General features: G+C 58.8%; 99 protein-coding genes and 8 pseudogenes (2 of these 107 only partly in view). 52 read left to right on the top strand and 55 right to left on the bottom strand.

The window, feature by feature from the left end; all coding sequences use genetic code 11:
- The 7 genes in view from PSH90_RS27125 to PSH90_RS27095 are tightly spaced (at most 28 nt apart) and all read right to left on the bottom strand, a layout consistent with a single transcriptional unit that may run on beyond the window.
- On the bottom strand, positions 1-636 hold the 5' portion of the coding sequence (locus PSH90_RS27125; protein ID WP_305381870.1) for a FliM/FliN family flagellar motor switch protein. Its footprint begins 543 nt before the window's first position; only the first 636 of its 1,179 coding nucleotides appear in the window; its start codon is at positions 634-636; the stop codon falls past the left edge of the window.
- Positions 633-1,244 (bottom strand): type III secretion system HrpP C-terminal domain-containing protein, encoded by a 612-nt coding sequence (locus PSH90_RS27120; RefSeq protein ID WP_305381869.1) that lies wholly within the window; start codon positions 1,242-1,244, stop codon positions 633-635. The genes PSH90_RS27125 and PSH90_RS27120 overlap by 4 nt, the downstream gene beginning before the upstream one ends.
- Complete coding sequence (locus PSH90_RS27115) at positions 1,241-1,717, bottom strand: hypothetical protein (RefSeq protein ID WP_160767932.1); 477 nt, start codon at positions 1,715-1,717, stop codon at positions 1,241-1,243. Before PSH90_RS27115 ends, PSH90_RS27120 begins: the two co-directional genes overlap by 4 nt.
- Entirely contained in the window at positions 1,707-3,074 is a 1,368-nt protein-coding gene (locus tag PSH90_RS27110) for a FliI/YscN family ATPase (protein WP_160767933.1), read from the bottom strand. Before PSH90_RS27110 ends, PSH90_RS27115 begins: the two co-directional genes overlap by 11 nt.
- Positions 3,068-3,988, bottom strand: a complete 921-nt coding sequence (locus PSH90_RS27105; protein WP_305381868.1) for an FHA domain-containing protein — start codon at positions 3,986-3,988, stop codon at positions 3,068-3,070. The genes PSH90_RS27110 and PSH90_RS27105 overlap by 7 nt, the downstream gene beginning before the upstream one ends.
- A 28-nt stretch (positions 3,989-4,016) precedes the next feature.
- Positions 4,017-6,110 (bottom strand): type III secretion system export apparatus subunit SctV, encoded by a 2,094-nt coding sequence (gene sctV, locus PSH90_RS27100; RefSeq protein WP_305381866.1) that lies wholly within the window; start codon positions 6,108-6,110, stop codon positions 4,017-4,019.
- Positions 6,107-7,051: a TyeA family type III secretion system gatekeeper subunit gene (locus PSH90_RS27095; protein WP_305381865.1), complete on the bottom strand. Its 945-nt coding sequence runs from the start codon at positions 7,049-7,051 to the stop codon at positions 6,107-6,109. Before PSH90_RS27095 ends, sctV begins: the two co-directional genes overlap by 4 nt.
- Positions 7,052-7,492: 441 nt before the next feature.
- Between PSH90_RS27095 and PSH90_RS27090 the strand changes: the two genes are divergently transcribed.
- The 4 genes from PSH90_RS27090 (at position 7,493) to PSH90_RS27075 (ending at position 10,200) form a co-directional block, all read left to right on the top strand.
- Complete coding sequence (locus tag PSH90_RS27090; protein WP_160767937.1) at positions 7,493-8,038, top strand: RNA polymerase sigma factor; 546 nt, start codon at positions 7,493-7,495, stop codon at positions 8,036-8,038.
- A gap of 9 nt (positions 8,039-8,047) precedes the next feature.
- The gene (locus PSH90_RS27085) at positions 8,048-9,010 is read left to right on the top strand and encodes a hypothetical protein (RefSeq protein WP_160767938.1); all 963 of its coding nucleotides are present in this window, start codon (positions 8,048-8,050) and stop codon (positions 9,008-9,010) included.
- A gap of 74 nt (positions 9,011-9,084) precedes the next feature.
- Positions 9,085-9,504, top strand: a complete 420-nt coding sequence (locus PSH90_RS27080) for a hypothetical protein (protein WP_160767939.1) — start codon at positions 9,085-9,087, stop codon at positions 9,502-9,504.
- Between the two features lie 141 nt (positions 9,505-9,645).
- Positions 9,646-10,200 carry a transglycosylase SLT domain-containing protein gene (locus PSH90_RS27075; protein ID WP_166554539.1) on the top strand — a complete coding sequence of 185 codons (555 nt, stop codon included), beginning with the start codon at positions 9,646-9,648 and terminating at the stop codon, positions 10,198-10,200.
- Between the two features lie 857 nt (positions 10,201-11,057).
- On the opposite strand, the gene PSH90_RS27070 is transcribed toward PSH90_RS27075, so the two are convergent.
- The 5 genes and pseudogenes from PSH90_RS27070 to PSH90_RS27050 all read right to left on the bottom strand — a co-directional run.
- Positions 11,058-13,535, bottom strand: a complete 2,478-nt coding sequence (locus PSH90_RS27070; protein ID WP_305381864.1) for a type III effector HrpK domain-containing protein — start codon at positions 13,533-13,535, stop codon at positions 11,058-11,060.
- A gap of 244 nt (positions 13,536-13,779) precedes the next feature.
- Positions 13,780-14,427 (bottom strand): hypothetical protein, encoded by a 648-nt coding sequence (locus PSH90_RS27065; RefSeq protein WP_305381863.1) that lies wholly within the window; start codon positions 14,425-14,427, stop codon positions 13,780-13,782.
- Entirely contained in the window at positions 14,415-14,966 is a 552-nt protein-coding gene (locus PSH90_RS27060) for a hypothetical protein (protein WP_160767942.1), read from the bottom strand. Before PSH90_RS27060 ends, PSH90_RS27065 begins: the two co-directional genes overlap by 13 nt.
- A 70-nt stretch (positions 14,967-15,036) precedes the next feature.
- On the bottom strand, positions 15,037-15,285 hold the full coding sequence (locus PSH90_RS27055) for a hypothetical protein (protein WP_305381862.1): 249 nt from the start codon (positions 15,283-15,285) through the stop codon (positions 15,037-15,039).
- A 336-nt stretch (positions 15,286-15,621) separates the two neighbouring features.
- A pseudogene (locus PSH90_RS27050) lies at positions 15,622-15,927 on the bottom strand (integrase core domain-containing protein); the annotation flags it as partial.
- Between PSH90_RS27050 and PSH90_RS27045 the strand changes: the two are divergent.
- The 3 genes and pseudogenes from PSH90_RS27045 to PSH90_RS27035 form a co-directional block, all read left to right on the top strand.
- Positions 15,927-16,139: pseudogene (locus PSH90_RS27045) on the top strand (tyrosine-type recombinase/integrase); the annotation flags it as partial. The pseudogenes PSH90_RS27050 and PSH90_RS27045 sit on opposite strands and share 1 nt — an antisense overlap.
- A gap of 391 nt (positions 16,140-16,530) precedes the next feature.
- Positions 16,531-16,779 (top strand): hypothetical protein, encoded by a 249-nt coding sequence (locus PSH90_RS27040; protein WP_166554537.1) that lies wholly within the window; start codon positions 16,531-16,533, stop codon positions 16,777-16,779.
- 31 nt (positions 16,780-16,810) lie between these two features.
- A complete protein-coding gene (locus tag PSH90_RS27035; RefSeq protein ID WP_160767944.1) occupies positions 16,811-18,034 on the top strand; it encodes a hypothetical protein in 1,224 nt (407 codons plus the stop codon).
- Between the two features lie 152 nt (positions 18,035-18,186).
- Here PSH90_RS27035 and PSH90_RS27650 read toward each other — a convergent pair.
- Together PSH90_RS27650 and PSH90_RS27030 are read right to left on the bottom strand one after the other, a co-directional pair.
- A pseudogene (locus tag PSH90_RS27650) lies at positions 18,187-18,397 on the bottom strand (site-specific integrase); the annotation flags it as partial.
- 132 nt (positions 18,398-18,529) lie between these two features.
- The gene (locus PSH90_RS27030) at positions 18,530-18,742 is read right to left on the bottom strand and encodes a hypothetical protein (RefSeq protein WP_160767945.1); all 213 of its coding nucleotides are present in this window, start codon (positions 18,740-18,742) and stop codon (positions 18,530-18,532) included.
- 1,186 nt (positions 18,743-19,928) lie between these two features.
- Here PSH90_RS27030 and PSH90_RS27025 point away from each other — a divergent pair.
- Positions 19,929-20,797 (top strand): IS5 family transposase gene (locus PSH90_RS27025; protein WP_305381861.1). Its coding sequence is split into 2 segments (ribosomal slippage): positions 19,929-20,270 and positions 20,273-20,797, totalling 867 coding nucleotides; the frame shifts between segments, so codons are not numbered across the junction.
- Between the two features lie 94 nt (positions 20,798-20,891).
- Here the strand turns inward: PSH90_RS27025 and PSH90_RS27020 are convergent.
- Both PSH90_RS27020 and PSH90_RS27015 read right to left on the bottom strand, forming a co-directional pair.
- Positions 20,892-22,214 carry an ankyrin repeat domain-containing protein gene (locus PSH90_RS27020; RefSeq protein WP_166554540.1) on the bottom strand — a complete coding sequence of 441 codons (1,323 nt, stop codon included), beginning with the start codon at positions 22,212-22,214 and terminating at the stop codon, positions 20,892-20,894.
- A 591-nt stretch (positions 22,215-22,805) separates the two neighbouring features.
- A pseudogene (locus PSH90_RS27015) lies at positions 22,806-23,060 on the bottom strand (ATP-binding protein); the annotation flags it as partial.
- Here PSH90_RS27015 and PSH90_RS27010 point away from each other — a divergent pair.
- The 4 genes and pseudogenes from PSH90_RS27010 to PSH90_RS26995 all read left to right on the top strand — a co-directional run.
- Positions 23,046-23,132 (top strand): annotated as a pseudogene (locus PSH90_RS27010) (heat-shock protein HtpX); the annotation flags it as partial. The pseudogenes PSH90_RS27015 and PSH90_RS27010 overlap by 15 nt on opposite strands.
- A 301-nt stretch (positions 23,133-23,433) precedes the next feature.
- Positions 23,434-23,610: a transposase gene (locus PSH90_RS27645; protein WP_082557577.1), complete on the top strand. Its 177-nt coding sequence runs from the start codon at positions 23,434-23,436 to the stop codon at positions 23,608-23,610.
- A pseudogene (locus PSH90_RS27000) lies at positions 23,583-23,840 on the top strand (transposase domain-containing protein); the annotation flags it as partial. The gene PSH90_RS27645 and the pseudogene PSH90_RS27000, both read left to right, overlap by 28 nt.
- A 207-nt stretch (positions 23,841-24,047) precedes the next feature.
- Positions 24,048-24,668 (top strand): LysE family translocator, encoded by a 621-nt coding sequence (locus PSH90_RS26995; RefSeq protein ID WP_056854288.1) that lies wholly within the window; start codon positions 24,048-24,050, stop codon positions 24,666-24,668.
- Between the two features lie 262 nt (positions 24,669-24,930).
- Here the strand turns inward: PSH90_RS26995 and PSH90_RS26990 are convergent, their stop codons facing one another.
- Positions 24,931-25,845 (bottom strand): AraC family transcriptional regulator, encoded by a 915-nt coding sequence (locus PSH90_RS26990; RefSeq protein WP_160767947.1) that lies wholly within the window; start codon positions 25,843-25,845, stop codon positions 24,931-24,933.
- 125 nt (positions 25,846-25,970) lie between these two features.
- On the opposite strand from PSH90_RS26990, the gene PSH90_RS26985 reads away from it, so the two are divergent.
- A complete protein-coding gene (locus PSH90_RS26985; protein WP_056854290.1) occupies positions 25,971-26,510 on the top strand; it encodes a carboxymuconolactone decarboxylase family protein in 540 nt (179 codons plus the stop codon).
- A 116-nt stretch (positions 26,511-26,626) separates the two neighbouring features.
- Positions 26,627-27,109 (top strand): YkgB family protein, encoded by a 483-nt coding sequence (locus PSH90_RS26980; RefSeq protein WP_056854291.1) that lies wholly within the window; start codon positions 26,627-26,629, stop codon positions 27,107-27,109.
- 819 nt (positions 27,110-27,928) lie between these two features.
- Here the strand turns inward: PSH90_RS26980 and PSH90_RS26975 are convergent.
- Positions 27,929-28,873 (bottom strand): LysR substrate-binding domain-containing protein, encoded by a 945-nt coding sequence (locus tag PSH90_RS26975; RefSeq protein ID WP_305381860.1) that lies wholly within the window; start codon positions 28,871-28,873, stop codon positions 27,929-27,931.
- Positions 28,874-28,949: 76 nt separating this feature from the next.
- On the opposite strand from PSH90_RS26975, the gene PSH90_RS26970 reads away from it, so the two are divergent.
- The 10 genes and pseudogenes from PSH90_RS26970 to PSH90_RS26925 all read left to right on the top strand — a co-directional run bounded on the left by PSH90_RS26970 (position 28,950) and on the right by PSH90_RS26925 (position 36,537).
- Positions 28,950-30,038, top strand: coding sequence for a zinc-binding dehydrogenase (locus PSH90_RS26970; protein WP_160767948.1), 1,089 nt, complete (start codon positions 28,950-28,952; stop codon positions 30,036-30,038).
- A gap of 13 nt (positions 30,039-30,051) precedes the next feature.
- Positions 30,052-30,567, top strand: a complete 516-nt coding sequence (locus PSH90_RS26965; protein ID WP_160767949.1) for a RidA family protein — start codon at positions 30,052-30,054, stop codon at positions 30,565-30,567.
- Between the two features lie 93 nt (positions 30,568-30,660).
- Complete coding sequence (locus tag PSH90_RS26960) at positions 30,661-31,614, top strand: alpha/beta fold hydrolase (protein WP_160767950.1); 954 nt, start codon at positions 30,661-30,663, stop codon at positions 31,612-31,614.
- Between the two features lie 167 nt (positions 31,615-31,781).
- The gene (locus PSH90_RS26955; RefSeq protein ID WP_056854380.1) at positions 31,782-32,318 is read left to right on the top strand and encodes a carboxymuconolactone decarboxylase family protein; all 537 of its coding nucleotides are present in this window, start codon (positions 31,782-31,784) and stop codon (positions 32,316-32,318) included.
- A gap of 110 nt (positions 32,319-32,428) precedes the next feature.
- Entirely contained in the window at positions 32,429-32,971 is a 543-nt protein-coding gene (locus tag PSH90_RS26950) for a YkgB family protein (RefSeq protein WP_160767951.1), read from the top strand.
- Positions 32,972-32,976: 5 nt separating this feature from the next.
- Positions 32,977-33,252 carry a Rho-binding antiterminator gene (locus PSH90_RS26945; protein WP_160767952.1) on the top strand — a complete coding sequence of 92 codons (276 nt, stop codon included), beginning with the start codon at positions 32,977-32,979 and terminating at the stop codon, positions 33,250-33,252.
- A gap of 321 nt (positions 33,253-33,573) precedes the next feature.
- Positions 33,574-34,043: pseudogene (locus PSH90_RS26940) on the top strand (N-acetyltransferase family protein); the annotation flags it as partial.
- A gap of 188 nt (positions 34,044-34,231) precedes the next feature.
- The gene (locus PSH90_RS26935; protein WP_160767953.1) at positions 34,232-34,624 is read left to right on the top strand and encodes a hypothetical protein; all 393 of its coding nucleotides are present in this window, start codon (positions 34,232-34,234) and stop codon (positions 34,622-34,624) included.
- 255 nt (positions 34,625-34,879) lie between these two features.
- A complete protein-coding gene (locus PSH90_RS26930; RefSeq protein ID WP_056791087.1) occupies positions 34,880-35,806 on the top strand; it encodes a LysR family transcriptional regulator in 927 nt (308 codons plus the stop codon).
- A gap of 104 nt (positions 35,807-35,910) precedes the next feature.
- Positions 35,911-36,537: a glutathione S-transferase family protein gene (locus tag PSH90_RS26925; protein ID WP_056791084.1), complete on the top strand. Its 627-nt coding sequence runs from the start codon at positions 35,911-35,913 to the stop codon at positions 36,535-36,537.
- A gap of 7 nt (positions 36,538-36,544) precedes the next feature.
- Here the strand turns inward: PSH90_RS26925 and PSH90_RS26920 are convergent, their stop codons facing one another.
- From PSH90_RS26920 to PSH90_RS26885, 8 genes are read right to left on the bottom strand one after another with little or no spacing between them, the layout of a single operon-like run.
- The gene (locus PSH90_RS26920) at positions 36,545-37,675 is read right to left on the bottom strand and encodes a glycosyltransferase family 4 protein (protein WP_305381858.1); all 1,131 of its coding nucleotides are present in this window, start codon (positions 37,673-37,675) and stop codon (positions 36,545-36,547) included.
- The gene (locus PSH90_RS26915; protein WP_305381856.1) at positions 37,676-38,806 is read right to left on the bottom strand and encodes a glycosyltransferase family 1 protein; all 1,131 of its coding nucleotides are present in this window, start codon (positions 38,804-38,806) and stop codon (positions 37,676-37,678) included.
- On the bottom strand, positions 38,790-40,157 hold the full coding sequence (locus PSH90_RS26910) for a glycosyltransferase family 1 protein (RefSeq protein WP_305381855.1): 1,368 nt from the start codon (positions 40,155-40,157) through the stop codon (positions 38,790-38,792). Before PSH90_RS26910 ends, PSH90_RS26915 begins: the two co-directional genes overlap by 17 nt.
- Positions 40,154-41,407 carry an ABC transporter ATP-binding protein gene (locus PSH90_RS26905; RefSeq protein WP_305381854.1) on the bottom strand — a complete coding sequence of 418 codons (1,254 nt, stop codon included), beginning with the start codon at positions 41,405-41,407 and terminating at the stop codon, positions 40,154-40,156. The genes PSH90_RS26910 and PSH90_RS26905 overlap by 4 nt, the downstream gene beginning before the upstream one ends.
- Complete coding sequence (locus tag PSH90_RS26900; protein ID WP_305381853.1) at positions 41,407-42,204, bottom strand: ABC transporter permease; 798 nt, start codon at positions 42,202-42,204, stop codon at positions 41,407-41,409. Before PSH90_RS26900 ends, PSH90_RS26905 begins: the two co-directional genes overlap by 1 nt.
- Positions 42,205-43,647 carry a mannose-1-phosphate guanylyltransferase/mannose-6-phosphate isomerase gene (locus PSH90_RS26895; RefSeq protein ID WP_056791065.1) on the bottom strand — a complete coding sequence of 481 codons (1,443 nt, stop codon included), beginning with the start codon at positions 43,645-43,647 and terminating at the stop codon, positions 42,205-42,207. It abuts the gene before it with no gap.
- Between the two features lie 3 nt (positions 43,648-43,650).
- On the bottom strand, positions 43,651-44,622 hold the full coding sequence (gene gmd / locus PSH90_RS26890) for a GDP-mannose 4,6-dehydratase (RefSeq protein ID WP_305381852.1): 972 nt from the start codon (positions 44,620-44,622) through the stop codon (positions 43,651-43,653).
- The gene (locus PSH90_RS26885) at positions 44,619-45,533 is read right to left on the bottom strand and encodes a GDP-mannose 4,6-dehydratase (RefSeq protein ID WP_258707373.1); all 915 of its coding nucleotides are present in this window, start codon (positions 45,531-45,533) and stop codon (positions 44,619-44,621) included. The genes gmd and PSH90_RS26885 overlap by 4 nt, the downstream gene beginning before the upstream one ends.
- A gap of 426 nt (positions 45,534-45,959) precedes the next feature.
- On the opposite strand from PSH90_RS26885, the gene PSH90_RS26880 reads away from it, so the two are divergent.
- The 6 genes from PSH90_RS26880 (at position 45,960) to PSH90_RS26855 (ending at position 54,259) form a co-directional block, all read left to right on the top strand.
- Entirely contained in the window at positions 45,960-47,537 is a 1,578-nt protein-coding gene (locus PSH90_RS26880) for a glycosyltransferase (protein WP_305381851.1), read from the top strand.
- Complete coding sequence (locus PSH90_RS26875) at positions 47,531-48,832, top strand: glycosyltransferase (protein WP_305381850.1); 1,302 nt, start codon at positions 47,531-47,533, stop codon at positions 48,830-48,832. Before PSH90_RS26880 ends, PSH90_RS26875 begins: the two co-directional genes overlap by 7 nt.
- Positions 48,829-49,983 carry an acyltransferase gene (locus PSH90_RS26870; RefSeq protein ID WP_305381848.1) on the top strand — a complete coding sequence of 385 codons (1,155 nt, stop codon included), beginning with the start codon at positions 48,829-48,831 and terminating at the stop codon, positions 49,981-49,983. Before PSH90_RS26875 ends, PSH90_RS26870 begins: the two co-directional genes overlap by 4 nt.
- A complete protein-coding gene (locus tag PSH90_RS26865) occupies positions 49,977-50,816 on the top strand; it encodes a bifunctional 2-polyprenyl-6-hydroxyphenol methylase/3-demethylubiquinol 3-O-methyltransferase UbiG (RefSeq protein ID WP_305381846.1) in 840 nt (279 codons plus the stop codon). The genes PSH90_RS26870 and PSH90_RS26865 overlap by 7 nt, the downstream gene beginning before the upstream one ends.
- A 136-nt stretch (positions 50,817-50,952) precedes the next feature.
- On the top strand, positions 50,953-52,137 hold the full coding sequence (locus PSH90_RS26860; RefSeq protein WP_305381845.1) for a DUF3142 domain-containing protein: 1,185 nt from the start codon (positions 50,953-50,955) through the stop codon (positions 52,135-52,137).
- Positions 52,124-54,259: a hypothetical protein gene (locus tag PSH90_RS26855; RefSeq protein WP_305381843.1), complete on the top strand. Its 2,136-nt coding sequence runs from the start codon at positions 52,124-52,126 to the stop codon at positions 54,257-54,259. Before PSH90_RS26860 ends, PSH90_RS26855 begins: the two co-directional genes overlap by 14 nt.
- Here PSH90_RS26855 and PSH90_RS26850 read toward each other — a convergent pair.
- Positions 54,256-54,885, bottom strand: a complete 630-nt coding sequence (locus PSH90_RS26850) for a LysE family translocator (protein WP_305381841.1) — start codon at positions 54,883-54,885, stop codon at positions 54,256-54,258. The genes PSH90_RS26855 and PSH90_RS26850 overlap by 4 nt on opposite strands.
- A 146-nt stretch (positions 54,886-55,031) precedes the next feature.
- Here PSH90_RS26850 and PSH90_RS26845 point away from each other — a divergent pair, with 146 nt between their 5' ends.
- Positions 55,032-55,505 carry an Lrp/AsnC family transcriptional regulator gene (locus PSH90_RS26845; RefSeq protein ID WP_024014870.1) on the top strand — a complete coding sequence of 158 codons (474 nt, stop codon included), beginning with the start codon at positions 55,032-55,034 and terminating at the stop codon, positions 55,503-55,505.
- Positions 55,506-55,604: 99 nt separating this feature from the next.
- On the opposite strand, the gene lpdA is transcribed toward PSH90_RS26845, so the two are convergent.
- The gene (gene lpdA / locus PSH90_RS26840) at positions 55,605-57,005 is read right to left on the bottom strand and encodes a dihydrolipoyl dehydrogenase (RefSeq protein ID WP_305381839.1); all 1,401 of its coding nucleotides are present in this window, start codon (positions 57,003-57,005) and stop codon (positions 55,605-55,607) included.
- Positions 57,006-57,215: 210 nt separating this feature from the next.
- On the opposite strand from lpdA, the gene hflK (PSH90_RS26835) reads away from it, so the two are divergent.
- From hflK (PSH90_RS26835) to cfaB, 5 genes are all read left to right on the top strand, one after another.
- Positions 57,216-59,177 (top strand): protease modulator HflK, encoded by a 1,962-nt coding sequence (hflK, locus tag PSH90_RS26835; protein ID WP_305381836.1) that lies wholly within the window; start codon positions 57,216-57,218, stop codon positions 59,175-59,177.
- Positions 59,174-60,217, top strand: coding sequence for a protease modulator HflC (hflC, locus tag PSH90_RS26830; protein ID WP_305381834.1), 1,044 nt, complete (start codon positions 59,174-59,176; stop codon positions 60,215-60,217). Before hflK (PSH90_RS26835) ends, hflC begins: the two co-directional genes overlap by 4 nt.
- A complete protein-coding gene (hflK, locus tag PSH90_RS26825) occupies positions 60,214-61,263 on the top strand; it encodes a protease modulator HflK (RefSeq protein ID WP_305381832.1) in 1,050 nt (349 codons plus the stop codon). The genes hflC and hflK (PSH90_RS26825) overlap by 4 nt, the downstream gene beginning before the upstream one ends.
- Positions 61,260-63,170, top strand: coding sequence for a heavy metal translocating P-type ATPase (locus PSH90_RS26820; RefSeq protein ID WP_305381830.1), 1,911 nt, complete (start codon positions 61,260-61,262; stop codon positions 63,168-63,170). Before hflK (PSH90_RS26825) ends, PSH90_RS26820 begins: the two co-directional genes overlap by 4 nt.
- A 177-nt stretch (positions 63,171-63,347) precedes the next feature.
- Positions 63,348-64,535 carry a C17 cyclopropane fatty acid synthase CfaB gene (gene cfaB / locus PSH90_RS26815; protein ID WP_305381828.1) on the top strand — a complete coding sequence of 396 codons (1,188 nt, stop codon included), beginning with the start codon at positions 63,348-63,350 and terminating at the stop codon, positions 64,533-64,535.
- A gap of 10 nt (positions 64,536-64,545) precedes the next feature.
- Here cfaB and cls read toward each other — a convergent pair whose 3' ends face one another.
- Positions 64,546-65,985 carry a cardiolipin synthase gene (cls, locus tag PSH90_RS26810; RefSeq protein ID WP_305381827.1) on the bottom strand — a complete coding sequence of 480 codons (1,440 nt, stop codon included), beginning with the start codon at positions 65,983-65,985 and terminating at the stop codon, positions 64,546-64,548.
- 131 nt (positions 65,986-66,116) lie between these two features.
- Here cls and PSH90_RS26805 point away from each other — a divergent pair, with 131 nt between their 5' ends.
- Complete coding sequence (locus tag PSH90_RS26805; RefSeq protein ID WP_016772436.1) at positions 66,117-66,635, top strand: DUF3617 domain-containing protein; 519 nt, start codon at positions 66,117-66,119, stop codon at positions 66,633-66,635.
- A gap of 84 nt (positions 66,636-66,719) precedes the next feature.
- Here PSH90_RS26805 and PSH90_RS26800 read toward each other — a convergent pair whose 3' ends face one another.
- The 5 genes and pseudogenes from PSH90_RS26800 to PSH90_RS26780 form a co-directional block, all read right to left on the bottom strand.
- Complete coding sequence (locus tag PSH90_RS26800; protein WP_305381825.1) at positions 66,720-67,595, bottom strand: metal ABC transporter substrate-binding protein; 876 nt, start codon at positions 67,593-67,595, stop codon at positions 66,720-66,722.
- Between the two features lie 11 nt (positions 67,596-67,606).
- Positions 67,607-68,476 carry a metal ABC transporter permease gene (locus tag PSH90_RS26795; RefSeq protein WP_305381823.1) on the bottom strand — a complete coding sequence of 290 codons (870 nt, stop codon included), beginning with the start codon at positions 68,474-68,476 and terminating at the stop codon, positions 67,607-67,609.
- A complete protein-coding gene (locus PSH90_RS26790) occupies positions 68,476-69,144 on the bottom strand; it encodes a metal ABC transporter ATP-binding protein (RefSeq protein ID WP_305381821.1) in 669 nt (222 codons plus the stop codon). Before PSH90_RS26790 ends, PSH90_RS26795 begins: the two co-directional genes overlap by 1 nt.
- The gene (folE2, locus tag PSH90_RS26785) at positions 69,141-70,037 is read right to left on the bottom strand and encodes a GTP cyclohydrolase FolE2 (protein ID WP_305381820.1); all 897 of its coding nucleotides are present in this window, start codon (positions 70,035-70,037) and stop codon (positions 69,141-69,143) included. Before folE2 ends, PSH90_RS26790 begins: the two co-directional genes overlap by 4 nt.
- A gap of 83 nt (positions 70,038-70,120) precedes the next feature.
- Positions 70,121-70,458 (bottom strand): annotated as a pseudogene (locus tag PSH90_RS26780) (glutamine synthetase).
- A 248-nt stretch (positions 70,459-70,706) separates the two neighbouring features.
- On the opposite strand from PSH90_RS26780, the gene zigA reads away from it, so the two are divergent.
- Both zigA and PSH90_RS26770 read left to right on the top strand, forming a co-directional pair.
- Positions 70,707-71,912 carry a zinc metallochaperone GTPase ZigA gene (gene zigA, locus PSH90_RS26775; protein ID WP_122506277.1) on the top strand — a complete coding sequence of 402 codons (1,206 nt, stop codon included), beginning with the start codon at positions 70,707-70,709 and terminating at the stop codon, positions 71,910-71,912.
- Entirely contained in the window at positions 71,912-72,562 is a 651-nt protein-coding gene (locus PSH90_RS26770; protein WP_305381818.1) for a DUF1826 domain-containing protein, read from the top strand. The genes zigA and PSH90_RS26770 overlap by 1 nt, the downstream gene beginning before the upstream one ends.
- A gap of 4 nt (positions 72,563-72,566) precedes the next feature.
- Here PSH90_RS26770 and PSH90_RS26765 read toward each other — a convergent pair whose 3' ends face one another.
- A complete protein-coding gene (locus tag PSH90_RS26765) occupies positions 72,567-72,923 on the bottom strand; it encodes an NADH:ubiquinone oxidoreductase (RefSeq protein WP_305381816.1) in 357 nt (118 codons plus the stop codon).
- Between the two features lie 40 nt (positions 72,924-72,963).
- On the opposite strand from PSH90_RS26765, the gene PSH90_RS26760 reads away from it, so the two are divergent.
- Positions 72,964-73,929 (top strand): GTP-binding protein, encoded by a 966-nt coding sequence (locus tag PSH90_RS26760; RefSeq protein WP_305381815.1) that lies wholly within the window; start codon positions 72,964-72,966, stop codon positions 73,927-73,929.
- Positions 73,930-73,935: 6 nt separating this feature from the next.
- Here PSH90_RS26760 and PSH90_RS26755 read toward each other — a convergent pair whose 3' ends face one another.
- Positions 73,936-74,349, bottom strand: a complete 414-nt coding sequence (locus PSH90_RS26755) for a DUF3301 domain-containing protein (RefSeq protein ID WP_076564658.1) — start codon at positions 74,347-74,349, stop codon at positions 73,936-73,938.
- 117 nt (positions 74,350-74,466) lie between these two features.
- On the opposite strand from PSH90_RS26755, the gene pdxY reads away from it, so the two are divergent.
- Complete coding sequence (gene pdxY, locus PSH90_RS26750) at positions 74,467-75,339, top strand: pyridoxal kinase PdxY (RefSeq protein ID WP_041476573.1); 873 nt, start codon at positions 74,467-74,469, stop codon at positions 75,337-75,339.
- 107 nt (positions 75,340-75,446) lie between these two features.
- Here the strand turns inward: pdxY and PSH90_RS26745 are convergent, their stop codons facing one another.
- Positions 75,447-75,929, bottom strand: a complete 483-nt coding sequence (locus tag PSH90_RS26745; protein ID WP_016772447.1) for an acyl-CoA thioesterase — start codon at positions 75,927-75,929, stop codon at positions 75,447-75,449.
- 278 nt (positions 75,930-76,207) lie between these two features.
- Here PSH90_RS26745 and PSH90_RS26740 point away from each other — a divergent pair, with 278 nt between their 5' ends.
- The gene (locus PSH90_RS26740) at positions 76,208-77,971 is read left to right on the top strand and encodes a cation:proton antiporter (protein ID WP_095181199.1); all 1,764 of its coding nucleotides are present in this window, start codon (positions 76,208-76,210) and stop codon (positions 77,969-77,971) included.
- A gap of 21 nt (positions 77,972-77,992) precedes the next feature.
- On the opposite strand, the gene PSH90_RS26735 is transcribed toward PSH90_RS26740, so the two are convergent.
- The 3 genes from PSH90_RS26735 to uvrD all read right to left on the bottom strand — a co-directional run bounded on the left by PSH90_RS26735 (position 77,993) and on the right by uvrD (position 81,895).
- Positions 77,993-78,400 (bottom strand): SMI1/KNR4 family protein, encoded by a 408-nt coding sequence (locus PSH90_RS26735; RefSeq protein WP_305381813.1) that lies wholly within the window; start codon positions 78,398-78,400, stop codon positions 77,993-77,995.
- Between the two features lie 135 nt (positions 78,401-78,535).
- Complete coding sequence (locus PSH90_RS26730; RefSeq protein ID WP_305381812.1) at positions 78,536-79,411, bottom strand: Tim44 domain-containing protein; 876 nt, start codon at positions 79,409-79,411, stop codon at positions 78,536-78,538.
- Between the two features lie 300 nt (positions 79,412-79,711).
- Complete coding sequence (uvrD, locus tag PSH90_RS26725; protein WP_305381811.1) at positions 79,712-81,895, bottom strand: DNA helicase II; 2,184 nt, start codon at positions 81,893-81,895, stop codon at positions 79,712-79,714.
- Between the two features lie 256 nt (positions 81,896-82,151).
- Here uvrD and PSH90_RS26720 point away from each other — a divergent pair, with 256 nt between their 5' ends.
- The 3 genes from PSH90_RS26720 to PSH90_RS26710 all read left to right on the top strand — a co-directional run bounded on the left by PSH90_RS26720 (position 82,152) and on the right by PSH90_RS26710 (position 86,456).
- The gene (locus tag PSH90_RS26720) at positions 82,152-85,025 is read left to right on the top strand and encodes an EAL domain-containing protein (RefSeq protein WP_252877142.1); all 2,874 of its coding nucleotides are present in this window, start codon (positions 82,152-82,154) and stop codon (positions 85,023-85,025) included.
- A gap of 127 nt (positions 85,026-85,152) precedes the next feature.
- Complete coding sequence (gene hexR / locus PSH90_RS26715; RefSeq protein WP_007962240.1) at positions 85,153-86,019, top strand: transcriptional regulator HexR; 867 nt, start codon at positions 85,153-85,155, stop codon at positions 86,017-86,019.
- Between the two features lie 233 nt (positions 86,020-86,252).
- Positions 86,253-86,456, top strand: coding sequence for a PA3496 family putative envelope integrity protein (locus tag PSH90_RS26710; RefSeq protein ID WP_080902479.1), 204 nt, complete (start codon positions 86,253-86,255; stop codon positions 86,454-86,456).
- Here PSH90_RS26710 and PSH90_RS26705 read toward each other — a convergent pair.
- Positions 86,398-87,360, bottom strand: coding sequence for a LysR family transcriptional regulator (locus PSH90_RS26705; RefSeq protein WP_095181203.1), 963 nt, complete (start codon positions 87,358-87,360; stop codon positions 86,398-86,400). The genes PSH90_RS26710 and PSH90_RS26705 overlap by 59 nt on opposite strands.
- Positions 87,361-87,550: 190 nt before the next feature.
- On the opposite strand from PSH90_RS26705, the gene PSH90_RS26700 reads away from it, so the two are divergent.
- Positions 87,551-88,966 (top strand): acetyl-CoA carboxylase biotin carboxylase subunit, encoded by a 1,416-nt coding sequence (locus PSH90_RS26700; protein ID WP_024014853.1) that lies wholly within the window; start codon positions 87,551-87,553, stop codon positions 88,964-88,966.
- Between the two features lie 11 nt (positions 88,967-88,977).
- Positions 88,978-90,786, top strand: a complete 1,809-nt coding sequence (gene oadA, locus PSH90_RS26695) for a sodium-extruding oxaloacetate decarboxylase subunit alpha (RefSeq protein ID WP_305381810.1) — start codon at positions 88,978-88,980, stop codon at positions 90,784-90,786.
- Positions 90,787-90,998: 212 nt separating this feature from the next.
- On the opposite strand, the gene PSH90_RS26690 is transcribed toward oadA, so the two are convergent.
- Both PSH90_RS26690 and PSH90_RS26685 read right to left on the bottom strand, forming a co-directional pair.
- Positions 90,999-93,188 carry an autotransporter outer membrane beta-barrel domain-containing protein gene (locus tag PSH90_RS26690; RefSeq protein WP_305381808.1) on the bottom strand — a complete coding sequence of 730 codons (2,190 nt, stop codon included), beginning with the start codon at positions 93,186-93,188 and terminating at the stop codon, positions 90,999-91,001.
- On the bottom strand, positions 93,091-93,378 hold the full coding sequence (locus tag PSH90_RS26685) for a hypothetical protein (protein WP_252878200.1): 288 nt from the start codon (positions 93,376-93,378) through the stop codon (positions 93,091-93,093). The genes PSH90_RS26690 and PSH90_RS26685 overlap by 98 nt, the downstream gene beginning before the upstream one ends.
- Positions 93,379-93,557: 179 nt before the next feature.
- Between PSH90_RS26685 and PSH90_RS26680 the strand changes: the two genes are divergently transcribed.
- Together PSH90_RS26680 and PSH90_RS26675 are read left to right on the top strand one after the other, a co-directional pair.
- Positions 93,558-94,907, top strand: a complete 1,350-nt coding sequence (locus tag PSH90_RS26680) for a HipA domain-containing protein (RefSeq protein ID WP_305381806.1) — start codon at positions 93,558-93,560, stop codon at positions 94,905-94,907.
- Positions 94,904-95,182, top strand: a complete 279-nt coding sequence (locus PSH90_RS26675; RefSeq protein ID WP_071171374.1) for a helix-turn-helix domain-containing protein — start codon at positions 94,904-94,906, stop codon at positions 95,180-95,182. The genes PSH90_RS26680 and PSH90_RS26675 overlap by 4 nt, the downstream gene beginning before the upstream one ends.
- Before the next feature lie 7 nt (positions 95,183-95,189).
- Here PSH90_RS26675 and PSH90_RS26670 read toward each other — a convergent pair whose 3' ends face one another.
- Together PSH90_RS26670 and PSH90_RS26665 are read right to left on the bottom strand one after the other, a co-directional pair.
- Positions 95,190-96,026: an amino acid ABC transporter permease gene (locus tag PSH90_RS26670; protein WP_056790962.1), complete on the bottom strand. Its 837-nt coding sequence runs from the start codon at positions 96,024-96,026 to the stop codon at positions 95,190-95,192.
- Positions 96,023-96,841 (bottom strand): ABC transporter substrate-binding protein, encoded by an 819-nt coding sequence (locus PSH90_RS26665; RefSeq protein WP_095181205.1) that lies wholly within the window; start codon positions 96,839-96,841, stop codon positions 96,023-96,025. Before PSH90_RS26665 ends, PSH90_RS26670 begins: the two co-directional genes overlap by 4 nt.
- A gap of 113 nt (positions 96,842-96,954) precedes the next feature.
- Here PSH90_RS26665 and PSH90_RS26660 point away from each other — a divergent pair, with 113 nt between their 5' ends.
- Positions 96,955-97,857 carry a homocysteine S-methyltransferase family protein gene (locus PSH90_RS26660; RefSeq protein WP_305381804.1) on the top strand — a complete coding sequence of 301 codons (903 nt, stop codon included), beginning with the start codon at positions 96,955-96,957 and terminating at the stop codon, positions 97,855-97,857.
- A 108-nt stretch (positions 97,858-97,965) separates the two neighbouring features.
- Here the strand turns inward: PSH90_RS26660 and PSH90_RS26655 are convergent, their stop codons facing one another.
- The 3 genes from PSH90_RS26655 to PSH90_RS26645 are packed head-to-tail and all read right to left on the bottom strand — an operon-like array spanning position 97,966 to position 99,730.
- Positions 97,966-98,637 (bottom strand): GNAT family N-acetyltransferase, encoded by a 672-nt coding sequence (locus tag PSH90_RS26655; RefSeq protein WP_305381802.1) that lies wholly within the window; start codon positions 98,635-98,637, stop codon positions 97,966-97,968.
- A gap of 12 nt (positions 98,638-98,649) precedes the next feature.
- Positions 98,650-99,096, bottom strand: a complete 447-nt coding sequence (locus PSH90_RS26650; protein ID WP_305381801.1) for a GNAT family N-acetyltransferase — start codon at positions 99,094-99,096, stop codon at positions 98,650-98,652.
- Positions 99,097-99,106: 10 nt separating this feature from the next.
- Positions 99,107-99,730, bottom strand: coding sequence for an FMN-binding negative transcriptional regulator (locus PSH90_RS26645; RefSeq protein WP_305381799.1), 624 nt, complete (start codon positions 99,728-99,730; stop codon positions 99,107-99,109).
- A gap of 93 nt (positions 99,731-99,823) precedes the next feature.
- Between PSH90_RS26645 and PSH90_RS26640 the strand changes: the two genes are divergently transcribed.
- A complete protein-coding gene (locus PSH90_RS26640; protein ID WP_305383153.1) occupies positions 99,824-101,374 on the top strand; it encodes a PLP-dependent aminotransferase family protein in 1,551 nt (516 codons plus the stop codon).
- On the opposite strand, the gene PSH90_RS26635 is transcribed toward PSH90_RS26640, so the two are convergent.
- From PSH90_RS26635 to aspA, 7 genes are all read right to left on the bottom strand, one after another.
- Positions 101,331-105,935 (bottom strand): dermonecrotic toxin domain-containing protein, encoded by a 4,605-nt coding sequence (locus PSH90_RS26635; protein WP_305381797.1) that lies wholly within the window; start codon positions 105,933-105,935, stop codon positions 101,331-101,333. The genes PSH90_RS26640 and PSH90_RS26635 overlap by 44 nt on opposite strands.
- A gap of 141 nt (positions 105,936-106,076) precedes the next feature.
- Positions 106,077-107,171 (bottom strand): polyamine ABC transporter substrate-binding protein, encoded by a 1,095-nt coding sequence (locus tag PSH90_RS26630; RefSeq protein ID WP_305381796.1) that lies wholly within the window; start codon positions 107,169-107,171, stop codon positions 106,077-106,079.
- Positions 107,168-108,193, bottom strand: coding sequence for a histone deacetylase family protein (locus PSH90_RS26625; protein WP_305381795.1), 1,026 nt, complete (start codon positions 108,191-108,193; stop codon positions 107,168-107,170). Before PSH90_RS26625 ends, PSH90_RS26630 begins: the two co-directional genes overlap by 4 nt.
- A gap of 155 nt (positions 108,194-108,348) precedes the next feature.
- Positions 108,349-109,344 carry an AraC family transcriptional regulator gene (locus tag PSH90_RS26620; protein ID WP_256807576.1) on the bottom strand — a complete coding sequence of 332 codons (996 nt, stop codon included), beginning with the start codon at positions 109,342-109,344 and terminating at the stop codon, positions 108,349-108,351.
- 245 nt (positions 109,345-109,589) lie between these two features.
- On the bottom strand, positions 109,590-110,594 hold the full coding sequence (locus PSH90_RS26615; RefSeq protein ID WP_305381794.1) for an asparaginase: 1,005 nt from the start codon (positions 110,592-110,594) through the stop codon (positions 109,590-109,592).
- Between the two features lie 171 nt (positions 110,595-110,765).
- Positions 110,766-112,214: a sodium:alanine symporter family protein gene (locus PSH90_RS26610; RefSeq protein WP_016772471.1), complete on the bottom strand. Its 1,449-nt coding sequence runs from the start codon at positions 112,212-112,214 to the stop codon at positions 110,766-110,768.
- Positions 112,215-112,771: 557 nt separating this feature from the next.
- The gene (gene aspA, locus PSH90_RS26605; RefSeq protein ID WP_016772472.1) at positions 112,772-114,196 is read right to left on the bottom strand and encodes an aspartate ammonia-lyase; all 1,425 of its coding nucleotides are present in this window, start codon (positions 114,194-114,196) and stop codon (positions 112,772-112,774) included.
- A 180-nt stretch (positions 114,197-114,376) separates the two neighbouring features.
- On the opposite strand from aspA, the gene PSH90_RS26600 reads away from it, so the two are divergent.
- Positions 114,377-114,853, top strand: partial view of a LysR substrate-binding domain-containing protein gene (locus tag PSH90_RS26600; protein ID WP_024014837.1) — the 5' portion only. It continues 432 nt past the right edge of the window; only the first 477 of its 909 coding nucleotides appear in the window; it begins with the start codon at positions 114,377-114,379; its stop codon lies beyond the right edge, outside the window.

The raw sequence follows: 114,853 nt of genomic DNA, 5'->3' as shown, positions 1-114,853 counted from the left end.
ACCTGCGGTGTCGAAGTCAGCCTCGGTGGGGCATATCACATCACCAGCTCGCAAGGTTTCGAGCGTTTGCCGGGGGAGATTCAGACTGCCCAGACGCAGCGCGAAAGCCAGCGTTAACCCTGAGTGGTCGCGTGGTGGATTTACGTTCCATGCGGGTGCGTCGAGCCAATCGGCGAGCGCAGGGGCAGAGACTGCGAGCACACTGTCAACGCGACCCTGACTCAATTGCAGGCTCATCTCGCAGTACACCCAAACGGCCTGCGCTATTTCAGAGGCTGGGAGTGGTTTCAGTGTGCCCAGGACAGCGGCCAGTTCTGCCGAAAGGCCTGCGTTGTATAGTGGCCACAGCCAGTCTTCGTCGGTGTCTGCTTTTACAGACCCGACAGCCCCGGCAAAACCCGGGCAGCTCGACCACGCGTTAAGTACAGGTTGAGCATCGCTGAGCCCAATCGTCCCCAGTGCGCTGTCGAAGCATTGCAGCTCAGCGGCGACAGGCGCTCGGCGGCTGGCCTTGAGCGTCAGACGACCCGTCTGGTCCTCCACGCTGAATGTCATCCAAGGCTCGCCGGCCAGTTTTCGGGACAGGCGAGCCTGGACATGGCTGACTCGCCGCAGCGGCAGCACGGGGGCATTCATGCGCACCCCCGGTGACGCACGCTGAGGTTGACCGGCTGACACAGTGCGCGGCTCAGATCGTCCTGGCAGCGTGGGTGATTCTGGCGCAGATGCTCGGCGGCATGGGTTTCGGCGCAATCCAGATCAATGTCCCAGCCGCGTGGTGAACGATTACGCGCATTCAGGCCGATGCGGCCCAGATTCGGCATGAACAGCGTGGCTTGCAGTGACTGGCCGGTACCAGCGGGCAGTCGCATGGTCAGGTCATCAACCAATTGGTTCCAGGCCGTGAAACCTGCGGTCCCCATCCCGTCAGCCTGGCCTGCGGATGACTGACCGCGTGAGCCGCCTTGCCCCTGGCCACCCATGCCGCCCAAAGGTGCCAGGAGTTGCTGGAAAAACAGCCCGTCGGCCATGCGTTCGGAATCTCCATGTCGGGTTTTGCCGCTGTCTCGCGCCGACGTCTCGCGAGGCCGATCAAGCTCGTTGGGGCCACGGCCTTGCGGGCGCGCAGTACCACCTTGCGGTTGCGGTCTGTCTCGAGACGTATCGTGTTGTGGCTCTTGTCGTTCAGGCTTGGCAGGCGCGCGATGCTCGAGAATAGCGTGTGCAGGGCTGCTGAGATTCATGTCGTCTCCTTTGGCAAGGCCAGGGTTTCGCGCAGACATGCCAGTTTTTCCAAGGCACGCTGGCTGGCGCGCAATTGAGCCTGGGCTTCGCTGACTCGCACGTGCTGGGCGTCAAGTTCAAGATTCAGGCGTTGGACGTGGACGCGCAGCTCGGTTTGTCGGTCCATGAGTTGTTGCTCTTGCTGGTGCCACTGCTGAATACCGTTGAGGGTCATCACTTGCCCCTCACACTGCAATGCCAAGGCCTTGCGTGCCTGCTTTTGCTGGCGCAGGTCTTCGGCGCAGTCTTCATCAGCCTGTTCTACCGCCGCCTGCATCTGCTCTGCTTCCTGCTGGGCCTCGCGACAGCGGCGCTCCAGGCTGTGCTTGCGCAACTCGCGCAGCGGCGAGAGCAAGGTCACCACCTCGACCAGCGCGTCGCGCTGCGGGTCGGCATCCGGTGCGGCTTCTTCGACCGCCGGTCTACGGCGCATGGGCTGTCAACGCAAAAAGTTGTTCAAGGGTGTCTTGCAGGTCCAGCGGTTCGCGCAGGTCCTGTTGCAAAAACTCGTTGATCTGCTCGTGCAACTGCACGGCGCAGTCAGTCATTGCATCGTTGCCAGGAGTGTACTCGCCCAGACGCAGGAGCATTTCCACTTGCTGATAGGCCGCCAATAATCGGCGCAGGGTGATATTGCCGCGCTGATGTTGCTTGTCGGTCACGCTGCTGGTGATACGGCTGAGGCTGGCCTGCACGTCAATGGCCGGATAATGGCCGCGTTCGGCGAGCTTGCGCGACATCACGATGTGGCCGTCGATCAGCGAGCGAACTTCGTCCGCCACCGGGTCGTTCATCGAGTCCTGTTCGATCAGGACGGTATAAATCGCGGTGATTGAGCCTTGCTCGCTACGTCCGGCGCGCTCCACCAGACGCGGCAGCAGGGTATAGACCGAGGGCGGCAGGCCACCGCGTCCCAAAGGTTCGCCCGCTGCGATGCCGATCTCGCGTTGGGCGCGGGCGAAGCGGGTCAGCGAGTCGACGAGCAGCAGTACGCGTTTGCCCTGCTGTCGGTAGGCCTCGGCAATGGCGGTGGTGGTAAAGGCTGCGCGGGCGCGCTCCATGCTCGAACGGTCCGAAGTGGCGCAGACCAGCACCGAACGCGCACGCAGCTCTTCGTCCAGTTCGTGATCGAGAAACTCGCGCAGTTCACGACCGCGCTCGCCGATCAGGCCAAATACAATCACGTCGCACGGCATATTGCGCGCCAGCTCTGCGAGCAGCGTGGTCTTGCCGCAGCCGGCACCGGCGAACAGCCCTACGCGTTGACCTTCACCCAGGGTAATGGCCGCGTCGATGGCACGCAGCCCGGTAGGCATTGCGTCGACGATACGCGGTCGCTGGGTGGGCGGAATGGCGTCGCAAATCACTGGTTGGGTCGGACGATGATCGCCGGGCAAGGCGAACGCACCGTCACCCTGGCCGTCCAGACGTCGGCCAAAACCATCCAGCACGCTGCCGAGCAGGCTGTCATCGACACTCACCGAGTGGACAACGCCCAGTGGCTCGATCCGAGCGCCTTGCTCAATGCCTTCTGGCGTGCCCAGAGCGCTAAGCAGCGTACAGTCTTCGGTGAAGCCGACGATCTCCGCCAGCATCGCTTCGCCACCGGTTTTGTAAACGCGGCACAGGTCGCCTATGCGTACTGCCGGAATCTGGCATTCGAGCAGGATGCCGTTGACTGCGCTGACCCGACCGCTGACCACCACCGGCGAGAGCTTGTTCAGGCGCGTTCTATAGGCGTCGGCCCATTCTGCCAACGGGACAGTTTCGGCCAGCGCGGCGCTCACCATTTCACCTCATAGTGCTCGTCGCCGTCGAACTCGACGTGGTTGTCGTCAATCTTGGTCAGGCGCAGGCCATCCACTTCGTCGCCCAGAAATAACCGGCGGTTGTCGGCCAACACCACGTGGGCGCGCTTGCCGCTGGCGATCTGAACAATCTCGAAAGGCAGTTTGCGACCGAATGGCTTGACCTGATCAAGCACTGCCACCGCGCTTTTCTGCTGCTGGCCGAAACGTTCCAGCATGCGTTTGTACAGCGCCATCTGTTCAGGGGTTAACGAGCCTTTAAGTACGATGCCTTCGGCGCTGGTGCTCACGCTGACCGTATCGCGCAGTTCGCGTTCGCGGAGCATGACGTGCAGTTTTTCGGCAGTGTCCGTGGCGCTCATGGCAGCAGGCTCGCGTGGCTGAGTCGTCGGAGGCGAAGGGCTCACAGGCCCCGGTGTAGTCAATGCCCAGGCACTGCCCGCCAGCGTGATCACGATCCCGGCAATGGCCAGGCGCTTGTGCAGCGCCGGGCGTTTGGCGAGTTGTGACGGCGTGGGGGAAGCCTGAGATTCGGCGCGGGATTCGCCGAAGCCTGACGGGGCGGATTCTCCGGAGGGTTTCGGTTCGACCACCGCTGGCCACTGCGCTGAACTTGCCATGATGGTCAACTGCACAGTGCCCAGCCGGAACGTCTGCTCAGCGGTGACCGCATTCAGGCTTTCACAGGGTTGGCCCTGCTCGTCGAACAGCGAGCCGTCTTCGGCCTCCAGGCGCCAGGTTTCACCGTCGCACGTCAATCGGCAGTGGCGTCGGGCGATGCCGGGATCCTGCAGCAGGAGATCGTGTTGTTCGTCACTCCCGACCAGCCAGTGGTCGCCAATCAGCGGTAAGGCGGCACCGCGGTGCAAGCCGTTCAATACGCGTAGCTCGTACATCACTCACTCCTTGAACGGGTAAGCAGACTCATGCCGCATTTTCGTCGGCGATGGTTTGCAGTTGGTCGTCCAGATCCAGGCGGCCTAGCACCTTGACCTGCGCCGTGCTGTTGAGCTCAGCAAAAGACAGCACGGGAATTTCATGGAATTCATCCTGTAATAACGTGCGCAAAGGGCTGCGCAGATCTTGCGCAACCAGCAACACTGCCATTGCCTTGGAGCGACGCGGGAAGGCCTGGCGCAATTGATCGACCAACTGCTGGCTGGCTTCGGCGGGTAGGGCGAAAAAGGTTTCGTTCTGGGTCTGGCGCTGGCTGTCACGCATCAAGTGCTCGCTTTCCGGTGACAGCAGCCAGACCTGCAAGCCTTCAGGGCCACAGTATTGATGGAAGATCAGCGACTTGAGCGCGATGCGTACGTAGTCGGTCAGGGCGCCGATTTCACGCTCATGCTGGCCGTGCTCAATGAGTGCTTCGGCAATCAGGCGGATCGCGCGCAGCGGCACGCATTCGCTGGCAAGGCGTTGTAGAACTGCCGAAAAGCGAGCGAGAGGAAGGACCCGCTGCATCTCTTGGGCGAGTTCTGGCTGATCGCGCTCCAGCCAACTGAGGATCGCCTTGCTTTCCTGCAGCCCGATGAATTGTGGGCCGCAGGCCTGCATGGCGCGGAACATGCGTTCGACGATCAGTTGGGTTGAGGTGCTGGGGTGCAATCCCGGCTCTTGCAGTGTCGGATCGTCGGCTGGTATCCAGAGCAGGTCAGCCTCTTCGCGTGCAACATGGCCGGGATGAGCGTTGATCGGTTCCGCAGCCAGCAGCTGTCGTTCTACCGCTAGAAAATCCTGGGTGAAGGTGGCTTTGATCGCGGGCACCTCGTACACCAGAAAGCGGAATTCGTCCGCGGGCACATGGCCGGCGTACTCGATGTCGAAAGAGGGCAGGGTGATGCCGAACTGCGCCACGAGTTGGTTCCGGCGCTGACGTACCTGGTTGATCAACGCCATGATTTCCGTCTGGTCCTGGCCTGGATTGAACTGCAGCAGGAAAGTGCGGCAGGGGAAGAACTCACGGATGTCCCGGTCGCCATTCTGTTCCGGAGGGACGTAGGCGGCGACGGCCTGGGCCTTGGGGGCCCGGCTGCGCATCAGGAACACGCCCAGCGTGCCGACGAGGATTGAAATGATGACGAACACCATTGTTGGCATGCCCGGCAGTGCCGCGAAACCGAGCATGGCCACTGCCGCAATGACCAGTGATTTCGGTTGGGCGCCCAGTTGCTTGGCAATGTCGCCGCCGATGTTGGAGTTTTCGTCGCTTTCCTCGTTGGGTACACGGGTGATGATCATGCCGGCGGTGACCGAGATCAGCAGCGCCGGAATTTGCGCGATCAGGCCGTCGCCAATAGTCAGCACTGAATAAAGATGCATGGCGTCGCCAGCGCTCATATCGTGCTGCATCACACCAATGGAGATGCCGCCAATCAGGTTGATCGCGACGATGATCAGGCCTGCAATGGCGTCGCCGTTAACGAACTTCATCGCGCCATCCATGGCGCCGAACAGTTGGCTTTCCTTGCCCAGATCCGCTCGACGCTGGCGGGCCTGATCGACGCTGATAAGCCCGGCGCGCAGATCGCTGTCGATGGACATCTGCTTGCCAGGCATTGCGTCCAGCGTGAAGCGCGCTCCCACTTCTGCAACCCGTTCGGAGCCTTTGGTGATGACCAGGAAGTTGACCACGGTCAGGATCAGGAAGATGACCATGCCCACCGCCAGGTTGCCGCCGACGACGAAGTTGCCGAAGGCTTCGACGATGTGCCCCGCATCCTGTTCGAGCAGAATCAGCCGGGTGGTCGCGATCGACAAGGCCAGGCGGAACATGGTTGTCAGCAACAGTACCGCCGGGAACGTCGAAAACGCCAAGGGCTTGGGCAGTTGCATCGCCAGCATGATGAGCAGACAGGATACGCAGATGTTCACCGCAATCAGGACATCCACCAGTCCGGTAGGCAAGGGTGTGATGAACATGAAGACGATGCCGATGACGATGATTGCGCCTGCGACTTCTGAACGCTTGGAGGCGGCTATCGCCACCCGGGTCAAGCCATTGAGCACGGCATTCATAAACGGCTACTCCGGTCTGGCAGGGCCTTGCGTTCGCTTTGCCCGAGCTCGTCCATGATCAGCAAGACGTTGCGCAATGAGGTCTGGCGCGTCTTGTCGTCGCGCCACAGACTGTTGGGCAGGTCGGCAAGCAGATGACGCAGGCCATTGAGAAAGGTCAGTTGCAGTGTCGGCGATGGGCCGCCGACTTTTTCCGAGAGTTGCTGGGTGTCGCGTACGTTCATCGACTGGTTGGCCAGTTGCATCAATTGACGCATCAACAGCAGGCCGCTCAAAGTCATGGCCGGATTTTTAGCCGCCATGCGGCTGGCCAGGTCCGAGCAGCCATGCACCAGATTGTTGAGCTGAGTAGTGCGCCCCAGGCTTTCCATCAACGAGCGCAATTTGCCCTCCTGGGGTAGTTGCGCAAGGTTGGCGATGTCGTCGGCAAGGGCTTGCTGCAGGGCCCGCAGCCCCTTGATGAAGTTTTTCTCACCGCATAGATGCAGCACCGCCTCCATGAAGTTGCCCAGTGACGGGTTCTTGATCAGGTGTTGGTAATAAATGGTGCGCAAGTTGTCGCGCAGATCCGGGTCTTTCACTGCCTGGGTCAGCGCAGGAGTGATGCTCAGACCGGTCTTTATTTCCTCGCCGTGCTCGGCATCCAGTTCTTCAAGTTGTGCCTGGGCCTGTTCGGCCTCGGCCTCGTTGCCCTGTTCCTTGGCCTGGTGAGCGACTTCGCTGAGCAGCAGGTGCGTCTGAAGTGCGTTGCCGCCTTGGTCCTTGACCATCTCCTTAACCGATTTCTGCTGGCGTAACTGCTGGCGCATTTTGTTCAACCGGGCGTTCAGCTGCGTCGGCGCATGGTTGCCCATCCCCTGTAGCAACTGTTGCAGGCTCATCGGCTGACTGCTGGCGTGCTGTCCACACACCACTTCGCGCTGGCTCAGAGGCTTGCTCATAGAGGCGAGTGCAGCGCTCATCTGCTGCATCATGTGCGCAGATTCGCTGTGCTGATGCACGCTGGTCGCCCCTGCTTTTGCGACAGGAGAAGCAGTGGGCTGCGGCGTCGCTGTATGCACAGTGGTGTGCGGCAGGGGGGTGATGTGGTTGAGGGACATGAGCCGTCTACGCGTCTGGAGTACACCTCTCTGTGTGGTCGCAGGCGCTATCCGGTTCCACGCGAAAAACAGGCCAGCGTTTGATCAGGAAGATTTGCAAGATAATGCGAAGCTTTTCAGGGGCGCTTGCAAAAGCTTGCGCACAAAACATTCCTGTTTAATAAAAAATATATTTAAAAACAATAAGTTGTATGGTTTTAAAAGGCTGGCACAGGTTTCGCTATAGGAGTCTTAGTATCGCCGTGAAGCGCTCACGACGAGGATCTAAGGGGATAATTCAGTATGAATGCGATGAACCAGAGCTTACTGCCCACGCGTACCGGCACCTCCTGCTTCGCCCAGTTGACCCAACAACAACTCCAGAAACTGCAGAACTTCATACATAAGCGCGTCATTAACCAGGAGGATGCCGAAGACATTCTTCAGCAAACTTTTGTCGAAGCCCTGAATGCCGAAAGCCGCTTTTTGCAGCAGTGCAAACTCGAGACCTGGCTATGCGGTATCGCCCTGAATCTGATCCGTAATCATTTTCGCAAACTCTATCGTCGGCCCATGCACGTCGAGTTCGAAGAGCAGCTTGCGCATGCTGAGCCAAGTCTGGATATTTGCGGTCACATAGAAAGTTATCGAGACCTGGAGCGTACTGTTCAAGCTATCGCCGTGCTGCCAGCCGTCATGCGTCATACGCTGCAAGTCACTGTCGAAACCGAAGGCAGCTACCAGGATGCTGCCGATGTGTTGGGCGTGCCGATCGGTACAATTCGCTCCCGACTGTCCAGGGCCCGCACGCAGTTGCGTGATAATCTGCCAGAAGGTTTTCGCGCGTGAGAGGTAAGCATGTCGAACTTCAAGACTGGAGGTCCGCGGCAAATACAGCCCGGCTTGGCGCCCGTGCCATTACGGGCCGCTCAAGATCCCCTTGACCAGTGCTTGCAGAAAGCCGGCAATGCTGCGTGGCCCGGTATGCCGGGCGCTCATGCCCATGCATTCCAGCGGTTTTCCGAGCGGCGGCGCATTGTGTTCGGTGTGCGGGCGAGGGCTTCGGGGCCTGCCCAATTGTGGGTGGATGGGCGGCCATTGTGGGAGCTCGACAGCCTGACGGGTTTCAGCCAAACTTACCTCTTGCCATCGCCCGATGCCGGGCCCCAGAGCACAAGCCTTGCAGTAAATCCCGCCTTGCTCAGCGACAGTCGCTTGCGTCAGATGCTTAGAGAGGGTGAGTTGTTGGCGATGGGCGGGGAACGCAACGGAATACAGAGTTTGCAAACCCTGGGTATCTGCAATCAGATTCTTTCGCTCCTGGCGAGGCGCGAAAGCCCGGACCAGTGGAGCCTCTGGCAAGGCGGTATGCCCTTGACGCTGGGCACCACCCCGGCTGAACCGGTCGGTAAGGCGGGGGATTACGAGCTTTTATTGCTGGCACCGCTGCTAGATTGCGGTGGCCCCAGCTATGAGGAAACCCGGCTCTGGAACGCTGCCTATCGGCGCAGCCTGGGTGAGAGTCCTGAGCCCGTTGACCCTGCATGCGCCGAGCTGGCCGGACGCATCGAAATGATCCTCGCCGCCCTGGATGACGACGCCGCCGCAATAGCCCCGCTTGAGCAAGACATCAGGCCTCGCCCGGGCGGTCTGGCGGTGGATGATTTCCCCGCCATGCTTTTCCTGCCCCATCCAGTGGGTGACTATCCCGCTCAGTGTCCGATCGCCGATCGTAGCGCGCTCTACCAATTGCTGGACACCCTGCACAATGCTGGTCTGGCGCTCGATATCGACCCGGGCTGGCGTGACCTGATCGACTGATCGATTACATGCAACGTTTTCGCATGCTGTGACCACGCAGACTTATAGGTGGTGACGCAAGTGGAGATGTGATCATGAAAATCATGCTGTGCCTGATCATGGTGTTGATGCCTTGTCTGGCGCAAGCGGCATGGCCTACCCCCAGCGCCTGCTACCAGGCTCACAGGGCTGCAAGCCAGCGTATGGCTCAGGCAATTGCAGATCAGGACAACGTCGGTGCAGCTAAATGGCGTGGACAGTTAGCAACCATCGTTGCGCAATGCCGGGCTGCGCAGCAAGCGCAGGATAACCGCCGGACTCAGCAGCGCTACCTTCAGGAGCGCCAGCAGCAAGAAGAACTAAACCAGCAGCGCTACCTTCAGCAGCGCCGACAGCAAGACCAGATCAATCAGCAGCGCAATGCCCAACGTCGCATTGCCGAGCAACAGCGCCTGCGCCAGCGGATTCAACAACAGCATCTCAACCAGCGCAACATGCCGGACATCCGTTACTGATGGCCGATGTTTGTCTGTCTACCGTCAAGGAAGCTTTATGAATATCAGCATCAATATTCGACGCCCCAGGTCTGCACTAACCGATGACAAAGGCGCTGCCGCAAACGCTGCCAATTCGCGGGGCAACCGGCAGATGTCGGCATGAAGCGGGGGCGCCGGGTGAGGACGGGGCAGTTAGGTGCGCTGCTGGCGTTCTTCGGCGTGCTGGCGTCTGATCCCGCCTGGGCCGGTCCGCCAACCGCGTACCGGCAGGTGGCCGAGGCCGCCGGGGTCCCGGCGCAGTTGCTTTATGCGGTGGCGCAGACTGAAAGCAACACGCAGTTGCGCATCGGCTATTACCCATGGCCCTGGACCTTGAATGTCAAAGGCAAGCCGCTGCGTTTCGAAACTCGCGAGGAGGCCTGCCGGGCGGTGCTCAAGGCAATCTCCGAGCAGGGTGTGTATGCGGTGGATATCGGCCTGACCCAGCAGAACTGGGGTTACATCGGTCGCGCCCGGTTTCGCGAGCCCTGCGATGCTCTGCATCCGATCAATAACCTGCAAAGCGCTGCTTTGCTGCTGCGTCAGTACTATCAGCAAACCGGAGACTGGGTCAGCGCTGCGGGCATGTACCATCGCCCGGCGGGTGGCGAACCGGCGCGGCTTTACAAAAGCAAGATTCAGGAACGACTGAAGCGCATGTTTGCTGATCGCTGAGCAACGTATGGGTATCTATACAACTTCTAATCTGTGTACATATCCGTTGCTGCGTTATGGCGAATATTGGTTGCGCTTTTACAGCGCGTCACTTTCGAAAATCCGGAAGCCGGCCCAGACGAAAGTAACCAAAGCTCTCTTGCCCCACCACTCGGTCCCTCGCCTAGGCTCGGTGTACCCGAACGCAGATCCTGAACCGTGGGCCGCCGCAACGGGCCATCCATGGCCCGGTGCGGCTAACCCGGCGTCCTGCCGGGTTGCCCACGCTTCAGAATCTGCGTTCGGCCAGCGTGATTTAACGGGGTGCCTCAGATCAAAATCAAAAGCGCGGCGGCATGACAGCCGACCTGGTTGTGTGAGTTTACCGATCTTCTGTAGGAGCTGCCGAAGGCTGCGAAGCGGTGTGTCAGACAAGGCCGGTGCTGGCTGGTGTCTCGCGAACAAGTTCGCTCCTACCAATCCGAGGGGAAACCCGCTGCTCTTGATCTGCTCTTGATCTGCTCTTGATCTGCTCTTGATCTGTTCTTGATCTGCTCTTGATCTGCTTTTGATTTTGATCTTAGGCGCCCCGTTAAACCACGCCGGCCGGAATTCGATATTCGATATTGCTGTGTGAGGCAAACCGGCAGGGATGCCGGTTTAGCCGCCTCAGGCCATGGATGGCCGGTGGCGGCGGCCCCACGCAGCAATGTCGGATTACGGGCATGCCGAGCCTATGCGAGGGACCCAGTGGTGGGGCAAGAGCGTTTTGCTTACTTTTGCGCTCCATCAAAAGTGAGGCGCTGTAAAAGCGCAACCAATACATGCCATTAGCGCGGTAACGGATATGTCCCCAAACATCCCTGCATGGAGATGTGTTAATGCGCCTTGGGAATACCGAACTGGTCCAGTGTCGGGTCGACATTATGATCGAAAGCCTTCTGATCCTGTTTTTTGTGCACCGCATCGATAATCGCTTTGATGCCGAAACCTATCGCCATGGCCGCATCGGCGATCCAGCCAACCACTGGCACGGCGCTTGCGACTGCACTGGCAGCCGCCATGCCTGCAACACGGCCGGCAATCGCGCCGACGGCTCTACCCGCGATTTTACCGGCGATCTCGCCACCGGCAGTGCTGGATTTGGTTGCCAGGTCATAGCCAACCCGCGCAGCGGTACCAGCGCCACGGATACTGTCGTAGATCGCTTTACCTGCTTCGGCATCCTTACCCTGAGCCAGCAATCCGGAAACGGACGTCATGGCGTACACACCACCCGCCGCGCCCAGAGCGCCACCGGCCATGCCTTTGCCGTCAAGGGCAGTATTGGCACGCTTTTCGGCTTCGGCTTTCAAGTCTTGAGCGGTGATGCTTTGTGGGTCTTTATTGCCCAGCCCCGCGGTGGCGTCCTTGAAGTCGGTAATCATGTCGACACCAGCCTTGGTGGTCTTCAAGGCGGCTAGCGTCGCCTCGGTGTAGGCGTCCTGGCTGGCAGCGGTAATTTCTGGCGGCAACACAGCGTCGTAGGCTGCTTTTTGTCCATCGACGTCGGCCAGTACTTTTTCCGGCTTGGCGTCCTTCGACTTCATTTGCTCGTTCATTTTGCCGCCCTGGGCAAAATTCTGTTGGTAAGAGATTTGCAGTTCGGCGCTCAAATCCGGGCGGTTGGCTACTACATCGCTGGCTGTGGGAACACCCGCGTCAGGGCCGCGCAAATCTTTCTGCATTTGCAATTCGGCGCTCAGGTTGCCGACCGACGCACTGTAATCAGGAGAGGATGGATCCTTGACCGGCTTGCCGTCTTTGTCTTTGGTCACCGCATCAAAATCGCCCCGCATATCGGTTTCCAGTGAGTTACCCGAGGTCAGGCTATGGTAACGCTGATTGACCGCTTGTTTCAGAGCAGGATCGTTACTGATCAACTTTCTCTGCTGTTCAGGAATCGATTTGTCGAGGAAGGCTTGTACGTCTTTATCGCCTTGCAACTGTGCGATTTTTTCCTTCAGAGCCGTTTCGGTCTTCTCGGTCTTGCGCAGACTTTGTCCGGCTTCCACGCTTTCCAGGGTTTTCTGAAGCTTGACCATGACCGCTGCTTTCTGGTCGCCGCTGTAGTTGGAAGGATTGGCAAACACGTCTTCGTTCAGCGCGCTGATATCGACGCCGGCTGTCGCGTTGAGCGTCGCGGCGCTGCTCATCATGGCCGCGAATTCGCCACCTTTTGTGGGGGCCTGCTTCTTGATCCAGTCTTCTATGTTCCGGGTGCTGATATCGCCGTCGGCGCTTTTCTTCGCCAGTGCCTTGCCTTCCAGTCCGCCCTGGTCGAGCAAGTCCGAGAAGCCTGGCTGGGCAAACGTTTTCGCTGAGGTTGTCAGCAGGCTGGACAAGCCAGGGTTGCCAGAGGACAAAGCCTTGAGGTCGTCGACCGTGGTGTACTTGCCAACTTTCTCTTCACCCCCTGCAGCTTTTTTCGGATCGGCGCATTTGGTAATGGGTTCGTTGGCCCGCAGCAACGCCGCATTGGTCACCATTTGCAGTGATTGCGGGTCAGCTTTGGGATTGGCTTTCATGTACTCATTGACGGATTTTGCCCCGGCGTCCCTAGCCTTCTCGAGATTTTTCGCCAGCGACTTGTAATCGCCATCGGTGGTTTTTCCGTCAGCCTGACCACCACGCTTGCCGACATCCGCGGCGGTCTTGAGCACCGGATTGGCCTCGATGAATGCTTTGGCTTTTTCTGCGTCCGGACCGCCCGCAGCGGCCATCTTCGCTGCCGCGATGGGGCGGTTGAGTTCTTTCGCAGCCTGCTCTTGCTGCGCGGGCGGCAAGTTGGTCACCATCGGCCCGAATTTCTCCAGATCTTTTGGTGTGGAGTATTTGGAGTTATCCAGAAACTCGGCATCCTGACCCGTTCTGGCCGCGGGAGCTGCGCCTGTGGGGGCATGAGTGGCCTTGGGGGCTGTCACGCCGAAGGTTCTGTCAACGCCGTCTGGTTTACCGGTGCGCTGCGCACTTGTGCCTTGCGGCTGAGCTGGCTTACCGAACGCTGCTTCCTCCGGTTGATCACCGCCGGGTGTGCTGAGGCGTTCCAGTACTTCCTTGAACAACGAGATGAGCGCCGAGGGCGAGGGCGCGTCTTGAGTCTTGCCGGCTGCGAACTGACCGTTTGGCTGGCGGGGCACTTGTGTGGCGTTGCCTTGGCCGAAGGAGATGCCGCCACCGCCATTACCGGCCACGAAGGCTTTCATCGGCACTTCGGTGCCTTTGACTCCCTGGCCAGAAGCGTCGTTTGAGTGCATCCCCTCCTGACCGTTGAGAGGGATCTGGCTGGGCATATCAGGGGAGACGCGCATATTCATGTTCATTGCCTTCTGTGTGACAACTATGGATACAACTGTGTGGTGAAGCAGTTGAAACGGTTCCAATGAGCGCGATTTTTGAGCAGCATTGCCAGCGGGAATATCAAACGGGCAGGTGCAATTTTCGAGCAGCAGGGGATGACCTGCTGATCAATCGCAATGAGCAAAGATGGTTGTCCATGCCGGAACGGCAGTGGTTTCCCGCCTCCTCTGACGTTTATTCGGAGTGTGGCGGGAGCCTTTCTCAGGTACGCCTATAAGCGTCTGCGCCAGGATTTGCTCTTGTATTGCCCATAGCAATTGCACCGGCCTGAGTTTCAATATCAGCGGGTTGTGTTCCGGTTGGGCGGCTGTTGCGCTGTCGTAAACTGCTTACACCGTTGCTGGCGCTGTCGTAGCCCTCTTGCAATTGACGGCTTAAATACGCGCCAGCGCCCCGGGCGGCTTCCTTGGCTGCGGCCTTGGGAGCAGCGTGGTTGTTATCGCTCATCCATGCCTTGCCTTCATCCGATAGCTTGCTGGACAACGACGCGACGAACGCCCATATCCCGAAAGCTGTCGCCGTTCCGATGGTATTGACCGTGCCGCCCAATGCCGACCTGGCGATTGGCCCTGACACAAGATCCGTGGCGTACTGCTGGGCTGCCCCACGCGCCGCGAAGGTGGCGCCCAGGCCAAGGTATCCGCCGCCCAGGCTGTTGGCGCTGGTCAAGGCCTTGCCTAACGCATCAAGGCTGTTGGAGGTTGCGCCGAGCAGCATGTTGCCCATGCGTTCACCGCCATGCCCAAGGGCGGAAAATATACTTCCGTTTTTGGTAGCGTTGTAGACGTTGAGCCAGTCTTCTTCATCATCCAGATTTTCCTTTGGCTCGGCGTCTTTCAGGGCAAACAAGAGTGCTTCGCGCGCTCATGGCGTCCGTTCTGGGCACTGTGCTTGAGGTGCGCCGTCGCCAGACCTGCCAGGTAGTTGCCAACGGGCACCGCAACCTTGTTGAAGGTTTCGACGTGTTGAGCGTTGTTGGTTGCGGTCAGCACAGCGGAGGTTACGTTAGTAGCCACCGCTCGGACGAGGTACGTCTGGATCTGGCGAGCGTCCTCCATAGCGTCCTTCAGCTTGCCTGGATTTTTTTCACTCAATGAATCGGCCACGGCAGCGTGAAGTTTGTCGGCGGGTGCTTTCAGGAAAAACGAGTTGTCTTTTGCCTCCTGAAACAGTCGTTGGAAAAACTCATCAGGATAATGCGCCTCCATGCCTCCTTCTGCCGCTGCCTTGGCCACGGCGTTTTCTATTTCGCCGAACAGATACTGCGTGGGTTTGCTGACCACCTCTGGTTTGGCGAACTGAGCGGCCACCATGCCGGTGAAGGGGAGGCCGCCCACGAGCGAAGTACCGGTCGTGGTGTAGCGGTCCAGACGGTGCGCGTTATCCATGGTCTTGCGAATGGATGCTTCATCCTCTCCCTCGCGCAGCAGCCGTTCGGCCCTGCTGCGAGCGAGTCTGTTAATGCTCGCGTTGTGCCGGGTGATCGCCTGACGTTCTGCCGGGCTGGCTATTGGGGCCGGGGCGTATCTCGTGATGTTTGAACAGGTCATCCATGTAGGCCATGACATTGGCCCGCTCTCGCTGGCTGGTGATCGCCTTTACCGGATTCGCCTGCTGAAGTTGTCTGGAACCTTGCGCCACGTCGGAATCATGGTGGGCCTGCGTCAGCTGGAGTTGAGGGGAGTGAGACCGGATTGAATCAACCATGGTGTTGCCTCCTTGGGGTTTAGACCTTTGTGGCGTAAAGTATTATCGCAGGCACCGCACACCCCAGGCCAACGAGTCCCTACCCCCCAAACTTGAGTCGTTCATCTCGGCCTTACCGTGCAGAACGGCGAACCGAGTGGCTGGAGGTTCCACCTGAGTTGCTGGCCCACATGTCGTCGCTGGGTGGGGCACACATCCTGCTTACTGGCGAGTATCTGTGGCCCAAAAAAGCTCAAGGTGTCATTTCAGCCCCAGCCGAAACCTACCTCTAAAAGGATGCCAGCTGCGTCGATGAAGCCGCCGAAATGGAACCGTCATCTGCAATATCTGTAGTGGTCAACTGATCCCGGAGACGACGTTAAGTCTTTTTTCGGACTGAGCTGGTGGTAGCCCGTTGTTGAACTGGTGTGGCCGAATCCAGTTGTAGCGATGCATCAAATAATGACTCATATCTCGCTGCGCTTCTTGGGCTGTCATGTAGCCAACGGTCGGTATCCACTCAGTTTTTAGACTCCGGAAAACACGCTCCATAGGCGAGTTATCGTAGCAATTACCTCGACGACTCATGCTCTGACGTATGCGATATCGCCAGAGCCGTTGGCGAAATTGTCGGCTACCGTATTGGGAGCCCTGATCCGAGTGTGGCGGCCTACGCGAAGATGGCTGGGATTCAGGTCGACGGCCTCGGAGTGCACGGACTCAGGGCTACCGCGGCCACCAATGCCCTGGAGCATGAAGCCGATATTGCCAAGGTTCAGGCCTGGCTGGGTCACGCCAATATCAGCACGACCAAGATCTATGACCGGAGAGGGAACCGGCCGGAGGATTCACCGACGTACAAGGTGAAGTATTAGTCGAAGGAATTGAGGGGTGAGCAACAGCTCACCCACGCGCATTGTCGAGAATGTGGTGCAACGAGACCCAAGGATGATGGCTTTCCACACCGCTGGCTGGACAGGTATCGGCGTGTAGGAAGGAGGTTTCGCAGTCTTCCAACGCTTGGCTTTCCATGCAGCCACTGCATACAGCACGCCCGGCAACGATCGACCATCGACCGTTCCATTCCTCAATCCGTCGTTCATTCTTCACAGTCCTATTCCTCAACGTGCAGCTGGCAGATGTTGACAGTACAACCGTGCAGTATCGGATTTATACGCCCAAAACCATACCCTTGTTTGGGTGTAACCCACGCGCCCAACCCAATAATGGAAGGGTCGGGACTTTAAGTCGCCGGTTTGGGCGTACATGGACTGCTCACAACCCACCGCCAAGACCGTGCACGCGCGCGGCGACCGCGTGTTGCCCGACGTGATCACCCTGCACCGCGAACTCCGTCGCAAAGGCGTGACGCTACAACTGCTGTGGGAGGAATACACCGCCGCTCATCCCGACCAGCCGACCTACCGCTACAACCAGTTCGTCGAGGCGTTTGCCGGGCCTGCGCGACATTTCAGGGAACCTTTGCTTAGCAAATACCACTCAGGGGGTCAGTAGAATTTCATTCATGAAGCTTAGGAATACATTAATGCCCAGCCCTATTTCTAATCAATCGTCTTTAAATCTCAATGCATTACATCAAAACAGTGCCCAGTCAGTTCAAAGTGGTACCTCGCAGGCAAATTCGGGCACTGCAATCTCTGCTCGACCGAAACCAGGCAATGGAATGGCACGGGTCAATGGTCAGATGGTACCAATGACATCTTTGAATGAATCAGGCTTCACTTCTGCATTCCCAACCCGCAACTCTGCTGCGATAGCACAACGCAGCCGTATTGGCATCAACCCACAACGTGCCCAGCAACTGCTTAGCCAACATGAGCAGCTATCGACGGAGGCTCGCATGGCAATGGAACATATTGTAGGTTCCGAACTGAATAATTTTCCTCAAGCCAAACAGCATGTGGATCAACTTAGTCAACAACATTATCACAGTGTTCCCACGCAGTATAAAAATAATATTTCTGAAGCTCTAGAAGATTACCAAGGTTCGCACGGCGACAACTTTCTTATGAATGTAGCGGCTATGGGATTTCCAGATATTAACACATACTTGAAAATGCGGGACCCAATGTTCAATGACGAAAATGAGGTCAATGAATTTATGACCAGTTTTGGTCACCATTATAGCGCTTTTACGGGAATTGATGATGAAGAGGAAGAACTTGACGAAATCAAGTCGCGCGTGGATGAACGTTTAAAAGAACCCACGCAGCAGCTGACTCGTTATCTTCACAATGCGCCAAGACTTCAAGGCGGGCTTCCTCTAATAAAAGGGGTTACAGGTGGAGATAATCCGGTTACAACCCAAGTGGATGGAAATAAAACGCTGGAATCAGTGTTAGAAGGTAAGGCGCTCAATTTTAATGGTTTTCTGAGCACTAGCTCCAAGTACGAATCCGCGCTGGATTTTAGCGGAAAAATGCCTTCCTCCGCATTAGGACAACCACAGTATATTGTTGACTTAACAAAAAATGATGAGAAAAATGAAATACTGAGACGCCATGCTATGCGTGATTTACACCAAGGAAATATGGAGACTGGCTCTCTGCTTTTCTTATTCAAAGCAAGTAATGCGGCTGGCATTAGTGTCAACGCTACACAGCATGCAGCAAACCCTGGCGGCGGTGAACATCGCCTCAGTGGAGAGGATGAAATCTTAATGGCGCCTGGACATTTCTTTGTGCCTGAACAGATTGTTCGGAATAAGGATGGCGTGGCTCTAATTGGCAGCCTACATTATGGGCGATAATAATTAAGAAGTTCCCATGAAAGTTGCTTTGGAAACTGTTCTGTAAAGCTAAACCGAAGGTTGCTCATCCATGTAATAGTAAAGAAATTATCGTGCCGCACGATTCTGAGCCGCTTTGTATTAAAAGTCTCAGTCATGGAGCCTTCCCACTCAAGATAGACCCCGGGTTTGATGGCTCCGCTGGGGTACAGCATGTCTGCGACTTCCAGCAAGGCCAGCTCGGTGACGCGAATGCCTATGGTGTGTGAGCCACAAAAGCATCACGTCGCGCTCTGGCAGACGGCCAGTAACGGATGCAACGCGGATTAGGTGCTTGAATTGTCCAGAGCGAAGGGATATGACGCGGCGGATAAGTGCGGGCATGGGACTCTCTGTCAGGATTGATGACGAATCGTGGACGATTCTGAGAGAATTGGGTTCGGGCCTCCCGAATAGCTTACAGGCCCGCGTGCTGCGGTGTTCACGGAAATTGATTACGTCTGCGCTACCACGCAGCTAAACGCCGCAATATTGCTCCAGGTCTGCCGCTTGATCCTTGTGACACATGACCGGCATTTTTTTCGCACCCGCAAAGTAAAGATAACGTGTGCGATGGCGACCATTGGTGTAGCCGACCCAGCGCGACACGCGCTCAGACCTCCGACCCAATATTTTCAAGATATTCTGTTTGGACTCTTCTTTGACCTCGTTGAAGGAAACGATCGGCATTTCGACGTGCCGCTCCTTTGGACCAGATGGTGCCAGAAATTCAAATATGCCCTGGCGTTTATCTTGGTCCCAGTTCTCTACCGTGAGACTACAAAGCTTTGGTGTTCGTGCTGATCCGAATAGTGAACCAACTTTTGTACATCAACCATGACAACCACATGGTTATCGTAGCCTGGGCGGCACCGCAGGCTCACGCTCTGATAACCAGGGTGGCTACCAGAGAGACTGACTTCGTATAAAGCTGTGTTCATCCTTTGTCCTTTGCTGATAGGGGCAGGTTCGCACCCGAAACCCACTTAGCCTAAATCGGTTTCCCGTTTACCGTAAGGCGGTAACCGAAAGGCATGAAAAAGGCCCCCGGACGGTGGGAAAGTCCGGGGGCCTTTTTAACGGATATGCCGTTACGCGCAATCAAGACGCAGCAAGATGCCGAAGGGCTGAGCGACGCTTTGGATCGATAGCGGTCGGCCGTGGATCACCGCTTTCGACCCGCAGCCATGTGTGACGAGACAGAACATGGTTTCGCTGCGCTTGGTCATTTAGTCACGATGCTTAAGGCCGATTGAGGCGTGGCAATTTCGCGATTTGATACTTCCCTGTCTGTAAGGCCAGCACGCACGTTCTTTCATGCTCGGCCACTGCCGGACGATCGTCAACTTCGGTTTCTTCGGAGCCTCTGGCCTTGGCGAAAGATCGGAGCTAACTCGAAAAGCGACCACATTGTCAGCGCCTCTAGGAACGAAGTTCTGATCATTGAAAACCGTTTGCCTAGGCGCATTGTCTGGTGAACGGATTTCCGATGATGCTCGAAGCCATGATGAATCGAGGTCCTGCCTCGGCGGCATCGGATTTACGACAGTCAGTTGTTCTTCCCGTCCAGTCGAGCTCTCCGTCCGCTTGTATACTGAGTCGAGGCTTGGAGCTCGGCCAATCAACTGAAGTGTAGCTACCGTCGCCAAGCTCGCGATTAGCACACAGATCGCCATATAGAGGACGTTATGTTTGTGATGCCCTCGGATGATTCGCTCAGGGGCATCGCTAATGTCGGCTTTCATATCCATTCTCCGGCACATCCTTGAAGACCTGGAATGGTCCATTTCTTAGGCGCTTTGCTAGGCTCTGTACGAAAACCCTGAAAGCACCAGTCTTCCGTAGAATCCACCGTCATTAAAGCCAGGAGGCCAAGATGGCAAAACGGTATGAACTCCTTGATGCAGCCTGGGCTCTGGTTGCTGATCTCTTCACTAAAACCCGACGCACCGGGCGGCCTCGAACCGATGATCGCCTAATGCTCAACGGCATCCTCTGGGTACTGTGCTCTGGCGCAGCCTGGCGAGACATGCCCGAGCGATTCGGCCCTTGGTCAACGGTCTACCAACGCTTCCGTGACTGGCGTGATTGCGCAGCGTTTGATCAGATGCTCAAGCGGCTCCATGTCCGGTTGAACGAGCAAGGCTTGATCGATTTGGATACGTGGATGATCGATTCCACTGCCGTACAGGCAACCCGAGCCTCATCAGGTGCCGGTAAAAAAGGGGGTCTGAAGAACCGCAAGACCACGCACTCGGGCGTAGTCGGGGCGGTTTGACGAGCAAAATCCATATGCTGTGCGACGCCAATGGCGTGCCTCTTCGCTTCCTGCTGTCGAGCGGACAAGCCAGTGATATTGCCTATGCTCAGCCGTTACTCGATGGGGCTTATATCCCCAGCCTGCGCGGTCGCCCACGCAAGCGCTGCCGATGGCTGCTGGCTGATAAGGGTTATGACGCTGAAGCTCTGCGCCAGTACTGTGATCGTTATCGCATGCAGCCAGTGCCACCGTTGCGTAGCATCAAGTGCAAGCCCAAGCCAGGGTTGGCCAGACTGTTTGACCGTCCCAAGTACCGGCAACGCACCATCATTGAGCGCATGTTCGGATGGCTGAAGGAGAACCGCCGGATCGTTACGCGCTTCGATAAGCTCGCGAGAAGTTTTGCCGCCATGGTCTCGCTGGGCTGTGCCATGCGGTGTTTACGACAATACTTCTCGTGCAGAGCCCTAGGATCTGGTTGCTGATATCTTCACCAAACCCAACGCATTGGGCGTCGGCGGGCCGATGATCGGCTGACTGCGCGAATCCGGCGATGAGCAGGCATCGCCTGCTCCATCCTCAAGCTTTGAGCCATCCACTCAAATCATTAGCCCGTAGGCGGGAATTGATTTCTTGCAGCTGATGAAGACCAAGCGCCGGCAGAGGTTGCTCCCCAGCCTGCTCGGCCACTTGCGCTGCCAGTTTCTGCCTGAATGTCGCTATCTTTTGCGCGTCTAGATATTGGGCCTTGCTGCCGTTCTGGCCCTTTACCCGCACCAGTAAGTCAGCAGGTAATTCGACGCCCTTGATTGCGCAGCCTAAGCATAGGGTGGCGAAATCGCCTAGGCTTCGAACTTCCACTTCTTTCAGCTTGCCGCCCTTTTCCGGGCTGCCGGACAATGGGTGGTCCCCATCTTGATAGGAATATTGCTTTGTCTTGGAAGAATATTGGATTTCGTGGGTGGACAAGTTATTGATTTTCTCGAAACCGAAAACCAATGGGACGATGCTTCCTTGATTTAGCAGGCCTAAGTAGGGAGCTTTACCATTTTCCAAGGAGCGCTGCAGTTCGCTTGCAGCCCGATGGTAGAACCCATTCAGCTCTTCACCCTTTAACTCTTTTACTTGGTCATCAGCTTTCAAAGCAAGAGATCCAGGCAGCTTTAGAGAATTTAAAGATTCATCCAGTGTCGCATTTAGGAATTTTCGTCCACCGGAATTGATGTGGCCGGCATGCAGCAATCGCTGCAGCCACGCCGCACCTTCGATATGTAGCTGGTCATGACTGTTGACTTCGATTGATGGCTTGATGTTGCTGGTCGGGATCGCTTTACCGTTGTCCAGCGCATGCAGGATGACTTGCGTCATGCGGTGTTGCAGGGCCCGAGAGTAGGCGTTGCTGGGATGCATGCCTTTGCCGGCAGCGTACACTCGGGCCTTGCTGCGCAAGTCTGCGCGAGTGGTTTCATCGGTCGCGCTTTCTCGGGTTCGATCAGAGAAAAATACCTTGCCTTCCAGGGACTGGGTGCCCCCCTTGGCATCATTAACGCCACCCTTGAGCGCCCCGGATTGAAGAATCTCAAGGCCCCATGGCGTCCCATGCAGCGCCTCCGGCTTGGCATAGCCCAATGGCGCAGTCGGGTTAAGTGATTGCAGCAACGCCATGCGCAAACTAGACCGGCTGCGCTCGTCGATATCGCGCATGTTGTCGAGCACATCCAGCGGCGAATGCCCCTGGGCATTCAATGTATTGGCCCGAACGCCTTCATTACGCAGCCGCGCCACAGCCTTGCTATCACGGCCGACTACCGCCGAGTGCAGTGGCTTACCGGGCGTCGGCTCTTCCGCATCGGGTGAATGAATGTGCGGGATGAAAGATGGGGTAGTGCGAATAGGATTCATAAGGGCACGTCATGACGAAAGCTCTTTAGTGGGAATATTGCGGATAACGGTTCCATTTTGGCGGCTTCGTCGACGCAGCTGGCATCCTTTAGAGGTAGGTTTCGGCTGGGGCCGAAATGACACCTTGGGCTTCTTTGGGCCACAGATACTCGCCAGTAAGCAGGATGTGTGCGCCACCCAGGGACGACATGTGGGCCAGCAACTCAGGTGCAACCTCCAGCCACTCGTTTCGCTGTTCTGCACGGTAAGGCCGAGATGAATGACTCAAGTTTGGGGTTAGGAACTCGTTGCCCTGGGTTAAGCAGTGCCTGCGAGAATACTTTACGTGCAGAGCCTAGCAAGAGCACGGGGGTGCGGATGCAACGGATTCTCGGCCCGATTGCATCAAATCAGGCGCGATACGCACCGAAGGTCTCTAGCCTGTCGGCGCTGATTGAAAACTGACCCACCCTGCCGATTGAAAATTGACCCAGGGCGGATTGCTGATTTTGGCATCAGCAATTGTGGATAAGCTTAGCAGTCGTGTCCCGGTGGAAGAGGCATTAAAGCCCCACCGCATGTGGGCATGCGGCAGGGTATTTTCGGTGCGGATCAAAACAGCTCATCGTCCTCGGCACCATCATTGTCTTTGCGCTTTCGTTCACGTGATTTGATCTTGGTCTGGGCGACCAAGCTGCTGTGTTGCAGGCGGTAGGACTCGTTGCCCGTTTCGACGATGTGGCAGTGGTGTGTCAGCCGATCCAGCAACGCCGTTGTCATCTTGGCGTCACCAAACACGCTCGACCATTCCGAGAAGCTGAGGTTGGTGGTGATCACCACGCTGGTGTGCTCTTGGCAGGGTTGAAGGTAGGAGATCGTGTGTCATTCTCCTTTCGGGTCGAGGGAGGTAAAGGAACGATTGTCTCCATAAAGAAATGAGTTACTAAAGCTGCCGGTAACCGGTGTCGCCAATGAGGCGTTCACCACTCACCTGGCTGTCAAAAACTCTTCGCCGAGTTAGGGATAGGCGAAGGTACAAGGAATGTCATCCACCAAACCCGGGAGAATCGAACCTAGCGGCATGCCCGTGCCGGCGGTTACCCAATTTGGATAAGCAAAGCCCTGCTTGAAGGTTTCAACGTAAGCGTCCGGCAAAGTCACCTACCCGATCTCTGCAATAAGGGCGATGGTGTCCACTTAAAAATACGTGGGCACCATCGCCCTTATCGTTAGGATTGCCATGCGCCAGCGAACCTCTTATCCAAAACCTTTTAAAGCCCAAGTCGTTCAAGAATGCCTGCAACCCGGTGTATCGATAGCTAGCGTAGCCTTGCGACACGGTATCAACGCCAACCCTGTTCGTAAGTGGACACCTACCTGGACGACTGAGCTGTGCCTATCGACAACAATCAGGTAGAAAATCAGATCTGACCGTGGGCACTTGGGCGCTCGAACTGGTTGTTTGCTGGATCGCTACGGAGCGGCAAGCGGGCGGCGGCGATCATGAGTTTGATCCAGTCTGCGCGCATGAACGGGCACGATCCTTATGCTTATATTAAGCACGTTCTGGCTCGTCTGCCGACGCAGCGGGCGAGCGACATCAACGTCTTGCTGCCCCACAACTGGACGCTAGCCTCCCACATCTAGAGCAAAACGCGGATGCTTACTGCTCACCGGGTGCGAGTACGGACTTATGGTAAAACAGGCAGCTCCTTGCCCAGTCAGGCTGCTCCTCGTCCGGATTCACAGCATCCTTGTCGTCAGTCTGAGCCCACTCTGCCTAGAGATGCGACTTCTAACAGACAGCTTTTTGAGGTTAACTTCTCCTCTAAATCACGCCGAGGCCATCTTCCTATGTCAATTGCTGACAACCTTATTGCGTTCACCTTCGCAGCAACGCTGTTAACCCTGACGCCAGGCCTCGACACTGCTTTGATATTGAGAACGGCCACCGTGGAAGGTAGGCAACAGGCTTTTCGCGCCGCACTGGGCATCAATACAGGTTGCTTGCTGTGGGGCGCCGCTGTGGCGTTTGGACTAGGCGCACTGATTGCCGTATCAGAGTTGGCGTTCAACGTCTTGAAATACTGCGGTGCCGCCTATCTAGCCTGGCTCGGGCTGAATATGATCTTACGCCCGCGTAGATCATTGTCGCCTGTCCAAGCGGCAGCAAAGCCAGGCCATAACTGGTTCCTGAAGGGAATGATGGGAAATATCCTGAATCCCAAGATTGGTATTTTCTACGTCTCTTTCTTGCCCCAATTCATTCCCCAAGGCCAACCATTGGTTGCTTGGACGTTCGGCTTGGTAAGCATTCACGTGGTAATTGGGTTGCTATGGTCGATTATTCTAATCGCCGCAACCCAGTCGCTGGCCGGTATATTGCGGCGTGAGAAGGTGGTCGCGTGGATGGATCGTGCAACAGGAATGATCTTCGTTCTTTTTGCGGCGCGTCTCGCCTTCGCTAAACGTTAAGCCCTTCAGTAAGGCGCCGGTGTATTGCCCGGACGCTTACGTTTCAACCACCAGAGCCGCAAGCATTCTGGTGACTACTAACATTCAGTTGAGATGTCGCAGCGTCGAGCTCTACAAGGAAGTGTGTGATTCAAATGAAGTCGTCGCTAGGAGCCACGGTGGTTCTTTAACGGAAAAATTGTGGTGTGGAGTTTTTTCACAAACGTCTTTGAAGAACGTGGACGATATACGCGTCCAGCGAAAAGCGCAGGCCCGGATACTTTTATCTTCCGTTTTCACGCCTAAATGATCCAGGGCTCTTGCCATGGAAGCGACTAAAAGCGCGGCTAAAGGCTGCCTCGGACTGATAACCAACGATCTCTGCAACGATGGCCACGCTGCGCGTGTCACGACTTAACCAATGCGCAGCCTTCGCCATTCTGATACGCACGAGCATATCTCCAGGCGTCATTCCTGCTACTTTCACGAAATGACGTGCGAACGTAGCGCGCGATAAATGACAGGTATTAGCCAGCTCTTCCACCGACCACTGTCGAGCCGGGTCCTCCAGCATAGCGTATAAGCCGCGAACGAGGCGTGGATCCGACAGTAATGCCAGCATACTAGGTTGAGTTTGTGCCTGGGACATCCATGCCCGGAGAATGATTGCGAACAAGGCTGAGGCAAGCTGGCTCAGGATTACTTCCGACCCCTGACCTGTGGCCCGTTGCTCGCAGCCAAGAATGGCGATCAAAGATTGCATAACCTGCATGTCTTTACCGCCGGCTTCGCGAACAACCATCAAGCTAGGCAGAGAGCTGAACAATGGGCCAGCAATGCCAGGCTCAAAATGAAAGTACCCGCACAGTATCTCGCTTTGCGCACCCACCTCATCATTTACTGCAACAGGCAGCGCTGAACCGGTTTCCACCCGTACTAAGCTCGGCAAACTATCAGGGTCTGCTTTTAAGGTATGTGCAGCGCCAGTAGGGAAAACGATAACGTCACCGCAGTGCAGATGCAGTGGCTCGAAGCCAGAGGTGTAAAGCCACACACTTCCAGAGGTAACAATATGATAAGGAGCGACTCCGTAATTGGTAGGCGGGTTCTCGAGCGCCCAGGGAGCCCCGAGCTTGCACACATGGTCTAGAGCGACCTCGACGGGATAGAGGTGCAGTAAGCGGCTTAATAGGTCCATTTTCTTTCCAGATTGAGACGCTAGGGCAAGAAGATGCCCAAACCTATCATCATTTGGATCGATTACCTCGCTAAAGTGGCTACATCCGGCGCTCCTGCCGGTCCACATTAGCAAAAGGAAATCGTATGACTCGCCTTACTTCCCACCCCGTCGATCAGGCAACCGGCCGCGCTGCCGAATTGTTCGTTGCTATCAAGACTGCCTTTGGCGCTGTACCCAATACCTTCGCAGATATCGGTGCCAATAGCCCCGCAGCGCTGGAGGCAGCTCTGGCAGTCGATAGCACCTTGTCAAAAGGATCGCTGACTACACAAGACATCGAGGTAATCAAGCTCGCTATCAGCCAACAGACCGGTTGCGACTATTGCCTTGCCGCGCATACGGTGATCGGTCGAGGTGCGGGTCTTAGTAAAGAACAAATCCTGGCTGCTCGCCATGGCGATGCATCATCGGGCAACGCAAAGCTAGATGCGCTCGCGTCATTTGCCCGAGTTTTGTACCAAACTCGAGGCACTCTACCAGCGGAGCATGTGGATGCAATAAAAGCCGCCGGCTATAACAACAAGCAAATTGTTGAGATCCTTCTTGCTATCTCGTCTGGTATTTTCACTAACTACTTTAATCGTGTGAATGACACCGTAATTGAGTTTCCGAAAGTAACCTGAAAAGACCAGTAAGTTTTAGGCGCAGCACCCAGTATACAAAATCACCGTAATGTTGCTTATAGTCCCCAGCGACTATTAATAGCCAGTTGCCCATCATTCGTCTAGAGGAAATAATTATGAACTACATTATTAATTTGCTTGGCCGTTCCTTTATCATGAAGCACGACCTAGATTATCACTTGCTCCGAGCCTCCATGGTGCTTATCTTCCTTTGGTTTGGCTATGACAAGTGGTTCGATGTTGAAATAAGAGACTTAATTCCTTTGCTGACCAACGCGCCACTTCTTTCTTGGACAATTCCAGTATTAGGTGTTAGCGGCACGAGCATTTTGCTGGGTACTGCGGAATGGACTTTCGGGCTGTTATTGTTCCTTGGGTTCTGGAACAAAAAAATTGGCGTACTTGGCGCTCTTGGTTCGATTGTAACATTTATAGGTACACTCACGATTTTCCCGTTTGCACCAGGAGCTTGGCACCCAGAAGCTGGCGGGTTCCCAGCGATGACCATAGTTTCGGGTTTCTTGTTGAAAGATCTCGTCTTATTGATGGCTTCTGTCTATCTACTGAAGCAAGATCTCGGTAAGTTGCTCAAAGTTTAGGATTAGCTCTCAATAGCGGAAAGTGGTTACTGTCTAATTCTGTTCCTCAGCCGCGGTGAACTCGCCGCGGCGGTCAGTAGGGCGTTGCAGAAATTAGGACTTAAAATTGTCTAAACATATTATGGCGAGTAATATCGATCGGTTTGCCAGAGCTTTAATAGTAGTTTGGGAGTAGATAAAATGAAAAATGTAACAATGTTTATTCCCCAGCGTTGGTTCTCGTTGCCATTATGCCAAAGCATTCTTAACAGGCGAGAGCAATAGGGTGGAAGAAATTAATGTTAAGGCTGATTCTCAGCACTTGCGAGAACGGATTATCAAAAGTGGGACGACACAACGTTCCGCAGATGTTTGTTGGAGAGCATCATGTAAGTGGCTTCGATTATATGATTGCACTTGAGCACGCGGGTAGTCGTGACGCCCTGCTAGGGTAATGAAAAGAACGTGCTTTGTCAGCGATCATGGACTGACCAAATTACTATAAATTCAGTTCACCGAGGCTGTTTTTACGCCGCATTTACGCCGCATCAGAGAACACGTCGTAAGCGTCTTACACGATTCAGGAATAGTTGCTATGCAACGGCTTAATACTTTTTCGTGCTTCCGGAGGATCAGTGTTTTTGGGCTTTTAATAGTCGTTGCGCTATTAAGTATGAAGGGCCTAACAACTCCCGTTTTAGAAGTTGGAAAAGGCAGGCCGCTATCATTATCGATATCACGAAGGGCATCCTTGCGCTACACGGGATTCGAACATCACCTTCAACAAAAACCCTTAATTAAATAGTTTATGCTGATCGAATAATTCTTAAGGCGCCTCGTTTAGTAGTAAGTTGTCAGTATTTGTTCCTCTTCTGCTTCCGACATCAGCCAATCACGCACTGCTTTTACTTGGGGGCGCAGGGTAGCGTGGTGGGGATACACCACGAAATAGGAAGAGTGAGACGTTTCGTATCCATCGAAAGGACGCACCAATCGCCCTGAAACCAAATCCTCTTTTACTAATCGGCTGCGAGCTAACGCGACACCGTGCCCTTCAATAGCTGCCTGGATAGCTAGCGCAGATGCATTCACATGCATGCCACGCAGTCCATGAATATTATTGTACCCTCGAGATGACAGCCATGAAGTCCACGTTGGGAAATTTGGATCGAAGCTTATGGTTGCATCGTGTATCAAGGTCAAAAAAGCAATATCGTCAAGACTTAATGAAGGCTTTCCCAGCTTGTCTAGCAAATTTTGGCTGCAAACCGGGAATACGTACTCTCCCATCATTCGCTCCGCTGTTAAATCGGGGTAACGGCCTATCCCAAAGCGAACGCCGATGTCTACGCCCTCACTGCGAAAATCGACAAGACGGTCAGTAGTGTGCAATCGAATATCCCATTGTGGATAGCGAGCGCTGAAACCAGAAATTCGGGTCAAGAGCCATTTGCTAGCAAAAGCAGGCGTTACAGATAGCGTGACGACATTAACCGGTAGCGCTGTCCGCAAACGTTGTAATCCCTCCGCCAGCAGTGAAAATCCGTCGCGGATCTGAGGATAAATCGCAGCGGCTTCAGGGGTTAACGTCACGCCACTACGGGATCGTTCAAACAGAGAACGCCCTACGTAATCTTCTAACGTTTTGATTAATTGGCTGATCGCAGGAGGGGTTACGTTGAGTTCCTCCGCAGCAGCGGAGAACGTTTGCAGCCTTGCAGCTGCCTCGAATGCCCGTAGAGCATTCAAATAAATTGCAATCCGTCGAGCTTCTTCGTTAAGCACAGCTTATTGCTCCGGCAAGAAAATCCCAATATTCGGCTGCTTCGTTCGCTCACATAATAGCCACTCAAGCGGGTAAATGTTCAAGATGAACGATGCCGGCGACGTGATCTCTCTTATTTTTCTGTTTAACGGAGTTTTTATGAAAGCGTCTATTTTTCGTGAGTTCGGTGGCCCGAACGTTCTGCGCTACGAGGACGTTGCTACGCCAAGCGCACGCCCAGGACACGTGGTCATTCGGGTACTAGCTGCAGGCATCAATCGACTTGAACTCTACCTGCGTGAAGGTGCTATCACCCGTGATCTCGCTTTGCCTCATATTCTTGGGTCGGATGCGGTTGGGGAGGTAGTCGAGTTGGGTGCCGGTGTGACCGACTTCTCACTGGGTGAACGTGTAGTACCTATGCCTGGTTACCCGCTAGATAAAGCTGACTATGCATTTTCCCCCATGAGTGCAGCTACCAGCTATGCCATTGCAGGCATTATGAGTTGGGGGGCCTATGCTGAGTACATGGAAGTTCCCGCGCATTGGTTGCTGCGCGACGATACGGGCCTGTCCCCAGAGGAGCTTGCGACGTTGCCAATGGTCCTAGTGACTGCTGTGCGCGCTGTGAGAGTCGTAGGCGCGGTGAAAGCGGGAGACACCGTTTTGGTCCAAGCGGGCGGTTCGGGTACAGGTTCGATGAGCATCCAAATCGCTAAGGCGCTTGGCGCCAGGGTCGTAACTACAGTTAGTAACGATGAGAAAGCTGAAGTCGCACGAAAGCTCGGTGCCGATCTGGTCATCAACAGCAAGCGTGAAGACTTTGTAGCAGTCTCTCGCGAGTGGACAGGAGGTAAAGGTATGGATGTAACGATCGACAACCTCGGTGGTGAAATTCTTGCCCGCAGTATTGAAGCAACGCGTCCTACTGGCACTGTGGTTACCTTGGGCTTCGTCGCAGGGTCTGAGCTGAATCTTGATATTCGTAGCTTTTTCTTCAGCCAGCGTCGGCTGCTTGGGACGCTTATGGGGGATTTGGACGACCTGCGTTTCGGGTTGGATTTGATAAAGAAAGGCGCTGTGCGCCCAGTACTGGATCAAGTAATTCCGCTTTCTGAAGCAGCTCGTGCTCATGAGCTACTCGGGGAAGGGCGTGTGTCGGGCAATCTAGTGCTGAAGCCTTGATTCGGAGTAGATCATGAAGACACCTATATCATTGGAATTATCGCCCGACGCGCTAAGTGGCGACGAAATTGCTGAAAGACTGCGCTTGCTCGGCATTACGTTACCGGAGCCCCCTAAGCCGGTCGGTTCCTATAGTGCGGTGATGATTCGCAATGGCATAGGGGCTGTTTCTGGGCAGTTTCCTTTAGTTAACAGCAAACTTTTCCACCCTGGTGTGGTTGGCTTCCATATAAGTGAAGCCGATGGCTACGCCGCTGCAAGAGCGGCAGCTCTCAATGTTATCTCGCAAATTGAAACGGCCTTAGGTGGGTTTCAACGGTTTGGCGGGTTATTGCGTTTGGAAGGGTATGTTGCCAGTGCACAGGATTTCCTTGCACAGCCACATGTGCTGGATGGAGCGTCAGAGCTTTTTGTGTCTGTTTTTGGCCAGTCTCTTGGTAGCCATAGCCGGACGGCATTCTCTGTAACGCAGCTACCGCTTGGAGCATCTGTAGAACTAGCAGTGACCTTCGCAGTGACGAATGATTAATTGCAAGTTGCTGTAGCGCCACTGCTAAGGCAGATTATTATGGAGTTAAAACGTTGGTAGGCACTAAACTTAAAAGAAAATAGAGAGGGATTTATGAAACTAAATATGAAATCTTTTTTGATTGCTGGTTTGGTTACTACATTAGGCTTGATCGCAAGTGTCGCTTCGGCGTCCCCGATTTTAAATCAAACCCGCCACCAGACTATTAATATCGATGGAGTAGAAGTTTTCTATCGCGAGGCAGGTGATAAGAGTGCTCCGACAGTTTTATTGCTGCACGGGTTTGGTGCATCCTCCCACATGTTTCGTGATTTAATTCCGAAATTGGCTACGAAGTACCATGTGGTCGCACCAGATTTACCGGGGTTTGGTTTGACTACAGTCGATCCTACAAGAAAGTTTATTTATAATTTTGATAATCTTGCAGGGGTAGTACAAAGGTTTACAGAAGCTAAAGCTTTAAACAAATATGCCATCTATGTTTTTGATTATGGTGCACCTGTAGGTTGGCGTCTTGCTGTTAAAAACCCTGAAAAAATCACAGCCATCATCACTCAAAATGGGAATGCCTACGAAGAAGGGCTTAGCCCAGGGTGGGCAGATATGCGTAAAGCCTGGGCGGATCCATCCCTTGAAAATCGCGAAGCGTTGCGAAAACTGAATACGCTGGAAATGACCAAGTGGCAGTACACCGAGGGAGTAAATGATCCTGCGCTTATCGCGCCTGAGAGCTACCTGTTGGCACAGGCAGCTGTGGAGCGTCTGGGCGTCGACATCCAACTCGACTTGATTATGAACTATGGCGAAAACATCAAGCAGTATGCTGAGGTGCAAGAATACTTTAGAACTAGGCAGCCTGCCCTGTTAGCGATCTGGGGGAAAAATGACCCTTTCTTCCTCCCCGCTGGTGCTGAGGCGTTCAAACGGGATATTCCGAATGCAGAAATCGTATTTCTCGATACCGGTCACTTTGCAATTGAAACTCATGGAGATGTAATTGCCGAGAGAATGCTTAATTTTCTTGGTAATAATTCGAAGAACTTGTAAGCGTAATAGTAATTTTTCTTCGCTCTGAATCCACCAATGTCGGTTTGAAAGCTGACATTGGAGATCGCCTGATCTCAGGCGTAATTATGAACGCCGCAGCATGATTAAACAGCCTCTTTAAAAAGAGGCGGCTGAGCGTTCACTCATGCATGACAAAAGGTAACTTTATGAATCGTTTGAATGTAACGGGCGTTGATGACGCGACCGGTCACTCTGCAGAAGTATTCGCCTCTATTAAGCGTGCTTTTGGTGGAGTGCCCAATGCTTTTCTAGTCGCAGGCACTAACAGCCCTCTCGCTTTGGAAGCCGCGCTCGCACTCGATAGTGCTCTACATAAGGGAAGTCTAAGCGTAAAGGAAATCGAGGTAATCAAACTCGCCGTCAGCCAGGCTTCAGGATGTGATTATTGCCTTGCAGCACATACTGTGATCGGGAAAGGTGCCGGTCTTAAGGACGACGAAATACTCGCGGCGCGCCACAATACGCCTTCTGGCAATTCCAAATTTGATGCTTTGTCGAAGTTCGCTAGAACGCTCGTTAGTACATCGGGTACCCTCGCGATCGAAGCCGTTAATACTGTCAAAGAAGTCGGTTATTCAGATCAGCAGATTGTGGATGTCGTGCTTGCTGTTTCAAGTATCACATTTACTAATTTAATTAACCGTATAAATGATACTCCGCTAGATTTTCCAGCGGTTAGCTGAAAATCAGTCGGTGCCGCACGGTCGCCGTGCGGCACTGATACCGGCGTTATTCTGCCTCGTGCAAAATTGTATCTTATTAGCAAATAAATATTTCTCCGTGAGTGTCTAAAATGACGAATCCACAGCTCAAGAATCAAACTTCATTATTTGGCATTGAGAAGTTGCGCGTTTGGGGCGACAAAATCATGCAGCTTAGTATTTATGGTTTATACTGTGCCTTAGCTGTAATCTATTTTTGGTTTGGCGGTATGAAGTTCACTCAATACGAAGCACAAGGTTTAGTACCGCTTGTTAGCAACAGCCCGGTGGTAGGTTGGACATATGAAATGCTCAGCGTGGGTAATTTTTCTAGTGCGCTTGGTTATATAGAGGTCTTGATTGGAGCCCTTATCCTCGGTCGCATCGTATCACCAAAGATTTCATTGCTCGGTGGTGTGTTATCTATTGGGTTATTTTTAACCACGATAAGCTTTATGTTTTCTACTCCTGGAGTTATTGAAGAAGGCCTTGGTTTTCCCGCTATTACGGTTTCTCTTGGACAGTTTTTGCTAAAGGATGTTGCACTTCTCGCAGTATCAATATTTATCGTCGGTCATTCACTTTCGGCACTCGAATCCAAAGATGATGGTTTCGTAATATTTGAAAACAGGTAATTGATATGACATATCAGCCACTGGACTGCGGTCTCTACGATTTTATTGAAATGGTCTGTATGCGACATAATTTGCTCGATGTGGAAATGTTAGACGGCCAACGTATAAAAGCACGAGCTTTAACTACAAAAACCTCCGCTTCCAAGGAAGAGTATCTTCAACTGGAGTCCCCGAATTTACTTCAAGAGGTGAGGTTGGATATGATATCTGCAATAACAGTTATGGACGAGGGGGCGGGTTATCAGCGAAAAGACTTCACTATAGGTTCTTGCGCCATCTGAAACATTGTCGCTCAGGTTTAGTAGGTTTTTTAGAATAGGTGACAGCTTTATAAATTTTAGTCCTTATGATATTTTTTCCTAAAATATCATTCCAGATGGCTGGGGCGATATGTAATTACGAGCCCGCTGGCGCGCACCAGACCGACCTGGTTGCCGCGGATCAGCAAGTGAGTTACTGCCACGCTCAGATTGAGGACTTTAAGACGCAACTCTCCGGAGTCGCAGCGCATTTGCGGACAGCACCATTATCCAAGCTGAAGGCTGTGCCTTAAGTCGTTCAGCCCTTCAAACGCGGTTCCTCAAGTGGCAGCAAGAAAAGATATGAATTATAAGGTGAGGGGTGCTTCACCCACTGATGCCTTTGCCATCCAAGCCAATCTATGGACCAGTGGTTTCGGGCTCATTCATCTCGTTCGCGTTGATACTACCGACTGCGAAAAAGATGTAAGCACGAATAGCCGCGACACTGCCAACGTATCCCTATCTGGTAGCCCAGGGTGGAAGGCAGCGTCGATGGATACGCTCACGCAAGCCAGCATCGAGCGAGAAACGCCCTGGTCGGTGGATGTCACCGTATATGTCGACCCGGCTTTGCACCGAAGGGAGGTGTGCTTTATAAGCAGCTTCTTCTAGGCCTAGAGAAACAAGGTTTTCATGTAGCCTATGCCGGCATTGCCCCACCCAACGCTGGAAGCACAGGTATCCATAAAGCGCTCGGGCTAACTCAAATCGGCACCTACCCGGAGGTTGGTTTCGAGCACGGTCAATGGCAAAGCGTGGGCTATTGGCGCTAACCGCTTTGTGCGGTCACTCCGCTAACAGCAATCATCCCGTTCAGGGAGATAAAGGAAGAGTAGAGGAACAAGGTGTGAGATGACTTGACTACTTTTTGTCGCCATCAATACCAGGCTGTTCGCTGGGAGCTATGCTTAGTGATGATTAACGTTCGAGACGGTTTACCGACCAGCCGGAGGAATTAATGAATTTGGCGGCGTTTACCTTGCTGCTTTCCGCAGGCGAGACCATAGACGGGTTCCCGCTCACTGACTCAGATGCAGTGGCACTCGCAAATCTGCATTTTCCTTCCCGTGCCTATTGCCTTGTTGCGGATTGGGTAATCTTGGACCTAGAAGTTACAACACGTCAGCGAACTGCCATCGCCGCTAGAGGGCTTATCCCGGCCTTGGTTTACGCGTTGACTGTTATCCAAGATAGTAAAGGCCGTTTTGCACCTGGTGATTGGGTTAGATCAACGTTGGAGGTTTCCTTGTCCCAGAACTGCTTATTTGAGACGAAAAACACGGTTTATGTGCTCATGGGAGCCGGACGTAGGTTGCGTACAGATTTAGATATCGCACTGAGCTTGTGCTGAAGACAGCAGTTTATGGGCTCTCCCTTCATGGCTGCTTACTTCTAGCTCTTCGTGTCAAACTATGTTGTGAGCAATCGGGCCCTGTATTTCAAACGCAGCCTATCTGGGTCAATCTATGTTGCTGATGTCTTTATCCCGAATCATCCTACAGACCCCGATTTAGGCGAGGGTTTGTGTCAAACTATGTTGTTGGTACCCAGCTCTCCCACAATCGCAGCCTCGGCTGCGATTGTCGTATCCGCCCGGAGGAATTCGATGGACCGCTTTCAGGAAATGCAGATCTTCGTTGTTGTCGCCCAGGAGCAAGGCTTTTCGGCGGCTTCGCGGCGTCTGGGTCTGTCGGCGGCGAGTGTCACCCGGGCGGTGGCGGCGCTGGAGCAGCATATCGGTACGCAGTTGCTGGTGCGTACCACGCGCACTGTGCATCTGACTGAAGCCGGGCAACGTTACTGCGATGACTGCCGGCGGATTCTTGCCGAAGTGCAGGAGGCCGAGGATTCTGCGGCAGGCAGCCATGCCTTGCCGCGCGGGCAGTTGACGATTACTGCGCCGGTGCTGTTTGGCGATCTGTTCGTGACGCCAGTGATGGCCGATTACCTTTGTCGTTATCCGGATGTGTCGATCAACGCGCTGTTGCTGGACCGGGTCGTCAACATGGTCGAGGAGGGCATTGATGTCGCGGTACGCATCGGTGAGCTGCCGGACAGCAATCAGCATGCGATTCGCGTCGGGGAAGTGCGGCGGGTAATCTGTGCTTCGCCGGGGTTTCTGGCTGAACATGGCCGCCCGGAGCATCCGCAGGCCTTGGCCGGATTGCCGGTGGTGGCGACATCGGCGATCGGTCAGCAACGCAACTGGCCGTTTCTCGACGGCGGTGAAGCACTCAGTGTGCGCACCGAACCGCGCCTGACCGTCACGGCCAATCAGTCGGCGATCACTGCCGCGCGCAAAGGCCTGGGCCTGACGCGAGTGCTGTCGTATCAAGTGGCGGACAAAGTCGCGGCGGGGGAGCTGGAAATCGTCCTCGCCGAGTTTGAATTGCCACCGTTGCCGATCCATGTGGTGTATCAGGGCGGGCGCAAGGCACCGGCGCGGATCCGCAGTTTTGTCGACTTCGCCGTGAAGGCGCTGCGTGAGCATCCAGCCTTGAGTGCTGCGGCGTTATTGCACGAGATGAAATAATCGATTGCAGTGGCTGGTTATTCTGTTGTTCCGGCAACCCATAGATGATGACTCCATCGACGCGCTCATCCCCGTAGCGACGTCACTTTCCAGCGGAGTCGACCATGCAAGCGATCAAACTCTACAACTTTCCCCGTTCCGGTCACGCCCACCGCGTCGAGTTGATGCTGTCGCTGCTGCAACTGCCGACCGAGCTGATCTTCGTCGATCTGGCCAAAGGTGAGCACAAGCAGCCGCAGTACCTGGCGATCAACAGCTTTGGCCAAGTGCCGGCGATTGATGACAACGGCGTGGTGCTGGCCGATTCCAACGCGATTCTGGTTTATCTGGCGCAGAAATATGGCAACGGACGCTGGCTGCCGGCCGATCCGGTGGGCGCAGCGCATGTGCAGCGCTGGTTGTCGGCAGCGGCGGGACCGATTGCCTTTGGCCCGGCGGCGGCACGCCTGATCACGGTGTTTGGTGCGCAACTGAATGCCGAGGAAGTCATTGGCCGTGCGCACAATCTGCTCAAGGTCATGGAGCTGGAGTTGGGCAAAACAGCGTATCTGGCGGGCGGAGAGCCGACCATCGCTGACGTGTCTGCCTACAGCTACGTTGCTCACGCGCCGGAGGGCAATGTCTCGCTGGATGACTACGCCAACGTTCGCGCCTGGCTGGCACGGATCGAAGCGTTGCCGGGTTTTGTCGCAATGCCGCGCACGGTGGCCGGGTTGCAGAAAACCGCGTGACCTCCACTCAAGCGTAGGACAGAGCCTTTTCAGCCAGCAGTTCCTGATACAGCTCTGTCCACTTGCGACCCATCTCATCGGCGGTGAACAGCTGCCGATAGCGCGCTTCCGCTTTGACCCCCATCTCGGCAGCACGCTCAGGGTTGTCCCATAGCGTACGCATGGCTTCCCGAAAGGCCTGTGGATTGCTCGGCGGCACCACCAGTCCGGTTTCGTTGTGGATATTGATGAAACTGGTGCCGGTGCCGATTTCGCTGGAGATCATCGGTTTGCCGTACATCGCGCCTTCGAGCAACGAAATCCCGAAAGCCTCGGAGCGCAGGTGCGAAGGAAAGACAATCGCGTAGCTCAATTGCAGCAACGCCACTTTGTCCTCGTCGCTCAGACGGCCGAGGAAGTGAATATTGCGCAGGCCCAGCGTGGCGGCCTGTGCGTGCAGTTCCTGCTCCAGCGGACCGGCACCGACAATCACCACGGGATAATCAATGTCTTTGAGCGCGTCGAGCAGGATGTGCAGGCCCTTGTAATAACGCATCACCCCGACGAACAGAAAAAACTTATCCCCAAGCTGTTGGCGCCAGCGGTTCATGCGTTCGGTATCGGGCTGTGGATAACCTGCTTTATTCAGGCCGTAGGGGATAACGCGGGTCTTGTCCTGAAACTGCTGCAGCACATCGCTGGTGTGCAGATAGTTCGGCGATGCAGCAACAATGCGGTCGGCGCTGGCGAGGAAGCGATTCATCAGTGGCCGATAGAGCTTGAGCAGATGCTTTTGGCGAATGATGTCCGAGTGATAAGTAACTACGCTCGGCTTGTTCACGGCGCTGGCGAAATGCACCAGGTCCATGAATGGCCAGGGGAAGTGATAGTTGATCACGTCGGCTTCGGCGGCCAGCTCACGGAACTGCTTGAACACACTCCAGGAAAACCCGGTCGAGGCGAACTGGATATCCAGCTTCGCCCGATGTATTTCGTGCTGACCCAGTTGCACCACGGGCGGTGTCGGGTCTGTGCTCAAGGTCAGCACTTGCGCGTCGATGCCGTGTTGGGCACCGCTCTCGCACAGCTGGAAGATGACTTGTTCGATGCCGCCGACCGAATCGGGCAGGTACGTCTTGAAGAAATGAAGAACGCGCATTCAACCTCCCATGGCCTGGCGGTAGGCACCAGCCGTAGCCTGTGCACAACGTTGCCAGGAAAAAAGTGCCGCCTGCTGCAATCCCGCTTCGCGGCAGGCCTGCCAATGCAGCGAGTCGTCGATCAACCGGCCCATTGCATCACGCAGACCCTCGGCATCGTCCGCTTCAATATAGTTGCCAGCCGCGCCAGCCACTTCCGGCATCGCCGAAGAACGGGTGGTCACCACCGGCGTGCCACTGGCCATGGCTTCCAGCACCGGCAAGCCAAAGCCCTCATACAACGACGGAAATATCAGCGCCCGGGCGCCGGCCAGCAGTTGCGCCAATTGCTCATCGGGCAGATAGCCGAGCAGGCACACGTGGCCGCTGGCCAGTGCCTGGCGCAGTGGCTCGTTGAACTGTTCGCGCTGCCATCCGGCCATGCCTGCAATCAACAAGGGAAAGCGCTGGCGCACGGCGTCTGGCAGCAGGGCGTGGGCCTGCAACGCCAGGCTCAGGTTCTTGCGCGGCTCCAGAGTCCCGACACAGAGGAAATATTCCCGTGCCTGGACGGCGTGAGCCTTGAGCACACTGTCGATTTCCTCAAGTGGCCGGGGACGGAAGCGCTCGGACACACCCAACGGCGCCACAACGAGTTGCTGTGCAGGGAGATTGAAGTAGGCCTGCGCCTCGTCAGCGATCGCCTGCGAATCGGTCAGAATGACCCGCGCCTGCTCCACGCCGGCGGCCAGACGACGTTCGATTTCCCTCAAACGTGCTGGTGGCTGGGTTTCTGGAAAATGCAGGTGCGTCAGGTCATGCAGGGTGATCACGGTCGGACCGTCGAAGGCCAGCGGCCACAGGCTTGGCTCGTGATAAAGATCAATCTTTTGTGCACGCACCTGATCGAAACGTTTCTGCTCCAGCCAGCGGCGTGCCTGATAGGCCCCGGGAATTTTTCGCAGCAATGGCGTCATGCGCGAGTAGCCGGGCATGGCCGCGTCCGGCAGGGCCGAACTCCAGCCCCAGCCATGAAACAGGCTTACGTCCACATCAGGTTCGCTGCGCAAGGCGTTGACCAGTTCGGCGACGTAGTGGCCAATGCCGGTGCGCGGCGCTTGCAGGATGCGGGCGTTAAGAGCAATGCGCATGCGGCCTCGCTTGCACGCGCAGGGCCTGCTGAACATGGGCAAGGCTGCGTGTCGCCAATTGCTCGCTGGCCTCGCGCCAGCCGATCCAGCGCCAGTCAGCGACGTCGCGGGCGGCGGGAAACTGTCCGCTGCGCTGATAGGTTTCGATCAGATCGGCAAGGCTTTGTGGGTCCTGCAGATCGAAATAAGCCATGAACTCGCCACCGATTTCGCGGAATACCGCGATGTCACTGCCCATTGCCGGCAACCCGCGTTGCATCGCTTCCACCAGCGGCAGGCCGAAGCCTTCGACGAACGAGGGGAAGACCAGCGCACTGGCCTGCGCATATGCGTATTCAAGGCTGGTGTCGCTCAGGTCATTGAACATGAACAGGCGCCGATTCAGTTCCGGATGATTGCGGATTCGCTCAAGCAGCGCCTCGCATTTCCAGCCGATACGCCCGGCGATGCACAAGCGTGCGGTCGAACCGGCAGCCCAGGCGCGTTCGAAGGCGTCGAGCAGGTACCCATGGTTCTTGCGCGGCTCGATGGTGCTGACCATCAGAAAAACCGCTTCGGTCGCAGTGAACAGGTCACTCAGGCGCGGTTCGACCGTGGCTTCGCTGTGCTGCAGATCGAGCTCGGACCCCAGATAAAAGTAATCGAACCAGCGCTTTTCAGTCTGCTCGGCACCGACTCTGCGTTGCAATTCACCACGCACCTGATCACGCACTGTGGCGGAAATCGCCATGTAGCCATCGGCCGTGCGGGTGATCCAGTCGAACCACTCATTGAAAACTTCGACCAGCCGCGTGTCGTAAAACTGCGGATGCGTCAGCGGAATAAGGTCGTAGATCACCGCGATCATGCCGACGCCGTCGCGTTTGAGCTGCTCGACATGGGCGAAAAAGTCCGAGTGCCAGGATGAATCCAGCAGCACCAGTTGATCGCCCGGGTGGTGTTGAAGCGGCGAGCAACGTTTAAGCAGCTGCCTGCGATTGATCCGTCTGACGAGCCGAATCGGCAGGCCGAGCACGGCAAACTGGGTCAACCGATAGCTGGCGTAAAGGAGCCGCCGCGCCAGTTTCGAAGTGCATAGCGCATCGCGGCGCTGATGCCACTGCCAGAAACGATGGGCGAGGCGCTCCAGGCGTTCACCGAAGGTTTCGAGGCTGTTCCAGAACGGTGTATCGAGTGGCGCCAGTTGCAGCACGCGGTAGAGCTGGCGATTGATCACCACCACCGGCATGCACTCAACGCCGTCAGCGCTGGCGGGCAGCTGCTTGATGACGTTGCGCACCACGCGCTGGATCCCCGAATTGATCTTGGGGTGTTTGAATACGTGAGTGCATTCAACCAAGAGGCGGGTCATGGCGCACGCTCGACAGGCCGGGCCTCGGTGTCGCGGCTGATGGTGGTTTTAGCGTCCAGCCAGGTACAGCCGACGAAGTCTTCCCGACGGCTGTTGATCACCTGGAACACCATCCCGTAGTCACGCCACTCGAAATTGCGATCCAGATGTGAGTCCAGACGCGACAGGCTCAGCGACACCGAATAGTTGCCTTTGCCCAGGCCCATGATGAAGGCGAAGCGATAGGTGAAGCGTTCACCGGCGCGCAGATCGGTCAATGCCTTGTTCAGCCGGTGGGTGTTGATGCCGTACATCATCTGGCCGAGGCGATCCTTGAGAATGAAGCCCAGCACCAGCCGTTCGATGTCCTTGCGCACTTCGACCTGCACTTCGAGCACCACCGGTTGGCCGACTTCGACAGCCTCAATGCTGCGCTGGTTTTCATCGAGCAGGCGTACGCTCAGAATCGCCGCCTCGCCGGTGCCGGAGACCGTTTGCACCTCGCCGCCGGCGAGCGTTTCCTGGCGTACTACCTGACCCTCACGTTCGGCCAACAGCGCATTGTAATAATCGAGAACCGGCTCCGGTTTGCCGCGCATGGCCACGCGCCCATCCTTGAGCAGGATCGCCGAGTCGCAAATCGACTGAATCGCGAAGCGATCATGGGACACGATCAATAACGTCGTGCCGGATTTGCGAAAGCTGCGGATGCGTTCGAAGCTCTTGTGCTGGAAATAGGCGTCACCCACCGACAGCGCTTCGTCGACGATCAGGATGTCCGGGCGCCGGGCGGTGGCGACACTGAACGCCAGGCGCATCTGCATGCCGCTGGAGTAAGTGCGGACCGGGTGATCGATGGCTTCGCCGATTTCGGCAAAACGCTCGATATCGGGCATCAGGGCCTGGATTTCTTCAAGCTGCATGCCCAACAACTGACCGGCCATGATTGCGTTCTGCCGACCGGTAAAGTCTGGGTGGAAACCCATGCCCAGCTCCAGCAGCGCTGCGACGCGCCCTTGCAATTCAATCTTGCCTTGGGTGGGTTGAGTGGTGCCGGTGATCATTTTCAGCAAGGTGCTTTTGCCTGCTCCGTTGGCGCCGACGATACCCACCGCTTCACCCGGAGCAATCTCGAATTCGACATCTTGCAGTACCCAGTGCTGTTGATGCCGAAGCGGCGAAAACGGAATCAGCCACTCGGCCAGCCGTGCCCAGCGGTTTGGGTATTGCTTATAGGCCTTGCCCAGGCCGGTGACGCGAATATGTCCCATCAGAGTTCATCCACCATTTCGCCGACGCGCTGGCGAAACAGCCGCAGACCGATCAGACAGAACACCACGCCAGTAATGAATACCGGCAGCAGCGAACTCCATACCGGCCACTGACCGTAGAGAAACAGGTTCTGATAACTGCTGAACAGCTTGGTCAGCGGGTTGAGTTGCAGCAGGCGCTGCACCCATTCCGGCAGGATCGTGATCGGGTAGACGATCGGTGTCAGCCAGAACCAGAACTGCAGGCAGATGCCGAACAACTGGCCGACATCGCGAAAGAACACGTTCAACACGCCAAGGACCATACCCAGCCCGGCGCAGAACATCATTTGCAGAGCAATCAGCGGAATCAGCGCCAGCAAAGCCATTCCCGGCCAGCGCCCGGTGATCAGCAGAAAACCGAGAAACAGACTGATGATGATGGCGAAATTGATCCCGGCATTGATCAATACAATCACCGGCAGGCAGATCCTCGGGAAGCTGATTTTCTTCAGCAGGTTGGCGTTTTCCAGAAACATGTTCTGACTGCGCAGGGTTATTTCGGAAAACAGTCCCCAGGCCAGCAGACCAGCGCACAGGTAGACGCTGTAGGCCATGCTGTCTTCCACACCCGGTAAACGTGCGCGCATGATCTGGGAAAAGATCACCGTGTAGACAATGATCATCGACAGCGGATTGAAAATCGGCCATAGCGCGCCGAACAGCGAATTGCGATAACGCGCTTGAAACTCGCGCTGCACGCTGCCGAGGATGAATCCACGGTAGCTGTGCAGCGAGCGGTACAGGGAAAGCAGCATTCAGACCGTCCTGCCGTATTGATCTTCGAAGCGAACGATATCGTCCTCGCCCAGATATTCGCCGCTTTGCACTTCAATGATGACCAGATCGATCACCCCGGGGTTCTCCAGGCGATGCTTGTGGCCGGCGGCGATGAACGTTGATTCATTCTTGGCGACCAGGGTCGTGCCGGAACCGTTGTTGGTGACCTTGGCCATGCCTTCGACCACTACCCAGTGTTCGTTGCGATGATGGTGCATCTGCAACGACAACTTGCCACCGGGTTTGACCACGATGCGCTTGATCTTGAAACGCGGGCCTTCCTCCAGAACGGTGTAGGTGCCCCACGGACGGCTGACCGTACGATGCAGGCGATAGGCTTCGTGGGATTTGTCCTTGAGCTGCTTGGCGACGCGCCGCACATCCTGAGCGCGGTCGGCATGGGCCACGAGCACGGCGTCGGCGGTGTCGACGATGATCAGGTTATCCACGCCGACGGTCGCCACCAGCCGGCCTTCGCTCTGCACGAAGTTGTTGTGGCTGTCGATGAAGATCGCTTCGCCGCTGGCGCGGTTGTTATCAGCATCGGCGGGAATCAGCGCGGCGACCGCGTTCCACGAACCGATGTCGCTCCAATCGAAACCGGCGGGCACCACCACGACTTTTTCCGAGCGCTCCATCAATGCGTAATCGATGGAGATGTCAGTGATCTCGGCAAACAGGGTCGACGACAACTCCTGTTGCAGGCAGCCGACCGTTTCGACCGGTGCGCTGACGGCCATGCAGGCGCGGGTCTGTTCCAGCAACTCGGGTGCGTGCAGTTGCAGTTCGGCAATGAGCGTCGCGGTGGTGAAGCAGAACATCCCCGAATTCCACAGGAAGTTGCCGCTCTCCAGGTAATGCGTGGCGGTCTGCAGGTCGGGTTTCTCGACGAAGCGCTGCACCTTGGCCGCGCCTCTGGCGTCCAGCGGCGCACCGGTTTCGATATAGCCGAAGCCGGTTTCCGGCGCGGTAGGGACCACGCCGAAGGTCACCAGATAACCGTCCTTCGCCAGATTCACTGCGTGCTCGACCGCACACTTCAAGGCGTCCTGATTGACGATCAAATGATCCGCCGGCATCACCACCATGATTGCGTCGTCACCATGCAGCGCCTGCAATGACAGCGCTGCCGCTGCGATCGCCGGTGCGGTATTGCGCCCGCTCGGCTCCAGCAGAAAGTGCCCGCGATGGCGCGACACCTGCGCCGCGCAGTAGTGATCCTTGCTCTGGAAGTAATACTCGCGGTTGGTCACCGTGACGATGTCGCCCCAGCCGTCCAGCAACGCCGCCGCTCGCTGGTAGGTCTTGCCCAGCAGCGACTGGCCGTCGGGCAGGGTCATGAACGGCTTGGGGTGGCCCTCACGGGACACCGGCCACAAACGGGTGCCGGCACCGCCGGACAGAATCACCGGAATCAGCATGGCCTACTCCTTGGCGACGCGTTTCATGTCCGCATCCATCATCATGCGGATCAAGGTTTCCAGGTCGGTTTTCGGTTTCCAGCCCAGCACACGCTGGGCCTTGGCCGGGTTGCCGAGCAGCACTTCGACTTCGGCCGGGCGGAAGAACGCCGGGTCGATCTTCACGTAATCGCGGTAGTTCAGGCCGACGTGATCGAAGGCAATGCGGCACATCTCGCGCACGGTGGTGGTGACGCCCGTGGCGACCACAAAATCGTCGGGTTTGTCCTGTTGCAGCATCAACCACATGGCTTCGACGTAATCGCCGGCAAAACCCCAATCGCGCTTGGCGTCAATGTTGCCAAGCGCCAACTCGTGCTGTTTGCCCTGCTTGATGCGCGCGGCGGCGTCGGTGACTTTGCGTGTGACGAACTCAATACCGCGCAACGGTGATTCATGGTTGAAGAGGATGCCGCTGCTGGCGTGCAGGTTGAAGCTTTCGCGGTAGTTGACGGTGATCCAGTGGCCGTAGAGCTTGGCCACCCCGTAAGGGCTGCGTGGATAGAACGGGGTGTTTTCGTCCTGCTGCTCTGCCTGGATCAGGCCGAACATTTCGCTGGTCGAGGCCTGATAGAAGCGCGTGTGCGGGCTGAACTGGCGAATCGCTTCGAGCAGGTGCGTCACGCCCAGCCCATCGACGATGCCGGTGGTCACCGGTTGATCCCAGGAGGCGGCGACAAAACTCTGTGCGGCGAGGTTGTAGACTTCGTCCGGTGCCGATTTGATTACCGCACGCTGCACCGAGCAGGCATCGGCCATGTCGCCGTCGAGGTAGACAATGTCGGCTTCGACACCCATCTCGCGCAGGCGCCAGCGTGAATCGCTGCTGCGTCGAGCAACGAGGCCGTGAACCTTGTAACCCTTGTCCAGCAGCAGTTTGGCCAGATAGGCGCCATCCTGGCCCGTGATCCCGGTAATCAGTGCACTTTTTGTCATTCTTGTCGTACTCGCATCTCCCAGTCGGACAGGATCGCCCGCAGGGATTGTTGTGTGGTGGTGGCTGGCGCCCATCCTGTGGCGTTGGCCAGTTTTGCGTGGCTGCCGCAGACGCGGCGCTGGTCGGCGCGACGCATGCGCGCCGGATCCGGCACCAGTTCAACGTCGACTTCGGCCAGATCGGCCAATTGCTCGATCAGGCTGCGAATGCTTTGCTCGCGGCCCGAGCAGATGTTGTAGACCTGCCCCGGTGTGCCGTTTTCCAGCAATGCGAAGTACGCGCGAATCACATCGCCGACATCGAGGAAATCGCGGGTCACGTCGATATCGCCGACTTGCAGTTGCGGTGCTTGCAGGCTCTGTTTGATGCGGCAGATCTGCCGGGCGGCACTGGCGATCACGAAGCTGTCCTTCTGCGCGGTGCCGATGTGGTTGAACGGACGCGCCACCAGCACCGGCCAGCCTTCACTCAGGCCCCATTGCAAGCTGAGGAACTCCGCTGAAAGTTTGCTCACCGCGTAAGGATTGCGCGGCAGCGGCGGTTGTTGCTCGGTGATCGGCAGGTGCTGCTCGCCGACTTGCCCGTAAACGTCGCCGGAGCTGACGTACAGGAAAGTGCCGGCAAAGCCGCGAGCCTTGAGCGCCTGCAACAGGTTGAGGGTGCCGAAAAGATTGATATCGAGGGTGCGGGCCGGGTCACGAAAGGCTTCCGGCACGAAGGTCTGTCCGGCCAGATGAATGACTGCATCCGGCATCTCGGGCCAAAGGTCGATGAGGCTGTCGGCGTTCGTAAGGTCGTAGGCCGATGCGGCAGGCAGCAGCGCCCACGACGATCCCGGCGAAGCCAGACGAGACTGAATGTGTTGTCCCACGAAGCCGCTGAGGCCCGTGACGAACAGACGTTTTTTCAAACAGCGACCCCTTGGTCATGACTTGCGCCGCTTTCCCGGATGCTTTTGGGATAAGTCTGAAATACAGCGGGGAATATCCGCGCAAACAGCAGGCGAAGCCGTTGTTGTAGTTGTTTGGTTGCCAATCTGTGCCAATTGCTCGGCAATTTCAACCGGGCAAACCGTGACTGGTCAGTTCTCGTCAGCATAGTCCGATTTATTCTCGCCCGGCGGTTCCCGGACTCGCGATGGATGTGTTTAGAATGGCCTTCGTCGCGAGTTGGCCGATTGTTTTCCGGACGCCGCGACGCGGGGTGAAACTGACCACTAAAACAAGAACAGAGACGTGCCCGATGATGACGGACGAGTGCCGGCCCTGCCGACCCGATCCGACGCGCGGCCGTCATAGCATGAAGTCGCCGGGATGGCGCTTCATCGTGGGATGCCATGAATTTCATTCTCTACTCGGACGTCAACGACAGCTCCATCAGTGCCAGTCTGGGGCGTCCGGAATACAGCTATTACTTTGTCCTCAAAGCCTATCGCCCGGTGCTGGAAAGCCTGGGGCGCGTGCACGTGGCCGGATCTGTCGCCGACGTCGATGTGATTTACCGGCAATTGCTCGCCGCAGGTGAAGACACTGTGTTCCTGTCCTTCACCCCACCGCAGAAGACCCCGGTTGATCTGGAATGCCCGACGATTTGCGTGGTGGCCTGGGAGTTCGATTCGATCCCCGATGAACAGTGGGACGACGATCCGCGTCAGGACTGGACACGCATGCTCGCACGCCACGGCCGGGTCATCACTCTGTCGAGCCACACGGCAACGGCCATCCGCCGCGCCATGGGCGAAGCGTTCCCGGTGCTGGTTTTGCCGACGCCGTTGTGGGACAGCTTCGCAACGATTCGTCAGCAACACCAACCCATGCCGGTCAATCCCGGGACTGCACTGGCGATCAAGGGCTGTATTTTCGATTCGCGCACCCTCGGCCTGTCAGCCGATGCGCTGATCCCAACGCCAATCAGCCCTGAAGAGCAGGCTGCACTGGCCGCAGCAATTGAAGCCGCGCGCCCGCCACCGTTGACGTTCAAACGCCGACTGGTCATTGCTCGACATTATCTGCGCCTGTGGGCACTGGACTTGGGACGCGAACAGACGGAACCGGTGCCGCGGGTGAAATTTCTGCACAACTGGTACTGGGAGGGCATTCGCGATCTGCTGCCGGACGCGTTGAATGGCTGGCTGCAACAGCGTTGGCCTGAGGTGTGCGGCGCTGCGCCGGTGCCCGTGATCGAACCGGCGCCACTCGATCTGCCGGACACCTCATCGGTGGTCGAAACCACAGTCGAGGGTGTGGTGTACGTCTCGGTATTCAATCCCAAGGATGGCCGCAAGAACTGGCATCGACTGATCAGCGCATTCTGCTGGGCGTTCCGCGAAACGCCCGACGCGACGCTGGTGCTCAAGATTACCCAGAATGATCTGGCGTCCTATTACAGCGAGTTGATGACCCTGCTGGCGCAACTCACGCCGTTCGCCTGTAGGGTCGTGGTGATGCACGGTTACCTCGACGACGCGCAGTACGCCAGGCTCTATCAGGCGGCCAGTTTCTACGTCAACGCGTCACGCTGCGAAGGGCTGTGCCTGCCCTTGATGGAGTTCATGTCCAGCGGTAAACCGGTGATCGCCCCCGATCACACGGCGATGGAAGATTACATCGATGACTCGGTGGCGTTCGTGGTCAGGTCCAGTGAAGAGCTGACGATCTGGCCGCAGGACACGCGGATCATCTACCGCACGCTGCGGCACCGCCCCGACTGGGGCTCGCTGAAAAACGCCTACGAAAACAGCTATCGAATGGCCAAGGCCCAGCCGCAGGAGTATCAGCGGATGTCTGCCGCCGCCGTCGCGCGCATGCAGCAATACTGCGCCTTCGCGCCGGTGCGCAAACGGCTCGCGGAGTTCTTTGCGCTGACAGCAGGCCCCAACGACGCTGCGCCTGTGACGGATAACGCCTCATGCTGATCATCATTCATTCGGAAACCAACCGGCACACCATTGCGCAGAACCTCGGGCGTTCGGAGTACAGCTATTACTTCGTGCTCAAGGAGTATCGCCCGGTGCTCGAACGCATCGGTCGGGTCGTGGAAGTGGCCGATCCGCAGACGGAAGTCGATGCTCTGTATCTGGAGTGTCTGAGCCGTGGCGAGCCCTGCGTGTTTCTGTCGTTCTCGCCGCCGCATCGCACTCCCGTTCAGCTGGCCTGTCCGACGCTGCCGGTGTTTGCGTGGGAGTTCAGCACGATCCCCAATGAAGCCTTCGCGGGCGAGCCGCGCAATGACTGGCGTAGCGTCTTGCATGCCTGTGGCGCAGCGATCACCCACTCCAGCTACACGGTCAATGCCGTGCACGAGGCGATGGGTGCCGAGTACCCGATCGTCGCGGTGCCGGCGCCGGTCTGGGACCGCTTTGCTGCCCGTGGCGCGAAAATGCCCGAGCAAGCCCTGGCCACCGCCTACAGCCTGACGATCAAAGGGCTGGTCGCGGACAGCCGCACCCTCAATCTGAATGCATTCGGGCCGGCGCACCTGCGCAGCGGCGACGGCATCGACTTCGCCGCGCCGGCCTCCGAGCAGACGCTGGTGCTTGACGGCGTGGTTTATACCTCGGTGTTCAATCCCGGTGACGGGCGCAAGAACTGGGAAGACATGCTCAGCGCTTTTTGCGTTAGTTTTCGCGATGTCGAAGACGCGACGCTGGTGCTCAAGCTCACTCACCACGACGCCGAAGAAGCGCTCAGCGATATCCTCCACCATTTGTACAAAAACCAGTCTTACCGCTGCCGCATCGTTCTGATCTACGGTTACCTTGCCGATCCGGACTACGAGCAACTGGTGCAGGCCACGCGGTATGTGGTCAACACCTCGTACGGTGAAGGCCAGTGCCTGCCGCTGATGGAATTCATGTCCTGCGGCAAGCCGGCGGTGGCGCCGCGTACCACGGCGATGATCGATTACCTGAGCACGGAAAATGCCTTTCTCATCGAGTCCACCGACGAGCTGACAGCCTGGCCCCACGACCCGCGCAAAGCCTTCCGAACCCTGCGTTATGTGACCAACTGGAGCTCATTGTGCGAGGCCTATCGGGCCAGTTACGACGTCGCGAAAAACCAGCCGCAGCGCTATGCCGAGATGTCGGCGCAGGCAGTCGTAAGTTTGCAGGCGTTCTGCAGCCAGACTGTGGCTGAACAGCGTTTGCGAGGGTTTCTGACGCAGTTGTTCGAGCATCGTGCGCCTGCCTTGGAAGCCCCCCAAGCATGAACGCCAAGCGCATCATGGACGTTGAAGTCCTGCGTGCGGTCGCGGTGCTCGCGGTGTTGTTCCACCATTTGCCGGACAATCTGTTCACTGACCCGGTGCCGTCGCTGGCCCGGATCCACGAATGGGCGCAGACGTGGTGGGGCGTCGACCTGTTTTTTGCGATCTCCGGTTTTGTCATCGCCCGCAGCTTGATCCCGGTGCTGCAAGGCTGCACGACGGGCCAGGAGCGCTGGCAACAGGTGCGCCATTTCTGGCTGCGCCGGGCTTTTCGCCTGTTGCCTTCGGCCTGGTTATGGCTGGCGGTGATCCTGCTGGCCTGTATGTTTTTCAACCGGTCCGGTGCGTTCGGTACGCTGTCCGCCAATCTTCAGGCGACCCTCGCCGGGGTACTGCAATACGCCAATTTCCGCTTCGCCGACAGCTTTTTCCAATACGAATACGGCAGCAGTTTCGTCTACTGGAGCCTGGCGCTGGAGGAGCAGTTCTACCTGCTCTTTCCGTTGCTGATCCTGTTGTTTCGCCGACACCTGGTCTGGGCATTGCTGGCGCTGGTGGCGGTGCAGATTCTGACTGTGCGCACGCCTTTGCTGATGGTAGTACGCACCGATGCGCTGGCCCTTGGCGTGCTGTTGGCGATGTGGAGTGCGCAGCCGGGTTTTCAGCGCTGGCAGCCCTCGTTCTTGCGCCGACCATGGCTTGGCATTTCAGCGTTGATGGTCATTGGAGCGCTGTTGAGCTTCATGGCCACCGACCGTTTTACCCTGGCCAGTTTCCGCATCGGTTCGATCGCCGTGCTCAGTGCGCTGCTGGTCTGGATCGCCTCGTACAACCGTGACTACCTGATGCCTGCCGGACGCATTCAGCGCTGCCTGGCCTGGATCGGCAGCCGCTCCTACGGTATCTATCTCATTCACATTCCGGCGTATCTATTGGTGCGTGAACTGATCTTTCGCTTGCAGAGCAGTGGCCTGCCGAGCCCCGCCGGACATCCCATCATTACGATGCTGATTGCCTTTGGCCTGATCGCGCTCCTCAGCGAACTCAACTACCGCGTGGTCGAAATGCCGATGCGCAATCGCGGTGCTGCACTGGTCAAGCGCCTCGGTTCCTCCCGAATTGCTGTTACCTCACCCGGAGCCACCTCATGCTGAGCTTTTTGAAGAAACTCTCGGCGACAACGCCTGCGCAAACTGCGGCAGAACCGGTCGCTGCGGTTGCCGACAAGGTTGATCCGTACTCGCTCGGCCTTTACGACGCGAAACTCAGCGGCTGGTTCAACCAGGAAACTCACGAGCTGTACACGGGGTTCGCCGTGAGCGCCGACGACACGCTGCTTGATGTCGGCTGCGGTGATGGCGGCAACGTGCACTTCTGCGGTATGCGCGGGGCGAAGATCATTCTTGCCGATATCGATACCGCCAAGGTCGAGGCCACGCGCCGGCGTCTGAGCGACACCCCGGCCCGGGACATCGAATGCCACGTTACCGACTGCAACCCGCTACCGATTGCCGAGGCAACGGCGACGCGCGTGGTCTGCACCGAAGTTATCGAACACGTTGACGATCCTGCGCAGTTTCTTGCCGAACTGGTACGGGTTGGCAAACCGGGTGCGTTGTATCTGCTGAGCGTGCCGCATCCCAGCTCCGAGGACCTGCAAAAGGACATCGCCGCGCCGGAGTATTTCCAGAAACCCAATCACATACGCATTATCAGCGAAGACCAGTTCAAGGCCATGGTCAGCGACGCCGGGCTGGAGATCATCAGCCACAGTAAATATGGCTTCTACTGGTCGATGTGGATGATGTTGTTCTGGGAAGCCAAGGTCGATCTCAGCAACCCCGATCACCCGATGCTCGAGCACTGGGCCAATACCTGGCAAGCGGTGCTGGATTCCCCGCGCGGCGCGCAGATCAAGCAGGCGCTGGATGCGGTGGTGGCCAAGAGTCAGGTGATTATCGCGCGCAAGCCTGCGGCATCCCTGTAGGCGCTACGGCACGCTGCAATCTTTTGATCTGGAGTCTTGAAGCAAGATCAAAAGATCGCAGCCTCGTTTCACTCGTCAGCTCCTACACGGTTTTTGTGTAACCTTGCAGCCCTGTGGTTTCAGGAATTTTCAAGGTATGCGGTTGATTGTGTGTCTGTTCCTTGGCGTCTTGCTTGCGGGTTGCGAGCAACACGTCGCGCCGGCCCTCGACCAGCAACTCTACGTCTGGCAGCGCCAAGGGACACCTGCGCATGAACCGGCATTGCGCGACAGTCGCCATGACTTCTCTACCCTGCGCGTACTGGCATTGCAGGCCTTTCCCGGCGAGCGGTGGAGCAGGGCGCGGGTTGATCCAGCCTTGCTAAAAGCCGATGGCCGGCCGTTGATTGCAGTGATTCGCCTCGATGGCCAGTTGCAGTCGCTGGACCAGCAGCAGGTCACCGCGCAGATTCTGCAAGTCATCGCCGATTGGCAGGCGCAGCGCCTCACGTTGAGCGGCGTCGAGATCGATCACGACGCCGGTACAGCACGGCTGCCTGCGTATGCCCAATTGCTCAAAGATCTGCGCGCGACCTTGCCGCCATCGTTGCCTTTGAGCATCACCGCACTGCCGGCCTGGCTCGACAGCGCGCACTTGCCGGCGCTGTTGCAGAGCGTCGACAGCAGCGTGCTGCAAGTCCACGCCGTGAGCGATCCGCGACTGGGTCTGTTCGATCCCGAGCAGGCGTTGAAATGGGCCAAGGCCTGGGCACGTATCAGCGACAAACCCTTCTATCTGGCGCTGCCGGCCTACGGCGTTGCGCTGTTGAGCGATGACGGTGGCGCGCCGGTAGTGGAAAGCGAAGTGCAACTGGAGCGCGGCGGGCAGCGCCGGGAGTTGCTCGCCGATCCGCAGCAACTCAGCCAATTGGCCAAGACCTTGCGCGAGGATCCGCCCGAGCATCTGGCCGGGCTGATCTGGTTTCGCCTGCCGCTGGCCAACGATCGTCGCGCCTGGAGCCTGACTACTTTGCGCGCCGTGGCGCGGGGCGATGTGCTGAAGAGTCATCTGCATCTGTCATTCAAAGGGCAGGGCGGACTCTATGACATCCAGCTCGATAACCGCGGCAATCTCGACAGTCCGTGGCCCGCGCAAATCACGCTGAAGGCGCAGGATTGTGCAGGCGCCGATGCGCTCGCCGGTTACTCGTTGCAACAAAGTGCCAATCTGCTTACCTTCACCCGCCTGCGTGACGGCCGCTTGCCGGCGGGCGGGCAGCGCGCTGTCGGTTGGGCGCGTTGTGCACATATTGATCAAGGAGGTTCGCATGTTGACCCGTAACTGGCCCCGCCATCTGCTCTGCCTGAGCCTTAGCCTGCCGCTGGGTTCGGCGCTGGCCTGCGGCCCGGACTTCCCGATGCGCCTGCTCGACAACCGCGCGCAGACCTTGGCCGATTTGCCCGAGGGCAGCTTCAGCTTCGAAATCAGTCGCCTGGGTAAAACCATTGCCGGGCTGAAAAACGTCACCGCAGCGACCCATAACCCCAACGACTATGCCGAAGACAACGCGTCAGAGCTGGCGCGCGAACAGGCTGAGCAGGTGGGCCTGAGCGCTGAGCAATACGCCGTGGTCAAGCGACTGCGCGGGCTCAGCGATGCGCGTCAGGCCGAGGAGCAGGGCGCCAGTCTGCCGGCGGAAATACGTTTGTACGTCGCCGGCGCGGTGGCCTTTGCCACCGGTGATCATCAATTGGCCAGTGAGTATTTCAACAAGGTGCTGGCCCTGCCGGCAGACCAGCGTCCGTTGCGCAGCACGTGGGCGGCGTATTCCCTGGGGCGCATCGCCTTCGCCATGAGCAACGGGGCGCACGACCGCATCGAAGCGCTGGAGCAGGCGCGCGATGCCTTTCGCCAGGCCCGGCAACTGAGCATCGACGGCTTCAGCGATCCGCTGGAATTGGGCGTTGCCAGCCTCGGTGAAGAGGCACGGGTGTTGCGCAGCGCGGGCGACTGGAGCGGCGCCATCGAACTGTACGAAGCGCAGAACCTGCACGGTTCGGCCGTCGGTTACACCTCGCTCAAGCAACTGATGAACGAACTGGCCGAATTGCCGGAATCTCAGCTGGCCAAACTGCTGCAGCAGCCAGCAGTGCAGCAACTGGTCACGGCGTCGCTGGTCAGCCGTCAGGGCTGGTCTTTCGGTGAGCAGCCGCCGAATGAAAAGAAACTCGTCACACTCCTGCAAAACAGCACCCGTGGCAGCCTCGACAATGCCGATCGACTGGCGGCGATGAGTTATCAACAGGGCGACTACGCGTCTGCCAAGGCCTTTCTGGTAAACGCCGGGGACGGCGGACTGGCCTGGTGGCTGCGGGCAAAACTGGCAGTGCGTGAGGGCGACACGACTGCCGCCGCTGCCGCCTACGCCAAAGCCGCCCAGGCCTTTCCGCAGAATGAAGACTGGGGATATCGCCGCACGCCGGACTGGGCGTTTGAAACGGTGCAGCCCAAATGTCGGGTGGAAGGCGAAAGCGCGATCCTCGCGCTGCAACGCGGCGAATACCTGCAAGCATTCGTGCAGCTGTATCGCAGCAACAGCCTTTACTGGTTCGATGCCGCCACCGTTGCCGAGCGGGTGCTGACGGTCGATGAGCTCAAGCGGTACGTCGATGAGAACGTGCCGGCGCCGCCGCCATTGACGCAGCAGGAGCGCGATAACTATGTGCCGCTGTCGGTGGCCGCCAATCTGCGCAATCTGCTCGGTCGGCGCTTGCTGCGAGAAGGGCGATACGAGGAGGCGGTCGGTTATTTCGCCAGTGACGATCTGCAGCACAAGGCCCGGCTCTATGGCGAGCAACGGCTCAAGGCCGAGTCGGCGTGGTGGCCGAGCAAACGCGCCAGTGCGTTGTACAACGCCGCGTGGACAGCCCGGGAGTGGGGCATGGACATCCTCGGTTATGAGATGGCCCCTGATTACGCCACCTTCGGCGGCAATTACACGCTGGAGAGCACGAAGCTGGATGTCGGCCCGCTGATTTCCACGGCGGAAGTGCAGCGCCAACAGGCCAGCGCCGCGCAACCGGATCAGCGTTATCACTATCGTTTCGTCGCCACGGCACTGGCCAGTCGCGCCGCCGATAACCTGCCGCACACCAGTCAGGCGTTTGCCGCCGTGTTGTGCAACGCGGCCGGCTGGAACAGCAGCCTTGAGGACCAGAGTGCGCTGTATCAGCGCTACGTCAAGGAAGGCCCTTATGTGCCGTGGGCGCAAGACTTCGGCAATCAATGCCCGTACCCGGACTTCGAAAATGCCGACAAGCGTTACGTTACCCAAGTGACCGATGCCGTGCGTGGGACGCTGCGGCCGTACAAGTGGCCGGTGCAGATCGGCGCGATCGTCGTAGTCGCGGCCATCGCGTTACTGCTGATCACCCGTCGTCAGCGCAAGGTACGCAAGGCTTAAGTCTGCTGAAGGAAGCTCAGGCGTACGGCGAAGCCAATCAACAGGCTGCCGAACAACCATTGCTGAACGCGCTGGGCGGTTGGACTGTGTTGCAGCCAACGGCCCAGTGCCGCACCAGTCAGGGCAACCACGCTGTCGAACAGCAGACCGACGGCGACCAGCACCATGCCAAGCACGGCAAACTGGCTCAGCACCGGCGCGCCGTGACTGACGATGAATTGCGGCAACAGCACTGAGCAGAACAGCAAAGCCTTGGGATTAAGCAGGTTGGTCAGCAAACCGCGACGGATCGCATCGCGCCACTGGCCGGGAGCAGGTGCCTGCTCTTGGTTTTGCAGACGCGGTACCAGCGAGCTGCGCAAACACTGGATACCGATCCACAACAGATAGGCCGCGGCAGCGATGCGCACCACGTCAAAGGTCCACGGCGCCGTTTTGAACAGCGCCGCCAGCCCCAGTGCCGCCAAGGCAACGTGACAGGCGCGGGCGATGGCCAGGCCCAGTGCGGTGGCCAGCGCCGCACCGCGACCTTGCCGCGCACCGGTTTGCAATAGCAGGATCATGTCTGGTCCCGGCAGTAGCAGAACTACAGCCAGCGTCAGAATAAACAGCCAAAGACTTGCCACATCACCCCCCGTTTTCGATGTCGATTTTCTCGCGCCAGTCTAGAGCGAGACGGCAGGGCAGGTGCTTGCGTAGTCGGCTTCAATTGTTCACAGCTTTGGCATAACCTGCTGGTTTTCAACCGTCAGACTATCGGGATCTGCCAAAGATGAAACTCGACGCTTATGACCGCAAGATTCTCGCTGCGCTGCAGCGCAACGGGCGCCTGAGCAATGTCGAGCTCGCGGAAGAAATCGGACTGTCGGCCTCACCGTGTCTGCGGCGGGTGCGCATGCTTGAAGAGGCGGGGGTGATTCGAGGCTACCAGGCCAATCTGGATCGCGATGAAGTCGGGCTGGGGCTGACGGTGTTTGTCGGGGTCAAGGTCGAGCGGCACAACGAAGAACGCGCCGAGGCTTTTTATGCGGCCGTCACTGCGTTGCCTGAAGTGGTCTCAGCATTTCTGGTGTCCGGCGAATCGGACTTTTTGTTGCAGGTAGTGGTGCCTGACTTGCGCGCTTATGACCGCTTTGTCAGCGCGCACCTGCTGAAACTGCCGGGGGTGAGCGATATTCGCAGCAACTTTGCCATTCACACGGTGAAAGCGCCGGGGGCGTTGCCGTTGGGGCATCTGCCGCTGTAGATCGGGTGGCGCCATTCGCGAGCAGGCTCGCTCCCACAGGGGGAACGCTTCCAAAGTGGGAGCGAGCCTGCTCGCGAAGACGGCGGCAAGGTTTGGAACCTACATCTGCGTCGCCATCCCCTCGACATTCATCGCTGCCTGCCGCAACGCTTCCGAACGCGTCGGGTGCGGATGGCAGGTCAGGGCAATGTCCTCGGCCGAGGCGCTGAACTCCATCGCCACGCAGAACTCGCCGATCATCTCGCTCACGCTCGGCCCGACCAGGTGCACGCCAAGGACTTCGTCCGTGCGCTCGTCGGCAAGGACTTTGGCAAAGCCCTCGGTTTCGTGGTTGATCTTCGCCCGGCTGTTGGCAGTGAAGGGAAACTTGCCGACCTTGTAGGCGCGGCCCTCGGCCTTGAGCTGTTCTTCGGTCTGACCGACGCTGGCCAGTTCCGGTTGGGTGTAAATCACGTTGGGGATCAGCGCGTAATTGACCTCACCGGCCTTGCCGTGGATCTGCTCGACGCAGGCCATGGCCTCGTCTTCAGCCTTGTGCGCGAGCATCGGCCCGGACGTGACGTCGCCGATCACCCAGACCCCGGCGGCTTCGGTGCGATGTTGCTTGTTGGCGAGCATGCCGCGTTTGTCGGTACTCAGGCCGACGCTCTCCAGCCCCAGGCCCTGGGTGTACGGCCGGCGCCCGATGGCCACCAGCACATAGTCGGCTTCGATCAGCTCAGCCGTACCACCAACGGCAGGCTCGACGCTCAGCTGCACGCCTGTGGCGGAGCTGGTGGCGCTGGTGACCTTCGAGCTCAGTTTGAAGGCAATGCCTTGCTTGCTCAGTGCGCGCTGCAAGGTCTTGCCGGCCTCGCCATCGACGCCGGGGCAGATGCGATCAAGGTATTCGACCACGGTGACCTGCGCGCCGAGTCGGCGCCATACCGAACCCAGCTCCAGGCCGATCACCCCGGCACCAATGACCACCAGATGTTTGGGTACTTCACTCAATGACAGCGCGCCGGTGGAATCGAGGATGCGCTGGTTGTCGATCTCGACGCCGGGAAGGGGAGTGGGTTCGGAGCCGGTGGCAATGATGATGTCCTTGGCGCTGAGTTCGCTCTTGTTGCCTTGGGCGTCGGTCACCGTCACTTTGCCCGGGCCGTCGATATGGCCCCAACCCTTGATCCAGTCGACTTTGTTCTTGCGAAACAGAAATTCGATGCCCTTGGTCAGGCCGGCGACGCTTTCGTCCTTCTGCTTCATCATCTGCGCGAGGTTCAGCGTCGGTTTGACCTCGATGCCGAGATTGGCGAACTCTGTCCCCACCGCAGCGGCGTACAGCTCCGACGCGTGCAGCAAGGCTTTGGACGGCATGCAGCCGACGTTCAGGCAGGTGCCGCCGAGGGTTGCACGTCCTTCAACGCAAGCAGCCTTGAGCCCGAGCTGGCCGGCGCGGATCGCTGCGTTATAACCGCCAGGGCCGCCGCCCAGAATCACCACGTCATAGTTGCTCATGCGCTTGCTCCAGATTGCTCGATGGGGATAGCCAAGATTAGTTGCGATAAAGATTATGTGCGTAATATGAGCTTCGTCGAACATTTCGGTCAAGGCTTCAGGCAAGCGACAGCTGCGGCATCTTTGAATAGATGAAATTGTGTACGAATATTTCACAGTGTCCGTTATATCGTAACGCTATGAACGCTGAGCCTACATTTTCGGGGTGTTATGCAAGTCGATCTTGAGTTGGAAGCCACGCCAGTCACCGGGCTGCCGCGCTTTCAGCAGGCAGCCGCGCAGTCACGCAAATTGCGTCGGTTGGCGTATGGACTCGGCGCAGTGGCCGCGTCGGGCTGGGTGCTGGCGTTTTTCGTCGGCCTGTTTGCGCCGCAGTCCCTGTGGTTATCGTTATTGGTCAATCAGAGCGCGGCGTTGCTGGTACTGGTCGCCGGGTTGCAATCGGCGTGGTGGGTGACGCAATGGCGCGCGCGGGTGATGCATCCGCCCGCCTCGCAATCGACCGTCGAGGAAGAGGGCGCCGCAGCCGAGGGCTGGTACGAAAGGCTTCTGGAGCGCTTGAGTCAGCAGAGCCGCCATCTGCTTGGACAAATCGGTGCGCCGACGTTGTGGCTCGGCGGTTGGGCGTTGCTGGTTCTGCTTGGTATTGAGCAGGTGTGGAATCTCACGTTGCCTGCGGCGGCCTTGGGGCTGTCGGCGAGCATCGGTGCGGCATTGGCGTTGTTGCTGGCGTTTGCCCTGCTGGTGCTGGAGCGGCAACTGGCGCAGGAACCGCCGGCGCAGTGGCCGGAAGCGGCTGCGCTGGCACAACTGATCCGGGTGGTGATCATCACTCTGTTGATCGGTGCGCTGTGTCTGTTGTTTGCCAGCGAAGACGCAGTCTGGCCGGCGCGTGTTGCGGTATTCAGCGCAATCCTGCCGATGTTGGTTGCCATCGAACTGTTATTGCGCGCGGTGCTGTCTGTTTTCAGCCCGCGCCGCGAACAACTCGAACCGACCCTGCTGGCGCGCAGTTTTATCGCCGATATGCTGCGTTGGCCGCCGCAGCCGTGGCTGGCGTTACAGCATGAAATGCACAACCGTTTCGGCATCGATTTGCGCCAGATCTGGGCCTTCAGTTACATGCGCCGGGCCTTGTTGCCAGTGTTGGCGGTGGTCGCCCTTAGCGGTTGGCTGCTGACCGGCGTACATGAAATTCCCCTGCAAGGTCGCGGCATCTATGAGCGCTTCGGTAAACCGGTACAGGTTTTCGGCCCGGGTTTGCATAGCGGGTTGCCTTGGCCATTGGGGCGTGTGATCTCCGTTGAAAACGGTGTGGTTCATGAACTGGCAACCAGTGTCGGCGACAAGCCAATCGCCGTGCAGTCCGATTCCGCTGAAGGCCCGGCGCCGCTGACCGCCAACCGTTTGTGGGACGCCAGCCACGTCAACGACAAATCCCAGGTCATCGCCAGCAGCCGCGGCGCGCAACAGGGCCTGCAAATCGTCAACATGGACGTGCGCTTCGTTTATCGCATCGGTTTGAACGACGAGGCGGCGCTCGCCGCGACCTATAACAGCGCCGATGTACCGACGCTGATTCGCAGCACCGCCAGCCGCATTCTGGTTCACGATTTTGCCTCGCGCACCCTCGACGGTCTGCTCGGCGGCGACAGGGCAGGGCTGGCCGAGGAAACCGGTCGCTCGGTGCAAAGCGATCTGAACAGATTGAACAGTGGTGTGGAGATCCTTGCCACAGTCGTCGAAGCGATTCATCCACCGGCCGGCGCGGCGAATGCCTATCACAGTGTGCAAGCGGCGCAGATCGGCGCGCAGGCGTTGATCGCTCGCGAACGCGGGGCGGCTGCGCAGGCCACTAACGAGGCGCAGTTGCAGGCGAGCGCGACGCGGGATCAGGCAACGGCAAATGCGCGGGAGATCAGTGCCGCTGCGCAAACGGCAGACCTGAAATTCAGCGCCGAGCAGAAAGCGTTCGCCAGTGCTGGCCAGGCTTTTGTGCTGGAGCAATATCTCAGCCAGCTCAGTCAGGGCTTGAATAAAGCCAGGCTGCTGGTGCTCGACCATCGACTTGGCGGGAGCGCGAATGCGCCAACCATCGATCTGCGTACTTTCGCACTGCCGACTGATCCGTCGTCCCCCCGCACCACCGCTCAACCAGGAGCCACCCATTGAGCCAGTCGCCTGTTCATGACGTTCACGACCACAGCGGCCACGACCACGGCCACGGCGGGCATCACCATCATCATGGTCATCACCACCATCACGGCGATCCGCAAGCGGCCGGACCATTTCCGTGGCGGCGTATGGGCTGGGCTGCGTTGCTGGTGGCGTTTGCCATTGCCGCCGCGAGTCTGGTGCAAGTGCGCTCCGGCGAAGCCACGGTCATCACCCGTTTCGGAAATCCGTCGCGGGTATTGCTTGATCCCGGTTTGAGCTGGCGCTGGCCTGCGCCGTTCGAAGCAGCGATTCCGGTGGACTTGCGTCTACGTACCACCTCAAGTGGTTTGCAGGACGTCGGCACCAAGGACGGTTTGCGCATCATCGTTCAGGCCTACGTGGCGTGGCAGGTGCAGGGTGATCCTGAACATGTGCAGCGTTTCATGCGTGCCGTGCAGAATCAGCCGGACGAGGCGGCGCGGCAGATTCGCACCTTTGTCGGCTCGGCACTGGAGACCACGGCCAGCAGTTTCGATCTGGCCAATCTGGTCAACACTGATGCCAAACAAGTGCGCATCGGCGATTTTGAAGCGCAGTTGCGTCAGCAGATCGACCAACAGTTGCTCGCCACTTATGGCGTGCGCGTGGTGCAGGTCGGTATCGAGCGGCTGACTTTGCCCTCGGTCACGCTCAGTGCCACGGTCGATCGCATGCGCGCCGAGCGTGAAACCATTGCTACGGAACGTACAGCGATCGGCAAACGCGAAGCGGCGCAAATTCGCTCCGCCGCCGAGCGCGATGCGCGAATCGTCCAGGCTGATGCGACGGTGAAAGCCGCCGACATTGAAGCGCAATCGCGAGTCGAGGCTGCGCAGATTTATGGACGCGCCTACGCCAGCTCGCCGCAGCTTTACGACCTGCTGCGCTCGCTCGATACCCTCGGCACCATTGTCACACCGGAAACCAAACTGATTCTGCGCACCGATGCTGCGCCGTTCCGTGTGTTGGTCGACGGCCCACCGACTCTCGACAAAAAAGTCGGATCGCAGCCATGAGCGAAGAAGTTCCACGTGGAACACATGCGTTGAACAGTCCGTGGATTCAGGCCGGCCGTCTGACCTTCATCGCCTTGTATGCGATCACTGTTTTGGCCGCATTAGCATGGGCGGTCTCGAATGTCCGGCAGATTGATCCGCAAAACCGCGCAGTAGTACTGCACTTTGGCGCGCTTGATCGCGTTCAGAATGCCGGGCTGTTATGGGCGTGGCCGCAACCCTTTGAGCAGGTGATTCTGTTGCCGGCGGCTGATCGGGTGATCGAGCGTCGAGTGGAAAATCTGTTGCGCAGTGACGAGGCGTTGAAGGCTGACCGGGTGGCGTCCTTCGCTACGCCATTGAGCGATGCACTTGCCGGGTCTGGTTATTTATTGACCGGTGACGCCGGTGTGGTGCAATTGGACGTGCGAGTGTTTTACCAAGTCTCCGATCCCTATGCGTTCGTGTTACAGGGCGAACATGTGCTACCAGCGCTCGATCGGTTGGTGACGCGCAGCGCCGTAGCCCTGACCGCCGCGCGAGATCTCGACACCATTCTGGTCGCTCGCCCGGAATTGATCGGCGCCGACAATCAGGCAGCCGAGCGCCGTGAGCGATTGCGCGGTGATCTGGTGCAAGGCATCAACGCGCGTCTTGCTGAACTGAAGGCGAGCGGGCAGGGCATCGGTATCGAGGTGTCGCGGGTCGATGTGCAATCGAGTCTGCCGGAGCCAGCGATCACTGCTTTCAATGCGGTTCTGACGGCCAGTCAGCAGGCTGACAAAGCAGTGGCTAACGCGCGCACCGATGCCGAGAAACTTGCCCAGTCCGCCAACGAACAGGCAGACCGCACGCTCCAGGTGGCCCACGCGCAGGCAGGCGAGCGTCTTGCAAAAGCCTCGACCGATACCGCAACCGTCACGAGTCTGGCCACGTCTACCGACCCGCAAATGCTCCTGCGTCTGTATCGCGAACGCCTGCCGAAAATTCTCGGTCAGGCCGGGTCGGTCACCACCGTCAATCCGAAAGACGATTCCCGGTTGATCATTCAAGGAGCCAGTCAATGACCGCGACCACCGCTGCTCCAAGTCTGTTGTCCTCGGCCGAACAACGTCGCGCCGCGCGCCAATTGACCCTGGCGATGCTTGCGCTCGGGCTGCTGGGTGTGGGGCTGGTCTGGCGCTGGATACTCCCGGAGCAAATCGGTGTCAGCCAACTGCTGCTGGGTTTCGCTTCTTTGCTCGTAGCGGTTCCGGTGATGCGGTCGGCCTGGTACAGCCTGCGTTATCCAAGCCTGCACGGCATTACCGATCAATTGATTGCGCTGGCCATGCTCGGTGCCTGGGCGACCGGTGATCTGCTCACCGCGGCGTTGTTGCCAATCATCATGATCTTCGGCCATGTGCTCGAGGAGCGCAGCGTCATCGGTTCCCAGGAAGCGATCAATGCGCTTGGCCGGCTGACCCGCAGCCATGCGCGCAAGCTGCAGGCAGACGGTTCGATCATCGAAGTGGACAACCGCACGCTCAGTGCTGGCGATATTGTCGAGGTGCGGGCCGGTGATCGGGTGCCGGCGGACGGTCGGGTATTGTCCGGCCAGGCGAGTCTCGATACGGCGTCGATTACCGGTGAATCGGTACCGGTGGAAGCGGGCGTGGGCATGCTGGTGTTTGGCGGCGCGATCAACCTCGATGGATTGCTGCGCGTCGAAGTCACCCGCACCGGCGACGAATCCACCTTGGGCAAAGTCATCGCCCTGATGCAAAACGCCGAGCGCTCGAAACCGCCGATCACGCGATTGCTCGAACGCTATGCCGGCAGCTACATGGTGCTGGTCTTGTTGCTGGCGGCGGTGACCTGGTTCGTCACCCATGATGCACAGGCGATGCTCGCGGTGCTGGTGGCGGCGTGTCCGTGTGCGTTGGTGCTGTCGGCGCCGGCCACGGCGATTGCCGGTGTCGCCGTCGCCGCGCGTCACGGGATTCTGATTCGCAGCTCGGCGTTCCTCGAAGAACTTGCCGATCTGACCTCGCTGGTGGTCGACAAGACCGGCACGCTGACTTACGGCACGTTGCGTTTGCAGTCGATCGACAGCCTCAGTGTGGACACTAAAGAAGTGCAGGCGCTGGCCGCCAGTCTTGGCGCGGCGAGCAGTCATCCGGTGAGCCGGGCACTCGCCGGGATGGCCGATCAGGAAGCCTATTGGCCTCTGACCAACATCCATGAGCGCCAAGGCTTGGGCGTAGTGGCGACGACAGAGAAGGGCGAAGCTGCGCTCGGTCGTCCAGAGTTGTTCGCGCAACTGGGCATCACAACGCCCCTCGTTCCTGAACACGATGGCCCGATTGCCGGCCTGGCTTTGAACGGTGAATTCCTCGCCTGGCTACTGCTAGCAGACAGCATCAAACCCGAAGCGCGCTTTGCCTTGAGCGAATTGCGCGAACTGGGGCTGGGACGCCAACTCCTGCTGACGGGGGATCGTCAGAGCGTCGCGCGAACCCTGGCGCAGGAAGTCGGGCTGAATGAAATCCAGGCGCAAGCGCTCCCGGAGGACAAACTCAATCGCGTGCTCAAGGAAATCGATCACGGCTTCCGCCCGATGGTGGTCGGTGACGGCATCAACGATTCACTCGCGCTCAAGGCCGGCGTGGTCGGCGTGGCGATGGGCGCTGGCGGGGCCGATATTGCTCTGGCTTCAGCGGACATTGTGTTGATCGGCAGCGATTTGCGCCGCCTCGGTACTTGCGTGCGCTTGAGTCGTCAGTGCCGGCGTACTTTGCAGGTCAATGTGATCATCGGCCTCGGCTGGACCCTGGCGATCGTGGTCTTCGCGGCTTTCGGTTGGCTTGGCGCGGCCGGGGCGATGATCGCGGCGCTGCTGCATAACCTGAGTACCTTGTTGGTGTTGGGCAACGCCGGACGTTTGCTGCGCTTTCAGGAGCCATTGCTCAGGCTCGACCCTCAGGCTAAGTGAAAGAAAATTCATCGAACCGCAGAGTACGCAGGCAGTCATCTATCGTAAGGCACGTCGCCTGTGGCGTTCAGCCGATGTGCCGATCACGATAGACAAGGCCGATCGAATCGATAGCCTGCTATTTTTCAAGGTTGGTCTACCCTCAGATCAGACGTCTGAAACAAGGGGGGATTTTCCATGCTCGCGCAACTTCCACCGGCCTTGCAGAACCTGCATTTACCGCTTCGCCTGCGACTCTGGGACGGCCACGAGTTCAATCTGGGGCCGACGCCCAGCGTAACCATCGTGGTCAAGGACCCGCAGATGGTTACTCAATTCACCCACCCAAGCCTGGATGTACTCGGTGCGGCGTTCGTCGAAGGCAAGCTGGAACTGGAGGGCTCGATCAGCGAGGTCATCCGGGTTTGCGATGAGTTGAGCAATGCGCTGCTCGACGAAGACAAAGACAGTCAGCCGGTGCGCGCGCAACACGACAAGGACACCGACGCCAAAGCCATCTCCTATCATTACGACCTGTCGAATGCCTTTTATCAGCTGTGGCTGGACAGCGACATGGCGTATTCCTGTGCCTATTTCGAAACCGGCAGCGAAACCCTCGAACAGGCTCAGCAAGCCAAATTCCGCCATCTGTGCCGCAAGCTGCGCTTGCAGCCGGGCGAATATTTGCTGGATGTCGGTTGTGGTTGGGGCGGTCTGGCGCGGTATGCGGCGCGAGAGTTTGGCGTCAAAGTGTTCGGTATTACCTTGAGCAAGGAACAATTGGCCCTGGCGCAGGAGCGAGTCAAAGCCGAAGGGCTGGACGATCAGGTCGAACTGCAATTGCTCGACTATCGCGATTTGCCCCAGGACGGCCGCTTCGACAAGGTTGTCAGCGTCGGCATGTTCGAACACGTCGGACACGCCAATCTCGCCGAATACTGCAAAACCCTGTTTGGTGCGGTGAAGGAGGGCGGCCTGGTAATGAACCATGGCATTACCGCCAAGCACACCGACGGCCGCCCGGTTGGACGCGGCGCAGGCAACTTCATCGAAAAATACGTGTTTCCCAACGGCGAGTTACCGCACCTGGCGATGATCTCTGCCGAGATCAGTGAAGCCGGGCTGGAAATCGTCGATGTCGAAAGCCTGCGCCTGCATTACGCGCGCACGCTCGATCACTGGAGCGAGCGACTGGAGGACAACCTCGAAGCTGCGGCGAAACTGGTGCCTGAGCAAGCACTGCGTATCTGGCGTCTGTATCTGGCCGGTTGCGCTTATGCCTTCGCGCGGGGCTGGATCAACCTGCATCAGATCCTCGCTGTGAAAGCGCATCCGGATGGCAGCCACGAACTGCCTTGGACCCGCGACGATATCTACCACCCCTGAAACGGGGCGCTCAGAGAATCGGCGAAATCAGCCGGGCGATCCGCATGCCGACCTGTTGCAGGCGGTGGATCTCCCGGCTTTCTTCTTTGGCCACCTCATCGGCCTGGGCGAAATCGTCATTGAGCATCTGTTCCACAGCAGCGGCGAACTCGCTGTCGACGGTCAGCAACATCACTTCGAAATTCAGGCGGAACGAGCGATTATCCAGATTGGCGCTGCCGATGGCGCTGATTTCGCTGTCGATCAACACCACTTTCTGATGCAGGAAACCCGGTCGATAGCGGAACACCCGCACGCCGGCACGCACCGCTTCAAAGGCATACAGGCTTGAGGCGGCATAGACGATGCGATGATCAGGCCGCGACGGCAACAGCAGGCGCACATCGACACCACGCAAAACCGCCAGCCTGAGTGCTGCGAATACCGCTTCGTCCGGGACGAAGTACGGGCTGGTGATCCACACCCGTTGCGTTGCTGCGTGGATGGCTTCGACGAAAAACAGCGAGCAGGTTTCGTAGGCGTCCGCCGGGCCGCTGGCGAGCAATTGGCAAAGCACGCCATCCTCCGGGTACGTATCCGGCAGGATCAACGGCGGCAGGGTACGAGCAGCCCAGAACCAGTCTTCGGCGAAGGATTCCTGCATGCAGGCTACCACCGGCCCGCGGACTTTGACGTGGGTGTCACGCCATGGCGCCAGCGGTGGTTTCTCACCCATGTATTCATCGCCGACGTTATGTCCGCCGACAAAACCGACTACGCCATCGACCACGACGATTTTGCGGTGGTTGCGGAAATTGACCTGAAAGCGGTTGAGCCAGCCACTGCGCGTGGCAAAGGCTTTGACCTCGACGCCGGCATCACGCAGCGCTTGCACGTAGTGATGGGGCAGGGCATGGCTGCCAATGCGGTCATAAAGCAAATGAATCGACACGCCTTCGGCGGCTTTCTTCAACAGCAGATCACGCAAGCGCTGGCCGAGCCGGTCGTCGTGAATGATGAAGAATTGGACCAGCACTGCTTGCCTGGCTTGTTCGATCGCCTGAAATATCGCATCGAAGGTCGCGGTGCCGTTCACCAGCAGTTGCACCTCGTTGTTCGCCAGGCACGGCATGCGCCCCAGTTTCGGCATCGCGCGCAGTGAGGCGTAGGCACTCGAAGCGCGAGCGGCCAGGGCTTCCTCCACCCACGGACGCCAGTTCAGTTCGGAAATGGCCAGGCGCATCTGCTCGTTGGCCTGGCGCCGGGCCTTGATGTAGCCATCGAAGGTGCTGCGACCAAATACCAGATATGGAATAAGCGTGAAGTAGGGAATGAAGATCAACGACAATGCCCAGGCGATCGAGCCTTGCGCTGTGCGCACGGTGAGCACCGCATGGATTGCAGCGATCGAACCGAGTGTGTGCAACAGGGCGATCAGGTAACCGAAAATGTGCGGTCCGAAAAAATCCATGGGGCAGCCTTGCTCCGCGAGATGCAATGCTTAACAGACCATGTTCTGCGGCGAATGTCTCTATTTAATCGGCGCATGAACCGACACAATCGGCCGGCGTCTAACGGCCACAACTGATCAGGAGTTACTCGATGAACGTTCGTCTGCTGGGTTTGGCGCTGGGCCTGGGTTTGGCATTACCGGTGGTTGCGCAGGCACAAATGCTGCAGCCGGGGTTGTGGGAAATGTCTTCGAGCAATCTGAAGGTCGATGATCAGGCCATGGACGTGCAATCGATCCTTGGCCAGATTCAAGGCCAGATCACCCCGCAGCAGCGCGCTGCGCTCGAGAAAAACGGCATCAATATTGGCGGCAAGGGGATCCGTGCCTGCCTGACGCCGCAGCAGGTGGCAACCAACGATATCCCGCTGGCCGATCCGCAATCGGGCTGCAAACAGCAGATCACCGAGCGCACCGGCAACCAGTGGAAATTCCGCTTCAGCTGCCCGAAAGCCCAAGGTACCGGCGTGGCGACATTCCTCAGTGACCGCGAATTCACCACCGTTGCCAATGGCACCTTCAACGCCATCGGCATCAACCAGAAGGGCAGCCTGGAAACCCGGGCAGTCTGGCTGGGCCAGGATTGCGGCACGGTAAAACCCCGCGCTTAAAACCTTCGCAGCGCTCCACAGTTGGAACCCATTCCAACTGTGGGAGCGAGCCTGCTCGCGAATAGATCGGAAGTTCGCCTCAAGTCATGGCTGACTCAACGCCTTGTACAACGTATTGAGGTTGTATTCGAACAGCCCGGTAAAGGTGCTCGCCGGTCCACTCACCGCCAGCGCATCCGAGTACAGCGTGCCACCGATGTGTGCGCCGCTTTCATCCGCGATCTGCTTGAGCAGGCGCGCGTCCTTGATGTTCTCCATGAACACCGCTTTGACCTTCGCCTGGCGAATCTGCGTGATCAGCGCAGCGACTTCGGCGGCGGAGGGTTCGCGTTCGGTGGACAAACCCTGTGGCGCGATAAAGTCGATGCCATAGGCCTGACCCAGATAGCCAAAGGCATCGTGGCTGGTGACGATCTTGCGATTACCCGGCGGCAGCGCGCCGAGTTTGTTTTTGGCTTCGGCGAGCAGGGCATAGATCTGCTTGAGGTAGGTCTGGCTGTTGCGCTCGTAGTCAGGCTTGTTGGCCGGGTCGGCGGCGATCAGCGCCTTGGTGATGTTGGCGACGTACAACTCAGCGTTCGCCAGATTGTGCCAGGCGTGTGGATCCGGAACCGTTTCGCCGTCTTCATCGAGCGAACGTGGAATCACCCCGCGACTGGCGCTGATCACCGTCGCCTTGCTGTCGGTGCTGGTCACCAGGCGATCCAGCCAAGGCTCGAAACCGAGGCCGTTCTTGATGATCACTTTGGCTTTGAGCAATGCCTTGGCATCGTCCGGTGTTGGCTCGTAGGTATGCGCATCGGCGTCCGCGCCGACCATGTTGGTGATCTGCACGTGCTCGCCGCCGACCTGATGAACCATGTCGGCGAGGATGCTGAAGCTGGTGACCACCGGCAGTTTTTCGGCGGCCGACAAGGACATCGACAGCATCAGGCTGAACAGCACGAGTAGAGCGCGCATCGGGAAACACCTCATTGGGATGTGAGCAAAGGCGGGCGGCGCAGCAAACCGTGAACCGGTCCAAACACCACCGACAGCAGATAGCCGGCCCCGGCAACCAGGACGATGGCCGGGCCGCTGGGCAGCGAGTAATAGAACGACAGCAGCAAACCGAGCCACACCGACACGCAGCCCATGACGGCGGCGACGGCAATCAGTATTGGCAGACGGCGACTCCAGAATCTCGACGCGGCAGCCGGAAGCATCATCAGTCCCACCACCATCAGTGCGCCGATGGCCTGAAAACCGATCACCAGATTCAGCACGACCAGAGTCAGGAACACGCCATGAGCCAGTGGCCCGATACGGCTGACTGTGCGCAAGAACAGCGGGTCGAGTGTGTCCAACAGCAGGGGTTTGTAGATCGCCGCCATGGCCATGAGGCTGATGGCCGAGACCCAAAGCATGCCGGTCAGCGTCGGTCCATCCACGGCTAGCGCCGAACCGAACAGCAATTGCAGAAGGTCGAGGCGCTTGCCGGCGATGCCAAGGATCAAAACGCCGCTGGCCAGTGAGATCGGATAGATCGCGGCGAGGCTGGCATCTTCTCGCAACCCCGTTCGCCGGGTGATCCAGGCTGCAAGTCCGGCCATGCTCAGGCCGGCGCCGAGGCCGCCGAGCGTCAGGGCAGGAAGGCTCAAACCGGCAAGCCAGAATCCCAGCGCTGCACCAGGGAGAATGCCGTGGGCGACAGCGTCGCCGATCAGGCTCATCCGTCTGAGAATCAGAAACACGCCCAAGGGCGCCGTGCTGCACGCCAACACCAGGCCGCCGAGCAAGGCCCGGCGCATGAACACGAATTCGCTGAACGGCTGCCAGAAATGGCTGAGGGTGGCGAGCATCAGGCGACCTGCATGTGCGGTGTTGGCTGGATCAGTTCTCTGCTGGTTCCGTACACGCAGTGGCCGTTTTTGATCAGCAGGGTATGCGGAATGTGTTGGCGGACAGCCGCCAGGTCATGGCAGACCACAAGCAGTGTCCGGCCCTCGGCGTGCCAGTGGTGAATGTGTTGCCAGAGCAATTGCTGGCCGAGATCGTCGAGTGCGGCGTGCGGTTCATCGAGCAACAGCACCGGGGCGTCAGCGAGGCTCAGTCGTGCGAGCAGGGCACGTTGTAGCTCACCGCCGGACAGGGCCATCAACGGACGCTGTTCGAGGCCACTCAAGTGCCAGTCTTCCAATGCGTTTTTCAGTCGCTGCGTGCGCAGTTGCGTCGACAGCCGGCGGCCCCAGAAACCTGCGGCGATGAGTTCTTCCAGGTTTATTGGAAATTGCCGATCCAAGTGCTGCTGTTGCGGCAGAAAGGAAATTCCGCTTTGGCGTGGAACAGCCATTTCCACTTTGCCAGCGAGAGGCTTCTGCAATCCGGCGATGACCTTTAGCAGGCTGCTTTTGCCGCAGCCGTTGGCGCCGATGATGGCGGTCAGACTGGCGCTCTCGAACTCAAGACTCAGAGGCGTCGTCAGCGGTTGACCGGGAGCGCCCCAGGCCAGCGATTGGCAGCGGATCATATTTGCTCCCGCTGCCAGCTGCTTTCGGCGACGGCGTCATGAGCATGCAGGCTTTCGGCGTGGATCACGCGGATATGCAATTGTTTGATGCCGGGCGTGCGCTGCAGTGCCAGATTGAGGCGGCGCGCGGCGTCTTCGCAGAACATCAGGTTTTGCCCATTGGCGAGTGCGAAGGCTTGCTCGTCGGGGCGCTTTACTGCGGTCTGCACGGCTGTGCCGAGGGCTGCTTCAGCGTCATCGATGATCGCTGTCAGCGGTAGCTCGTCGATGAAATTGTCGAGATGCAGGTGCAGTTGCGCATAGCTACGTTGGCTGTGCGGCGTCGCTACGATCCCTTTGGTTGAGCCAAGCCATGCCAAAACATCTGCGTGTTGCAGAGCCTTGTTGGCGAAATCGTCGACGAATTGCTGCTGGATCAATTGCCTTGCCAAGGCTGCCGAGCAGGGGCATGTCGAGGAATAGGGCACCTCGAGTTTTAGTTCCACGTGGAACATTTGCTGTTTCAGGCTTGCTGAAATGGTTGTCGGATAGGATTTCCAGCCGGCTAGGGGGCTGACTAACGCCGGCCGTTTCAGCAATAAGTCGGTGTGAATGTTCAGATATGCGCAGGCGGATAGACCTTGGTGACTTATCAGAAAACCCTTGAGTACCTGATGCAGCAGAGCGGGAGAAAGGCTTCGCTGTTCGAGGGCTTCGAGTGCCAGATACAAGCGCGACATGTGAATACCACGCGCTTCACCATCATCGAGACTCACGCCAGCGTCGACTCTGGCGCTGAGGCGTTGGCTTTCGAGCACAACGGGTAGAGCAATCCCACGCATGCCCACCCAGTCGAGGGGCAGTGCCAGGCGTGCAGATTGGGCGGCGATATCCGGGAGAGTAAGAGCATTCATGGTTGAGACCGTCGTATTGATCTCTATTTACGTTACATTATAACAATCCATTCAGCGATGCTTTTTTCATGAAAAGGATTTCACTAGCAGCCCGTAATCCGGCTGCAAGTGAACCTTGCGCTGCTACCGCCCGAGCTGGAGAAGCGGTTGATGGTTGTCCAGCCGACACGGCGGGTATAGCCAACCCAAGCCTCGCCATCGGAGGCGATGCCGGTAAAAAGGTTAATTGGCCGAAGCGGCTGTTGGTCTGCGCCCAATAGCGATGGCCGTTCTTCTCGAATCCGCGCAGGTAAAGCGTGGTGCCTACCGTATTCACGCTATAGGCATTGCCGTCGGCGTCTACACACGCCAGCAGATTAGCGCTGCGTGTGCAGTGCGCCGGCCCCGGCATGTGCGCTTGGGCTTGGCTGGCCAGCGACATAGCAAAGCTCAAAAGCAGGCATTTCAACCCCTTGTTCATTGCGAGTGTCCACGATCGGTGGTGCAGCAATTTGCGAAATCTCCTCTGTCGGACTGGCAAACTCAAGTTGTTATACTATAACATAAATCGGAACCAGCCTGAGCTGCCGATCACAATCATTTGCCTTCGTTGACCCGAGTAAATGAAGCGCAACGCGCCAAGCGCACACCTCAAAGCGCAAATCGGCTGCCATTTATGAGGATTATCCAATGTCAGCCAAATTGCCCGTCACCGTACTTTCAGGATTTCTCGGCGCCGGAAAAAGTACACTTTTGAATTACGTACTACGTAACCGAGACGGCTTGCGCGTTGCGGTGATCGTCAACGATATGAGCGAGATCAACATCGATGGTAGCGAAGTCCAGCGCGATGTCAGTCTGAACCGTGCGGAAGAAAAGCTCATTGAGATGAGCAACGGCTGCATTTGCTGTACGTTACGCGAAGACCTGCTTGAAGAAGTCAGCAAACTCGCCCGCGAGGATCGTTTTGATTACCTGCTGATCGAATCCACCGGCATTTCCGAACCGCTTCCGGTCGCTGAAACCTTCACCTTCCGCGATGAACAGGGGCAAAGCCTCGCCGACATTGCTCGCCTCGATACCATGGTCACCGTGGTCGACGGTGTGAATTTCCTGCTCGATTACCAGGCGGCCGAAAGTCTTGCCTCTCGCGGCGAGATTCTCGGTGAAGAAGACGAGCGCTCCATCACCGATCTGTTGATCGAGCAGATCGAGTTCGCCGACGTCCTGCTGATCAGCAAAATCGACCTGATCAGCCAGCACGAGCGTGAAGAACTCACCGCCATCCTCAAGCGCCTCAATGCCCAGGCTGAAATCATTCCAATGGTGATGGGCGAAATCCCCCTGGAGAAAATCCTCAACACCGGTCGTTTCGATTTCGATCAGGCCGCACAAGCGCCCGGATGGCTACAGGAATTGCGCGGTGAGCACGTCCCGGAGACACAGGAATACGGCATCGCCTCGACGGCCTACCGCGCGCGCCGGCCATTTCACCCGCGACGCTTCTTCAGCTTCATCGATCGGCCTTGGCTGAACGGCAAGCTGCTGCGCTCCAAAGGCTTCTTCTGGCTGGCCAGCAAACCCACCGATGCCGGTAGCTGGTCGCAGGCTGGTGGCTTGATGCGGCATGGATTCGCCGGTCGCTGGTGGCGTTTTGTGCCAAAGAATCAATGGCCGCAGGATCAGGAAAGTGTCCAGGCGATCATGGGAAACTGGATTCCAAGCGTAGGAGATTGCCGCCAGGAGCTGGTTTTCATCGGTCAGAACATAGATTTCCTACAGCTCTCCGCCGAACTCGATGCCTGTCTGCTGACCGACGAAGAAATGGCAACGGGCGTAGAAGGCTGGCGCTTGCTGCCTGATCCATTCGGCCCTTGGCACGAAGAGGCCGCCTGATGCTCGCACTCAAAGATCAGCCGCTTCTTACCCGTCATCAGCACGAGGGGCTGACACCGGAAACGTTGACGCGAATCCTGGAAGACCAGACCAATCTCGCCGTCTGGCAGCGCCAGCTACCCGTGCACATCGCCGATTTTGCGCAATTGGTGCTGTCACTCAACGAGCCCTTGGCCGAGTCGCTATGTGTGGAATTGCCCGACGAAGATGCCGAACCGGATCTCGCCGGTCTGGCTGCAGGGCTGCGTGATCTGCAAGGATTCGAAGGTTTCATCAGCGACCTCAAGTGGCTGATCAGTGCCTTCGCCTGCCTGCTCGGTGCGCGGCGTATCGGCGTGCGTTTGCGTGTGCTGGACAAGGCCATGTGTCCGCGTTTCCACGTCGATCACGTGCCGGTGCGCTTGATCACTACTTACGCTGGCATCGGCAGCCAATGGCTTGAGGAGGGCGCGATGGATCGCCTGCAACTTGGCCAGGCCAATGCCGAACCGCACAGTCCAGCGTCGATTCGCCAGCTCAACAGCGGCGACGTCGCGTTGCTCAAAGGCGAAAAATGGCACGGCAATGAAGGCTTCGGCCTGATCCATCGTTCGCCGCAACCGGCGCCCGGTGAGCGCCGTCTGCTGCTGACCCTCGACTGGCTCGGCTGACACATCAGGGCTTGCGCCAGACGCCCTGGCTCTGGCCTTCGCAATATGGCTTGAGATACGCCGCATCGGTGGCCACGCCGTAATAGTGGATATCCTGGCGATAGGGCATATTGGCGACTTGCGCGTTGCTGCATACGCCGAAAGCTGCGCTCGGGCACTGGTCGACGTATTGCACCTCGACCTTCTGCCCGGCCAGCGTCGGTTGGCAGAAGCCGTGATTGAACAATTTCTGCGGAATCGTCCGGTTCTGCTGACAGACTTTGACGTCGAGCCGTTCGCCCTGTGTGTGCACCACGCAGGCCTCGGCCCACGCTTCACTCGACAGCAGCGCCAACAGCAACGACCATCCCGACCAGCGCATCTTCGATCTCCTCAATAACTGTCCGCAGAAAGTACCCGCCATGTTGCAGAACATTCCGACCCACGTCATCGCCGGCCCGTTGGGCGCCGGCAAGACCAGCCTGATTCGCCAGTTGCTGGCGCAACGGCCTGCGGACGAACGCTGGGCGGTACTGATCAACGAGTTCGGCCAGATTGGTCTGGACGCCGCGCTGCTGACTCGCGACGACGATGGTATCGCACTGGGTGAGGTGGCCGGGGGCTGCCTGTGTTGCGTCAATGGCGCGCCATTCCAGATCGGCCTTGGCCGCCTGCTGCGCAAGGCCAGGCCGGATCGACTGTTTATCGAGCCATCCGGGCTGGGCCATCCGGCGCAATTGCTCAAGCAACTGAATGAGGCGCCGTGGCTGGGTGTGCTGGCGGTTCAGCCCTGTGTTCTGGTTTTGGACGCTCAGGCATTGCACGCAGGTAGAGCCTTGCCGGACGCTCAGCAGCAAGCGTTGGCCAGTGCGGGGTTGTTGCTGCTGAACAAAGCGGAAGATCTCGATGAAACAGCTCGAAACAGAATCGCCAGCCAGTTGCCGCCCGTCAGGCTGATCTGGACGCAGCAAGCGCAACTGCCTCTGAGCGAGCTTCCGGGGCTGGCAGTAAAGGCGAACGAAGACGCAGGGCATCTGCCGCTGCCCACTGGATTGGCACAGCTGCCAGCGCTCTGGAGCGATCCGGCCGAACCGATCTGCCTGAGTCAGGCTCAAGAGGGGGGCTGGAGCATCGGTTGGCGCTGGCATCCGGGGCAGGTATTTGATCAAGCACGCATCGCCGATTGGCTGAGCGCGCTCGACTGGAACCGGGCGAAACTGGTTATCCACAGCACGGATGGCTGGGTTTCGGGCAATGCGCTGGAGCATGCCGAGCTGAGTTGGCAAGCCAGCGAATGGCGAAAAGACTCAAGAATTGAGCTGATCTTCGCTGAACCGCAGAACATCGAACAGCTGCAAGCCGGTTTGGCTGAATGCCGGATTCAATGAGTCAGCTCAAGGCTTCCACTTGGTATGTTCCTGGCGCCACTGGCTCAGCTCAATGACTTCTGCGCGAGGCTTGTGCACTTCGACCACCGGCGGCGTGTCGTCGAACGGCGCCGGGTAGGGTGCCAGTTCAATCTGCGCACTGTGCGCGCCGAACTGGGTGACGGTGCCGTTGTGGCGGCTTTCGCCAGTCACGGTGAACTCGAAGTTGTAGACCCGCGCCAGTCGCCTGCGACCGTTGGCATCCTTGATCAGCCCGATCTTTTTCAGCGCGACGTTACCGTCCAGCAGCTCGACGCCGACATTGGTGCAATGCTGTTTGACCCGCTCCAGCGCGCGCTCGCGCAAGCCGTGGTTGTGCCATAGCCAGGCACCAGCGGCGGCGAACAGCATCAGCACGAAGATGTTTTCCAGGGTCAGCATCGACATCGAACTCCAAAAGATGGCGTCAGCTTAACTGTCTCGCCGGTCTGTCGTACAGGCTGTGTTTCGTCGCATACTGCGCGGCTTGAATTTCAATCGTTTTACGGAATGACCCGAATGAAACGTACGCCTCATCTGCTCGCCATCCAGTCCCACGTGGTGTTTGGCCACGCCGGCAACAGCGCTGCGGTTTTTCCGATGCAGCGGGTCGGGGTCAACGTCTGGCCGCTCAACACCGTGCAGTTTTCCAACCACACCCAGTATGGTCAGTGGGCCGGTGAAGTGCTGGCACCGCAGCAGATTCCTGAGCTGATCGAAGGCATCGCTGCGATTGGCGAGCTGGGCAATTGCGACGCGGTGCTGTCCGGCTATCTCGGTAGCGCCGCGCAGGGCCGGGCGATTCTCAGCGGTGTGGCGCGGATCAAAGCGGTCAATCCGAAGATGCTGTATCTGTGTGATCCGGTGATGGGCCATCCAGAGAAGGGTTGCAGCGTGCCCACCGAGGTCAGCGATTTCCTTCTCGATGAAGCGGCTGCCGTGGCGGACATCATGTGCCCGAACCAGCTGGAGCTGGACAGTTTTTCCGGGCGCAAGCCGCAGTCGCTGTTCGATTGCCTGGCGATGGCACGTGCGCTGCTGGCGCGCGGGCCGAAAGCGGTTCTGGTCAAGCATCTGGATTATCCGGGCAAACCGGCGGATGGCTTCGAAATGTTGTTGGTGACGGCTGAGGGCAGTTGGCATTTGCGCCGTCCCTTGCTGGCGTTTCCGCGTCAGCCGGTGGGGGTGGGCGACCTAACGTCCGGCCTGTTCCTGGCGCGGGTACTGCTGGGCGACACGCTGTTGGCGGCATTCGAATTCACCGCAGCGGCAGTGCACGAGGTGTTGCTGGAAACCCAGGCGTGCGCCAGTTATGAGCTGCAACTTGTGCGGGCGCAGGATCGCATTGCGCATCCGCGGGTGAAGTTCGAGGCTACAGCGATCAGTCTCTGAGACCGAGTCGTCTTTATTCGCGAGCAGGCTCGCTCCCACAGGAAGAATGCATTCCAGATGTGGGAGCGAGCCTGCTCGCGAAAGCGATCAATTGAGCGCTACCCGTTTCAGGCGTCGCCCTTGATCTCCTGATAACGCTTCTCCAGTTCCTGACGAATCTGCCGGCGCTGCTGCGCCTGCATGAAGCGGCGTTTGTCTTCGCTGTTCTGCGGTTGCAACGGCGGCACGGCGGCCGGTTTGCGCTGATCATCCACCGCGACCATGGTGAAGAAGCAGCTGTTGGTGTGGCGCACCGAGCGTTCGCGGATGTTTTCGGTGACCACTTTAATGCCAACTTCCATCGACGTGTTGCCGGTGTAGTTGACCGAGGCCAGGAACGTCACCAGTTCGCCGACATGAATCGGCTCGCGGAAAATCACCTGATCCACGGACAGGGTCACCACGTAGCGCCCGGCATAACGGCTGGCGCAGGCGTAGGCCACTTCGTCGAGGTATTTGAGCAGGGTGCCGCCGTGGACATTGCCAGAGAAGTTGGCCATGTCGGGGGTCATCAGTACCGTCATCGACAGCTGGGCGTTTCCGGGTTCCATAACGTTCTCACGGATCAAGGCTGATTGCAGGAAGCGCCTCTGCGGGCACCTGGTGGCTTTTCAAAAAGCACCGTTATCGGGACGCCGCGCGGCGGGCCGCCGTCACGCCGGTAGCGATCTGTTTCCATATATTGCACCGGCTTCCAGAGCGAAGTCGCGGTGTTAACCTGCAAAAGCCCTGCCCAAGGGCAATTCCTACATTAAAAGCGGATTTTTACCCTGCTCGCGCAGAACGTCTTACGTCTGTCCGCGCGCCTCGTCATCAAGGAGCCTACGCCATGCATGCCATCAGTTTTATTCAGGATCTGGCAGTGATCATGCTGGTCGCGGGCGTGGTAACCGTACTGTTTCATCGTTTCAAACAACCGGTGGTGCTCGGCTACATCGTCGCCGGCTTCATCATCGGCCCGCATACGCCGCCGTTCGGCCTGATTCACGACGAAGAAACCATCAAGACCCTGGCCGAACTCGGGGTGATCTTCCTGATGTTCTGCCTTGGTCTGGAGTTCAGCCTGCGCAAGCTGTTCAAGGTCGGCGCCACGGCGTTCATTGCCGCGTTTCTCGAAATCATCCTGATGATCTGGATCGGCTACGAAATCGGCCGCTGGTTCGACTGGAACACCATGGATTCGTTGTTCCTCGGCGCGATTCTGGCGATCTCCTCAACCACCATCATCGTCAAAGCGCTGAATGACCTGAAGATGAAGAACGAGCGCTTTGCGCAGTTGATCTTCGGTGTACTGATTGTCGAGGACATCCTTGGCATTGGCATCATTGCGTTGCTGTCGAGCATCGCCGTCAGCGGCACGGTGAGCTCGGGGGAAGTGTTTTCCACGGTCGGCAAGCTGTCGCTGTTCATGATCGTCGCGCTGGTCATCGGCATTCTGTTGGTGCCGCGTCTGCTGGCTTATGTGGCGAAATTCGAAAGCAACGAGATGCTGCTGATCACCGTGCTCGGCCTGTGTTTCGGCTTCTGCCTCCTTGTGGTCAAGCTCGAATACAGCATGGTTCTCGGGGCTTTCCTGATCGGTGCGATCATGGCCGAGTCGAAGCAGTTGTTGAAAATCGAGCAGTTGGTCGAGCCGGTTCGCGACTTGTTCAGTGCGATCTTTTTTGTCGCCATCGGCTTGATGCTCGACCCGCTGATTCTCATCGAATACGCCTGGCCGATCGCGGTGATCACCGTGGCCGTGGTGCTGGGCAAGATGTTGTCCTGCGGCCTCGGTGCGTTTATCGCTGGCAACGACGGACGGACCTCACTGCGGGTCGGCATGGGTCTGTCACAGATCGGCGAATTTTCCTTCATCATCGCCGCGCTGGGCATGACCTTGCAGGTGACCAGCAACTTCCTCTACCCGGTCGCTGTAGCCGTGTCGGTGATCACCACACTGCTGACACCGTATCTGATCCGCGCGGCGGATCCGTTGTCGATCAAGCTCTCGGCAGTCGTGCCCAAGCGTCTCGGGCGTGTACTCGGCATGTATGGCGAATGGTTGCGCAGCATCCAGCCGCAAGGTGAGGGCGCGCTACTGGCGTCGATGATCCGACGGATCCTGTTGCAGGTCGGGGTCAATCTGGCGCTGGTGATTGCGATCTTCTTTGCCGGCGCATACTTCGCCGAGCGCATGTCGTTGTGGCTGCAGGACTGGATCAGCGATCCGAGCTGGCAGAAGGCACTGATCTGGGGCGGGGCGTTGCTGGTCTCGCTACCGTTCCTGATTGCGGCTTATCGCAAGCTCAAGGCGCTGTCGATGCTGCTGGCGGAAATGGGCGTCAAGCCGGAGATGGCCGGGCGTCACACGCAGCGAGTGCGCCGGGTGATCGCCGAAGTGATCCCGATTCTCTCGCTGCTGGTGATTTTCCTGCTGTTGGCAGCCTTGTCGGCCAGTATCCTGCCGACCAACAAGCTGCTGGTGCTGATCGCCGTCGTCGCGGCCGCCGTTGCGGCGCTGCTCTGGCGCTGGTTCATCCGCGTGCATACGCGGATGCAGGTGGCCTTGCTGGAAACCCTCGACAACCATAAGGAATCGTCGGGGCATTGACCCACAGGGGCGTTTGGCGGCTCAGCTTTCCAGCCAGACGTCCCGCGCCCAGTGCCACACCGATTCCCAGGTTTCTTCAGTAATCAGTTCTTCTTCGGCCTGCCACAGCACCACGGTGCCGTCTTCTTCGACACAGTAGTAGTCATCGCCGTCCTGACAGATCGGGATCAAGCTGCGATCAACACCCGCGTCCCATGCATTGGCCGCCACGTCCGGCAGATAGGTGCGCGATTGCGGATCAGTGACGGTCACCGGCTCGAGGCTGCCATAGACCACATCGCTGACGGTCAGCAAAAATTCTTTGAAGACGAACGGAATGTCGATGAACAGTTGTTCTTCGATTTCCACCAGCAGGTCTTCGTCAGGCAATTCCAAAGGAACCGGTACGGGTTCGTTGGCTTCGCGCAGTTGTTCGATGATTTCTTCCACGTCCGGGATCCTCTTGCTGAATGGCGCGGTTTATATGGGCCGGTTTATACAGTAGCTCGCCATAGATGCAACCGTGAAATGAAAAACCCCGGCCGAGGCCGGGGTTCTGTTACCGCAAGTGAAGCGCAGCAGGGATCAGCCGTTCTGGCGGATACCGGCGACCAGCCAAGGCTGGTTGTCGCCCTGCGGACGTTCCATGTTCCAGCTTTCGCTGAAGACTTCGCCCTGGTCGAAACGCGAGGTTTTCGACACGCCGGTGAAGGTCAGGGTGGCGATGGTCTTGTCGGCACGATCGTCGACGCCGTCCAGCTGCACCTGCAGGTTGTCGATGTAGGTCGACTGGAAGCCATCGCCCAGATCCGCACGCTCACGCTTGAGGAACTCAAGCATTTGCGGGGTCACGAACTCGGCGATCTTGTCCATTTCGTTGGCGTCCCAGTGCTGCTGCAGCGACTGGAAGTGGCTACGCGCAGCTTCAAGGAAGTGCTCTTCGTTGAACCAGGCCGGTGCGTTGATCACTGGACGGGCGGCAGCCGGAGCAGCCGAACCACCGAAGATCGAACCCATGGCGGCAGGCTTCTGCTCGAACACTTCACGCTGCATCGGCGCGCCGGCCGGAGCGAATTGCTCCTGCTGCTTGCGACGACGGGCGGCGATGAAGCGGAAGATCACGAACGCGATCAGGGCCATGATCAGGATGTCGAAGATCTGCATGCCCTGGAAACCGTCGCCCATGAACATCGACGCGAGCAGGCCACCGGCGGCGATGCCCGCCAATGGGCCGAGCCAGCGCGAAGCACCGCCGGCCTTGGCCGCGGCGCCAGCAGCACCGGCAGCGCCAGCGGTCGCTGCTGCGCCGCCCACGCCTGGAGAAGAGGGAGCCATCTGGCTGGTCTGGTGCGTCGGCGCAGCGCCGGCGCTTTTGCCACCACCAAAGCGCTTGGCGTTGGCGTCGAGGCTCATCGTCAGGCCGATGCACAACGCCATGGCGATGCTAAGAAAACGTTTCATAAAGGGTATTCCCGTTTTGTGGAGACACGCGCGCCATGTTGCACAGCTGAAGTGTTACTGGCTAGCGAGAGAGTGTTTCGGGCTTTTGCCTGACAGGTTGCGTTCAGCTTGGCGAGGCAATCAGCCGATGTACTTTTGTCTGTAGGAAAAGGCGATAGGTTCAGAGGGATTGATGCACTTGCGCCGCATAACCTGTGGGAGCGAGCCTGCTCGCGAAGGTGTCGTGTCAGGCAAATGATTGCTTGATGACACAGCGCTTTCGCGAGCAGGCTCGCTCCCACATGGGTTCAGTGCCGGTGATTAGATCGCTTCCAGCTTGGCATAGCCGAGCATCAGCCACTTGCTGCCTTCGCTGAAGTTCACCTGCACCCGGGCCTGGGCGCCGGAACCTTCGAAGTTGAGGATCACCCCTTCGCCGAAGATCGAGTGACGTACGGCCTGACCGAGCACAAAACCGGTTTCCGGAATCTCGCTGCCGTTGAACAGGCTGCTGCCGCTCATCGACTGGTTGCCGCCGAACGGTCGGCTGACGCTATTGGACAGGCGCACTTCCTGGATCAGGCCTTTCGGCACCTCGCGGACGAAACGCGACACCTTGTTGTAGGTTTCGCTGCCGTACAGGCGCCGGGTTTCGGCGTAGGTCATGACCAGATTCTGCATCGCCCGGGTGATACCGACGTAAGCCAGACGCCGTTCTTCCTCGAGACGCCCCGGTTCTTCCAGGCTCATCTTGTGCGGGAACAGGCCTTCTTCCATGCCCACGAGGAACACGTAAGGGAATTCCAGGCCTTTGGCGCTGTGCAGGGTCATCAGCTGCACGCTGTCTTCGTGCTCGTCGGCCTGAGTGTCGCCGGCCTCCAGCGAAGCGTGGCCGAGGAACGCCGCCAGTGGGGTCAGTTCTTCGTCCTCTTCGGTGTTCTCGAAGTTACGTGCGGCGCTGACCAGTTCCTCAAGGTTTTCCACCCGCGCCTGGCCTTTTTCGCCTTTTTCCGCTTCGTGATAAGCGATCAGGCCGGATTGCTCGATGACGGTTTGCGTCATCAGGTGCAGCGGCATCTCGGCGCACTTGGCGGCGAGGTTCTCGATCAGTTCGATAAACGCACCGAGCGCACTCGCGGCGCGCCCGGTCAGGCCTTTGTTCGCCACCAGTTGGCGCATCGCTTCCCACATCGACACGTCGCTGTGTCGCGCATGCTCGCGGATCGCTTCGACGCTTTTCTCGCCGATGCCCCGCGCCGGTACATTGATCACTCGCTCCAGCGCCGCGTCGTTGCCACGACCTTCGAGCAAGCGCAGGTAGGCCATGGCGTTCTTGATTTCCGCGCGTTCGAAGAAGCGCTGCCCGCCATAGATGCGGTACGGGATGCGCTCGCGCAGCAGGGCTTCTTCGAGCACCCGCGACTGGGCGTTGGAGCGGTACAGAATCGCGATATCGCTACGGGCCAGACCGGTTTTCAGCGCGCTTTCGATGGTTTCTACCACGTAGCGCGCTTCGTCATGCTCGTTGAACGCGGCGTACAGGTTGATCGCTTCGCCATCGCCACCGTCGGTCCACAGCTCTTTACCGAGACGCCCGGTGTTGTTGGCGATCAGCGCGTTGGCGGCTTTGAGGATACCGGCGGTGGAGCGGTAATTCTGTTCCAGACGAATCGTTTCGGAGTCCGGGAAGTCCGAAGAGTACTGATGGATGTTCTCGATCTTCGCCCCGCGCCAGCCGTAAATCGACTGGTCGTCGTCGCCGACCACCATCAGGCTGTCGCCGCCCTTGCCGAGCAGGCGCAACCAGGCGTACTGCACGGCGTTGGTGTCCTGGAATTCGTCGACCAGAATATGGCGGAAGCGCTTTTGGTAGTGCGCCAGCAGGCCCGGGTGATCGCGCCACAGATCGAGCGCGCGCAGCAGCAGTTCGGAGAAGTCGATCACGCCAGCCCGCAGGCACGCTGCCTCGTAGGCTTCGTAGATGCCGCGCATGGTGGCGAGGAACAGGTCGCCGCTGGCCTGAATGTGTTGCGGCCGCAGACCTTCGTCTTTCTGGCCGTTGATGAACCACTGCGCCTGACGCGCCGGCCAGCGTTGCTCGTCCAGACCGAGCTCGCGGATCACCCGCTTGACCAGCCGTTGCTGGTCATCGCTGTCGAGAATCTGGAAGGTCTGGCTCAGGCCCGCTTCCTGCCAGTGCGCCCGCAGCAAGCGGTGCGCGAGGCCGTGGAAGGTGCCGACCCACATGCCGGCCGGGTTGATGCCCAGCAACTGCTCGATGCGATGGCGCATCTCGGCAGCGGCCTTGTTGGTGAAGGTCACCGACAGGATGGAGTGAGGTGAGGCGTTTTCGACCTGGATCAACCAGGCGATACGGTGCACCAGCACTCGGGTTTTACCGGAACCGGCGCCGGCCAGGACCAACTGACGGCCAACGGGGGCTGCTACGGCCTGGCGTTGGGCATCGTTGAGGGAGTTCAGCAGAAGGGAGAGATCATCGCGCATCGGGGCATTCTAGGGTGCGCCGCAGGCCCGGGCAAACCGTGCGTTGCATTAGCCGATGAAAGTGCTGCCGATGACGACCGGTCGGTCACTGGCTGCAGGCTTCGGCCCGTCTCGCCTGAGGGGTTGCAGCGGTGCGCAAGCGGCGGAAAATTTCCCCGCAATTGTGATCGGCAGCAGTTTGGCATCGGGATCGGCTTGTGTATGCTCCGTCCACGTTTCGGGCGCACGCCCTCCTATAAGAACAAGAACGTTGCCCATGATCCTCAGCGCCGAACTGTCGGGGCCCTCCGTGGACCCCCGGGTGATCCGCAAGCACTATGCCGTCGAAATGGCGGTGGAGCGCACGCGTCTGCTGTATCAGGGCTCGTTGTTGCCCACGCTGTTCATGTTGATCAATGGTCTGGTCTGCGCCGCTTTGCTCTGGAGCCCGCAGCGCTACTTCGTGGTCAGCGTCTGGCTGGTGTGGCTGCTGTCGCTGGTCGCGCTGCGGGTGATTCAGGTGGCCGCGTTCGATTCGGCGATTCCCGATCGTCAGGCCCGGCCAATCTGGTTCCGCATGTTCCTGCTCGGTTCGACCATGACCGGCTTGACGCTGGCCGGAGCCGGCATCGCTCTGGTGCCCGCTGACAACTTCATGCAGCAAGCCTGGGTATTCGGCCTGATCGGCGCGGCAACGCTGTCGGCCAGCGTCGCCTACGCGGTGAGCCTGCCGGCGTTCCTCTCGTTTACCTTACCGTGCCTGCTGCCAGCGATCGGCTACCTGTTCTGGGGCGGCGACGATCAGGCGCGGGGCTGGGGCTGGCTGGGTCTGATCCTGCTCGGTTCGTTGAGCGTGGTGGCGTGGCAGGTCAATCGGCTGATCGACCGTGGATTGCTTCGGCGCTTCCAGAATCAGCATCTGATCGAGCATTTACAGCAAGCGCAAACGCGCAGCGAACAACTCAATCAGGAGCTGGGCAAAGAGATCGAACAGCGCCGCTGTGCCGAGGCGCAATTGCGTGAAGCGCAGGTCGATCTCGAAAATCGCGTGGCCCAGCGCAGCCGCGAACTGGATGCCGCCAATCAGGCCCTGAGCAAAAGCGAAGCGCGCCTGGCGCTGGCGCTCAAGGCCAGTGAGCTCGGATTGTGGGACTGGAATCTGCAGACCGACGAGGTCCATCACACGCAGATTCAGGAACTGTTCGGCCTCGCCCCGGAATACGTCACGGCGCTGCTGCGCGACCTCAAGCCACGACTGCACCCTGAAGATGTGCCGTCACTCAAGTTCGCCCTGGTCGAGCATTTGAAGGGGCGCACCGAGGATTATCAGGTCGAATATCGCCTGCGCCATGGCGACGGCCACTGGGTGTGGATCGAGGACCGTGGCCGTGCCGTGGAGCGCAGCGCCAGCGGCCGGGTGATCCGCATGGTCGGCACTCGCCGCGATATCAGCGCCAGCAAAAGCCTCGAAGAGCAGCAACGGCTGGCGGCCACGGTGTTCGAAGCGGCCAGCGAAGGCATCGTGATTCTTGACCCGAACTACGCGCTGATTGCGATCAATCAGGCTTTTAGCCGGGTCACCGGTTACGAGATCGACGACATGCTCGGGCGCAACGTCGTCGAGTTGCCTTGCAGCCGCGATGCCCATCGCCACTATGTGGCGATCCGTCATGCACTGGAGCAGCACGGCAGTTGGCAGGGTGAGTTGGTGGAAACCCGCAAGAACGGCGAGTTGTACCCGCAGTGGTTGCAGCTCAACGCGGTGCGCGACAGCCGGGGCAATGTCAGCCATATTGTCGGCTTCTTCGCCGACCTCTCGGCACGGCGTGCGTCGGAAGAACGCCTGCGTTATCTGACCCATTACGACGAGCTCACCGGCCTGGCCAACCGTTCACTGTTCCGCGAACGCCTGCACGAAGCCCATCAGCGGGTGCGGCAGGGCGGGCGCCGCAGTCTCGCATTGCTGCACATCAATCTGGATCGTTTCAAATTGCTCAATGACAGCCTCGGCCATGAAGTCGCCGATCAGCTCCTGCAAAAAATGGCCCGGCGGCTGGTCAATGCCTTGCCTGAGGCCGACACCATTGCGCGCTTGTCGGGAGACGAGTTTGCCGTGCTGTTCGATGCCTACGGCAATCTGTCGAGCCTGGCACGGGTAGCGACGCGGTTGTCGGCCAAGCTGCGTTTGCCGCTGAGCGTCGACGGGCATGAACTGGTGGTGAGCGCTTCAATGGGCATCAGCCTGTTGCCGGACAACGCGCGGGAGATTTCCGCGCTGGTCAGCCAGTCGAACATGGCCATGCAGCATGCCAAACATCTGGGCGGCAACAATTTCCAGTTCTTCACCGACAGCCTGCAAGCCAGCACACTCGAACGCTTGCAGTTGGAAAACCACTTGCGCCGAGCCATTGAAGAACAGCAACTGACAGTGTTCTACCAACCCAAACTGTGCCTGCAAACCGGCCGCATGAATGCCGCTGAAGCGCTGGTGCGCTGGGATCATCCGAGCATGGGCCAGGTGCCGCCGGCAGATTTCATTGGCCTGGCCGAAGAGACCGGTCTGATCGGGCCGATCGGCGAATTCGTTTTGCGTCAGGCGTGCTGGCAAGCCTGCGAATGGCAACGGCAGGGGCTGGCGCCGATCCGCGTGTCGGTGAACCTGTCGGTGCATCAGCTGCGTCAGGGCAAGCTGGTCAGTCTGGTCCGGCAAGTGCTGGAAGAAACCGGGCTGGCGCCGCACTACCTCGAGCTGGAGCTGACCGAGAGCCATTTGCTCGACAGCGTCGAACACATCATTGCCACATTCCAGCAACTGCGCGATCTGGGGGTGAAACTGGCGATCGATGATTTCGGTACCGGGTATTCGTCGTTGAGTTACCTCAAGCGCATTCCGGTGGATTACGTGAAGATCGATCAGGCGTTCATTCGCGGCTTGAGCGAGGGCAGTGCGGACGCGGCGATCACTCGCGCGATCATCGCCATGGCTCACGGACTGGCCCTCAAAGTCGTCGCCGAGGGTGTCGAGCGTGAGGATCAGCTGGCATTTCTGCGCGCCGAACGCTGCGACGAAGTGCAAGGTTATCTGATCAGCCGGCCGGTGGACGCTGCCCGTCTGGCCGGGCTTCTGCGTGATCAGGCCAATCCGCAGTAAGGGCTACATGCACCTCAGCGCGCCTGATGCCGGGACATCGAGTTACGCATTGAGCAGGCAAAATGCCCATTCATGTAGTATAACTACAAGCTTGCTACATCCTTGCCCACAAGAAGAGTCCAGCCCCTTGAATCTGCTGCAACACATCGCCCAGTCACGTCACCTGTTACGCAAGTCGGAGCTCAAGGTCGCCGACCACGTGCTGCTTGACCCTGCGGCAGTGATGCACAGTTCCATGGCCGACCTGGCTCACAGCGTCGGCATCAGCGAGCCGACCATCGTGCGTTTCTGCCGCGCGATCGGTTGTTCCGGCTTTCAGGACCTCAAGCTGAAACTGGCGCAAAGCCTGGCCGCCGGCGCCAGCTTCGGCCAGTTCGCGATCCACGAAGATGACTCCGTCGCCGACTACAGCCTGAAGATTTTCGACACCACGCTGCACACCCTGATGGAAGTGCGCGAGAAGCTCGATCCAGTGGAGCTGCAGCGCGCGGTGACGCTGATGTCCCAGGCGCAGCGTGTCGAGTTCTATGGCTTCGGTGCTTCCGGAGCGGTGGCCGCGGATGCACAGCACAAGTTTTTCCGTTTGCTGCTGACCGCGGCGGCGTATTCCGATCCGCACATGCAGGCGATGTCGGCTGTGACGCTGAAGCCGACCGATGTGGCGATCTGTATTTCCCAGTCAGGGCGCTCCAAGGATTTGCTGATCACCGCTAACCTCGTTCGCGAGAGCGGGGCATCGCTGATCACCCTGTGCCCGAGCCAGACGCCGTTGGCCGAACTGTCGACCGTCAATCTGGCGATCGATGTGCATGAAGACACCGAAATCTACACGCCGCTTACCTCGCGAATCGCCCATCTGGTGGTGATCGACGTGCTGGCGATGGGCGTGGCCATGGCGCGCGGGCCGAGCCTGGTCAATCATCTCAAGAGCGTGAAGCGCAGTCTGCGCAGTCTGCGTTTGTCGCCCAAGGCCGTGAAAGCGCTGGACGATTGAGCAAGGTCGTTCCGACCTTGTTCGCGAGCAGGCTCGCTCCCACAGGGGGGCTTCTGAGAACATAAATTCTGGGTCATAACGGGATCAAATGTGGGAGCGAGCCTGCTCGCGAAAGCGTCCTCAACAACAGCACATCCCTGCGCACATTTCATCACATTGTCATCCCCGCGCAGCCAAACCGTCATCCCCCACGCCTATCGTAAAACTCCCGTACTCGCCCTGGGAGACTCGAAATGGCTCAGCCCTACGAAGAACGCAACAGCGCCGCGAAAACCCGTCGTCAGCAGGAAGATCAGCGCCGCATGGAATTTCGCCGCGCAATCGAGGATCGCTTCGAACTTCGCCAGCTTCAGGCCGAGATCGGCGATTTTCCCGAGATCACGCACTGGCAGGCAGCGCCCGCCGCTTCCCGTCGAAACGCTCAACCAGCGCAATAATCTGCGCCCGCTCGCTGCGGATGAACGCCAGGAAGGCGTGCGCCACCGGTGACAGCCGTTTGGCTTTGGCTTGCACCAGACACCAGCTGCGCATCAGCGGCAACTCCTCGACCGGCAGCTCGACCAGGCCGCCGGTCGCCAGCTCCAGATTCAGGGCGTGGCGCGTCAGCAGCGCCAGGCCCAGACCCGCCAACACGCATTCGCGCTGAGCTTCGGCCGAGGCCACTTCCTGGGTCTGAGTGAAGTGCACGCGTTTTTCCTTGAAGTATTCCTCGCAGGCCAGACGCGTGCCCGAGCCCGGCTCGCGTATCAGCAGCGTGTAAGGCTCCAGATCCTGCAAGCGCAACGGGCCCATGTGCGCCAGCGGGTGATCCGGGCGCGCCACGGCGACAATCGGATTGTTGAGGAACGGCAGGAATTCCAGGCCCATGTCCTGCGGCACCATCGACATGATCACCAGATCATCACGGTTGTCCGAGAGGCGGCGGATGACCTGGCCACGGTTGACCACGGTCAGCTGCAAATTGACTTCCGGATGCTGGCGCTTGAATGCAGCAAACAGATGCGGCACGAAATATTTGGCGCTCGATTCCACCGCCAGTTTCAGCTGACCCTGCAGTGAACCCTGCATGTCCGACAGTTGCATGTCGAGGTTTTCCAGGCGCCCGAAAATGTCGCGGCTGGCGCGCTGAAGCGCTTCCGCCGCCTCGGTCATGTAGAGTTTTTTGCCGACATAGTCGAACAGCGGCTGGCCAATCAGCTCTTCCAGCTGACGAATCTGTAGGCTCACGGCCGGTTGTGTGAGGGACATTTCCTCGGCGGCGCGGCTGTACGAGCGTAAATCACACACCTCGTTGAAGATCTGCAATTGACGCAATGTCATACGCATCAATGACTTACGCATTTTTTTCAGGCTCGGTCAGCGGTCAGTTGCTTCAACTATAAGTGTTTGCTTATGCCTGACCCAATTTTTATTCATTTTTGTTAATCCCTCAGCAGCGCTAGTGTGGACCTGCGACTGAATTGAAACATTTGGTCACGCGTCGACCTGGGTCTAGCAGGTCGTGGTGCCACCGGCTCAAGGGAACCTCCAAGTGATAAAAAAGATCCTGATCGCCAACCGTGGTGAGATTGCCGTACGCATCGTACGAGCCTGCGCCGAAATGGGCATTCGCTCGGTTGCGATTTTCTCCGACGCCGATCGCCATGCCTTGCATGTGAAGCGTGCGGACGAGGCCCACAGCGTGGGTGCCGAGCCACTGGCCGGCTATCTGAACCCGCGCAAGCTGGTGAACCTGGCGGTGGAAACCGGCTGCGATGCGCTGCACCCCGGCTACGGCTTCCTTTCGGAAAACGCCGAGCTGGCGGAAATCTGCGCTGAGCGCGGTATCAAATTCATCGGCCCGTCGGCGGAAGTCATCCGGCGCATGGGCGACAAGACCGAAGCGCGCCGCAGCATGATCAAGGCCGGCGTACCGGTGACGCCCGGTACCGAGGGCAACGTCTCCGGCATCGAAGAAGCCTTGGTCGAAGGCGACCGCATCGGTTACCCGGTAATGCTCAAGGCCACCTCCGGTGGTGGCGGTCGCGGTATCCGTCGCTGCAACAGCCGCGAAGAACTCGAACAGAACTTCCCCCGGGTCATCTCCGAAGCCACCAAGGCGTTCGGTTCGGCGGAAGTGTTCCTGGAAAAATGCATCGTCAATCCCAAGCACATCGAGGCGCAGATCCTTGGCGACAGCTTCGGCAACGTCGTGCATCTGTTCGAGCGTGACTGCTCGATCCAGCGCCGCAACCAGAAGCTGATCGAGATCGCGCCGAGCCCGCAGCTGACCCCGGAACAGCGCGCCTACATCGGCGACCTGTCGGTACGTGCAGCCAAGGCTGTGGGCTACGAGAACGCCGGCACCGTGGAGTTCCTGCTCGCCGAGGGCGAGGTGTACTTCATGGAAATGAACACGCGGGTGCAGGTGGAACACACCATCACCGAAGAAATCACCGGCATCGACATCGTCCGCGAACAGATTCGCATCGCTTCCGGCCTGCCGCTATCGGTGAAGCAGGAAGACATTCAGCACCGTGGCTTTGCGTTGCAGTTCCGTATCAACGCCGAAGACCCGAAGAACAACTTCCTGCCGAGTTTCGGCAAGATCACCCGTTACTACGCCCCCGGCGGCCCGGGCGTGCGCACCGACACGGCGATCTATACCGGCTACACCATTCCACCGTTCTACGACTCGATGTGCCTGAAACTGGTGGTCTGGGCGCTGACCTGGGAAGAGGCGATGGACCGTGGCCTGCGCGCCCTCGACGACATGCGTCTGCAGGGCGTGAAGACCACCGCCGCCTACTACCAGGAAATCCTGCGCAACCCGGAATTCCGTAGCGGCCAGTTCAACACCAGCTTCGTTGAAAGCCACCCGGAACTGACCAACTACTCGATCAAGCGCAAACCCGAAGAGCTGGCCCTGGCCATCGCCGCCGCCATCGCCGCCCACGCAGGCCTGTGAGGAATACAAGAATGAGCAAGAAAATCTTCGTAACAGACACCATCCTGCGCGACGCTCACCAATCGCTGCTCGCCACCCGCATGCGCACCGAAGACATGCTGCCGATCTGCGACAAGCTCGACAAGGTCGGCTACTGGTCGCTGGAATGCTGGGGCGGCGCGACGTTCGACGCCTGCGTGCGCTTTCTCAAGGAAGACCCATGGGAGCGCCTGCGCCAACTGCGTGCGGCGCTGCCCAATACCCGCCTGCAAATGCTCCTGCGCGGGCAGAATCTGCTCGGCTATCGCCACTACAGCGATGACGTGGTCAAAGCTTTCGTCGCCAAAGCAGCGGTGAACGGCATCGACGTGTTCCGCATCTTCGATGCGATGAACGATGTGCGTAACCTGCGCGTTGCCATTGAAGCAGTGAAAGCTGCCGGCAAACATGCGCAAGGCACCATCGCCTACACCACCAGCCCGGTGCACACCATCGACGCTTTCGTCACCCAGGCCAAGCAAATGGAATCCATGGGCTGTGACTCGGTAGCGATCAAGGACATGGCCGGTCTGCTGACCCCGTATGCCACTGGTGAACTGGTGCGTGCTCTGAAAGCCGAGCAGTCGTTGCCGGTGTTCATCCACTCCCACGACACCGCCGGCCTGGCCGCCATGTGCCAGCTCAAGGCGATCGAAAACGGCGCCGATCACATCGACACCGCGATCTCCAGCTTCGCCTCGGGCACCAGCCATCCGGGCACCGAATCAATGGTTGCCGCGCTCAAGGGCACCGAGTACGACACCGGCCTGAATCTGGAGCTGCTCCAGGAAATCGGCCTGTACTTCTATGCCGTACGCAAGAAGTACCACCAGTTCGAAAGCGAATTCACCGCCGTCGATACCCGTGTGCAGGTCAACCAAGTGCCGGGCGGGATGATCTCCAACCTCGCCAACCAGTTGAAAGAGCAGGGCGCTCTGAATCGCATGGGCGAAGTGCTCGCAGAAATCCCGCGCGTACGTGAAGACCTCGGCTTCCCGCCGCTGGTGACCCCAACCTCGCAAATCGTCGGCACCCAGGCGTTCTTCAACGTACTGGCCGGCGAGCGCTACAAGACCATCACCAACGAAGTGAAGCTGTATCTGCAGGGCGGCTACGGCAAGGCACCGGGCGTGGTCAATGAAAAGCTGCGCCGTCAGGCGATCGGCAGCGAAGACGTCATCGACGTGCGCCCGGCCGATCTGCTCAAGCCGGAAATGACCAAGCTGCGTGCCGATATCGGAGCACTGGCCAAATCCGAAGAAGACGTACTGACCTTCGCCATGTTCCCGGACATCGGCCGCAAGTTCCTTGAAGAACGCGCCGCCGGCACCCTTACCCCTGAAGTGCTGCTGCCTATCCCGGAAGCGGGCGCCGTTGCCTCGGCGGGTGGCGAAGGTGTGCCGACCGAGTTTGTCATCGATGTGCACGGCGAAACCTATCGCGTCGACATCACTGGTGTCGGCGTCAAGGCCGAAGGCAAGCGCCACTTCTATCTGTCCATCGACGGCATGCCGGAAGAAGTGGTGTTCGAACCGCTCAACGAATTTGTCGGTGGTGGCAGCAGCAAACGCAAACAGGCCTCGGCACCAGGCCACGTGAGCACCACCATGCCGGGCAACATCGTCGATGTGCTGGTCAAGGAGGGCGATACCGTCAAGGCAGGCCAGGCGGTACTGATCACCGAAGCGATGAAGATGGAGACCGAAGTCCAGGCTGCCATTGCCGGCAAGGTCACGGCGATTCATGTGGCCAAGGGCGACCGGGTCAACCCGGGCGAAATCCTCATCGAGATCGAAGGCTGAGATAACAGTCGCGATCCAATGCTTTAAACCTCGGGGGGGGCATGTGCTCCCCTTTTTTTTGCCTGTGATTTTCCGACCTTGTCAGGTCATTGTCAGGGACCGCATGTGGGAGCGAGCCTGCTCGCGAATGCGCCAGGTCAGCCAATAGCATCTTTGTATGATTCACCGCTTTCGCGATCAGGCTCGCTCCCACAGGAGGCGTGCTTAATCCATCAGAACGCCATGCGCCATTGACCCGCTACGCCATACGTTCGGCTGTCGCTGCCCAGCTCACCCGTCAAGCCCACGCCCAGTGTGTGCGCCGCCGAAAGACCAAGATCGAGCCCCGCATCCAGCGACAGACTGTTCCGATCCAGTGCCGCGCCGGTCACTTCGAAGCGCTTGCCGCCCTTGCGCAGTTGCTGGCGGGTGTCACTGTCGATGTCACCGTAGGTATGTTTCCAGCCTGCGCTCAATCGCGGGGTCAAATGCATGCCGTTATCCAGCGTATTGACCAGCGCAACACGCAGACCGAAGGTGCTGCTGAAGTTGTCGCGGGTCTGGCCGTAGACTTTCAACGCCGCGTCGCCGCCCTTTTCGTTGTAGCTGTCGCGCTGATAGCGCTGATAGCCGAGGCTGGCGAAGGGTTCGAGGGTCACGTTGTTGCGGCCCAGGTTGAACCCGGCCTCGGCAAATGCTTGCTGAGTATTGGCGTCGTAATTGCCTTTGAGACGATCGCTGAAACCCTTGAACGCGACCCGCCGTGTGCTGCTGCCGTCATGGCTGGCGTAGGTCGCACCTAGGCGCAAAGACAGCGGGCCATCCTGACGCACGGCGTAGGCACCGAGGTGCCAGCTGTCGAGGTCGCCGTCGTACTGGCGGGCATCGAGTTTGGTCTGCGATTTGCCGCCAAGCAGGCCGACATGCCAGTGCTCGTCGAGTCGCCAGTCAGCGCCCACGACCAGCCCTTGCGTGGCATGTTGGAGGATGCCGTCAGCGTCGCGGTCAACCTTGCCGCCGTGGCCCAGCGCCTGAACCCACACCCGTCCGGAGTCTTCGTTGCCTGCGGCCTGACGCGGTGAACTGCGCGAGCCGTCAGTAGAGCCGGAACGGTTGTCCAGTTGGCGCATCGCCGAGAGCATGCTCGTACTGACCGGCGTGATACTGCTCAGCGTGGCTTTGGCGAGGTTGGCATTGCTGCCTGCGGCAAGTTGATCGAGGGCGATTGGCGCGGTGGTTTTATCGCTGGTCAGCAGTGCGGCGACGGCGGTGTTAATGGGCTTTGCAGGCTCCGACGCGGGCTGTGCGGTGGTTTGTGCAGTTACGATTTCGTCGGGCATCGATGATTCCACCGATGCGGAGTCTTCAATCAAGGTCGCAACTGAGGTCAGGGCGGGGGCTGGAGCTGCGATCACCGCTGTCATTGAAGCTGGAGCGGGCGTTGTCGCGATCGGTACAGCGGGAGAAGTCGGCTGCTCTGGCTCGATAATACTTCCTGCAAGTGCGCCTGCATTTTCTGTAGGAGCGAGGCTTTCAAGCGGTTCACCATTGCGAGCGTAAGTCAGCCCAACCGATTTCTTGTTGTATTGAGCCGTGGCCGTCATATACGCCAGATCGTTCTCGATCCGGCCAAACTCGCCTTTCACCTCACGGGCTTCGATGATTTTGTATTGGCTGCTCTGCGGATATTCTCCGGGAGCCGAAACAATCTTCAGGGTGGCACCTTCGAGTTGGGCGGTGCCATCGACCTTGATCGTCTGACCACCAGCGGGAGTGACCTCGTAAGCCAATTCGGCGCCAGGCGCCAAGTGCAAATTACCCTTCACTCGTGGTGCGCCAAGCGCTGCATTGACGGTGAGCAGCCCACCCACCTCAAGATTTCCCACCGTGCCTTTACCGGCGAAACTGCCGCCATTCTGGACATACACATCACCCTTGATGCTGCCGAGGTTGGTCAACGCTCCACCGCTGTCGACCAGAACACCTTCATGGAAATCGCCTTTGGAGCTCAATGTCCAGTCGCCTTGGGCGACGAATAACCCATTGAAGTTGCGCGTGTCGTTCAACGTGCCGCCATCCGCAGCATTCAGGAACAACACGTTATCGCCCTTGCCGCCATCCAGCCGGCCAGTGAAGCTTGCCCCGTCTGCAAGGGTGATCAAGTCGTTGACTTCAGTCCCTTTGAAGACGGCTTCCGGTGTCGTAAAGGTAATCGGCACTGTGCTCGCGTCGTTGAGAAAACCCTGGAGCCGTTCCAAAGCCTGTTGCTTGGGGTTGGCTTCGGGCTGCTCCGTCGTTTCCATGCTTGGGGGCTGCTCGATTGCTTCAGTGGATTGCTCGGCGTTCGCCAGCGCTACGCAACCCATTGCCAATGAAATAGCCAGAGCCAGGTGTTTTGGTGCGAATAGGTGTTGAGTGGGCATCAGGTTCGATTTCCGTATCGAGAAAATCCAACTCTATTGCTGCCTGAAAAAAACCGATGTCGGCCGCTTCCCACATCCACGCAGGCGACATCGGATCGTTCTGTGGAAAATCCTCACTGGATTTCGCAAACAATTCTTTTGCGCGGCGCCACTTGTTCTTTTTCCTACAGCTTTCGCTTGAAGACGGCATTTTTATCAGCGTGAAGTTAAATGCTTGTCTGCATTATTTTGCATTTGGTAAGTCAGTAGCGAGCGCTAATGTGCATTTAGTTGCAGATTTGGGGCGTCTTTGGCTGCCAGAATGCACTATATTGCAATTGTCGAAGATTTCTCTTTCTTGAAACGCATTAAAATGCACACGGAATCAACATGTACAACCTGACACTCCAGATCTTCACCGCTGGGCAATGGCACGACGCGATGATTCTTGACTTCGATGATCCGGAAAAAGGCTTCGAAAGCCGCTGCAGTTTTGGCTATGAAGCGGACTATCTGGTGGAAAACATCGAGTTGATCGGGTCGCCTTTTTCCCAAGCCGTGAGTGCCCTGTATCCGCTGGATTGGGAAGGTCGGCGCGCGAAGACGCCGGCCTTTGTCCACGACATCGCACCGGCAGGCGCAGCCAAGCGGTTTCTACTCGCCCGCCTGGGTCAGGAAAGACCCGCCGAGATCAGCGCCGATCTCTTTCTGCTGGGTCGCAGTACACCGGCACCCATTGGCAACATGCGAATAAAGGAATCGGCGGAAGCAGTCGATGACAGGAAGCCGATCGGATTCAAGCGCGAGGAGGTCATTAGCCGCGACAACCGCTTTCTTGAATATGCCTACGAGCTGGGCGCGGCCATCGGTGGCGCGACGGGGGCAGGTGGGGAAGCTCCGAAGCTCTTACTGGCAGAGAACAGCGCCGGGCTTCTGTATCCCGATGCGGTATTGGACGATGAAGAAGTGCGACAGCACTGGTTCGTGAAATTCGCCAGAAACAGGGGCGGGCAGACCGACCAGGACATCCTGCGCAGCGAATTCCATTACTACAAAGCGCTGCAGACATTGGGCATCGAAACGGTCGCAGCAGAAGGCCTGGCCTTGGAAGAGGCGAACAAACCGAGTTTGTGGATGCGGCGTTTTGATCGACAAGTGAAAGATGGGGCGGTGTCGCGTTTCGCCGTCGAATCGATTTATTCGCTGGCTGAAGTGACGACGCCAGGCAGCGCCATGAATCATCTGGAAGTGATCCGCATGCTCGCCGGGCTCTGGCGCAAAGCGGGTCAGGCCAGCCAGATTCCCGGCCTCGTTGCCGATTATCTGCGTCGCGACCTGATCAATAAAATCCTCGGAAACTCCGATAACCACGGTCGTAACACGGCGATCATCCGGCAAGAGAATGCTTTCCAACTCGCGCCGATCTATGACCTCGCCCCGATGGTCATGGATGACGAAGGCGTGACTCGTACGACCAAGTGGCCAAAAGAGTTGGAGCGGGCGGGAGATGTCGATTGGCGAGGTGTCTGCCGCGTATTGGCAGATAGCGCAGATCCGCACGAATCTTTGACGGGGCTGGATGCCTCGTCGCTGTTCGAAGGCCTGCGCGCGGATGCCCGCCGTCTGGCCGCACTGCCGGATATTCTTGCGGCCAGCGGTTTGCCCGCCAGAACCATGAATCACCCGAGCGTTCATCTGAAAAACCTCGAGCAACGTTTGAAAGAGTGGGACCTGCAATGAGTCTGACCGTCCTCGAGCGCACGGCGCTCATCGAAAGCATTCAGCAATCACTGGCCGAAGGCACTCTGGAAATCGGTGACGCCGTGCGCCGTTTACGGGTCGAAGTCACCGGTCTGCATCAGTCCCAGTTCGCGAAGATGTGCAAGATTTCAGTGCGCACGCTGGTGCATATCGAACATGGCGAAGGCAATCAGACCCTGAAGTCGCTGAACGCGGTGTTCCGCCCCTTCGGCATGAAAATGGGCGTAGTGCGGATTCGCCGGGACACCATTTGAATGCACCTCAACTACGGCGCACATACGCCTTGCCGAAATGCCGCTCCATCCGTGCCTGAATCAGCTCCAGCCCGATCGACATCAGCCAGTAGATGATCGCCGCCGTGGTGAGCATTTCGATGTAGCGATAGCTTGAGCGCCCGTAGGACTGAGCGAGAAACATCACTTCCCAGACGCCCATTACCGAGATCAGCGACGAGTCCTTGAGCATCGAGATGAACTGATTGGTGGTCGGCGGGATAATCGTGCGCATGGCCTGGGGCAGGGTGATGCGCCAGAAGATCACGCTTTCGCGCAGGCCCAGCGCCAGGGATGCTTCGCGTTGGCCGTGATCGACGCCGAGGATGCCGGCGCGGAAGATTTCGCTCAGGTAGGCGCCATAGTTCAGCGACAGGGCAATGATGCCGGCGACGATGGCGCCGGGGACGATGCCCAGTTGCGGCAGGCCGAGGTAGATCAGCAGGATCTGGATCAGCAATGGCGTGCCGCGAAAGAACGAGGTGTAGAAACTGGCGATGCCAAACGCCACGGCGCTGCTCGACAGGCGCGCCAGCGCGGTGATGAAACCGAGCAGCGACGAGGCGATGATCGAGCAGGCGCAGAGAAACAGCGTCAGCGCTGCGCCTTGCAGGAAGCCGTTTGGCGCCAGCTTCAGGCCAACGAGGTTGGGCAGTTTGTCGAGGATGATCGCGAACTTCAGGTCGAAGCTGAGGAAGAATCCGGCGAACAGGCAGAACAGCGCCGCCCACGTCAGGTACAGGCGCGTGCGGAAACCAAAGAGCTTTTGCAGGCGTGTTTCAGCCACCGGTTGCGGTGGCTGTGGCGGGGTCGGAAAAGAAGTCATTGGCTGATGTCGGCGCCGATCCATTTCTGCGACAGCTTGCTCAGAGTGCCGTCCTGTTTCAGCTGGGCGAAAACCTCGCGCACCTTGGCGTCCCACTGCGGATCACCCTTTTCGATGGCCACCGAGTTGGGTTCCGAGTACAGCGGTTCGCCGGCCAATTTGAAGCGCTGGTCCTGATTCAGACGCGGCTGTGCGGTGACCAGATTGGTAAGGATTGCATCCAGGCGCACGCCGGCGCCCAGGCCCAGATCCTGGAAGGCGACGTTGTCGGTGTCATAAGGAGCGATCTGCACATCCTCGAACGGATACTGCAACTGCGTATCCTCGGCGCCTTCGATCACCAGATTTTTGTTCAGATAACTTTCGTAGCTGGAGGCGCTGGTCAGGCCGACTTTTTTGCCGCTCAGATCCTTGGCGCTGTGGATGCGATCGTCCTTGGCATTGACCACGATTACCGCTGGCGAGGCGTAGTACTCGACCGGGAAGTCGAACACTTCTGCGCGGGCCTTGCTCGGGGTCATCGAGCAGATGCAGATGTCGTAGCGCCCGCTCCAGCGGCCGGCGGCGATCACGTCCCAGGACGGCGTTTCGAGACGCAGTTTGACGCCAAGCTTGTCCGCCACCGCTTTGGCAACGTCGACATCGAAACCGTCGAGTTGATTCTGCTCATTGAGAAACGAGAAGGGCGGATAGCTTTCCATGAGCACGCCGACCAGCTCTTTTTTCTGTTCGACGCGGTCCAGCGTCGCGCCGCCGAAGGCTTGGGTGGAGGCCAGAATGGTCAGGCCCAGGGCCAATAGCGGTTGGAATTTCACAGTCGCTTCCTGTTGAAAAAAGAGGTTGTTATTAACCGAGTGGTGCGTATTAAATAGTTATAAGAACGACTCTGATAGTGAGTTATTTTCATAAGCATATGAGTGAAAAGCATATGGGCGCAGCAAGTACGGTCATTCTCGATGGCGGCATGGGCCGTGAACTGCAACGCGCCGGGGCGCCATTTCGCCAGCCCGAGTGGTCGGCACTGGCGCTGAGCGAAGCGCCGCAGGCGGTCGAGGCGGTGCATGCCGCTTACATCAACAGCGGCGCCGACGTGATCACCAGCAACAGTTACGCGGTGGTGCCATTTCACATTGGCGAGGCGCGCTTTGCGGCTGAAGGCCAGGCGCTTGCGGCACTGGCGGGGGAGTTGGCGCGGCGGGCGGTGCAGGCATCCGGCAAGCCAGTGCGTGTTGCCGGTTCGTTGCCGCCGCTGTTTGGTTCGTATCGTCCGGATCTGTTCGAAGCGGATCGCGTGACCGAACTGTTGACGCCTTTGGTTAACGGTCTGGCGCCACATGTGGACCTGTGGCTGGCAGAAACGCAAAGCTCGATCGTCGAGGCCCGCGCTATCCACGCCGGGCTGCCGAAGGACGGCAAACCGTTCTGGCTTTCATTCACGCTCAAGGATGAAGACACCGATGAAGTGCCACGCCTGCGCTCCGGTGAGCCGGTAGCCGAAGCGGCTGCGCTGGCGGCTGAACTTGGCGTCGAGACCCTGCTGTTCAATTGCAGTCAGCCTGAAGTGATTGGCGCGGCCATCGACGCGGCGCGCGCAACCTTTGAGCGTCTCGGCGTCAGGATCAATATCGGCGCGTATGCCAACGCGTTTCCTCCGCAACCGAAAGAAGCCACGGCCAACGACGGCCTCGACCCGTTGCGTGACGATCTCGATCCGCCGGGGTATCTGCACTGGGCGCTGGACTGGCAACAGCGCGGCGCCAGTCATCTGGGTGGCTGCTGCGGGATCGGCCCGGAGCACATTGCGGTGCTGGCGCAAGAACTGCGTCGTTAAGAAAGACCCCGCCAATTGTGGGAGCGAGCCTGCTCGCGAAAGCGGTCAGTCAGGCCACATTTGCAGTGACTGACACACCGCCTTCGCGAGCAGGGGTATCCGTGAAGTTCAGCTACGGCATTCGGCCAGACCTTTGAGTTGGCCAGCAGGCGTCTGGTTTTCATCGCTCAGCCAGCGCTCGAATCCCGCATCGATCGCCGGCCATTCCGCATCCAGAATCGAATACCACGCGGTGTCGCGGTTCTGCCCCTTGACCACCATGTGCTGGCGAAACACCCCTTCGAAACTGAAGCCCAGACGCTCGGCCGCGTATTTGGAGCGGGCGTTGCCGTTGTTGCACTTCCATTCCAGGCGCCGGTAACCCAGCTCGAACGAATATTTTGCCAGCAGGTACACCGCCTCGGTGCTTTTCGGCGAGCGCTGCATTGGCGCACCGAAAGTGACGTGGCCGATTTCGATGCGGCCCTGCGCCGGGACGATCGACATCAGGCTGAGGATGCCTTGGACCTGACCAGTCGCACGGTCGATGATGCTGAAGAAATATGGGTCGCTGTTGGCTGCATGATTGTTCAGCCAGTCGTTGAACGCGCTGCGCTCGCGAAACGGACCGTAAGGCAGATAATCCCAGAGTTTCGGATCAGCACCCGGACCTTCGAGAGCGGCGTAAAGCTGCTCGGCATGGCGTACCGGGTCAAGTTTTTCCAGGCGGATGAAACGGCCTTCGAGCAGCGTGGCGGAGGGGGCGGGGACGCCTTTCCAGTCAGCGAGTGAAGCAGTCATGTGCGCGTCTCCTTAAAGGGCTTTACGAAACTGGATGAAGCCCGGGCGTTCGGCAATGCGCTCGTAGAGCCGGATCGCCGTGGCGTTGGTTTCATGGGTCAGCCAGTGGACTTTGCAGCAACCATCGGCCTTGGCGGTAGCGTAGACATGCTCGATCAACAGCCGACCGACACCGGTGCCACGGGCTTCCGGCACCACCAGCAGATCCTGCAAATAGCAGGAATTTTCGATGCTCCAGTTCGAGCGATGATAGATGTAATGCACCATGCCCAATGCTTTGCCATCGGCCCACGCGAGGGCGGCGTGGGTCGGTTCATTCGGGTCGAGAAAGCGCTGCCAGGTGCTCTGGGTGACGGCGTCCGGCAGTTCGGTGTTGTAGAAGCGCAAATAGGCTTGCCACAACGGCAGCCAGGCATCGTGGTCGTCGGCGCTGACCTGGCGAATGTCGATCTCAGTCATGGTGATTTCCTTAGCGCATCAAGCGGGCGAGGGTTTGATCGTTGGCGTCGGCGCTGGCGGCGAGGCCTTCGCGCACGCCGGCAATATCTTCGGCGCTGCGGTTCTGGCTGAGCTTGCGTTTGCCTTCGAGGCGGTCGATGGGAATGGCAAACCCGACGATGGCCTTGAGCATGCCGTCGATGTATTCGGCTGGCGCATCGTCCACCGACCACGGCTGCGCGCGGCCCGCTTCATGACGGTCGGTCAGGGTGCTGACAATGTCGAGCAGGCGCCCGCCGTCGCTGAAAGTCTCGGCATGACCGTAGGCGTGCACGGCGATGTAGTTCCAGGTCGGCACGACTTTGCCGTGCTCGGCCTTGCTCGGATAGAAGCCCGGGCTGACGTAGGCGTCTGGGCCGGCAAAGATCAGCATGGCCTCGGCGCCGTCACGCAGGTCTTTCCACTGCGGATTGGCCTTGGCCAGATGGCCGTAGAGCGTGCCGTATTCGCCCTGTTCGCGATGCAGCAGCACCGGCACGTGGCTGGCTTGCAATCCGCTGTCACCGTGGCTGACCAGAATGGCCAGGCGCGTGGCGAGGATCAGTTCGTGCAGTTGGGACAAGTCTTCGATGGCAAAGGCGCGTGGCGTGTACATGGACAGATTTTCCTTGGCGAATGCCTGCATCCTAGGCAGGCTATTGGTCCGTTGTAAGAGCCATTGATGAGCCATTTCATAGGTCCATTAGCCATGCCCGATCTGCCACCCTTGTCGATGCCTTTCAATCCGGCCGGAATCGAACTCGATCGCCGTCAAGGCCTGAGTCGCCAGCTCTATCAGGCTTTGCGCCTGCGGGTGCTTGATGGGCGTCTTGCCAGTGGCACGCGATTGCCGGCCAGCCGTGACCTGGCCTCGGCGCTGGGCATTTCCCGTAACAGCGTGGTGCGCGCCTACGATCAGTTGTATGCCGAGGGCTTTATCGAAGGGCGCGTTGGCGACGGCACTTACGTGGCGCAATTGGCTCAGGCATCCACGCCTGAGAAAAAACTATCCACAAATTCATCCACAGGCTTGTCAACAGGCTTACCCACAGCCTTATCCACAAACTGGCTGGATTTACCTGTGAATCCATCCAGCAAAGTTATCCACAGTGGTGGCTTTTCTCGCATTGAAAAGCACCATTTACCTCGACCACCGAGCGGTCCGCCGCGCGCTTTTCGGGTGGGTGTGCCTGCATTTGATCTGTTCCCGTTCGAGGTCTGGGCCAAGCTGAACGCGGCTTTCTGGCGTAAACCGGATCTGCAGCAGCTGTGTTACGGCGACCCAGCCGGTGACGCGCGGCTGCGCGGCATGATTGCTGCGTATTTGCGCAGCTCGCGCGGTATGCAGTGCACGGCTGAGCAAATTGTGATCACCAGTGGCGCACAGCAGGGCATCAGCCTTTGTGCACAGTTGCTGGTCGAGCCGGGGGACGGTGTGGCGATCGAGAATCCGGGCTATCGCGCCGCCGGGCATGCCTTCGCTGTGGCGGGGGCGAAATTGCATGGGGTGGCGGTAGATAGCGACGGTATCGATTGCAGCGCCATGGCCCGGCTCAGCGATTGTCGGGTGGCTTATGTCACGCCGTCTCATCAGTACCCGACCGGAGTGGTGATGAGTCTGGCCCGGCGTCTGGAATTGCTCGCCTGGGCCGAGCGGGTCGGCGGCTGGATCGTCGAAGACGATTACGACGGTGAGTACCGCTACACCGGCGCACCGCTGGCGCCGTTGGCCGCACTTGATCGTCAGGGGCGTGTGCTCTACGTCGGCACCTTCGGCAAGGTCGCTTTTCCGGCGTTGCGCCTTGGTTATCTGGTGCTGCCGCCAGCGCTGGTCGACGCGTTTGCGCAACGCCGCGCCGTCGATGTGCGGCACTCGGAGGTCAGCACCCAAGCGGTGATGGCCGAATTCATGGCTGCCGGGCATTTCCAGCGGCATATCCGCCGCATGCGCCGGGCTGCGCTGAGCCGACGCAACTGTCTGCTCGAAGGCTGGCCGACGGTCGCCGGTGTCGGTCAGTTGCCGGCCGTTTCAGCCGGGCTGCACCTGACCGTCGCCGTGGACAGCATCGAGCGCGAGCAGCAATTGATCGCTCAGGCCGCTGATGTCGATGTCGAAATCAACGGCCTGAGCAGCTACTGGTTACCCGACTCGACTACGCCCATGGATCAGCGCGCCGGCCTGGTGCTGGGTTTTGCCGCCGTACCAGAGCCTGCGATCAAAGCGGCGCTGTCGCGTCTGCGGCAGGCTTGGCAAGATTGAAGAACAGCGTTTCGGCGCTGCGACTGGAAATTTCGCTGCGATGGATTTCAATCAGCCTCTGATTATCTACACCCGTTATTTCGGCGACGCCCCCCATGCGGTGCTGAGCGAGCGTTTTCATATGTCCACGCACAAATGCACCAACGGGCGCGTCGACGCTGCTGTAATGGAAATGCGCATAGCAGAGGACCTTGTCGGTATGCGCATCACGAATCTGATACTCGTCGAGAAAATCGTTCTGATGGCGCCTCAGACGCCGTCGGGTCAGGGTTTTCGAGATGCTCACTTCGCCCTTGTCCTTGAGCCACTCGACCCCGGCAGCTGTTGGCAGTTGTTGCTTGACCAGGCGGATTCGCGTGCTGGTGCCTTTTTGCTCCAGTGTCGTAGCCGCAGCGTCGAGCTTGTGGTTGAGCTCTTCGGACGGTTCATGCAGAGCAGCGGTGAGGTTACTCGCCGTTAACGCTTCATCGATCGCCGCACAGGCTTTGCGCAATAGGGTGGCGTGGTTGTGGTATTCCTCTTCGACCTCCACGGGGATGCGCGAGCCGCGTTTGAGACGCGCCTCGATGCGCCGATGAAACGCCGCCAGCCCGTCGATCAATGCCTGCCCTTCGCTGATGCTCTTGTTGAGGTTGGGCCGGGCTTTAGGCAACGGTGCAGGCCGTGCACTCTGCTCGACCCAGATACCTGGCGATTCCTCCTTGAATGTCGCGATCACTCTCGTCAGCGCCGTACCGACTTCGACCAGATCGGTGTTCTTGCCGTCGAGGCTTTTTTTCCGCTGGCCGACCAGGGTGCCCTTGTTGCGTGTCTTGATGATCTGCCGATTCGAAGCTGACGTTGCGGGTCTCGACGGACCGGCTTGCGGCACCAGTAGATGCCGGTAGCGCAACAGATCGGCGAGTCGATTGTCGGCGCTTTCCTTGAATGCGGCCACGCGCGCCTGCAATTGCCTGAGTCGTTCCGTGTGTATGTGTTCGGAATATTCACTCGCCAGGTCATCGAAACGCTTGTCCACGGAAGCGAACTGTTCGCTCACCTGACTCAGGGCGTCGATGCGTATGCGCAGATCACTGAGGCTTTCATCGGCGCTCAGGTCCCGCGAACTCTGAACGTTCAGCGCAGCATCTTCGAACAGACTGGCCAGCGCTTGTTGCGCCTCGACATGAGCGGTGGAATCGCCGGGCTTGATGCAGGTGTACTGGCCGAGACTGATCTGCAGGGTCTTCAGATCATCCAGCGGGTAGGGCGCCAGGCTGATGTTGTATTTCTGCTTTATCTCCAGGCCATCAGGTCCCAGCCTGGTCAGTTCATCCAGGCAGGCTTCAGCCGACTCCATTTTCTCGATAATGGTTTGAGTGGCATCGTTCAACTGTTCGAACGCAGAGGTGACCGCCTGCGATTCGCCGCGCAGTTCGTCGTCCAGTATCGCCTGCACCCTCAGCACGCGTTGCTGGTAATCCGAAGCGTTATTACTGAGCCACTCCTGCCCCAGAAACAACTGCATGTCCAACCGCTCCGGCATGACCGTGCGGTAGTTGGGAATCGATTGCTTGCAGTTGAGTGTCTTGATCAGCTGAATGTTCGCGGCATATTCGTTGTGCTGTGAATCGAGCGTGGCGAGGTACTGCGCAAGCGCTTGTTCGCGTGCCTGCGCAGGGGCATCGCGAAGGCTGTTGCGTTCGGTATCGAGAAGGCTGCCTTTGCTCTCCATCGTCAAATCGAACGCGGTGATCTGCTCGGACAATACGGCCACCTCCTGGTTTTTTTTGCCTTGCGCCACCTTGCGCCCGTCCTCCAGCCCGCCTCCGCGCAGGCGCAAACGCAGATCTATCACCCATTGGCCATTGGCGGTATGGGCAAGCCTGGGCCCGGCTGGTCGGGTGGGCTGACGCGTATCGACGATGTGCACATCGCCATGCGCGTTGCGCGCGACTTCGAACCAGCGCTCACCGACCCGGGCGTACCATTTGTCTGCGTGGGCGTAGAGGTCTCGGTACGCGCCTTCCCGGGTGGCTGCGCCAAGGGCTTCGGGCTTGCCGACCTCGAACCCGTCCAACAGCGTGGCGAGTGCCGTCGGGGATCGCTTCAGCGCCGTGATGCTGTCGATTGATGTGCCATGGAATTGGGTTAATTGCGGGCCGGTGATATCGGGCTGGCGCAGCGCTTTGACGATTCTGGCGGCAGGTCTGGTCGTCGCTGCATCCTCTTCGAGCTCCGTGGCCACGGGTGTCGATGGCGCATCGCCCACCGCCGCACGGTGGGCGAGCACCATGCCCAGCGCCAGGAGAATATCGGCGATGGCCGTCCAGGCGATCTTCCCCGATTGCTCGTTGGCGCCGTCGGTGATTTCCTGCAGATCATCCATGATCTGCCAGATCCACGCCGCTGTGCCTACGCTGCGGCCCAGGAACGGCAGCGCGGCATTGAGCATCACCCAGCCGCCCTGTTTCAGCGAGGCCCAGCGTGCTTCGGCATCGGAGACCGACTGCCGGTCGGCTTGAGTGACAAGCGCCTTGACGTTGCGTTCGTGCAGGGTTGCGAGGACATCGCTGGCGATCACCTGAGTGCCCAGCGCAACCGCGCCTGACATATCCAGCGCAGTGGTCGGATTGATCATCAGTTGCGGAATCGTCCACACCGACGGCAGCCTGGCGGTGAAGACGAACTGGCTGTAATTGAAGCGCACATCGTCCGGCAACCAGGCCAGTACCGAGTCACGCAAATGTCGCGAATGCTGGATCGCAAAAAGCAGATTCGCGGGCCCCGGATATTGCAGCAGAGTCTTGTCGAACAGCGGTCGATACAGCACGCACGGCCCTTTGTCGGCATCGCGCGGGCCTATGACATACATGTTGTCGACAGTGTCTGCTGTGGAGCGGCTGCGATGAGCGACGAAGGCCAAAGGGCGAATGACGATTTCCTCGCCATCGACGTAGCGTTCCGCGCCAGTGGTGGCGAATGCGGCGACCACGTATCGATAACCCGATTCATCGAGGCCGGCTCTACCCCGGATCTTGTGCTGCAACGCCAGCAATGGCAGCTCAATGCGCAGCTGACTGGTGTAGAGCCCTTGCAACAGCGGCGCTTGCACGGGGTCGTCTAGCAGCATGGCCTTGAGATGCGCCGGGTAGGTCTTGCCGATATCGACCGTGCTGACCAGTTTTTCCAGAAAAGTCGCGCTCATCCACTCGGGTACCGGGCTGCCATCCTTGTACCGCACAGTCTTGTTGCCCAAGGGCAGGCCTGCGAGGTTTTGCAGGGCAAGCTCGGTCAGCGTCCATGTCTGAGCCTGAGTATTTCCCGGCAATACAAACGTGCCCCAGACCACGAGACTGGTGATGGTGATTTCGATGTTGTCGATGTTCACGTCTTTGGCGCCGGGCTGCTCCTTGAGAATCTGTTTGATCAGCGCTGCACGAGTGAACGCCCGCAGGCTGGTGATTTCGCTTTGAAAGGATTTGCCGTTGTTTTCGTGCTGCAGCGTTGTCAGATCCAGCAGGTGCCGGCTGTAACGCGTCTGATCCATGGGCAGTGCGTCGTTCAGCCAGTCCGGAAGCATCGGCTGCAAACGCTCGAAGTGCGCTTCGAGGCGCGGTGTCGGTTGTGCCGGTTTGCCGGCCGTGCCGGTATGCGGATAGACGCGTTTACCAGGGGAATCCTGAAAAAAACTGATTTCGCCCAAGGCATCCGCTTCCATGGAAATCAGCGTGCACGCCTGCTGGTCGAAGAAATTGCCCTGGGGTTCGACCAGCCGCCACTTGAGATCTTCGCCCGAGGCGCTTGCGCCATATATCCGCAGCAGAGCCTCGCCGAGTTCCTCCAGTGAGTCGAAACGCTGAAAGCCCTGGGTGACCGCATGGGTGAGAATCAACTTGCGGTCTGCGATTGTGCCGATCACTACTGCGGCATCGACCACGGTCAAGTGCGATGGCGTGTCGGTGCCACCGCGATCGAGGTCAATCAGATATGCCTTTGCCGAGTACGGGGCGGGGGCCAGACGTTGTTGCGGGTCTGGCTGTTTGAAAATCGCCCGGGCCATGGCGATCTCGTCAGCGTCCCAGCCGACGCTGGCATCGACGTTCCACAGGTTGCGCAGTGCCTCGGACAATTGCTGCCAGCGCGGTTGCCCGGGGTAGGTGAACTCGTCCCAGTATTCGACGTGCTGCTCCTTGTAGGCGATGAACAGCAGTGGCGCCAGTTCGTTGAGCAACAGGCCGATGGCATCGATCTTTACCGGCAGATGCGCGGGTGCGGGCATGCCGGGTTGCAGGGTCAGATAATGCTCGCCATCAAGGTACGTCACCGTGGTGCCGGACAGGCCGAGCCGCACCAGGGCGTTGGTCAGCGATCCAGCCTGATACCCGTCGGGTACGACTCGACCATCCACAATGGCCCAGGTGGGTTGCACGACCATCGCCAGACGCGGGTCTATGTCGAGATTCGGATACAGCGTCTTGAGGGCATCGCGCAGCGTTTTTGAAGCGACTTCCTGCAGTGAGGGGCCAGTAACCAGCTGAGTCACGATATCGACGGCACTGGCTTTGGGAATGGCGGTCATGGTGGTTTCCTGCTCTGTCGGGACGCCGCAAGGGCGGCGGAGCAGGGCAAGTTAAAAGGCGCAACAGCGACCCGTGCGGTAGATAAAGCTGCCAGGCAAAAAAAGACCCGCCGAGGCGGGTCTTGAGCAAACGAGCCGGTTTCAGGTCCCGGACTTGATTTTCGTCCATGCTCGCGTGCGTGCGCGTTCGGCATCCCGAGGCAGCGGCTGCAGGGTGTAGAGCGTGCTCATTGCCGCGTCGGTCGGGTACAGGTTCGGGTTGTTGCGAATGGCTGGATCGACCAGGCCGGTGGCGTTCTTGTTCGGGTTCGGATAGCCGACAAAATCGCTGACCGGGGCAATCACCGCCGGTTGCAGCAGATAGTTGATGAAGGTGTAGGCGTCCTCGGTGTTCTTCGCGCCCTTGGGAATGGCGAGCATGTCGAACCAGATCGGCGCGCCTTCTTTGGGCAAGCGCATTTCCACCACCACGCCGTTTTTCGCTTCCTTGGCGCGGTTGGCCGCTTGCGAGAAGCTGCCGGAATAACCAACGGCCACGCAGATGTCGCCGTTGGCGATGTCGGCCATGTACTTGGACGAATGGAAGTAGGTCACGTAAGGACGAATCTTCATCAGCAGCGCTTCGGCCTTGGCGTAATCCGCCGGCTTCTTGCTGTTGGGGTCCAGGCCCAGGTGTTGCAGAGCCAGCGGCAGAATCTCCGACGGTGAGTCGAGCAGGGCGACGCCGCACTGCTTGAGCTTGCTGATGTTCTCTTCCTTGAAGATCAGGTCCCAACTGTCCACGGGCGCGTTATCGCCCAGGGCTGCTTTGATCTTGGTGGGGTTGAAGCCGATCAGAATGGTGCCGTACATGTACGGCACGGCAAATTTGTTTCCAGGATCATTGGCTTCGATCAGCTTCATCAGCTTCGGATCGAGATGATTCCAGTTCGGCAACTTGCTGCGATCAAGCGGCTGGAACACTCCGGCCTCGATCTGCTTGGCGAGGAACACGTTGGACGGCACCACCACGTCATAGCCGGAGTTGCCGGTGAGCAGCTTGGCCTCGAGCGCTTCGTTGGTGTCGAAGATGTCGTAGATCAGTTTGGTCTGGCTGTTCTGTGCCTTGAAGTCGTCCAGCGCCTTGGGCGTGATGTAGTCGAACCAGTTATAGACGCGCAGCGTGCGTTCTTCGGCGTGGGCGCCAGCGCTCAGCATGGCTGCGCACAGCGCCGAGGCGATCAGTCGCTTTTTCATTGTTCGAAACCTTCCAGCACGTTCACTGCGTTGATGCCGATCTCCTCCACCGCGTAGCCACCTTCCATGACGAACAGGGTCGGCTTGCCGAGGGCGGCGATGCGCTTGCCCATGGCCAGGTAATCCGGGCTGTCGAGTTTGAACTGCGAGATAGGGTCGTCTTTGAACGTATCGACGCCGAGGGAGACGACAACGATGTCCGCTCCGTAGCGATCAATCTCGTCGCAGGCCTGATCCAGCGCTGCACTCCAGACATCCCAGCCGGAACCGGCCGGCAGCGGATAGTTGAAATTGAACCCTTCACCGGCGCCTTCGCCACGCTCGTCGTCATAGCCGAGGAAGAACGGAAACTCCGCTTCCGGGTGACCGTGGATCGAAGTGAACAGGACGTCGCTGCGTTCATAGAAAATCGACTGAGTGCCGTTGCCGTGGTGGTAGTCGACGTCAAGGATCGCGACTTTCTTGTGGCCCTGATCGAGAAAGGCCTGAGCGGCGATGGCGGCGTTGTTGAGGTAGCAATAACCGCCCATCAAGTCGCTGGCGGCGTGATGTCCCGGCGGACGGCACAGCGCGAAGGCCGCGCGTGCGCCACGCTGGATTTCAGCCTGCGCGGTAAGCGCCACTTGCGCCGCGCTGTAGGCCGCTTGCCAGGTGCCGGCGGTAATCGGCGCGCCGCCGTCGAAGCTGTAATAACCGAGCTGGCCATGCAGGCTGGTCGGTTTGATCGCACGCAGGGTGCGCGCCGGCCAAGTGTAGGGCAGCAAATCGCCGTCGGTGTTGAACTCGGTCCAGCGATCCCACGCACCTTTGAAAAATTCCAGATAGTCACGGCTGTGAATGCGCGCGATCGGCTCCAGGCCGAAATCCTTCGGCGCTTCGACCGCCCCGAGGTTTTGCTTCTGCACGCGTTGCAGTACGTGGTCGGCACGCGACGGCATTTCGAAGCACGGCTTGAGCTGGCCATCGATGAGTTCGCAGCGGCCATGGTGCAAGTGGTGATCGTCTGAGTAGATCGTCAGCATTTGTTGTTCTCCGCAAGGCTGATTCGGTGGCTTTCAGTGTTGCGGCGCAGTTTGAATCGGAGAATGTCGGGAGCGGCCAAAAGGGGATCGATATGGCCAAAACCTCTGACCGAAATTCGCCCCTTGTTCATGCAGGCTCATGCCTGGAGCAGACATCAATGCGGTCTGAACTGACTCGGCGCCACGCCACTCCAGCGCACAAATGCATGACGGAAACTCGCGGTCTCGCTGAAGCCCAGCGTCTCGGCGATCCGATAGATCGGCAACTGGTCCTCACACAACATCTGCTTGGCCCGTTCGAAGCGCAGTTCATCGAGCAGTTCCTGATAGCTGCTGCCCATGTCTTTCAAATGCCGGCGCAGGGTGCGCGGTGAGCACTTCATTTGCTGCGCGAGCCCCTCGAGCCCCGGCGCGGCATTCAATTGTGCGCTGAGCAACTGACGAATCCGCCCCAGCCAGGCCTGACGTCCGGTGAACTCAAGATTCTGCTTGCGGCAACGTTCGGCCATGGCCTGATGAGTGATCGCGTCGGCCAGCGGCAGCGGCTGATCGAGCCAATGGCGGTCGAAGGCGAAGGCGTTGTCTTTGGCCGAGAAGTGCAGTGGCGAGTTAAAGGGTTCGGCATAGCTGTCGCGGTAGTCCGGCGCTGCATGTTCGAAGCGCGTGGCGCGCAGCGGCAGGGAATGGCCGAGCAAGTCGTCGCAGATGACTTTCAGTGACACCAGACAGAATTCGGCGTTGAACACCGCCATCGCCGCGCTTTCACGGTAATCAGCAGCGACGAACCAGACCTGCTCGCCATCGTCTTCCAGGCTCAGTTCGAACAACGTGCCCAACAGCGCCGGATAACGGATAGCCAGACGCAAAGCGTCACCGAAGGTGGCACAGGTCAGCAGGGCGTAACCGAGCATGCCGTAACAGGACACGTGCATGCGTCGACCCAACTCAAGGCCAATGTCACGTTTGAGCGCGACCGCGTTGGTGCAGACCTGCATCTCTTGATGGGTGGTGATGCGCGTATCGGCACGCTGCAGATCCGCTGCCACGATGCCGCTGCCGGCCAGTAACGCCTCGCTCGACAGGCCTTCGGCCTTGAACGTGTTGAGGATCAGCGAGACCGCGTTGAGGGTGGTGAGGTGGGAGTGGAGCATGGGATCTTCCAGCCTGGAGGTGGCTGGGACCCAGCAAGTTGCATGCCGCAGGCCCTCACCCCAGCCCTCTCCCAGAGGGAGAGGGGGCCGAACGGGGGATATTGCAGAACTACACCGACGTGAGACACCGCCGCCGAATCCATAATCGACACTGTTTATAAGGTCGGTGTATAGCGCAAGACACTACGGTCAGTTCCCTCTCCCTCTGGGAGAGGGTTAGGGTGAGGGGCAATCCAGCGCCGAGCTCAGTTCAACTCACCACACAAATCCAGTTCGATCAATCGGCGCACTTCAGCCGTTTCCAGCCCGGCCCCCAGCAAGCCATGCAACTTGCCGAACGCCGCCTCGCGGGTCATGCCGCCACCGGACAACACGCCCACCCCACGCAAGCGGCTGCCAGCCTCGTAGACATCCAGCTCGACCCCGCCTTCATGGCATTGCGTCACTGCCACCACCACCACGCCGTTATCCCGTGCACGGCCAAGGCTGGCGAGGAACTCGGGATTATCGCTCGGCCCGGTCCCGCTGCCGTAGCATTCCAGCACCAGACCTTGAATGCCGCTGTCGAGCAGGCCGTCGAGGACTTCGGCACTGATGCCGGGAAACAGCGGCAACACCGCGACTTTCGCCAGTTGCTTCGGCTGGTTGTAGTTCAGCGCGACTGGAATCGAAGGCGCCTTCACACCACCGTCCTGACGCTCCAGGCGTTTGAACGGATGGCGGCCGAAGCTGCGCACTTTCGCGCAGCGGGTCGGTGCCAGCAGTTCGCCGTGGAAGTACAGGTGCACGCCTGGCGCCAGGCCCTGGCCGAGGGCGACCAGCGCGCCGCCGAGGTTTTCCCAGGCATCACTGTCGGTCACGCCCGCCGGCAGCATCGAACCGGTGAAACACACGCGGGCATGCAGGCCGAGCAACTGAAAACTCATCGCCGCCGCGCTGTAGGCCAGGGTGTCGGTGCCGTGCAGAATCAGCACGCTGTCGCAGCCTTGCACGTCCACGGCATTGACCACCGCTTCGCGCAGTTGCTGCCAGTAGGCCGGGGTCATGTTGGCGCTGTCGATCAGCGGCGACATTTCCCGAAATTGCCACTGCGGCACTACCAGCTCAGGCTGACTGTGCAGGTAGTCGCGCATCCGCGCTTCGAAACCGGACGCCGGGGCCAGACCGTTGGCGCTGGCCTGCATGCCGATGGTGCCACCGGTGTAGAGCACCATGACGTGTTGAGCGGCGGGATAGGTCGACGAGCTCATAGGATTCTCCGAAACGATGAGGGCCCTGTGGGAGCGAGCCTGCTCGCGAAAGCAGTGTGTCATTCAACAATGATGTTGGCTGAAAGTCCGCCATCGCGAGCAGGCTCACTCCTACAAGTTATTGCATCACAATAACTGACGGGCGCAGGGGATGCGCCCGTCATTCACCTGTCAGCGTTGCGCTGCAGGTACGCCTTGCGGCGCAGTTTCAGTCTGGCCCGCCGCTGCTGGCGGGTTCACCGGCCAGGCGTTGCGATCCAGATCCAGATCGGCGAATTTGCTCGAATCAAACACTGGCTGTTTGACGCCGGCGCGACGCTGCTCGTCGTAGTCGCGCATCACCCGCAGGCCGACCTTGAACAGCATGGCCAGGGCCACGAGGTTGACGAAGGCCAGACAGGTCATGGTGATGTCGGCGAAGGCGAACACCGTCGTCAGGTCCTGCATCGAACCCCATACCACCAGCGCCAGCACAAGGCCGCGGAACAGCATCAGCAGGGCGCGGTTGCGGCTGAGGAACTGCAAGCTGTTCTCGCCCAGGTAGTAGTTGTAGAGGATGCAGGTGAAGACGAACAGCGACAGCGCGACGCTGACGAACATGCGACCCCAGTCACCGACCACCGCAGCCAGCGAGTTCTGGGTCAGGACGATACCGTCACCTTCGAAACCCGGGGTGTAGAAGCCCGACAGCAGGATCAGCAGCGCGGTGCAGGTGCAGATCACGAAGGTGTCGAGGAATACGCTGAAAGCCTGGACCACGCCCTGCGCGCCCGGGTGCTTGACGGCGGCCACGGCCGCGACGTTCGGCGCACTGCCCAGGCCCGCTTCGTTGGCGAACACGCCACGCTTCACGCCCATGACAATGGCGCTGCCGAGCAGGCCGGCAAAGGCCGGGTCGAGGCCGAAGGCGCTCTTGAAGATGGTTTCCAGCATGGCCGGCACGTGTTCGATCTGGGTGCCGATCACGTACAGGGTCACGCCGATGTAGGCCAGGGTCTTGATCGGTACCAGCAGGTCGGACACCGAAGCGATGCGCTTGATCCCGCCGATAAAGGTGATGGCCAGCAGCACCGCCAGGACGATACCGGTGTGTTGCGGGTTGAAGTCAAAGGCGTTCTGCAGCGAGTGGGTCACGGTGTAGGACTGCAGGCCGATGAAGGCGAAGCCGTAGGTGACCAGCAGCAGAACGGAGAACACTATCGCCATGCCTTTGAGCTTGAGCCCGTGCTGGATGTAGTAGGCCGGACCGCCACGGTACAGGCCGTCGCCATCCGCGCGCTTGTAGACCTGGGCCAGGGTGCACTCGAAGAAGCTGCTGGACATGCCGACCAGAGCGGTCACCCACATCCAGAACACCGCACCCGGACCACCGAGAGTCACGGCGATGCCGACACCGGCGATGTTGCCTGCACCGACGCGGCCGGCGAGGCTGAGCATCAAGGCCTGGAACGAGCTGAGTTGCCCGGCGCTGCCTTTGAGGCTGTCGCGGAACACCGCGAACATGTGGAAGAAATGACGCAGTTGAACGAAACGCGAGCGAATCGTGAAGTAACTACCGAGCCCGACAATGAGCACGATCAGTACTTTCCCTGAGAGGAAGTCGTTGATGACTTCGAGCATGGATTTATCCTCGCTGTTTTTTGTGGGTGCAAATGCTGGATCGGAGAAACATCGTGTTACACCGGTCTGCGCACGGCACGACGGGTGAGGCGAAGGTTTCGTCCCGGATCCATATCGCGGGTTTTGTTATTAGTTCGGGTTTCGCATGGGTTATGGCCTCGTTACCAACGACCGCTCACGCGAAGAGGGGCGGCACTATACCGATCAGTGGCGCGCCCGTCTGCACGGTAGTGGTGCAAGCGACGAAACGAAGCTTTGAAACACTTGGCGTTTGTGGCGAGGGGATTTATCCCCGTTCGGCTGCGAAGCAGTCGTAAACCATTGAACGCGGTGTTTCTGGTACATCTTTATTGTTGGTATCGGGGCCGCTTCGCAGCCCAACGGGGATAAATCCCCTCGCCACAAAGGCTCACCTCCATATTGTTCAGTCCTCTACGTTCGGGTCTCAGGATAAAGAGTTAAAAAAAAGGGCTCGGGGACAAAATCCCCAAGCCCTCAAAAGGTGAGAGGTGTCTAGTCCCTCGACCTGGTGAGCGGTGCTACAAGTTCGCGTCGGCTCAGGCTTTGAGCGGAACCAGACGCGGGGCAATCATGTTTTCCGGGCGCAGGATGTCGGCGAGCATAGCTTCGTCGAGCAGACCTTCTTCGCGCACCAGTTCCAGCACGCCGCGGCCGCTTTCGAGAGCGATACGGGCGATGCGGGTGGCGTTTTTGTAGCCGATGTACGGGTTCAGTGCGGTGACCAGACCGATCGAGTGCTCGACCAGTTCACGGCAGCGCGCTTCGTTGGCGGTGATGCCGACGATGCAGTGCTCGCGCAGCATGTCCATGGCACGTTGCAGCAGGCGGATCGAGTCAAGGATCTTGAAGGCGATCAGCGGCTCCATCACGTTCAGTTGCAGCTGGCCGCCTTCGGCTGCCATGGTCAGCGCCAGATCGTTACCGATGACCTGGAACGCGACCTGGTTCACGGCTTCCGGGATCACCGGGTTGACCTTGCCGGGCATGATCGAGCTGCCTGGCTGACGCGCCGGCAGGTTGATCTCATTGATGCCGGTGCGTGGGCCGCTGGACAGCAGGCGCAGGTCGTTGCAGATCTTCGACAGCTTGACCGCGGTGCGCTTGAGCATGCCGGAGAACAGCACGAACGCGCCCATGTCGGAGGTCGCTTCGATCAGGTCGGCGGCCGGTACCAGCGGTTGCCCGCTGATCAAAGCCAGACGTTGAACAGCCAGTGCCTGATAACGCGGGTCGGCGTTGATGCCGGTGCCGATCGCGGTGCCGCCCAGGTTGACTTCGGTCAGTAGCTCCGGGGCCAGCGTCTTCAGACGCGCGAGGTCTTCGCCCATGGTGGTGGCGAAGGCACGGAATTCCTGGCCGAGGGTCATCGGCACGGCGTCTTGCAGCTGGGTACGGCCCATTTTCAGGACGTGGTCGAACTCTTTGCCCTTGGCCGCGAAGGCCTGAATCAGGCTGTCGAGACTGGCCAGCAGCGCGTCGTGACCCAGCAGCAGACCCAGGCGGATCGCCGTCGGGTAGGCGTCGTTGGTCGACTGCGCCATGTTCACGTCGTCGTTCGGGTGCAGGTACTGGTACTCGCCTTTCTCGTGGCCCATCGCTTCCAGAGCAATGTTGGCGATCACTTCGTTGGCGTTCATGTTGGTGGAGGTGCCGGCGCCACCTTGAATCATGTCGACCACGAACTCTTCGTGGTAATCGCCGCGGATCAATCGGGCACAGGCTTCGCTGATGGCAGCGTGCTTGGCTTCGCTCAGGTGACCCAGCTCGCGGTTGGCGTCAGCGGCGGCCTGTTTGACCATCGCCAGGCCCACAACCAGTTTCGGGTAATGCGAAATCGGAACGCCCGAGAGGCGGAAGTTATTCACCGCTCGCAGGGTCTGGATGCCGTAATACGCATGGGCCGGTACTTCGAGGGCGCCAAGCAGGTCGGTTTCTGTGCGGAAAGATGCAGCGGAGGACATGATAGAAATCATCTCGATAAGGACCCGGTCTGTGCCGGAACGCTGCGAATGCTAGGCTTGTGGGGATTTTTGGGCCAATGCTGTTCAGCACTGCCCTATGCACATTCGGCATAATGCCCGTGTGACGCCGCCTGTGCGGCAGACGTGTGACCTGTTTTGGTGCGTGTCCGGGAGGACGTGATGAATCTGGAAAGCAAATGGCTCGAGGACTTCAGTGCCCTGGCCGCCACCCGCAGCTTCTCTCAGGCGGCCGAACGGCGCTTCGTGACCCAGCCGGCATTCAGTCGGCGGATCCGCAGCCTCGAAGCGGCGCTGGGGCTGACTCTGGTCAATCGCTCGCGCACGCCGGTCGAACTGACGGCGGCGGGGCAGTTGTTTCTGGTGACTGCGCGCACCGTGGTCGAACAACTCGGTGAAGTGCTGCGCCACCTGCATCATCTGGAAGGCGGGCAGGGCGAGGTCATGCAAGTCGCAGCGGCGCACTCGCTGGCGCTAGGCTTTTTCCCGCGCTGGATCGCCCAGTTGCGCAACGAAGGGCTGAACATCGCCACACGGCTGGTGGCGACCAACGTTGGCGACGCCGTGCACGCTTTGCGTGAAGGTGGCTGCGATCTGATGCTGGCGTTCTACGACCCGGATTCGGCGATGCAGATGGAC

Origin of the sequence: Pseudomonas sp. FP1762 (genome assembly GCF_030687105.1) — a bacterium.
Lineage (GTDB): Bacteria > Pseudomonadota > Gammaproteobacteria > Pseudomonadales > Pseudomonadaceae > Aquipseudomonas > Aquipseudomonas siliginis.
The sequence above is the reverse complement of the archived record's forward strand: the minus strand, read 5'-3'. Positions and strand labels throughout refer to the sequence as shown.

Coding starts and splice junctions, on each gene's coding strand:
- PSH90_RS27120 (WP_305381869.1), bottom strand. CDS start 1,244: ATGAATCTCAGCAGCCCTGCACACGCTATTCTCGAGCATCGCGCGCCT.
- PSH90_RS27115 (WP_160767932.1), bottom strand. CDS start 1,717: ATGCGCCGTAGACCGGCGGTCGAAGAAGCCGCACCGGATGCCGACCCG.
- PSH90_RS27110 (WP_160767933.1), bottom strand. CDS start 3,074: ATGGTGAGCGCCGCGCTGGCCGAAACTGTCCCGTTGGCAGAATGGGCC.
- PSH90_RS27105 (WP_305381868.1), bottom strand. CDS start 3,988: ATGTACGAGCTACGCGTATTGAACGGCTTGCACCGCGGTGCCGCCTTA.
- sctV (WP_305381866.1), bottom strand. CDS start 6,110: ATGAATGCCGTGCTCAATGGCTTGACCCGGGTGGCGATAGCCGCCTCC.
- PSH90_RS27095 (WP_305381865.1), bottom strand. CDS start 7,051: ATGAGCAAGCCTCTGAGCCAGCGCGAAGTGGTGTGTGGACAGCACGCC.
- PSH90_RS27090 (WP_160767937.1), top strand. CDS start 7,493: ATGAATGCGATGAACCAGAGCTTACTGCCCACGCGTACCGGCACCTCC.
- PSH90_RS27085 (WP_160767938.1), top strand. CDS start 8,048: ATGTCGAACTTCAAGACTGGAGGTCCGCGGCAAATACAGCCCGGCTTG.
- PSH90_RS27080 (WP_160767939.1), top strand. CDS start 9,085: ATGAAAATCATGCTGTGCCTGATCATGGTGTTGATGCCTTGTCTGGCG.
- PSH90_RS27075 (WP_166554539.1), top strand. CDS start 9,646: ATGAAGCGGGGGCGCCGGGTGAGGACGGGGCAGTTAGGTGCGCTGCTG.
- PSH90_RS27070 (WP_305381864.1), bottom strand. CDS start 13,535: ATGAATATGCGCGTCTCCCCTGATATGCCCAGCCAGATCCCTCTCAAC.
- PSH90_RS27060 (WP_160767942.1), bottom strand. CDS start 14,966: ATGGATAACGCGCACCGTCTGGACCGCTACACCACGACCGGTACTTCG.
- PSH90_RS27055 (WP_305381862.1), bottom strand. CDS start 15,285: ATGGTTGATTCAATCCGGTCTCACTCCCCTCAACTCCAGCTGACGCAG.
- PSH90_RS27040 (WP_166554537.1), top strand. CDS start 16,531: ATGGACTGCTCACAACCCACCGCCAAGACCGTGCACGCGCGCGGCGAC.
- PSH90_RS27035 (WP_160767944.1), top strand. CDS start 16,811: ATGCCCAGCCCTATTTCTAATCAATCGTCTTTAAATCTCAATGCATTA.
- PSH90_RS27030 (WP_160767945.1), bottom strand. CDS start 18,742: ATGCCGATCGTTTCCTTCAACGAGGTCAAAGAAGAGTCCAAACAGAAT.
- PSH90_RS27020 (WP_166554540.1), bottom strand. CDS start 22,214: ATGAATCCTATTCGCACTACCCCATCTTTCATCCCGCACATTCATTCA.
- PSH90_RS27645 (WP_082557577.1), top strand. CDS start 23,434: ATGCGCCAGCGAACCTCTTATCCAAAACCTTTTAAAGCCCAAGTCGTT.
- PSH90_RS26995 (WP_056854288.1), top strand. CDS start 24,048: ATGTCAATTGCTGACAACCTTATTGCGTTCACCTTCGCAGCAACGCTG.
- PSH90_RS26990 (WP_160767947.1), bottom strand. CDS start 25,845: ATGGACCTATTAAGCCGCTTACTGCACCTCTATCCCGTCGAGGTCGCT.
- PSH90_RS26985 (WP_056854290.1), top strand. CDS start 25,971: ATGACTCGCCTTACTTCCCACCCCGTCGATCAGGCAACCGGCCGCGCT.
- PSH90_RS26980 (WP_056854291.1), top strand. CDS start 26,627: ATGAACTACATTATTAATTTGCTTGGCCGTTCCTTTATCATGAAGCAC.
- PSH90_RS26970 (WP_160767948.1), top strand. CDS start 28,950: ATGTTCAAGATGAACGATGCCGGCGACGTGATCTCTCTTATTTTTCTG.
- PSH90_RS26965 (WP_160767949.1), top strand. CDS start 30,052: ATGAAGACACCTATATCATTGGAATTATCGCCCGACGCGCTAAGTGGC.
- PSH90_RS26960 (WP_160767950.1), top strand. CDS start 30,661: ATGAAACTAAATATGAAATCTTTTTTGATTGCTGGTTTGGTTACTACA.
- PSH90_RS26955 (WP_056854380.1), top strand. CDS start 31,782: ATGAATCGTTTGAATGTAACGGGCGTTGATGACGCGACCGGTCACTCT.
- PSH90_RS26950 (WP_160767951.1), top strand. CDS start 32,429: ATGACGAATCCACAGCTCAAGAATCAAACTTCATTATTTGGCATTGAG.
- PSH90_RS26945 (WP_160767952.1), top strand. CDS start 32,977: ATGACATATCAGCCACTGGACTGCGGTCTCTACGATTTTATTGAAATG.
- PSH90_RS26935 (WP_160767953.1), top strand. CDS start 34,232: ATGAATTTGGCGGCGTTTACCTTGCTGCTTTCCGCAGGCGAGACCATA.
- PSH90_RS26930 (WP_056791087.1), top strand. CDS start 34,880: ATGGACCGCTTTCAGGAAATGCAGATCTTCGTTGTTGTCGCCCAGGAG.
- PSH90_RS26925 (WP_056791084.1), top strand. CDS start 35,911: ATGCAAGCGATCAAACTCTACAACTTTCCCCGTTCCGGTCACGCCCAC.
- PSH90_RS26920 (WP_305381858.1), bottom strand. CDS start 37,675: ATGCGCGTTCTTCATTTCTTCAAGACGTACCTGCCCGATTCGGTCGGC.
- PSH90_RS26915 (WP_305381856.1), bottom strand. CDS start 38,806: ATGCGCATTGCTCTTAACGCCCGCATCCTGCAAGCGCCGCGCACCGGC.
- PSH90_RS26910 (WP_305381855.1), bottom strand. CDS start 40,157: ATGACCCGCCTCTTGGTTGAATGCACTCACGTATTCAAACACCCCAAG.
- PSH90_RS26905 (WP_305381854.1), bottom strand. CDS start 41,407: ATGGGACATATTCGCGTCACCGGCCTGGGCAAGGCCTATAAGCAATAC.
- PSH90_RS26900 (WP_305381853.1), bottom strand. CDS start 42,204: ATGCTGCTTTCCCTGTACCGCTCGCTGCACAGCTACCGTGGATTCATC.
- PSH90_RS26895 (WP_056791065.1), bottom strand. CDS start 43,647: ATGCTGATTCCGGTGATTCTGTCCGGCGGTGCCGGCACCCGTTTGTGG.
- gmd (WP_305381852.1), bottom strand. CDS start 44,622: ATGACAAAAAGTGCACTGATTACCGGGATCACGGGCCAGGATGGCGCC.
- PSH90_RS26880 (WP_305381851.1), top strand. CDS start 45,960: ATGAATTTCATTCTCTACTCGGACGTCAACGACAGCTCCATCAGTGCC.
- PSH90_RS26875 (WP_305381850.1), top strand. CDS start 47,531: ATGCTGATCATCATTCATTCGGAAACCAACCGGCACACCATTGCGCAG.
- PSH90_RS26870 (WP_305381848.1), top strand. CDS start 48,829: ATGAACGCCAAGCGCATCATGGACGTTGAAGTCCTGCGTGCGGTCGCG.
- PSH90_RS26865 (WP_305381846.1), top strand. CDS start 49,977: ATGCTGAGCTTTTTGAAGAAACTCTCGGCGACAACGCCTGCGCAAACT.
- PSH90_RS26860 (WP_305381845.1), top strand. CDS start 50,953: ATGCGGTTGATTGTGTGTCTGTTCCTTGGCGTCTTGCTTGCGGGTTGC.
- PSH90_RS26855 (WP_305381843.1), top strand. CDS start 52,124: ATGTTGACCCGTAACTGGCCCCGCCATCTGCTCTGCCTGAGCCTTAGC.
- PSH90_RS26845 (WP_024014870.1), top strand. CDS start 55,032: ATGAAACTCGACGCTTATGACCGCAAGATTCTCGCTGCGCTGCAGCGC.
- lpdA (WP_305381839.1), bottom strand. CDS start 57,005: ATGAGCAACTATGACGTGGTGATTCTGGGCGGCGGCCCTGGCGGTTAT.
- hflK (WP_305381836.1), top strand. CDS start 57,216: ATGCAAGTCGATCTTGAGTTGGAAGCCACGCCAGTCACCGGGCTGCCG.
- hflK (WP_305381832.1), top strand. CDS start 60,214: ATGAGCGAAGAAGTTCCACGTGGAACACATGCGTTGAACAGTCCGTGG.
- PSH90_RS26820 (WP_305381830.1), top strand. CDS start 61,260: ATGACCGCGACCACCGCTGCTCCAAGTCTGTTGTCCTCGGCCGAACAA.
- cfaB (WP_305381828.1), top strand. CDS start 63,348: ATGCTCGCGCAACTTCCACCGGCCTTGCAGAACCTGCATTTACCGCTT.
- cls (WP_305381827.1), bottom strand. CDS start 65,985: ATGGATTTTTTCGGACCGCACATTTTCGGTTACCTGATCGCCCTGTTG.
- PSH90_RS26805 (WP_016772436.1), top strand. CDS start 66,117: ATGAACGTTCGTCTGCTGGGTTTGGCGCTGGGCCTGGGTTTGGCATTA.
- PSH90_RS26800 (WP_305381825.1), bottom strand. CDS start 67,595: ATGCGCGCTCTACTCGTGCTGTTCAGCCTGATGCTGTCGATGTCCTTG.
- PSH90_RS26795 (WP_305381823.1), bottom strand. CDS start 68,476: ATGCTCGCCACCCTCAGCCATTTCTGGCAGCCGTTCAGCGAATTCGTG.
- PSH90_RS26790 (WP_305381821.1), bottom strand. CDS start 69,144: ATGATCCGCTGCCAATCGCTGGCCTGGGGCGCTCCCGGTCAACCGCTG.
- folE2 (WP_305381820.1), bottom strand. CDS start 70,037: ATGAATGCTCTTACTCTCCCGGATATCGCCGCCCAATCTGCACGCCTG.
- zigA (WP_122506277.1), top strand. CDS start 70,707: ATGTCAGCCAAATTGCCCGTCACCGTACTTTCAGGATTTCTCGGCGCC.
- PSH90_RS26770 (WP_305381818.1), top strand. CDS start 71,912: ATGCTCGCACTCAAAGATCAGCCGCTTCTTACCCGTCATCAGCACGAG.
- PSH90_RS26765 (WP_305381816.1), bottom strand. CDS start 72,923: ATGCGCTGGTCGGGATGGTCGTTGCTGTTGGCGCTGCTGTCGAGTGAA.
- PSH90_RS26760 (WP_305381815.1), top strand. CDS start 72,964: ATGTTGCAGAACATTCCGACCCACGTCATCGCCGGCCCGTTGGGCGCC.
- PSH90_RS26755 (WP_076564658.1), bottom strand. CDS start 74,349: ATGCTGACCCTGGAAAACATCTTCGTGCTGATGCTGTTCGCCGCCGCT.
- pdxY (WP_041476573.1), top strand. CDS start 74,467: ATGAAACGTACGCCTCATCTGCTCGCCATCCAGTCCCACGTGGTGTTT.
- PSH90_RS26745 (WP_016772447.1), bottom strand. CDS start 75,929: ATGGAACCCGGAAACGCCCAGCTGTCGATGACGGTACTGATGACCCCC.
- PSH90_RS26740 (WP_095181199.1), top strand. CDS start 76,208: ATGCATGCCATCAGTTTTATTCAGGATCTGGCAGTGATCATGCTGGTC.
- PSH90_RS26730 (WP_305381812.1), bottom strand. CDS start 79,411: ATGAAACGTTTTCTTAGCATCGCCATGGCGTTGTGCATCGGCCTGACG.
- uvrD (WP_305381811.1), bottom strand. CDS start 81,895: ATGCGCGATGATCTCTCCCTTCTGCTGAACTCCCTCAACGATGCCCAA.
- PSH90_RS26720 (WP_252877142.1), top strand. CDS start 82,152: ATGATCCTCAGCGCCGAACTGTCGGGGCCCTCCGTGGACCCCCGGGTG.
- PSH90_RS26710 (WP_080902479.1), top strand. CDS start 86,253: ATGGCTCAGCCCTACGAAGAACGCAACAGCGCCGCGAAAACCCGTCGT.
- PSH90_RS26705 (WP_095181203.1), bottom strand. CDS start 87,360: ATGCGTAAGTCATTGATGCGTATGACATTGCGTCAATTGCAGATCTTC.
- oadA (WP_305381810.1), top strand. CDS start 88,978: ATGAGCAAGAAAATCTTCGTAACAGACACCATCCTGCGCGACGCTCAC.
- PSH90_RS26690 (WP_305381808.1), bottom strand. CDS start 93,188: ATGCCCACTCAACACCTATTCGCACCAAAACACCTGGCTCTGGCTATT.
- PSH90_RS26685 (WP_252878200.1), bottom strand. CDS start 93,378: ATGCCGTCTTCAAGCGAAAGCTGTAGGAAAAAGAACAAGTGGCGCCGC.
- PSH90_RS26680 (WP_305381806.1), top strand. CDS start 93,558: ATGTACAACCTGACACTCCAGATCTTCACCGCTGGGCAATGGCACGAC.
- PSH90_RS26675 (WP_071171374.1), top strand. CDS start 94,904: ATGAGTCTGACCGTCCTCGAGCGCACGGCGCTCATCGAAAGCATTCAG.
- PSH90_RS26670 (WP_056790962.1), bottom strand. CDS start 96,026: ATGACTTCTTTTCCGACCCCGCCACAGCCACCGCAACCGGTGGCTGAA.
- PSH90_RS26660 (WP_305381804.1), top strand. CDS start 96,955: ATGGGCGCAGCAAGTACGGTCATTCTCGATGGCGGCATGGGCCGTGAA.
- PSH90_RS26655 (WP_305381802.1), bottom strand. CDS start 98,637: ATGACTGCTTCACTCGCTGACTGGAAAGGCGTCCCCGCCCCCTCCGCC.
- PSH90_RS26650 (WP_305381801.1), bottom strand. CDS start 99,096: ATGACTGAGATCGACATTCGCCAGGTCAGCGCCGACGACCACGATGCC.
- PSH90_RS26645 (WP_305381799.1), bottom strand. CDS start 99,730: ATGTACACGCCACGCGCCTTTGCCATCGAAGACTTGTCCCAACTGCAC.
- PSH90_RS26640 (WP_305383153.1), top strand. CDS start 99,824: ATGCCCGATCTGCCACCCTTGTCGATGCCTTTCAATCCGGCCGGAATC.
- PSH90_RS26635 (WP_305381797.1), bottom strand. CDS start 105,935: ATGACCGCCATTCCCAAAGCCAGTGCCGTCGATATCGTGACTCAGCTG.
- PSH90_RS26630 (WP_305381796.1), bottom strand. CDS start 107,171: ATGAAAAAGCGACTGATCGCCTCGGCGCTGTGCGCAGCCATGCTGAGC.
- PSH90_RS26625 (WP_305381795.1), bottom strand. CDS start 108,193: ATGCTGACGATCTACTCAGACGATCACCACTTGCACCATGGCCGCTGC.
- PSH90_RS26620 (WP_256807576.1), bottom strand. CDS start 109,344: ATGCTCCACTCCCACCTCACCACCCTCAACGCGGTCTCGCTGATCCTC.
- PSH90_RS26615 (WP_305381794.1), bottom strand. CDS start 110,594: ATGAGCTCGTCGACCTATCCCGCCGCTCAACACGTCATGGTGCTCTAC.
- PSH90_RS26610 (WP_016772471.1), bottom strand. CDS start 112,214: ATGCTCGAAGTCATCAACGACTTCCTCTCAGGGAAAGTACTGATCGTG.
- aspA (WP_016772472.1), bottom strand. CDS start 114,196: ATGTCCTCCGCTGCATCTTTCCGCACAGAAACCGACCTGCTTGGCGCC.